Consider the following 109,494-nt stretch of genomic DNA (forward strand, 5'->3'; position numbering starts at 1 on the left):
AGCATCAGCTTCTGCAGGCGCGGCCGCTCGCCGAGGGCGGCGGGCAGCTCCGCGATCGCGTTGTCGGTCAGGGTCAGCCAGCGCAGGTCGCGCGGCAGCGACTCCCCCGGTACCTCGCGGATGCCGCAGCCGCGGAAGCCCAGCTGGCTCAGCGCCGGGCAGGCGCCGAGCACCGGCGGCAGGCGCGCGAACGGGTTGCCGGAGCAGAACAGCACGCGCAGACGGTGCAGGCGGCCGAGATCGTCCGGCAGGTCGGTGAGGCTGCCCCGGCCGAGATCGAGCACCTCGAGGGTGTCGGCGAGGGCGAAGACCTCGCGCGGCACCTCCGTCAGGCCGTCGGGCAGCCGCAGCTCGCGCGCGCCGCCGAGATCGCCGCGCCGCAGGGCAGCGAGGGTTTCGCGCCGGTCCAAGCCTCAGCCCCGCTTGAAGAACGCGTCGGCCGCGCCCTGCGCCGCCTGCTTGGCGGCCCGCGCCGCCTCGAGCCGGGCGATCTCGGCGCGCAGGAGCGCGACGCGCTCGTCGAGATCCCCGAGCGAGAGCGTGTCGAGGGGCTGCCCGATCTCGTGGGCCACGGCCTTGCGCGGCCGGTCGTCGTCGTCCCGCACGTCGTGTCCTCCCTACAGGAACGGTGTTCCGGCCCCGTCCCAGGCGAGGCCGAGATGGGCCGCCACGGTGGCGCCGATATCCGCGAAGGTCTCCCGCCGGCCGATCGGCCGGCCGGCCACGCCGGGGCCGAAGGCCAGCACTGGGACCTGCTCGCGGGTGTGGTCGGTCCCGGTCCAGGTCGGATCGTTGCCGTGGTCGGCCGTGATCACCGCGAGGTCGCCCGGCGCCAGCGCCGCCAGGATCTCGGGGATCCGCGCGTCGAACGCCTCCAGCTCCGCGGCGTAGCCCGGCACGTCGCGGCGGTGGCCGTGCTCCGTGTCGAAATCGACGAGGTTGACGAAGATCAGGCCGCCCTCCGGCAGCGTCGCCAGCGCGTCGAGCCCCGCCGTCACGCAGGCCGCGTTCGGGCCCGGCCTGATCTCGCGCCCGGTGGCGCGGTGGGCGAAGATGTCGCCGATTTTGCCGACGCTCACGACCGCGCGGCCGGCCGCCTCGGCGCGGTCGAGCAGCGTGCGCCCGGGCGGGGCGACGGCGAGATCCTTGCGGTTGCCGGTCCGGCGGAAGCCCGCCTCCGGCGAGCCCACGAACGGCCGGGCGATCACCCGGCAGACGCGGTAGGGGTCGCACAGGCGGCGCGCCACCCGGCACAGGTCGTAGAGCCGCTCCAGCCCGAACGCCTCCTCGTGGGCGGCGATCTGGAACACGCTGTCGGCCGAGGTGTAGCAGATCGGCCGGCCGGTCCGGAGATGCTCGGCGCCCAGCGCGTCGATGATCGCGACCCCGGGCGCGTGGCAGTCGCCCAGGATGCCCGGGAGGCCGCCCTCGGCGACGAGCGCGCGGATCAGCTCCGGCGGGAAGGCCGGCCGGGTCTCGGGGAAATGCCCCCAGGGCTCGGTCAGGGGCAGGCCGGCGATCTCCCAGTGGCCGGAGGGCGTGTCCTTGCCGGCGGCCGTCTCCACCGCGTGGCCGTAGGCGCCGCGCGGCGGGCCGGCCGGGGCGAGGTGCGGCGGGATCCGGCCCGAGGCCCCGGCGGCCGCCAGGCCGAGCCCGAGTTCGGCGAGGTGGGGCAGGCGCAGGGGGCCCGCGCGCAGCCCCGCCCGGTCGCCGCGGCCCTCCGTGCAGCGCTCGGCGATGTGCCCCAGCGTGTCGGACCCGGCATCGCCATACGTGTCCGCGTCCGGGGCCCCGCCGATGCCCACGGAATCGAGGACGATGATGAGCGCGCGCGCCACGGTCAGGCGGGCTCCAGCTCGGCGGGGGCGTCGCTCTCGAGGGCGAAGGCGGCCTTGAACAGGGCGCGGGTGTAGGGGGTCTGTGGGTTCGCGAAGATCGTCTCCGCGGCGCCCTCCTCGACCACGCGGCCGTTCTGCATGACGATCACGTAGTTGGCGAGCGCCCGCACCACCTTCAGGTCGTGGCTGATGAACAGGTAGGCGAGGCCGCGCTCGCGCTGGAGGTCGCGCAGCAGGGTCACGATCTGCGCCTGGACTGAGCGGTCGAGGGCCGAGGTCGGCTCGTCGAGGACGACGAAGCGGGGATTGAGCACCATCGCCCGCGCGATGGCGATGCGCTGGCGCTGGCCGCCGGAGAACTCGTGCGGGTAGCGGTCCATGGCGGCCGGATCGAGCCCGACATCGGTGAGCGCCTTGGCGACCACGGCCCGGCGCTCCGCTCGGGAGCGCGCCGTGCCCTGGACCACCAGTCCCTCGGCGACGATGTCGGCCACCGACATGCGCGGCGACAGGGAGCCGTAGGGATCCTGGAAGACGACCTGCATGTCCTTCCGCAGCGGGCGCATCTGCGCCGCGCCGTAGCCGTCGATCGCCTTGCCGAGGAAGACGATCGGGCCCTCCGAGCCCGTGAGCCGCAGGAGGGCGAGGCCGAGGGTGGTCTTGCCCGACCCGGACTCGCCCACGACGCCGATGGTTTCGCCGGTCCGGACCCGCAGGGAGACGCCGTCCACGGCCCTGACGTGGCCGGTGACGCGCCGGAGCAGGCCCGACTTCAGCGGGAACCAGACCTTCAGGGGGCCGGCCTCCAGGAGCGGGGCGGCGTCGGCCGGGACGGGGTTGGCCCGGCCCTTCGGCTCGGAGGCGATCAGGCGGCGCGTGTAGGCGTGCTGCGGATCCGCGAAGACGGCCTTGGTGGCGCCGGCCTCCACGATCTTGCCCTTCAGCATCACGCAGACGCGGTCGGCGATCCGCTCGACGATGCCGAGATCGTGGGTGATGAACAGCATCGCCATGCCGAGGCGCTTCTGCAGGTCGGCGAGCAGCGCCAGGATCTGCGCCTGCACGGTCACGTCGAGGGCCGTGGTCGGCTCGTCGGCGACCAGGAGGTCCGGCTCGCAGGCGAGCGCCATGGCGATCATCACGCGCTGGCGCTGGCCTCCGGAGAGCTCGTGCGGGTAGGCGCCCATGCGCCGCTCGGCGTCGCGCAGGCCCACGAGTTCCAGAAGCTCCAGGATCCGGCGGCGGGCCGCCTTGCCGGCGAGGCCGCGGTGCAGGCCGAGCACCTCGCCGATCTGCCGCTCGATCGTGTGGAGCGGGTTCAACGAGGTCATCGGCTCCTGGAACACCATGGTGATGTCGGCGCCGCGCACGTCCCGCATCGCCCGCTCGGGCAGCCGCGCGAGGTCGCGGCCCGCGAACAGGATCCGCCCGTCCTGGCGGGCCGCGGGGTCGAGGAGGCGCAGGATCGCCAGCGCGGTCACCGACTTGCCGGACCCCGATTCGCCCACGAGCGCGACGGTCTCGCCGCGGCGGATGGTGAAGGAGACGCCGTCGACCGCCACGGTCTCGCCCTCCCGCGCGCGGAACGCCACGGAGAGGTCCTCGACGGCGAGGAGCGGCTGGGGATCGGCCTCTGACATGAGCCCCTTATAGCGCGCCCGGCCCCGGACCCTAGCCCGCGCGGACGCCGCACGGGGCGGGCCGGCACGACGCGGCCGGACGGGCGGGCGCGCGGTCCCGGGAGGTCGGCCCCGCGTCCTGCGGAGCCCGGACCTAGCGCAGGGGCGCCCCGGGATCGATCGCCGGCAGCTCGTTCGCCGGGAGCCCCGTTCCCGCCTGGGCCTGCGGTCCGGCGGCGCCGCGGGCGCGGTTGGCGAGGGCGACGGTCAGGCGCTCGGCGGTCTCGGGCTGCATCACCGCCAGGACCTCGGACATCTTGCGGGGGTTCATGGCCAGCACGATCGGGACCAGCACGTCGAGCCCGAGCCGGTCGAAGACCCGGGCGGCGTCCTTGGGCTTCATCGCCTCGTACATCGTGACGATGTTCTTCAGGGCCTGCTTCTCGGCGTCCTCCTTCGCCTTCGCGACGGCGTCGACCTTGTCCTCGGCCTTCTTGAGGTCGCCGAGCCCGGTCTCGAGCTTGCGCTCGGCCTCGCCCAGCATCTTCTCGCGCAGCTCGAGCTCGTCGCTCTTCTGACGCAGGGCGTCGCGCCGGGCACCGAGCTTCTCCAGGAGCAGGCGCTCGGTGGGCGAGGCTGAGCTCCCGGCCGCGGGCGGTGCGGACTGGGCCGGGGCCAGGGGAGGGGCCGACGGCTGCTCGGGCGCGGCTGCCGGCGCCTCCTTGGCGCCCACCGAACCGGTCGTCACCGGATCGAAGGGCTCGAAGCCGGTGCGCGCCCGGGCGACCGCGCGCCCGTAATCCGGCAGCGCCGCGCTCTCCGGCAGGCCGGCCTGCAGCAGGCTGAGCAGCTTGAGCACGAGCAGCCCACCGGCCGCGAGCGCCACGGCGTCGATGAGGCGGAGCCGAAACTGCCGGACGGGCTTCCGGCGCGCGCGCCGCTCGGGCGTCGCGGCGCGGCGTATCCGCTCCTCGGGATCCGGCTTCGGCGGCGGGATCTTCGGGGCCTTGACCCCGGTCACGCGGCGCGCGCCCGGACGCGGGCGAGGGCGCGCTCGCTCATGGCCAGCGCCGCCGCGGCCGCCACGCCGAGGCGCTCCCCGTTCGGACTGGCGTGCTCCGGCCGGCGCTCGGCCGGGATCTCCGGCGCGCGCGTCGGCTCGGGGACCGCCTGCGGCGCGGGCCTCGGTTCGGGCGCGGGCTCGGGACGGACCGGCACGGCGCGCATCTGCGCCACGATGGCCCCGATGCGGGTGATCACGCCCTCGCCGGCCTCGACCTGCAGCCGCAGCTCGCCGGCGCGGATCGTGGCGGTCTCCAGGCTCGCGTTCAGGGTGCGGTCGCCCTCGTCGATCGCCGCCCGCAGGCCCGCGATGGCCCGCTCGGCCGTGCCGGTCGCCACCATCAGGTCGCCGATGGTCTGGCGGAGGGCGGCCTCGTCGCCCTTCATCTGGCCGATGCGGCGCGAGAGCCGGAGGGACGTGACGATGGTCGCCGCCAGGAGGACGGCGACCAGGATGTCGGCCGCGAGGGTGACGAAGAGACTCATGACCGGACCCTCATCGGCACTAGTTGTCCGAGCGGTTGTTCATCGAGGCCTCGTAGGCCTGGATCGTCGTGCGCGAGCGGCGCAGCGGCCGGGTGACCTGGACGGCGATGTGGCCGTCGACCCGGCCGATCCGCCCCTGCGTCAGCGCCCAGTCGCCGCAGCGCACGGTGATGAGGTCCGAGGGCTTGGCCTCGAACATCAGCGTCTCGCCGACCTTCAGGCTCATGACCTGCTTCAGCGGCAGCATCATCTCGTGCAGCACCGCGTCCATGGTCACGTCGGCCTGCCAGATCTCGGTGGCGAGATGGCCCTCCCAGACGTGGTCGCGGCCGAGCTTCTCGCCCATGAAGCTCTGGGTCAGCAGCTCCCGGATCGGCTCGATCGTCGCGTAGGGGAACAGGATCTGCAGCATGCCGCCGCGCCCGTCGACATCGAGGCGCAGGCTGATCAGGATCGCGGCGTTGCCGGGCCGCGTGATGGTGGCGAAGCGGGGGTTGGTCTCGATCCGGTCGATGCCGAAGCTCACGGGCGAGAGCGGCTGGAACGACATCTCGAGGTCGCCCAGCACGATCTCGACGAGGCGTCGCACCAGCGTCATCTCGATGGCGGTGAACGGCCGGCCGTCGAGGCGGCTCGACGAGCCGCCGCGCTTGCCGCCGAGCAGCAGGTCGAAGGTCGCGTAGGCGAGGTTCGAGTCGACCGTGACGAGGCCGGAATTCTCCCACTGCTCGGCCCGGAACACGCCCAGCAGCGTCGGCAGCGGGATCGCGTTCAGGTAGTCGCCGAAGCGCACCGAGGTGATGTTGTCGAGGGTCACCTCGACGTTGTCCTGGAACAGGTTGCGCAGGGAGGTCGACAGCAACCGGATCATCCGGTCGAAGACGATCTCCAGCATCGGCAGGCGTTCGTACTGGACGACGCCCGAATCGACGATGGCCTGCACGCCCCCGGCCCCGGAGGCCGAGAGCTCGCGCATGGAGAAGCCGAGGACGCCGTCGATCTCGTCCTGGTTGAGCACCCGGTCGTTGCCGGCGAGCTCGGGGAGGTTGTCGCTCTCCCCGTCCTCGATCATCGTCGCCCATTCGGCGGCGACGTCGCCCGCGTTGCGCGTGGTGCCCTGCTCGGCGAGCGCCGCGCCCCACTCCTCGGCCAGCGACGTGTCGCCGCCCTCGGCCCCCTGCTCCAGGAGGGCTGCCGACCAGTCGTCCTCGGGGAGTTCGTCCTCGGGTTCCATCAGGCGTGCTCGATCGGGGCCCGGCGCGGCGCGGCGCGCGAAGGACGGGGCAGGGTCGCGGGCGCGCTCACTGGACGATCACGTCCTTGAACAGCACCGCGTCGACCTTGGCGGGGTACAGGGCGATGTTGATCCGGCGCAGAAGCTCCTCGCGCAGCCGGAACAGGCCCATCGAGTTGGTGATGTCGCTGGCGCGCAGCTCGCGCATGTAGACCTGCAGCGCGTCCTCCACCCGCGGCATCAGGGGCTTCACCTCCTCCTCGACCTTGGCGTCCTTCAGCTCCAGCGAGATCCGGACCTTCGCGTACTTGGCCTTGTCCTGGGGCAGCTCGGGAGAGAGGTTGAGGAGCATCTCGCGCACGTCGACGAAGACCACGGCCTTCTTGGCGTCCGGGCCGGCGCCCTTGGCGTCGCCGTGCCCGCCGCCATGGCCGCCGCCCTGCGCGGCTTCCTTGCCGTCGCCCTGGCCGCCGCCGCGCATCATCAGGAAGGCGCCCGCGCCGCCGCCCGCGATCAGGACCGCGAGGGCCACCATGATCATGAGCTTCTTCTTGCCCTTCGGGGCGCCCTCGGCTTTGGCCTCGCCGTCCTCGGCGGAGGCCTTTTTCGGCGTCTTGGCCATGGAATAATGCTCTCTCGCGGGAGACCGCGCGCCAGGTACACCTGGATATCGGAGCATCACGGTTAACGCGCCGTTAAGGAGGCAATTTCTGCCGGGTCAGGTTTGCCGCGGCGCAGCCCCCGCGCCGCCGCGACACGCGAGCGTCGCTAACCAAGTCCCTGTCACAACGCTAAAATTTGCCGCAGACGGGTTTGGCACAGCGGATGCTGAATGGATCGTTGCCGCCTCCGCGGCCCGCGAGTCCCAGAGTCCACGATGCAGAATGCCCTCTTCGTCGGCGTGTCGAGCCAGATGGCGCTCCAGCGGGAGCTGGACGTGATCGCCAACAACATGGCGAACGTCTCGACCACGGGCTTCAAGGCGCGGAACACACGCTTCGAGGAATACCTGATGCCGGTGGCGAGCGCCGATTCGTTCGCCCGGCCCGACCGGCGCCTGTCCTACGTCATCGACCAGGGCACCAGCCTCGACCTCGGGCAGGGCCCGATCGAGCAGACCGGCAACCCGCTCAACGTGGCGGTCAAGGGCTCGGCCTTCATCGCCGTGCAGTCGCCCCAGGGCGAGCGCTACACCCGGAACGGCGCCTTCGAGCTCGACGCGCAGGGCACGCTCGTCACCAGCGACGGCTACAAGGTCGTGGGCGAGGGCGGCCCGATCAGCATCAACCCGCAGGAGACCGGCCTCGCCATCGGCCCCGACGGCACCGTGTCGACCAACCTCGGCATCCGCGGGCGGATCAAGCTCGTCACCTTCGCCAACCCGCAGCGGCTGACCAACGAGGGGACCAACCTCTACGCCTCGCCGGAGCCCGCCCGCCCCGCCGGGATCGACGGGCGCCTGGAACCCGAGTCGCTGGAGCGCTCCAACGTCCGCCCGGTGATCGAGATGACCCGGCTCATGGACGTGAACCGGACCTACGCCATGGTGTCGAGCATGATCTCGCGCCTCGACGACCTGCGGGGCACGGCGATCCGCCGCCTCGCCGACGTCGCCTGAGGAGGCCTGACCGATGCGCGCCCTCTACTCCGCCGCCACCGGCATGGCGGCCCAGGAACTCAACGTCCAGGTCATCTCCAACAACATCGCGAACCTGCGCACCACCGGCTACAAGCGCCAGCAGGTGCACTTCCAGGATCTGCTCTACCAGAACATGCGCCGGGCCGGCGCCTCGACCTCGCAGCAGAACACCCAGCTCCCGGCGGGCCTCAGCCTCGGCTCGGGCGTGAAGACCACCTCGACGGCCCGGGTGATGTCGCAGGGGACGCTGTCCTCGACCGAGAAGGATTACGACGTCGCGATCCGCGGCGACGGGTTCTTCCGGGTGACGCTGCCGGACGGCCGCACCGCCTATTCCCGCGACGGCTCCTTCGACCTCTCGGCCCAGGGCCAGCTCGTCACCCGCGACGGCTACCTGCTCGATCCGGCGATCACCGTGCCGCAGAACGCGACGTCCGTGACGATCAGCGCCACGGGCGTCGTGCAGGCGAACATCCCGGGCCAGACGGCGCCGCAGGCGCTGGGCCAGTTCCAGCTCTCGCGCTTCGTCAACAAGGTCGGCCTCGAGTCGATCGGCGACAACCTGTTCGTCGAGACCGCAGCCTCCGGGCAGGCGATCAGCGGCCTGCCGGGCGCCGACGGCTTCGGCAACCTCCAGCAGAGCTACCTGGAGGAGGCGAACGTGAACGCCGTCACGGAGATCTCGTCCCTGATCGCCGCGCAGCGCGCCTACGAGATGAACTCGAAGGTCGTCACCGCCGCCGACCAGATGCTCTCCACCACCACGCAGATGTTCCGCAGCTAACCGCGCGACCCGCACCCCGCTTCAGGTCCCTGAACATGTATGCCGGCATGCATCCCGACCCGCTCGATCCCGACTTCGGGACCCTCGACCTGCCCCGCATCGCCGCGGGGGCCGGGGACGACATCAGCCCGATCGTGCGGCGCGTCCCGCGGCGGGTGATGCCTCTCGGCGCCGCCGTCATCCTGCGCGCGCTGCTGGCCTTCCTCACCTTCGCGGCCCTCGGCGCCCTGGCGATCCCCGCCATGGCGCGGGCGGAGGGCCTGCGGCTGCGCGGCGACGTCACCGCCCGCGGCGACGTCCTGACGCTCGCCGATCTCGTCGAGGGCGCGCCCGAGCGCCTGGCCACGCGCCCGCTGTTCCGCGCGCCCAGCCTCGGCGCCACCGGGACGATCCAGACCCGCCGCATCCTCGACGCGGCCTCCGCCCTGGGCCTCAGCGGCCTGGAGACCGGCGGCCGGCTGCAGATCGCCGTGCAGCGCGCCGCCCGCCGCCTCGGGCCGCCGGAGATCGAGGCGGCGCTCAAGCGCGGCCTCGAGACCGGCTACGGGCTCAACGCCCAGAACATCGCGGTCCGCCTCGACGGCGACGGGCCGACCCTGCTGGCGCCGCTGGACCTCGAAGGGCAGGCCGCGGCCCTGGACCTGACCTACGATCCGCGGTCGCGCCGCGTCGCGGGCCTCGTCACCCTCGGCGAGCGGCAGGTCTCGCTGCGCGTCTCAGGCGTGGTCGTGGAGCTGCGCGAGGTGGCGGTGCTCACCCGGAACCTCAACCGCGGCGAGCCGGTGAGAGAGGGCGACGTCGCCCTGGAGCGGCGCCCGCGCGAATCCGTCGCCCCCGACGCGCAGGGCAGCGCCACGACCATCCTCGGCGAGGTCGCGCAGAACACCCTCACGGCCGGCACCGTGCTGCGGGTCACCGACACGGCCCCGCCCGACCTGGTCGCCCGCGGCGAGAACGTGACCATCGTGTACGAGACGCCGAGCATCAGCCTGTCGATGCGCGGCCTGTCGAACGATTCCGGCCGCATGGGCGCCGTCGTCAACGTCGTCAACGTTGCCTCCAAGAAGGTCCTGCAGGCCACCGTGATCGGCCCCGGCCGGGTCTCGGTGAGCCCCAGCCCCGCGGCCCGGCAGGCCGCCGGCGCCGCCCCCGTCCAGGCGACCGCCTCCCTGCGCTGACCGCCCGCCCTGCACGCGTCGAAGAGTGATAGCCCGATGGCCCGTCGCACCGTCCTGAACCCGCTCGCCGCCGCCCTGATCGCCGGCGCGCTCGGCGCCTGCAACACCGCCGACCGCCTCTCGCAGGTCGGCCTGACTCCGGCGCTGTCGGCGATCGAGGACCCGACCGCGCAGCCGGGCTACAAGCCGGTGCGGATGCCAATGCCGGACGTGCAGCCGGTCTCGTACGCGCCGAACTCGCTGTGGCGCACTGGCTCCCGCGCCTTCTTCAAGGACCAGCGCGCCGCCAAGCTCGGCGACATCCTGACCGTGAAGGTCAAGGTCACCGACCAGGCCAACATCAGCAACGAGACCAAGCGCTCCCGGGCCAACACCGAGAGCTTCGGCCTGCCCAACGCCCTGGGCCTGGAGAACAACGCGGTCGGCAAGTCCTTCGGCGTCGGAAGCACCGCGCTGCTCTCCGCCACCTCGGCCATGGCCAATGACGGGGCCGGCTCCGTCCAGCGCACCGAGTCCGTCCTGACGAACGTCGCCGCGGTGGTGACCCAGGTCCTGCCCAACGGCAACCTCGTGGTCGAGGGCAAGCAGGAGATCCGGGTCAATTTCGAGGTGCGCGAGATGATCGTCGCCGGCGTGGTGCGGCCGGAGGACATCGAGTCCGACAACACCATCGACTCGGCCAAGATCGCCCAGGCGCGCATCGCCTACGGCGGCCGGGGCCAGATCACCGACGTGCAGCAGCCGCGCTACGGCCAGCAGCTCGTCGACATCCTGCTGCCGTTCTGAGGCACCTCAGGACGGCTCCTCCGGCTCCGGCCCGCGCGTCACGTCGAGGCCGGAGCCCGCGCCGGGGGGCGGGCCGACCTTGACCGGCGCGCCGGTGCGGGCGGCCTCGTAGATCGCCTCCATCAGGACCTGGTCCTGCAGACCCTCCTCGCCGGGGGTGCGGGGCCGCAGGTTCTCCTGGATGCACCGCGCGAAGTGGTCCAGCTCCAGGGCGAACTGGTTCTTCGGGCTCAGGACCTTCTCGTCCCGGGCGGCGTTCCTGCCGTCGCGGTGGCCGATGTAGAGACGCTGGCCCTGGTAGGCGAAGGCGTTCTGGAGATCGACGGAGGCGGTCCCGGTGTGCAGGGTCAGGCTCCGCGCCTCGTAGACCCCGTAACTCGTCAGGCACTGGGCGATCACGCCGGACGGGAAGTGGAGGGTGAAGCTCGCCGTCTCCTCGACCTCGCGGTACTTGGGATCGTCCGGCGGCGCGTAGATCTGGGCCTGGATCAGGTTCGGCTCCTCGCCGAGAACCGCGCGGGCGGTGTTCAGGCAGTAGAGCCCGATATCCGGCAGCGAGCCGCCGCCCGCCAGCGCCTTGCGCAGGCGCCACTGCTCCGGAAGACCCGTGGTCTGGCCGTTGAAGGCCTGGATCAGCCGCGGCCGGCCGAACTCGCCCGAGCGGGCGAGCTTGATCACGGCCCGGTTGTGGGGCTCGTACTGGCACCGGTAGGCGATCATCAGCTTGACGCCGGCCTTCGCGCAGGCCGCGATCATCTCCCGGCACTCGTCCGAGGTCACCGCCATCGGCTTCTCGCAGAGCACCTGCTTGCCGGCCGCGGCGGCCGCCACGACGTTGTCCCGGTGCACGCCGTTCGGCGTGACGATGTAGACCGCCTGGACGTCGGGGTTGGCCTTCAGCCGATCCCACGCGTCGTAGCCGTAGACGGCGTCGTCCGGCAGCCCGTACTGCCGCGCCACGAGCTTCGCCTTGTCGGGCGAGCCCGACATCACCGCCGCGAGACGGGCGCGCTTGCTCTCGCCGAACGCCGGCAGGATCTCGTCGAGGCTCAGGCGCCCGAGACCCACCACGCAGTAGCCGACGCGCTGGCCCGGCGGCTGCGGCGCCGGGCTCGGGGCGGGCGGCCGGTCGCCCGGCCCGCGCCAGTTCGGGAACATCACCTTTCCGCCCTGCACGGCGCCGGTATCGGCCGGGACCGAAGGGGCCGGCGGGGCGGCCGGCGCCGCGGCCTGCGCGCCGCCGCCGGCCGCGGCGCCGGCCAGGGCGCCCCCGGCCGCGAGGAGAGTGCGTCGTGAGAGCCGGGTGTCGTCCGCCATGTGCCTCGCCGTGTCGCCGGATCGGGAGGGCCGCGCCTGGGGCGCCGCCCGCGCCGGGAGCCGCCGGATGGCGGGACCGCGCCCTCAGTGAACGCGACCCGGCTCGTGGCTGTTTCCGTCGAGGAGCGCGGCGCGCAGACGCGCCACCTCCGCCTCGCTGGCGGCGAGCCGGCGCGCGACCGCCTCGGGCTCCGTCGCCGCGCGGGTCTCGGCGAAGCCGAGGCCGACCGACTCGCCCGCGCGCCAGGCCACGAAGGCGCGCCTGGCCTCACCGCGACAGGGGATGAACAGCTCGACGCAGTCGGGGAGCACGGCCTCCGCCGGCAGCCGGACCCGCGCCCCGTCGAGGGACACGTCGCGGACCGTGCAGTCGATCTCCGGGAGGAAGGCCGCGACGCGCAGCCGCCCGCCCACGCAGACGCGGCGTCGGGCAGTGCGGCGGCGCTCGACCACGATCGTCTGACCCTGACGGTTTCGGTTGCGGGGACAACCGCCATCCAGCCCAAACGGCCCCCGCCCGTCCACTTTAACCGTCTATTTACCTTAACAGCAGGTTCAGGCGGGCGGCGGCGGGTCGGGCGCCTCGACCTCGCCGCGGCGCTGCAGCTGCAGGGCGACGAACCAGCACAGGGACGCCCAGGCGGCGCCGATGCACCAGCCGGCCAGGACGTCGCTCGGCCAGTGCACGCCGAGATAGATGCGGCTGATGCCGACGAGCAGCGTCACGCTCACCCCGAGCGCCAGGACCAGCGCCTTGGCGCGGCGGTTGCGCTCGATCCGGGCGATCAGGGTCGCCAGGGTCAGGTAGGCGATCGCCGACATGGTGGCGTGGCCGCTCGGGAAGCTCGCCGTGAACACCTCCATGCCGTGGGGCACGAGGTCCGGCCGGGGCCGATGGTAGAAGATCTTCAGCACCGTCGAGACCAGCTCGCCGCTCCCCACCGCGGCGAGGACGTAGAGACCGATGCGTCGGCGCCCGGACACGCCGAGATAGGCCGCCACCGCGCAGGTCAGGAACAGCACGGTGAAGACGCTGCCGAGCCCGGTGATGTCGCGCATCGCCTCCTCGAGCCAGGGCGGCCCGATCGGGTCGGCGAGATCGGCGGGGTTGCGCAGGGCGAGCAGGATCCGCCGGTCGAGGGCCGCGGTGGAGCCCTCGCCGACCTCGTGGGCGAGGTAGAAGAATCCGTAGCCGAGGATGCTCAGGCAGAGCAGGGCGACGAGGGGACCGACCTCGTTCAGGCGCAACCGCAGCCAGACCGCCATCGCGGGCTCGATCAGCCGGTTCTGCCGCAGGTTGCCCGGCGCCCTCATGGCGCGGTCTCCCGGTGCGCGTCGACATCCATCAGGCATTCTCTCCGAAGGGCAGGCGGGCGACGGCGTCCCAGGGGCCGCCGCGGTAGCGCCAGAGCAGGGTGCCGGGGGCGGTGAACCGGAACGGCACGAACCCCGCCGACAGGTCGGCTTGCAGCGCCCGGGCCGTGTCCGGCGACACCTTGTTCTGCACCGTGACGTGCGGGCGCCAGCCCTGCCGGTCCTGGGCGGTGAGGTGGGCCGCGAATTCCTGCGCGAGGCGGCCCCGGAAGCGCGCCAGCGCGTCGGAGTCGAGCGCGTAGGCGACGCCGCGGCCGGTGAAGCGCAGGCCGGTCACCGCGACCTCCGGCGGCGGCACCGTGCGGGCGAGGGCGGTGATCGCCTCGATCACGCCCCGCTCCCGGTCGCCCGGCAGGTGGTGGAACAGGGTCGCGTGCGCCGGGATGCGGTTCAGGGCTTCCGGGAAGTGGCGGCGCCGCTCGCCGTCGAACCGCGCGAAAGTCGGTTCGTCGAAGGCGAGCGTCAGGATCAGGGGGTCCGCGTCGGTCATCGGGGCCAGATGGCGCCCGCGGGCGCTCAGGTCCAGTACAGGATCCGCGCGGCCGGCAGGTCGCGGGCGAGGCAGGCGGTGAGATGGGCGCGCATCGCCTGCATCAGGGGCTTCGGGAAGACGTGCTTCACCGAGCCGAACTTGGTGCGCTTCTCGACGCGCTCCGCCTCGTCCAGCGGCAGGTCCGAGCCGGGATACCAGCCGCGCAGCACCGCCTTCGAGCCCGGCGTGAACCGGTGGGTGATGAGTTCGGCGGTGAGGTCGAGATCGGGCACGCCGGCCAGCGCGTCGGCGGCGGCGCGGACCAGCCCGGCATAGGCGTCCTCCCAGTCCGGGACCGGCAGGATCGGCGCGACGGTCAGGCCGACCGGGTAGCCGGCCCGCGCCGCCGCCGCCAGGGCGGCGAGCCGCGTGTCGAGGGGATCGGTGCCGCCCTCGTAATGCGCGGCCGCCCGCGGATTGACCGAGAAGCGGATGCGCGTGCGCCGGTTGTGCGGCAGGTCGAGGAGCGGCTCGACCGCGGCGAACTTGGTGGTGAAGCGCAGCTGCACCGGCGCGTCCCAGGCGCCGAAATGTCGGATCGCCGCCGAGAGCGAGCCGGTCAGGTGCTCGATGCCGAGGGGATCGGTGTAGCAGGACGCCTCGAAGGTGGTCCCCTCCCGCGCCCGCTCGGCGGAGGCCGACGTCACCGCGCCGCGCCCCGCATAGTCCGCGAGGTTGTCGAGGATCGCCGCCAGATTGGCGTAGGCGCGGGTCACCGGCGGCCCGGACAGAGAGCCCGCGAGGTAGCAGTACTGGCAATGGGCCGGGCAGCCCTCGGCGAGGTCGAAGCGCCAGTCGGCCGAGGGCGGGATCGGCTGCAGTCGCAGCTTGGTCGGCGGGGCGACCGTCAGCGCGAGGGTCGCCTTGGCGGCCGCGTAGGCGCGGCGCGGATCCGGCTCGCGCGGGCTCGGCAGGCGGTTGGACGCCAGCCGCTCCACCGGCAGGCCGAGCGCCTCGGCGCGGGCCAGCATGGCCCGCCCGTGGGCGTGCTCCAGGGCGGCGGGCATGACCAGCACGCGGCGCGGGCGCCACAGCCGCGCCGGGCGGGCGGGCTCCGGGCGGATGGGCTCCGGGCCCCCGGCATGCTCCGGGCGATCGCGGGTCTGGACGGCCGGTGCGGGCGAGGGCGTCATGCCTGACGAACGCGCGGTCCCGGTGCCGGGTCCGGCCTAGTCGCCCGCTCGCGGTGCGGCTAAAGCACCGTCATGTCTGCAGGCAGGGAGAGCGTACATGTCGGCCGCGACGGCTGGTTATTCCTCACGGGGGGGACCAACCGGGTCATGGACCGGTATCGCGGCGGCCTGCGGCACTGGCTGCTGCTGCGCGGCTGGACACGGCTGATCAAGGCCCGCGCGCGGCGGGCCGAGAGCCTCGGCATCCGCTGCCTGCACGTGATCGTGCCGGAGAAGCTGTCGGTCTACGACGACAAGACCGACGGCCTGCGCTACGCCCCCGGCAAGGCCTCGACCCGGCGGCTGGCCCGCAGCCTCGCCCGGCATCCGGCCTATCTCGACCTTCTCGCCCCGCTCCGCGCCGCCCGGAACGGGCCGGTGCCGCTCTACCTGCGCACCGACACGCACTGGACCGCGCAGGGCTGCCTGCTGGCCTACCGCGCGATCATGCGGGCGCTCGGGGCGATCCCGCCGGCCGACATCGGCGCGCGTCCGGGCATCGTCTCGGACCAGCTCATGGATCTCGGCGAGAAGCTGCCGGAGCGGCCGCGCGAGCGCCTGGAACGGTTCATGCTGCAGCGCGACGCGTCGCGGGTCGAGACCGGGCCGCTGCTCGCCGCCTACGAGGCGGAAGGGCGCGACCGGGAGGTGCATGTCGGCGCGCATGTCGTCTACCGGAACGCGTCACCGGCGGCCGATCCGCGCCGGCTCGTCCTGTTCGGCGATTCCTGCGCCCATTTCGACCCGTTCCTGCTGACCGGGCTACTCGCCGAGAGCTTCAGCGAGGTGCACTTCGTCTGGTCGTCGAGCCTCGACTGGGCCTATATCGAGCGGGTCCGCGCCGACATCCTTCTGTTCGAAATCGCCGAGCGCTTCCTCGCCAAACTCCCGAAGGACGATTTCGACGTGGCCGTCGCCGGCCAGCGCGGGACCGGCGGCCGCCTCGCGAAGCTCCGGACCGGCGGCCTCGACGCCGTCGGCCGCGGGGCGAAGCCTCAGTAGATGGCCTGATCCAGGCGGGCGAAGTCGGCGACGCTCGCCGCCTGATACTTCGCGAAGGATTCCGGCGCGTAGGCGATGCCGATCATCAGGACGAGGAGCGTCGCGAGGCACGCGAGCGTCGCGGTGACCACGTCGGCGTGGCGCCGCAGGGCGTGGATCACCAGGCACCCGAACGTGAACAGGGCCGCCTCGGCGACGGGCACCAGCGCGAACGACATCACTTCACCTCCATCGATCCCCCACCGGGTCGGGCAGCTGCGGCACGCGCACGGCGACGGGTGGGTGCCGCGAGACATGGCGGACTTTGCTGCACCGCAACAGACAGGCGGGCGCAGGCCTGCCTTGCGTGGCGTTCGCGGGCGGACGCGTCCCTTCACACCGACCGCGCGAGGCCCATCTCGGTCGGACCTCTCGGACAGGCGGAGACGACGATGGGCCTCCTCGTAGACGGCATCTGGCGCGACCAGTGGTACGACACCGCCGCGACGGGCGGCCGCTTCGAGCGCAAGGCCTCGGCCTTCCGCAACTGGGTCACCGCCGACGGGTCGGCAGGCCCCTCCGGCGCGGGCGGCTTCCGCGGCGAGCCGGGGCGCTACCATCTCTACGTGTCCCTGGCCTGTCCGTGGGCGCACCGCACGCTCATCGGCCGGACGCTCAAGGGGCTGGAGGACGCAATCTCCGTCTCGGTGGTCGACCCGCACATGGGCGCCGAGGGCTGGGTCTTCGGCGACACGCCGGGCGCGACGCCGGACCCGATCCACGGCGCCCGGCGCCTCTACGAGGTCTACCTGGCGGCGGACCCGTCCTACAGCGGCCGGGTCACCGTGCCGACCCTCTGGGACCGGGAGCGCGCCACCATCGTGTCGAACGAATCCGCCGAGATCCTGCGGATGCTGAACGACGCCTTCGGGGGCACCGGCCCCGACCTCTATCCCCCGGACCTGCGCGCCGAGATCGACGCCGTGAACGGCCGCGTCTACGACCGCGTGAACAACGGCGTCTACAAGGCGGGCTTCGCGACCACGCAGGAGGCCTACGCCCAGGCCTTCGAGGCCCTGTTCGCGGAACTCGACGCGCTCGAGGCGCGCCTCGACCGGAGCCGCTACCTCTGCGGGGACCGGCTGACCGAGGCCGACATCCGGCTGTTCACGACGCTGGTGCGGTTCGACGCGGTCTATGTCGGGCACTTCAAGTGCAACAGGCGCCGGATCGCCGACTACGCGAACCTGTCGAACTACCTCCGCGACCTCTACGCGCTGCCGGGCGTCGCGCCGACCGTGAACCTCACCCACATCAAGCGGCACTATTACGAGAGCCATCCGACCATCAATCCGACGGGGATCGTGCCCCTCGGGCCGGACCTCGACCTCGCCGCGCCGAACGACCGGGCCCTGCGGTTCGCGGGCTAGCGGGCCGCCCCGCCCGGCGTCCCTTCCGCGCCCGTGCGGCTGGGTTGAGGGCGTTCGGCGCGTCCGCGACACACCTCCCGTCGCGCCGGTCCGGGGGCCGTGCCCCTCGACGGCGTGCGCGGCGCGCCTAGTTCGGCTCTCAACCGGAGGATGCCCGACACGCCATGACCAACAGCCTGCGCCTCGCGCTGCTCTGCGCCCTCGTCAGTCTGCCCTCCGCGGCCCGCGCCCAGGCGGCGTTGCGGCTGGAAGGGACCTGCGAGAAGCTCGTCATCGGCACGCAGGACCTGAGCGCGGCCTGCAGCAACGTCCTGACGAACGCGGTGAGCCGGAACCGCACGAGCTTCGACTTCACGACCTCCGACGGCCAGACCCTCAGCTTCAGCGGCAACGGCGCCCAGCAGGAGGCCACCGAGGAGACCGATCCGCTGCAGCCGATCAACGTCGTCACCACGGGCAAGGACGGCGCCCCGATCCTCGCGATCGGCGCCTGCCGCTTCTCGACCCCGGAAGCCGGGCGCACCGCGATCACCTGCGAGGCCAGCACCGCCGACGGGCGTCCCTTCGCCGGCACGTTCGTGACCGCCGCCAAGGCGGCGGCGGGCGCGCCGGCCGCCGCGCCGCCGCGCTGAGGATCCGTCCCTCCGGGCTGGTCAGACCGGGGCGGAAGCCCCATTTAAGGCGCTCCACGAAAAAGGTTCCGAAGCCAGACCGATGCTCAACGACACCCTCGCTGCGGGCGGTACCCCGGCCGGCGACACCGGCTCCCTCATCAAGGACACGACCACCGCGAGCTTCCGTCAGGATGTCATCGCCGAGTCGATGAACCGGCCGGTCCTGGTCGATTTCTGGGCACCCTGGTGCGGGCCCTGCAAGCAGCTCACGCCGGTCTTGGAGAAGGTCGTCCGGGAAGCCGCGGGCGCGGTCGTCCTGGCGAAGATGAACATCGACGAGCATCCCTCGATCGCCGGTCAGCTCGGCATCCAGTCGATCCCGGCGGTCATCGTCTTCCAAAAGGGTCAGCCGGTCGACGGCTTCATGGGCGCGGTCCCGGAGAGCCAGATCAAGGAGCTGATCGCGCGCGTGGCCGGTCCGCAGCAGGACCCGCTGGAGGCGGCCCTCGCCGACGCGGCGGCCCTGATCCAGGAAGGCGACCTCGCCGGCGCCGCCGAGATCTACGCGGCCGTGCTGGAGCAGCAGCCCGACAACGTCACCGCTCTGGCCGGCCTCGCCAAGATGCAGCTCGACGCGGGCGAGATCGAGAACGCCAAGCGCGTGCTGGCGATGGTTCCGGAGGCGAAGGCCGGCGACCCGGCGCTCGTCGGCATCCGCGCCGCCCTGGAACTCGCCGAGCAGGCGGCGTCGCTGGGCGACCTCGCGGGCCTGCAGCGCGAGGTCGAGGCCAACCCGGACGCCCATCAGGCGCGGTTCGACCTCGCGCTCGGGCTCGCCGCCCGGGGCGAGCGCGGCCAGGCGGTCGATCACCTGATCGAGCTGCGCAAGCGCGACAAGGACTGGAACGAGGACGGTGCGCGCAAGCAGCTGCTGCAATTCTTCGAGGCCTGGGGCGTGATGGACCCCGACACGATCCGCGGCCGGCGCAAGCTCTCGGCACTTCTGTTCTCGTGAGGCACCGGCTCGCGCGCCGGCCCACCGATCGGCCCCTCTGGGAGGCGCCATGAGCACCCATGCGAGCTACAAGGGCCCCGCGGATTGCCCGGCCGTGATCCCGGTCTTCCCGCTGTCCGGCGCGCTGCTGCTGCCGCGGGGACAGATGCCGCTGAACATCTTCGAGCCGCGCTATCTAGCGATGGTCGACGATGCCATGCGGACGGACCGGATCATCGGGATGATCCAGCCCGACCCGGAAGGGTCGGGCGGATCGAATCCGAAGCTCTACCGCGTCGGCTGCGCGGGCCGCGTGACCCAGTATGCCGAGACCGGCGACGGCCGGTACCTGATCTCGCTCACCGGCGTCACCCGGTTCCGGGTCGAGAGCGAGCTGGCCTCGATCGGCCCCTATCGCCGCTGCCACGTCTCCTACGACGAGTTCGCGGTGGACTTCGAGCCGCGGGCGGGCGAGGAGCAGGTCGACCGCGAGGGCGTCCTCAAGGCGCTGCGCGATTTCGTGGAGTCGAACGACCTCAAGGTGGACTGGGCCGGGATCGACGAGGCGCCCGACGAGGCGCTGGTCAACGCCCTGTGCATGATGAGCCCGTTCGGCGTGCGCGAGAAGCAGGCGATGCTGGAGGCTCCCGACCTGAAGACCCGGGCCGAGATCCTGATCGCGGTCACGCAGATGGAACTGGTTCGCGGCTCGGGTCCCGAGTCGCCGATGCAATAGGTTGCCCCACCGATGTCCAACGATCTCACCGCCCCCGTCGAGGCGACCCGCGTCGACCCGAAGCTCCTGGAGATCCTGGTCTGCCCGCTGACCAAGGGCACCCTGGAATACGATTCGGCCCGGCAGGAGCTGATCAGCCGCTCGGCGAAGCTCGCCTACCCGATCCGCGACGGGATCCCGATCATGCTGCCCGAGGAAGCCCGGCCGCTCACCGACTGAGCACCGCGAGTCGCTCCGGCCGTCCCGCGCGGCCCGTCACAACCCGAGAGGGCGGCGCGGCGCGCTGGTCGGCTGCCCGCGCCCGCCGACGGATCCGATCATGGATCCCGCCCGGCCCGATCGAGGCCGGTTGCTCAATCGCCGGCCCGCCCCGAGGCGCCCGAGGCTCTCCCGCGCGGGCAGGTTCGGCCGCGGTCTCGCGGGCGCTTTCCCGCGGGCCCGGCGATCCTCGACATGCGCGAGCAGGACCTTGGCCGCCTCCGTCTCCTCCGTGATGAGCGGAGACTTGGACGCTCCGGTCGGCAGATCAGTCCACAGCATCGTCCGCAACGAGCTTGACTATTGGCCGGGGGACTGTCGGCCGTAATCTATCTTGAACAAGCGGGAGGCAGCCATACTCTTGCCGCTTCCATCGTTCAGCGTCGAGTCATCCTCGATCGATGATTTTGACCGTGCACGCCGCTTCCGGCGGTGTCCGCTTCGCTGAAAGATTGCATCGCATGACCAAGCTGACCGCGGTCGCGGCCCTCGCCGCCGGCCTTCTCCTCCCGACGTGCCTGCCCGCCAGCGCGGGGCCGAGCGCGCATAACGGGCGGTGGTCGGTGGAGCTGGTGACGGAGAGCGGCCTGTGCAGCGCCCGCTACACCTACGCGCTCGCGATCCGCGAGGGGCAGGTGCAGCTCATTTCCGGCAGCGCCGGGGCGCAGGTCAACGGCCACGTGCGGCCCGACGGCAGCGTCGGCATCACGGTCAGCAACGGGACGGCGAGCGGCACCGGCACCGGCCGACTCCAGGCCGGCAGCGGCGCCGGCACCTGGAAGGTCTCGTCCCTGTGCTCGGGCCACTGGACCGCGCGGCGCAGCGACACCCGCACCGCGCAGGCCGACTGAGGTCGCTCAGGCGGCCGCGGCGAGCCAGCTCCGCGCCTCGTCGATGCGGGCGCGCTCGAACACCTTGATCTGGGTCGGCGACACGAAGTTGAAGGTCTCGGCCAGCGCCTTCAGCCAGGGCGCGTCCGTCACCAGGGCGACGTGGCTGATGCTCTTCATCATCGAGATGCCGAAGCGCGGGTCCTTGAAGAAGGCCGCGGGCTCCATGCCCTCGAAGGCGCGGATATCCTCGAGCAGCTTGATCTTGCCGCCCTTGTCGAGGTCGGCCTTCATCGCGGTCATCGCCGCGTTCATCTCCTCGTCGGTGATCTTCCCGTCGACCACGATCTCGGCGACATTCGAATCCGGCGTCTTGGTGTAGGTCAGCACTGATCGCTCCTCCGGGAACCGCATGCGTCCCGTAGCCGGTCTCCGACCAGGGTCCGCCGCCCGTGACCTGAGCCATACCCGATCGCGGGACGAACCGGTATGGCTCCGGACCCTCGCTCTGACGTGCCTCCCGACGGCGAACCGGCGTTCACGAGACCGGGAGGCCCGCGAAGTCTCCTACAAAAAGCTCTGCGGGTCGACATCGATGGCGACCCGGACGTTGCCCCGCACCTTCGGTCCCCGGGCGATCCAGGCGCGCAGGTAGGCCTGGAGATCGACGTTGCGCTCGGTCTTCACGAGCAGCCGGAACCGGTAGCGGCCGCGCACCAGGGCGAGGGGCGCCTCGGCGGGGCCCAGGACCATCACGCCCTCCGGCGGCTCGGCGGCGCGGGCGAGCGCCTGCCCGTGCGCCTCCGCGACCTCGCGCTCGCTCGCCGAGACGATCAGGGCCGCGAGCCGCCCGAACGGCGGCAGGCCGGCCGCCTCGCGGGCCTGGATCTCCTCCGCGTAGAAGCGCTCCGCGTCGCCCGACAGCAGGGCGGCGATCACCGGGTGGTCTGGCTGGTAGGTCTGGACCAGGGCGCGCCCGGGCTTCTCGCCGCGTCCGGCGCGCCCGGTGACCTGCTGGAGCAACTGGAAGGTGCGCTCCGCCGCCCGCGGGTCGCCCGAGGTCAGGCCGATATCGGCGTCGAGCACGCCGACCAGCGTCAGGAACGGGAAGTTGTGGCCCTTGGCCACGAGCTGTGTGCCGATCACGACGTCGCACGCGCCGGCCGCCACCGCCTCGAGTTCCTGGCGCAGACGCTCGGCGCCGCCGGGAAAGTCGCTCGACAGGACGACGATGCGCCGGTCCGGGAACATCTCGGCCGCCTCCTCGGCGATCCGCTCGACGCCGGGCCCGCAGGCGGTGAGATTGTCGAAGGTCCCGCACTCGGTGCAGGCCTCCGGCCGGCGCTCCGCGTAGCCGCACTGGTGGCAGACCAGCGCCCGGCGGAACCGGTGCTCCACGAGCCAGGTCGAGCAGTTCTTGCACTGGTAGCGGTGGCCGCAGGCGCGGCAGAGGGTCAGCGGCGCGTAGCCCCGGCGGTTGAGGAACAGCAGCGCCTGCTCGCCGCGCTCCAGGGTGCCCTTCACCGCGTTGACCAGCGGCGGGCTGAGGAAGCGGCCGCGCTCGGGCTGGTCGAGGCGCATGTCGATCGCGGCGATGTCGGGCAGGCGCCGGCCGCCGAAGCGCTCGGGGAGCAGGACGTGCCGGTAGCGCCCCCGCGCGGCGTTGACGCGGGTCTCGATCGCGGGCGTCGCCGAGGTCAGGACGACCGGGCAGCCCTCGAGGCGCCCGCGCACCACCGCCATGTCGCGGGCGTGGTAATGGACGCCGTCCTCCTGCTTGTAGGCGGTCTCGTGCTCCTCATCGACCACGATCAGGCCGAGCCGCGCGAAGGGCAGGAACAGGGCCGAGCGCGCGCCGACCACCACGAGCGCCTCGCCCTCGGCTACGGCGGCGCGCAGGCGCTCGCGCCGCTTGCCGCCGATCCCGGAATGCCACGCCGCCGGCCGGACCCCGAACCGGGCGGCGAACCGGTCGAGGAACTGCGCCGTCAGGGCGATCTCGGGCATCAGGATCAGGGCCTGCCGCCCGGCCCGGACGCAGGCGGCCACCGCCTCGAAATAGACCTCGGTCTTGCCGGAGCCGGTGACGCCCTCCAGAAGGACCGGGCGGAGATCGTCGGATTCCCGCGGCTGCGGCCGGTCCCACGGGAAGGGGGCGACGAGGGCCGCCACCGCCTCGGCCTGCGCGGGCGAGAGCGGCGCCCGCGGGAAGTCCGGGTCGGGCCGCGGCGCGACCGCCTCCGGCTCGACCGCGACGGTCTCGAGGACGCCGTCGTCGATCAGCCCGTCGACCACCGAGAGCGAGACGCCGGCCTCCTTGGCGAGCGCGCTCTTGCCGCGCAGGGCGCCGTCGGCCGCCGCGGCGAGCACCTTGGTGCGGGCCGGGGTCGGCCGGGACGGGGGCTTGTCGGTGAGGCGCACGGCGACGCGGGCGGTCTCGCCGGCGGCCGCCTCGTCGGGCAGCCGCAGGACCATGGCGAGCGCCGAGCCCTTCGGCGCCAGCGTGTAGCGGGCGATCCAGTCGACGAGGCTGCGCAGCGGCTCCGACAGGGGCGGGTAGGGGAGGCGGCCGGTCACGGGCCGCAGGTTCGAGCCGCCGGGCGTCTCGGCGACGCCCCAGACCACCCCGACGATCTCGCGCGGGCCGAGGGGCACCTGCACCACGTCGCCCGGGGCGAGGTCGAGCCCGGCCGGCGCCACGTAGCTGTAGGGCGTATCGAGGGCGAGCGGGATCAGGATCTCGGCGACGGCGGGCATGCGGGGCTTTTCGGGCGGGTCCGTTCCGGGTCCGTACCATAGGCGCGGGAAAAGAACCCGCCGCTTCAGCGATCCCGCAGCGCCGGCACGAGCGGCAGGGCCGCTAGGCTCAGCGCCGCCATGGCCCAGAAGGCCGAAGCGCCGAGCGCCCCGTAGAGCGCCCCGGAGGCGAGGGTCGCGGCGACGCCCGACAGGCCGAGGCCCAGCGTGCCGTAGAGCGCCAGCGCGGTCGTCCGGAGATCGGCCGGCGTCGACGCCTCGATGAGGCTGAGGCAGGCGAGGTGCAGGAGGGCGAAGCTCAGCCCGTGCAGGGATTCGGCGGCGGCGAGCCAGGGAAGCGCGGTCGTGGATGCCAGCATCGCCCAGCGCAGGCCCCCCGCGCAGGCCGCAACCGCGACGCCGGTCGCCGGGCCGATCCGCGCCAGCAGGGGCGGTCCGACCAGCAGGAAGACCAGGACCTCGGCGGCCACCGAGACCGACCAGAGCAGGCCGGCGGTGGTCGCCGCGATCCCGGCGGACCGCCACAGGATCATGGCGAAGCCGTCGTGCATCGCGTGCGCGCCGATCACCAGGGCGGCGACCAGCACCGTGCGGCGGAAGCGCGGCAGGGCCACCAGGGTGGCGAAGCCCCGCCACCGCGCCCCGGCCTCGGCCGCGCCGCACGGAGGAGCGGCGGGCAGGGCCAGGGCGGCCGCGCCGGCGGCCAGGAACAGGCCGCCGCTCGCCACGAGGGCGGCGGCGAGGCCGTGGAGGCCGATCAGCCAGCCGGCCGCGGCGGTGCCGACGATGAACGCGGCCGAGCCCGCGCCGCGGACCCAGCCGTACTGGAACGCCGCGCCGCCGCGCGCGGCGGCCAGGGCCAGCGCGTCGGCGAGGGGCGCCGGGGCCGCGGTGCCCGCCGCGTAGAGGAGCGCCGGCCCGATCAGCTGCGCCAGCCCGGCGCCGGGCAGGTGCGCCAGGGCGCTGAGCCCGGCCAGCGCGAGGCTCGCCGCCAGGACGGATCGGCCGGCCCGGTGGCGGTCGGCGAAGGCGCCGGCCAGGGGACCGACCGCGAGGCGCAGGGCACCGGCGGCGGCGAGGAGGAGGCCAATCTCGCCGGGCGTCAGGCCGCGCGCGGCGAGGAAGCCCGGCAGGACCGGCGACAGCACCCCGTAGGCGCCGTAGAGCGCCGCGTAGAGGACGAGGAATCGGGCGAGCCCGCCCCACCGTCCCGCCCCTGTCGCCTGCCGCTCCATCGGCGGAGCGTAGCACCGGCGCGCGTCCCGGTGTCAGGTCCGCGCCGGGCTTTCGTCAGCAGGGTCGGCGGACGGCGTAGCGGTAGCGCCGCCCCTGCGCGTCGAGCAGCTCGCTGTCCGGCCCTTCCTGCCACACGACCTCGTCCTCGGGACGGGCCGCGTCGGTCAGGGTCGCCCCACGGACGATGTCGAGGCTGAGGCCGAACCCGTAATTGGTCGCGGTCGCGTCGGTGATCGCGGCCGAGATGTCGGCCTCGTCGGGCAGGCAGGCGAACAGGACGCCGTCGGCGATGGCGAGGGTGTAGGTTTGCACGGATGGCCTCCAGGAGGCTCGAGGAGCGTGGACCGGCTGCGAGGGGCCGAACCTAGGCATCGCGGCCGGGATGTGAACCCTCTCCACCGAGATGCTGCATTGCACCATTTCGTGAGCACGAGCTCCGCGCGTGCCCGCGCCGCCGCGCCTCAGCGACCCAGATGATCGTCGAAGAAGTGAGCCATTTCTCCGAAGACCTCCCTGGTTTCGGGCGCGTCCGGCGTGAACAGGTACTGCGCGTGGGACATGCCCTCGAACACCTGCAGCGACGCCTCGATCCCGGCGGCGCGCAGCTTCCGGTGGGTGCGCACCGTGTTCGACAGGAACAGGTCGCGGGTGCCGGTGACCAGGATCGCGGGCGGGAGGCCGGCGAAGTCGCCGTAGATCGGCGAGAGCTGCGGGTCCTTCAGGTCGCGGCCGGCGGCGTAGAGCTTGGCGGCCGGCGTCAGGTAGCCGGAATAGCTGACGAGCACGTTGTCGAGCCACTCGTTGGTCCGGTAGCTGTCGCCGGTCTCGGTCATGTCCGACCAGGGCGTTCCGAGACCGATCGCCGCGGGCAGCGCGAGCCCCTCGGCCTTGGCGCGGAGCATCAGGGCCAGAGTCATGCCGCCGCCCGTTGAGGTGCCGAACACCGCCATGTTCCGCGGCTTCTGCATGGACAGCATGGCCCGCCACACGGCGGTCGCGTCGTCCATGGCGGCCGGGTAGGGCGCGTCCGGCGGCATGCGGTAATCCACCGAGATGACCTTGTAGCCGCCGAGGCCGGCCATCAGGATCGCCTCCAGCGTTCCGGCCTCGCCGGGATTGTAGACGTAGCCGCCCCCGTGGATGTGCAGGAGGAGCCGGTCGCGGTTGGCCTCGGGGATCTGCCGGGGCTGGATCACGAAGGCCTTCACGCCGCCGATCACCGCGGCCTCGCTGGTGACGCCCAGCTTCTCGCGGAGCGCCGGCAGGGTGGCGGCTCCGGCGGCAGCGAGCTTGTCGACCAGCGCCTTCCAGGCCGCGGCGTCCGGCGGGTTCGCGTTCCAGGCCGGCACCCGGTAGGGCGCCGCCACCGCGGTGCGGAATTGCGGGCTCGTCGTGTCGGGGACCGGCACGACCTTGGCCGGCACCGTCCGCGGCCCCGGGGCGGCGTTGGCCGCGCCCATCTCGGCCTCCAGCTGGGCGAAGTGCGGCACGGCCCGCTCCGCGGGCGCGGCCTGCCCGAAGGCGGCCTGGGTGCCGCAGGCGATCATCAGCAGCGCGGACAGGCTCAGGCGCATCGCGGTTCCTCCCGCGGCAGCCCGTTCCGCGACCCGACTCGGCGGGTGCCGGCCGCGCTCGGCCGATACCTATCGGAGCGGGCGGCCCGCGACAGCCGCCCGGGTGACGATCGCGGCCGCGCGGTCACGCACCGAGCCGCGGGAGCGCGGCCGGCGTCTCCGGCTCGACCACCAGGGTCGCCGGCACGGCGCCGTCGCCGGCGAGGGCCTCGGCGATCGCCTCCGGCCCGATCGGGTCCTCGGCCGCGCCGGCGGCGCCCGACGGTTCCGGCGTGATCCGGGCGGTCTCCCGGCGCGGCCCGGTCTCGGCCGCCGCCGCGTGCTCGTCGGCGACGCCGGTCACCGCCCCGGGCGCGATCAGCCCGATGGCGGCCGCGTGCTCGGCCATGGCGACGCTGTCGGCGGCGAGCACGAGGCTCGATCCGGCCCGGGCGACGGCGCCGGCGAGCCGGACGATCTCCTCCACCCGTGCGGAGCCTCGGGACACGTTGCGGATGTAGACCGCCAGCACCCGCCCGGGATTCTCCTCGACGATCTGCGCGTAGACCTCCGGGTCATGCTGGCCGCTGTCGCCGATCAGCACGAAGGGCAGGTCGCGGTAGAGGGCGAGCATGTGGCGGATCAGCGCGTGCTTGTGGTCGGTGGCCCGGCGCGGCAACGGGTGGGTCCAGGAGAGGCCCCATTCCCGCAGGAAGAGCACGGGCCCCGCCGGGATGCCGTGGCGCTGGAAGAACTCCGAGAGCATCTCGTAGAGGCCCCAGGGCGCGCGGGACACGTAGAGCATCGGGTTGCCCTCATCGCCGCCGGCGCCCGCGTGGAGGGCGCGGTAGAGGGCGGCGACGCCCGGGAAGGCGACGCGGCTCTCGGCATCCTCCACGAACAGGCGCCAGAGCATCTTGAGCTTGTTGGCGACGCCGGTGCGCATGACCGTGTCGTCGATGTCGCTGACCACGACGCAGCGGCAGCGGTCGGGCGGGATGAACACCGCGCCCTCGGCGGGGATCGGCGGATCGGCCTCGAGGCGGAGTTCGACCGCGTGCCAGTCACCCGTCTCGGCCGGAGGCGAGCGCGGGTGCAGGTGCACGCGGAAATAGCCGTCCCGGTCGGTCTCGACCCGCACGGCATCGTCGCCGAACCGGGCGGTGATGCCCGCGCCGGCGATCGTCCGCCGGGCGATGCGGCGGCGCAGGTCGCGCCACTGCGCTCGAAGGGATTCGGGATCCTCGCCGGGAATCCCCGGCGACTGCCGGAAGACGCGGCCGATGAGGAACACCTCGTCCCGTGACCCGTAGCCACGGTAGGGCTCGACCACGAGCCCGCCCCGGCCCTTGCCGCCACGCCCCTGCGCGCGGCGGACCGGCCGGGTGAGGACCCGCAGCGCCTTCGTGGCACCCCTGCGCGCGCGCGAGGACATGGCGAACGGCCGCCGTCCGGGCGCTCAGGCCTGCGGCAGTTCGGGGCTGAGCCCCATCGCGTCGAGGCCCTCCTCCAGGAGATCGCCGGCGTCGGGGCTGCCGAGCAGCTCCCGCACGGCCCCTTCGCCGGCGGCCTCGCGCTCGCGGGCGAAGCGCACCGCCTCGCTCCACTCCTCCGGCTCCATGTCGCCGCGACCGACGTAGAGGAGGGCGAGCAGCTCGGCACGGGAATCGTCGTCGAGCCCGGCGATCAGGCCGCGGACCTCGGACTCGGTGGCGTCGTCGGTGCCGGAGACCAGGACGTCGGTGGCGCCGTCGTCGATCGGGTTCGAACCCGAATCCGGGTCGGTATTGCCCTCCTTCACCTCGATGGCGCGCAGCCGCGTGACGATGTCGGTGACGGTTTCGACGGCGATGTCCATGCGCTGATCTCCGGGCGCTGAAAGGGTCGGGCCAGCGGGGCCCTCAAGCCGCGACAACGAGCGAGCGGGCGCCGGGTTCGCCCCGTCCCCATCGAAGGGGGCTTGCGTGGTCCGCGCCACTTTCCGGCTCAGCGACCGTGAGTTAGAGGCTGCGAGACTGTTCCGACATCCGGATCGACATCGGCGATAGACGTGATTTCTACAAAGACTGCCACGACATCGCCTGCCGATACCGTCATTCCCCCCGCACGCGACGCCGCGTCCCGGCGCTCGGGCCGGCGCTCGGGCCGGCGCTCGGGCATGCGCCTCGCGGCCCTCGCGGCGCTCGCGGCGCTGGCCGGATCCGCGCTGATCGGGACGCGCCCCGCCGAGGCCCGGCCCGCGGGCTACGAGGGCAGCGCCCCGAGCTGCTTCCTGACCGGGGGCGGCGCGCTGGAGATCTGCCGCGAGGGCTCGGAGGCCGAGGGCGTGCTCATCGCGCCGGCGCCCTGCGCCTTCGTGCGCGGCGTGCAGATCCTGCGGCTCGCCCGCTCCGAGGCGCCCGGCCCGCTCCAGGCCGTGTTCCAGGGCCAGACACCGGTGGCGTCCCGCCGGGACGAGCCGTGCCCGGAGCGGCGCGCCACCGACAGCCGCGACGGCGGCGCCCTGCGCACCGGCCGCACCTTCGAGGCCCTGGTCACGACGCTGCCGCCCTCGGCCGACCGGTTCTGGGTCGACCTGCCGGAGGAGCGCGCGCGGACGCGCGGCTGGTCCGAGCCGACGCCGTCCGCGGAGGGCATCGGCCCGCGCGACCCCATCGCCGTGACGGGCCGGACCTGGGCCGGCGAGGCCTACAGCTACGTCTTCCTGCTCGGGCAGGAGCGCGTGGGCGTCACCGGCGGCGACGCGGCCGAGCCCGAGCGCCGCGGCCGGCGTTGGCGCCGGCGGGCGGAACCGGACGCGCCGGCGACGGGCCCGGCCGACGTCCGGCGCCGCGTCCAGATCGAGGCGCGCACCCTCGACTTCCAGACCTTCGAGATCCGGACCCGCACCGCCGACGGCTACGGGCTGGCCTGGACGCCGTTCGAGGCGGGCGCCGGCCGCGGCCGGCGCGCCGACCCGCCCGTCCCCGCTGCGGTGGTCGACGAGGCGGGCAAGCCGGTCACGTCGGCCTGCACGGCGCCGGCCTTCGAGACCCACGGGCTCGCCGGCTCGATCAGCGTCGTCGACCGCACCTATCACTACGTCTACACCGACGTGCTGCCCGAGGATTGCGGCCTCGCCCCCGAGAAGCGCCGCACCGGGCTGTTCCTGCGCACCGCGCAGGACCTGTCGGGGCCGAAGGTCTGGTCGACGGCGCGCAAGCTCGCCGGGCCGCTGCCGCCCGGAACCCTCGTGCGGGTGGCCCGCGCCAAGGGCATGCCGCGCTGGGCGGTCTCCTACACGTGCCAGCGGCCCGCCAACGCCCCGGGCGGTCCGGTGGCGGATATCTGCCTGCAATACACGGCCGACATGAACCTCGACGGGATCGGCGCCCTCAAGCTCTACGCCGATCCGGTGGAGGCGGGCCGCTCCGCCGCCTATCTCGGGCTGCGCTCGGGGGGCGACGGCAGCGGCCGGTACGACCGGAGCGCGCATTTCTGGATGACCGACGCGGAGGGCAACCTCGACACGCCGGCGATCTACCCGAACAAGGCGGGCTTCCTGACCTGGCTCGACCGGCTCGCCCCGACCGCCTCCGGGCGCGACGCGTCGAGCCTCTACGGGCGGCCCGTCTACTGGGGGACGTGGACGGTGCGCCCGATCGGCGCGCAATAAGTCGCAGGAGGCGCTATATGGGCGGCCGACAAGCCGCGCGAGGCGTGCCTGACGGACCCGATGGAAACCCATATCGACCTGTGGTTCGCCGCGAGCATCGTGGCGATCTCGCTGCTGCTCTCGGCCTTCTTCGCGGGCGCGGAGACGGCCTTCACGGCCGCCTCGCGAGCCCGAATGCACGCCCTGGAGCAGGCGGGCGACCCGCGCGCCGCGATCGTCAACCGCATCCTGGCGATCCGCGAGCGCTTCATCGGCGCGATGCTGATCGGCTACAACATCGTGGCGATCGGCGCCTCGGCCTTCACCACCAGCGTGCTCACGGCGCTGTTCGGCAAGAGCGGCGTCATCTACGCGACGGTCGGCATGTCGGTGCTGGTCATCGTCTTCGCCGAGGTGCTGCCGAAGACGCTGGCGATCTCCAAACCTGACAAGGCCGCCCTGCTCACCGCCCGCCCGGTGGCCTTCGCGGTGGCGCTGATGGGCCCGCTGGCCATCGCCATCGAGCACGTCGTGCGGGTGATGCTAAAACCGTTCGGCGTCACCATCGGCGAGCACCAGTCGATCCTCACCGCCGCCGAGGAGCTGCGCGGGCAGGTGGCGCTGATGCACCGGGAGGGCGGCGTCGCCAAGGCCGAGCGCGACATGCTGGGCGGCCTCCTCGACCTGTCGGACCTGTCGGTCTCCGACGTGATGGTCCACCGCACGAAGATGCGGGCGATCGACGCCGACCAGCCCTCCGAGGACATCGTCCGGGCGGTGCTGGCCTCGCCCTACACCCGCATGCCGCTGTGGCGCGGCACGCCCGAGAACATCGTCGGCGTCCTCCACGCCAAGGACCTGCTGCGGGCGCTCGACGCCGCGGGCGGCGACGCCTCCGGCCTCAAGGTCGAGGCGCTGGCCCTGGAGACGTGGTTCGTGCCGGGCACGACGTCGCTGCGCGCCCAGCTCAAGGCCTTCCTGACCAAGAAGACCCACTTCGCCCTCGTGGTCGACGAGTACGGCGAGGTGATGGGGCTCGTGACCCTGGAGGACATCCTGGAGGAGATCGTCGGCGACATCGCCGACGAGCACGACGTCACCGTCTCGGGCGTGCGCCCGCAGGGGGACGGGTCGGTGAACGTGGACGGCGGCGTGCCGATCCGCGACCTGAACCGGGCCATGGACTGGGACCTGCCCGACGAGGAGGCGACCACCATCGCCGGCCTCGTCATCCACGAGGCGCGGACCATCCCGGACCAGGGCACCGCCTTCAACTTCCACGGCTTCCGCTTCCAGGTGCTGCGGAAGGCCAAGAACCGGATCACCACGCTCCGCATCACGCCGCTGACCGCGGCGGGGCTCCAGGCGGCCGCGCTGCCGGACGCGTCGCGCGACGCGGTGTGACGGCGACCGCCGCGGCCAGGGTCCGCGCCCGCGCCGCGACGCGCGCGGAGTGGTCCTCAGCCCGGCATCGCCTCCAGCCCCTCGGCGCGGATCCAGTCGCGGGTCCGGTCCAGGGCCCGCCCGAGCCGGTCGAACAGGGCGTCGATCTCGTCCGGCGCGATGATCAGCGGCGGGCAGACGGCGACGCGGTCCCCGGCGAGCGCCCGCACGATCAGCCCCTCGCCCTGCGCGAAGGCGACGCAGCGGGCGGCCACGCCCTTCTTCGGGTCGTACTGCCGCTTCGTGGCCTTGTCGGCGACGATCTCCAGGCCGCCGATCAGCCCGAGGCCGCCGGCCTCGCCCACGATGTCGTGCCCGGCGAGCGCCGCCAGGCGGCGCTGGAACTGCGGCGCCTTCTCGGCCGCGCCCTCGATCACCCGGTCGCGGCGGTAGATCTCGATCGCCTTCAGGGCCACCGCGGCGGCCACCGGGTGCCCGGAATAGGTGGTGCCGTGGCCGAAGGTGCCGATCTTCTCGCTCTGGCCGATCAGCGCCTCGTAGAGCGGTTCGTCGATGCTCACGCCGCCGAGCGGCATGTAGGCCGAGGTCAGGGCCTTGGCGAAGGAGATCGAATCGGGCCGGGCCCCCAGCGCCTCGCTGCCGAACCACGTGCCGAGCCGGCCGAAGCCGCAGATCACCTCGTCGGCGATGAAGCGGACGTCGTACTTGGCCAGCACCGCCTGGATCGCCGCGAAGTACCCCCGCGGCGGCACGATCGCGCCACCCGCGCCCATCACCGGCTCGGCGATGAAGGCCGCGACCGTCTCCGGCCCCTCGCGCAGGATCGTCTCCTCCAGCTCGGCGGCAAGGCGCGCCGAGTAGGCCTCCTCGGTCTCGCCCGGCTCGGCGCCCCGGTAGTGGTGCGCGGGCGAGACGTGCAGGAAGCCCGGCAGCGGCAGGTCCCAGTCGGCGTGGTTCGCGGCGAGCCCGGTCATCGAGGCGCTCGCGACCGTGACGCCGTGGTAGCCCTTCTGGCGGGCGATGATCTTCTTCTTCTGCGGCCGCCCCATGGCGTTGTTGTAGTACCAAGTCAGCTTGACCTGCGTGTCGTTGGCCTCCGACCCCGAGGAGGTGAAGAAGATCTTCGAGGTCGGGACCGGCATCAGCTCCTTCAGCGTCTCGGCGAGCTCGATGCCCGGATCGTGGCTGCGGCCGGAGAACAGGTGCGTGAAGGGCATGCGCGCCATCTGCGCCCGGGCCGCCTCCACGAGCTCCGCGTTGGAGTAGCCCAGCGCCGTGCACCACAGGCCGGACATGCCCTCGATGTAGGAGCGTCCCTCGGTGTCGTAGACATGCACGCCCTCGCCCCGTTCCAGCACCAGCGGGCCGGTCTGTCGGTGCGTCGACAGGTTGGTGTAGGGATGGAGGAGGGTTTCGACGTCGCGGGTCGCGAGGTTCGAGAGCATGGTTCGCAAGGTCCTCGTGCGCGGGTGACCGCCGCCACACTACCGACCCGATGCCCCGTCAGGTAGCCCGGAGGATCCGCGTCCGGCCGTTGCCGGACGCATGCCGCCAGCGCTACTCCAGCTCCGCCCCTCGCCGCGCCCGACCGATGCTCAACCCAGAAGCCTACGTCGCCCAACCCGCCCCCGGCCGCGCCTGCGGCGCCTGCACGTTGTGCTGCAAGGTCTACGACGTGCCCGCGGTCGAGAGCGTCGCGGGCCAGTGGTGCCGCCATACGAAGGCCGGCCAGGGCTGCGCCATCCACGCCACCCGCCCGGACCATTGCCGGGCCTTCCACTGCCTCTGGATGACGGAGGGATGGCTCGGCCCGGAATGGAAGCCGGACCGCGCCAAGATGGTGCTGAGCCTCGATCCGCTCACCCGCAACATGAACGTGCAGGTCGATCCCGGACAGGCGAACGCTTGGCGGCGCGAGCCCTATTACGGGCAGCTCAGGCGCTGGGCCGTGGCCTCGGTGCCCCTGCGCCGGCACGTGCTGGTCCACGTCGACAAGAGCACCACCGTCATCCTGCCGGACCGCGACGTCAGCCTCGGGATCGTCGGCGCCGGCGAGCGCATCGTCACCACCGACCGGATGACGCCCCAGGGCCCGAGCTTCGACGTCCGGAAAGTGCCGGCCTGAACCGGGCGACCGGCCGGACCCGGGGCCGGCTCAGCGCTCGGTGCCGGAATGCCGCCGCATGACCGGGGATTCGACCACCAGGAACGTCATCTGGAACAGGATCAGCCCCGTCTGGTCCGTCACCTCGATCCGCCAATCCTCGCCGAGGGCGATGCGCTGGGCGTCCTGCCTCAGGATGTCGCCGGCGCGCCGGACGGCTTCGAGCCGGGCGGATTGCCAGTCCGGCAGCTCCGTTCCCGCGCCGTCCAAGATCGTGGATCCGTCGTGGATGTTGAAGTGATATCGCGGCATCCACACGTCCCGGTCGGGTCCAGGCGGGGGATGCGGGTACCCCTCACTCGCGGCCGTGCCGAGTCCCGTCGCCGCGATTGACGGACCCGTTACCCCACGCGCGCGGGCTCGGCCATATACGGGGTTAGAGTCGCGGCCGGGATCTCGGGACCGCGTCGCGGCGCCGACGCCATGTCGCGACGCGCGAGCCTTGCGGATCCGGCCGGTTTGCCCGAGTGATCGGCCATGACGACCGTTCACGATTTCAGCGTCTCCGCGGCCGACGGAACGCCGTACCCGCTCGCGCAGCACCGCGGTCAGGTGCTGCTCATCGTGAACACGGCCTCCCGCTGCGGCTTCACCCCGCAATACGAGGGGCTCGAGGCGCTCTGGCGCCGGCACCGGGATGCGGGCCTGACGATCCTGGGATTCCCCTGCAACCAGTTCGGCGCGCAGGAGCCGGGCGACGCCGCCGAGATCGCGAGCTTCTGCGCGCTGCGCTACGACGTGAGCTTCCCGGTGCTCGCCAAGATCGCGGTGAACGGGTCGGGCGCCGATCCGCTCTACGCCCATCTCACCCGGGCTCGCGCCGGGCTGTTCGGCACGCGCGCTGTGAAGTGGAACTTCACCAAGTTCCTGGTGGGTCGCGACGGCCGGGTCATCGCCCGGTTCGCACCCGGGACGAAGCCCGCGGCCCTGGAGGCTAAGATCCAGGCTGCCCTGGCCGAGCCCGCCTGAGCCGCGCCCGCGTCAGACCGCGTCGAGATCCGCGGCCTCGGCGGAGACCGCGCGGCGCGCGTCGATCCGTTCGCGCACGCGCAGCACCGTCCGCAGGGGCGCGATCGGGAACGGGCGCACCGACTCGCGCAGGATCCCCGCCAGGAACCGGATCTCGGCAATCTTGCGCAAGGTCAGATCGGGCGCTCCGGCGCCCTGTGCTCGGCGCTCGAGGTCCGAGAGGGCGTCGAACAGCGCGTAGCGCCCGTCGAGATCGCGGGAAAACTGTTTCGACGCAATCAGATTGGCCAGTTCGCCTTCAAAACTGCAACGGACAGGCTGATCGGAACGCATCGTCGACTCGAACACAATGTGCGTCGAACCCTAAAACAGTGTTCGCGCTTTGTCAGCCGCCGACGCGGGGCGGGCGCCGCGAATGCGGGATTGTTGCGCAATTGCATCTGCGCGACCGCGCCGGACCGCGGCCCGGGCTCAGCCGCCGGCCGCGACGAACGCGGCGGCCGCCTCGAACTCCGTCCGGCGCGCCTCGAGGCGGGCCTCCGCCTCGGCGTCGCGCCCCCAGACGGCGGCCTGATAGGTCTCGTCCACGTGGGCCGCGGCCCAGGCCTCGGCCGGTGTCAGCCGGCCCTCGAGAACAGCCAGGGCGATCAGCAGGGAGCCGGTCAGCGTCGTCAGGGTGTGCAGGCCCGCCAGCCGGAACGGGTCGGTCACCGCGTTCACCGCCGCGGAGAGCGCCTGGATCGTGTCGGCCGGCTGCGCGACGTGCATGACGCCCTCGCTCAGGATCACCCGCGCACCGAACGCGTCCCGGGCCCAGGCGAGGATCGGATCCCAGGCCTCCGCCTGGGCCGCCACGAGGCGCTCCGGATCCCCGGCGCGGTAGGCCACGAGATCGGTGCCCGCGTAGGCGCAGAGATCCGCCGCGACCTCGGCGAGGCGGGGCGTGACGCCGTCGATCGCCGTGTTGGCCAGCCGGGTCAGGGGCATCCGCGCGGGGTCGATCGCCGTGTCCTGGGCCTGCCACTCCGCCGCGACGCGCTCGGCCAGGGTCCGGCTGGGGAGACGCAGCGGGTTGCGGGCCGGCGTGTTGGCCGGACGTCCGTCCAGGGTCAGCCGGAACCCGTCGTCATCCTCGGAGAAGCCGGCTTCCTTGTAGAAGCGGTGGGGCAGGGCCGGCTTGGCGTGGCCGCGGGCGGCCCGGACCGGGTCGGGCCTGTCACCGTCGCTCGGTTGCCCGAGCCAGTCTGTCGTCTGATCGCTCATGGAGGCGAGATAGGCGCTTCCGGCCCCGCGCGCGAGCCTCCCGCGATCAGGAGCCGGTCGCGAGCCCCTCGAGGAGCAGCGCCTCCAGCGCGGCGGCACTCGGGACCACCGTCACGGCCCCGGCCCCGTAGAGCGCGTCCGGCGGATGGTAGCCCCAGGCGACCCCGACGGCCGTCGCACCGGCCGCCACGCCCATGGCGATGTCGAAGGTGGTGTCGCCGACCATCACGGTGGCCTCGGGCTCGCAGCCGGCCTCGCGGATCGCCTGCTGCAGCATGGTCGGATCCGGCTTCGACGGCGCGTCGTCGGCGCTCTGGGTCGTGGCGAACCAGTCCGCCCAGCCGTAATGCGCGATCAGCCGGTCGACACCGCGCCGCGACTTCCCGGTGGCGAGGCCGATCAGCACGTCGGAGCGCCCGTGCAGCCGGGTCAGCAGGTCGGCCATGCCGGGGAACAGGGGCTCCTCGTGGGCGGGGTCGAGCCGCAGGCGGTTGTAGGCCTGCTTGTAGCTCTCCGAGAGTTCCGCGACCGGGCCGTCCTCGCCCACGAGGCGCCGGAAGGCCTGCGGCAGCGACAGGCCGACCACCGACAGGGCCTCCCGCCGCCCGGGCGCCGGCAGGCCGTTCTCCGCGAACGCCACCTCCTGGGCCGCCACGATCAGGTGCTGGCTGTCGACGAGGGTGCCGTCGACGTCGAAGACGACGAGCCTCATCGCGACCGACGCGCCGGAAGTCGCGCCGCGAGCCGCCCCGACGGCGCGGGTGAAAGGAGGCGGGTCCCCGTCACGGCTTCCGGCCCGGCTGGGCCGGCGCGGCCGCGGCGGGCTGGCCGCCGGGGATCCGGGTCCGCTCGTAGCCGAGCCGGCACCGGATCAGGAAGCGCCGGCGCTTGCCGCCGCGCAACCCGCGCTGATGCGAGGCGCGGTTGCAGGCCGCGTAGGAGCGCCGCCGGCGCTCCGCGCGGGCACTGTTGGCGGTGCGCGGGGCGGCCTGCGCGGGCGCCGCGCCCGGGGCGGGCGCCGGGGCCGGATGCGGGGTCGCCGTCTCGGGGGGGTGGGTGCCGTTCGCCGTCGGCGCCGCCCTGGTCGTCTCGCCCGGCGCGGCATGCGCGATCGGCCCGGTGAGGCACAGGGCGGCGAGGCAGGCCAGCATCGCGAGCTTCATGTGTCAGGGTCTCGAACCGCCGGGAACAGGCCCCGCGGCGGATCGGCGGGGCGCGGGGCAGCATATGAGGCGGCGCGGCCGGTTGCCAAGGCATGCGCCGCGCGGGACGCTCGGACCGCACCCGACTTTCACCGGAGATGCCGCGGCGCTGACGGGCGCTGGCGTGACGGTTATCGGGGGGACGGGAAGGGTGATCCGGCGATGAACCTCGTGCTGCTGCCCGGCTTCATGACCGATGCCGACCTCTGGTCGGACGTGATCGCGCGCCTCGCCGAGGTGGGTCCGATCACGCACGGCGACCTCGCGCGGGACGCCGCCATCGCCGACATGGCACGCCGCGTCGTCGCGGAGGCGCCGCCGCGCTTCGGGCTCGTCGGCTTCTCCATGGGCGGCTACGTCGCCCGCGCGGTTGCCCAGCTCGTGCCGGACCGGGTGGAGGCGTTGGTCCTCGTCGCCACCTCGTCGCGGGCCGACACGCCGGCCCAGGCGCGCCGGAAGGCCGCCGCGGTCGCCCATATCCGCCAGCAGGGCTACCGGGGCCTCAGCCGGTCGGCGATCCTCCAGTCGGTGCACCCGGACCGCGCCGGCGACGGCGCCCTCCTGAGCCGGATCCGGCAGATGGGCGACCGGCTCGGCGGAGAGGTCTTCCTGCGCCAGGCCGGGCAGGCGCGCGAATCCGATGGCGACCGCCTCGGCGCGATCGGCTGCCCGACCCTGGTCGTGGCGGCGGCCCAGGACGCCCTGCGCAGCCTCGACGAGGCGCGGGAGCTCCGCGACGGCATCCCGGGCGCGACGCTGAGGGTGATCGACGGGTCGGGCCACATGCTGCCGCTCGAGGCCCCGGACCCGCTGGCGGACGCGATCGTGCCCTGGCTGCGGGCTCAGGCCTCCGGAGCCTCGACGATCGGGTCGTAGCGGGCGGCGTCGAAGCCCAGGAGGTTCCAGCTCTGCGCCATGTGGGGCGGGAGCGGCGCGCTCACGTCGACCGGCTTGCCGGTCCGCGGGTGCGGGATGACGATCCGCCGGGCGAGCAGGTGGAGGCGGTTCTGGATGCCGCCCGGCAGCTCCCAGTTCTCGACGGAGAAGTATTTCGGGTCGCCCACGATCGGGTGGCCGATATGGGCCGCGTGGGCGCGCAGCTGGTGCGTGCGGCCGGTGACCGGCTTGAACGACAGCCAGGACAGCTTCTGGGCCGCCTGATCGACCATCGCGTAGTAGGTCAGCGCGTGGCTCGCGCCCTCGTCGCCGTGCTTGGCGACCCGCATCCGCGCGTCGGCGTCGGTGGGCTCCTCCTTGGCGAGGTAGGTCGAGACGCGTCCCTGCCGGACCCGCGGCACCCCCGCGGTGAGCGCCCAGTAGATCTTCCGCGCCGCCCGGGACCGGAAGCTCTTGGCCAGCGTCGCGGCGGCGAGCCGGGTCTTGGCGATGATCAGGCACCCGGCCGTGTCCTTGTCCAGCCGGTGGACGAGGCGCGGCTTCTGGCCGTCCGGACCCGTGAGGGCGGCGAGCAGGCCGTCCACGTGCCGGACCGTCCCCGAACCGCCCTGGACCGCGAGGCCGAAGGGCTTGTTGAGGATCATCATGTCGGCATCCTCGTAGAGGATCAGCGACCGGATGAAGGCGGCGTCGTCCTGCTCGCGGGCGGCGCTGCGCGGCCGCTCGGTGGGCTGGTCGAGGCGCAGCGGCGGCACGCGCACGCTCATGCCCGGCTCCAGCCGGTCGTTCGGCTTGGCGCGCTTGCCGTCGACCCGCAACTCGCCCTTGCGGACGATGGTCTGCACGCGGGTGAAGGGCAGGAGCGGGAAGCGGGCGGTGAGGAAGCGGTCGATCCGCATCCCGGCCTCGTCCGGCTCGACGGTCAGGGTCTGCACGCCGGAAGCGAGGGTCGCGGAGGCGGCGGCGCGCTGCTCGCGCCGGGTCGGACCGGGCGCGGGGGCAGAGGCGAGGGCCGGGGAGGGGGCCGCCGAGCGCTTGGCCGGCGGCCGGCCGCCGGGCTTGCCCGCCGCGGCGTCGCGCGGTGCGGCGGCGTCGCGGCGCGGCTTCGGCGGCCGGGCCGGCGCCGGGGCCGCAGCGGCCTGCGCGCCCCAGGGATCGCGGGTGCCGGCATCCTCGCCGCGGTTGCGGGCCGCGCGCTCGGCGGCGTCGCGGGCGCTGGTGCGCGGGCCCGTGCGGGCGCGGCCGTCGGCCTGGGCCTTGCCGCCCCTGAACTTGCTGGCGCTGGACTTGCCGGCCTGAGGCTTGCGCCCCGTCGGCCCGCCGCTTCTGGGAGGTCGTATCGTCATGCTTCCGCCGGCACCCGTCTCCGCGTCGGACGGAGCGTCCGGGCGCATGGGCCGCGGCGTCGCGGACGTCCGGACCGATGGGATTGCCCGGCTGTAGCATCGCCCGCGCCGAGCGGCAAAGGCGGTGGGCCGACCCGGTCCGTCAGGGCTCCGCGCGCCACGCGTCGCGGAGGCGGTCCTTCAGGCCGGCGGGGAAGAGGTCGGGACCGCCCGGCACGTCGAGCCCGTCCAGATCGCACCACCGCGCCACGCAGGCGGTGCCGGAATCCTCGTGGAAGACGAAGCGCTCCTGCCCGTCGAACCGCCCCGGCGGCAGGGCGACGGGGAACAGGAACAGCACCTCGTGCCCGACCTGCCCCTCGTGCGTGAAGATGTTCTCCACGACGCGGGGGCCGCCGAGCACCGAGACGGTGACGCCGAGCTCCTCCCGGAACTCCCGGATCAGGGCGTCCTCGACCCGCTCGCCGAACGCGACGCTGCCGCCGAGCGGCCGGACGCCTTTCAGCCGCCCGTCATCCGCGCGGACCTCGGCCACGAGCAGGCTGTTGCCGCGCCGGGGAAGACCCAGTGCCTTCACGCGAATCTCCGCAGGGGGCCGCCAGACCGTCATCCCGCAGGGGCTAGCCCGTCGTCGGCGAGGCCGCAACGGACCGGCGCACAGCGCGCCGATCCACGGCAACAACCGGACACACGGTTGACGCCCGCCCCCGCTACGGCCAAGCTGTGTTCGACGGTTCCCCTCGGGGATCAAAAGGGAACGCGGTGAGGGGTTCGCCCCGAAGCCGCGGCTGCCCCCGCAACTGTAAGTGGCGAGCCCTTCACCACCACGTCACTGGGTCACCCCGGGAAGACGGTGCGAGGGCGGCGACCCGCGAGCCAGGAGACCTGCCGTCAGCCGTGGTCACACGCGAAACGCGCCGGGCGGGGTGTCCTGGCGGGTGTCGAGGCGCCGCCAGTCCCGAGGGGAGGCGGCCGCCGAGGCCTCGTTCGCGGTGACGTGCCACAGCAAGCGCGCCCGCGACGCCGTTCCCCATGCCCGTTTCCGCTGTCCCGACTCCCTTGAGCCCTGTCGCAGCTCGCCGTCGCGCGCCCGCACGGGCAGAGGCTACCGGACAGCGGGCGCATTGTAATGTTATTACAATGCCTGTAGGACGCGGGGGCCGGCGCGCGCCGTGCACGGACCACTTTCCCCATGTCTCCATCGACCCATCGCTCCTGCCTCGGCGGGCGGGCCCCCCTCTGCGGCGTTCTCCTCGCGCTCCTCGCCAGTCCGGCCGCCGCACAGGAGGCGGTCACGCTGGATGAGCTGTCGGTCGCGGGCGCGGGCGGCGACCCGGGCCGCCTCCCGCCGAACGGGCTCAACCTGCGCACGCCCGACCGGACCGCGAGCCGCCTCGGCCTGACGCCGCTGGAGACGCCCGCCAGCCTCGACATCGTGTCGGGCGAGACCGCGCGGCTGCGCGGCCAGGACACGATCGCCGAGGCCGTGACCCAGGACGCGACCGGCATCACCACCATCGCGGCGCCCGGCAACGGCAACGGCGCGTTCACGTCCCGCGGCTTCGCCGGACCGAACTCGATCCAGCAGCTCTACGACGGCACGCGCTTCTACGTCGGCGCCAACACCGTGACCTTCCCGTTCGACACGTGGAACGTCGAGCGGATCGAGGTGCTGCGCGGGCCGTCCTCGGTGCTCTACGGCGACGGCGCCATCGGCGGCGTCATCAACGTGGTGCCCAAGAAGCCGGTCTTCGTGCCGATCAACGCCGCCCGCGCGGTGATCGGCACCGACGGGGTCGCGCGGCTCGCCCTCGATTCCGGCGGCCCGCTGGGCCAGGCTGAGTACGGCGACACCTTCGCGTACCGCCTCAACGTCAGCGGCAACCGCGCCGACGGCTGGATGCGGCCGGAGGGCGATTTCCGCAACCTCGCGGTCTCCGCCGCCCTGCTGTTCCGGCCGAGCGCCGACCTCGCCTTCACCCTGAGCCACGATCTCGGCTACCAGGAGCCCGCCCGCTACTGGGGCACCCCGCTGGTCGAGGGACGGATCCCGGATCTCATCCGGTTCAACAACTACAACGTCCGCGACGCGAAGATCACCTGGGCCGACAACTGGACCCAGCTCAAGACCGAGTGGTCCCCCTCGGCCGATATCACGATCCGCAACACCGCCTACCGGCTGACCAGCCGGCGCCACTGGCTCGACGTCGAGCAGTACAGCTACAACCGCGGCACCGGGCTCGTGGACCGGGGCGACTACCTGGAGATCTACCACAGCCAGGAGCAGGTCGGAGACCGCCTCGACGCGACGTTCCGGGGCAGCCTGTTCGGGCTGCCGAACCAGTTCGTGGCCGGCTTCGACGTGAACCACATCGACTTCCGCCACACCAACAACTTCTACTTCGACCAGACCACGAGCGTGCCGCTCACCGGCTACGATCCGGGCCTGTTCCCGCAGAACGGCCGGGCGCGCCCGGCCTACGCGACGCAGACGAGCCAGGCCTCGGTCTTCGCCGAGGACCGGGTGATCCTGTCGGACAAGCTGTCGTTCCTCACCGGCGTGCGCCTCGACGTGCCGACGCTGAACCGCGAGGACCTGCAGACGGGATCGCGGTTCGAGAAGACCTATCGGGCGCTCGGCTACCGGTTCGGCCTCGTCTACAACCCGACGCCGGACAGCGCGCTCTACGCCCAGTACAGCTTCGCCACCGACCCGGTGAACAGCCTGATCACGCTGTCGCAGTCGCTGGCCGGCTTCAAGCTCGCGACCGGCGATCAGGTCGAGATCGGCGCCAAGGGGCTGGCCTTCGACGGCGCCCTCGAATGGACCGTCGCGGGCTACAGGATCGTCAAGGACAACCTGATCTCGGCGATCCCCGGCCAGCCGACGCTGTCCACGCAGGTGGGGAGCCAGTCCTCGCAGGGCTTCGAGCTGGCGCTCGGCTGGCGCTTCGCGCCGGGCTGGCGGCTCGACGGCAACCTCGCGCTCCTCCACGCGCAGTACGACCGGTTCGACCAGACGGTGAACGGCGCCACCGTCTCGTACGTCGGCAACCAGCCGATCGACGTGCCCGAGCGCGTGGCCAACCTCTGGCTGACCTGGGACGTCACCCGCGACTGGACCGCGCGGGTCGGACTGCAGAACGTCGGGCAGGTCTACAGCGACTTCGGCAACACGGCGCGGCGCCCCGCCTACAACCTCGTCAACGCGGTCCTGGACCATCAGGTGACGGCGGATTCACGCCTGTCCGTGCGGGTCTACAACCTGTTCGACAAGGTCTACGCGATCTCGGGCAACGCCGTGAACGGGGTCGGGACCAACTGGCTGCTCGGGCGCCCGCGCTCGGTTGAGGTCGCCTACACGGTGACGTGGTGAGCCTGCCGCGCCGGCTCGGCAAGGCGGGACGGCGCTGGCTGCTCCTGTTCCACCGCTGGGCCGGGATCGCCGCGGGGCTGTTCTTCGCGCTGTGGATCGGCTCCGGGCTGGTGATGCTCTCCGTGCCGTTCCCGGCGCTCACCGAGGCCGAGCGGCTGTCGCGGCTCGCCCCGATCGCCTGGGATCAGGTCGCGGTCGCGCCGGACGCGGCGCTGCGGGCCGGCGGGCTCGCCGGCGTGCCGGCCGCCTTCGGCCTGGAGATGCGGGGCGACGAGCCGGTCTACCGGATCGCCGGCCACGACGGCACCCGGGTGACGGTCTCGGCACGGACCGGCGCGCGGCTCGGTCCGCTGACACCCGCAGACGCGCTGCGTGTTGCGGCCGGTGGTGCTCCGGCTGCGCAGGCCGAGCAGGTCGCGCGCGACCAGTGGACCGTCACGGCCCGCTACGACCCGCTCCGGCCCTTCCTGAAGGTGGCCCTCGGCGACGCCGCGGGGACCGAGCTCTACGTGTCTGCGGTGACCGGCGAGATCGCCCTCGACACGACACGCTTCGAGCGGGGCTGGAACTGGGTGGGTTCGGTGGCGCACTGGATCTACCTCACGCCGCTGCGGGCCCGGCCGGAGCTGTGGCGGACGATCCTGTTGTGGCTCTCCGGTTTCGCCGCCCTCGGCGCGCTGAGTGGAGGCGCGATCGGGATCTGGCGCCTGCGCCTTCGGCGGCGCTACGCGGCCGGGGCGGTCACGCCCTATCGCGGGCTGGCGCGCTGGCACCACCTGCTCGGCCTCGCGGGGGGCCTCGGCTTGAGCACGTTCATCGTCAGCGGCTGGATCTCCATGAACCCGAACCGCTGGTTCAGCGCGACCAGCCCGCCGGTAGCGTTGCGCGCCGCCTATGCTGGAATCCCGCCGGCGCTCGGCCTCGATCCGCACCGGCTCCGCGATGGCGCCGTGCCGGATACGCGCATCCTGCGCTTCGCCGCCATCGGTGGACGCTGGTGGATCGTCGCCGAGACGGCGGACGGCCTCCGGACGGTCGCAGCGGACGGCGCGACCGCCCTCGACGCGCGCAGCATCGCGACGGCCGCGGCCGACGGTTTCGCGGACGGTCCCCTCCGGTCGATCCGCCCGCTATACGCCTACGACGCCTACTGGTATCCCCACGGGGCCGACCCACGGCCGCTTCCGGTGCTGCGCCTGCGCTTCGGCGACGCGGCCGCCACGTGGCTCCATGTCGATCCCCGGGACGGCACGATCCTCCAGCGCCTGGACCGCTCGGGCCGGATCAACCGCTGGCTGTTCGACGCCGCGCACCGGCTCGACCTGCCGGGGCTCACCGGCAACCGCCCCCTGCACGATACGGCCCAGTGGGTCCTGAATCTCCTGGCGGCGGGCATCGCGGTCACCGGGATCGTGGCGGGCTGGCGCAGGCTGCGTCGGACGCTGTCCGCCTGAGGTCGGATTCAGCGTGTGCTGTCGAGCGGTCGAGATCGGCCCGGCGGTGGCTTCCGATCCGATCCGGTCGTGCTGCGCATCAGGACGACAGACCGGAGGCGGACGCAGATACCTCCACGTCCGGCCTGTGCGCCTGTCGGTATTCACGGGGGCTCACGTCGTAGCGATCCTTGAAGCGGCGCGCGAAATGCGCCTGGCTGCTGAAGCCGCAGCCATAAGCCAACAGGCCGATCGACAGGGCGGCGCAGGCCGGGTCGGTCAGGCGCTTGGCTGCCACCTCCAGGCGGCGTCCCCAGATGTAGTCGGAGATGTGCCGGCCGCGCTCATGAAACAGCTCCTGCAGCCGCCGCAACGACACGCCCATCGCGGCGGCGAGCCGGGGCGGGTCCAGGTTCGGGTCGCTCAGGTTCGCCTCGACATAGGCCTTGGCGCGCTGGACCGTGACGTTGCCGTGGATGGAACGCGGCGCCTCCTGCGCCATCCGTTCGGCGAGGCTCGCCACGATCAGGTCGACGCCGATCGATGCCATGCGCTCGGCCGCGTCAGGAGTGAGGCGATCGCTGACCCGGACGAGTTCCTGAAGGTACGAGCCCGTCAGGGTCGTCGAGGCGAGGTCCGCTGCGGCCGTGAGCGCGGTGTAGAGTCGGGACGGGCCCAGAACGGTCTCGAAACGCTGGTGCGGCAGATCGATGACCAAGGAGTCGCCGGTCTCCGCCTCCATCACGGATGAACTCGAGTCGAGCAAGATGAGGTCGCCCGGCTTGGTCTTCGCCTCCCGGTCAAGCTGCTGGATTGTATCCCGTCTGGACAGCTTCAGGAGCACGAAAACCCGATCGGGGTTCCCGCGGCGTCGCGCTTCGGCGTCCGTGATTCTGGTCCGCACGGTTGTGTGCCAGAAATGCGAGATCGGCATCGCGCCGATACACGTCACGTTCAGCCGTCCCTGGAACGGGAGACCGTCCGGCGTCTCGATCTCGGCAGGCACGAGACGCTCGCAGACCAGTTCCCGCCATTGGCGGACCGCGTTTCTGGGATGAATCCCATCTGTCGAGAAAAACGGTTGCATCCGCCGCCTGGGCACCCCTGTCGTCACTCGGTGGCGAAGATCGGGAACCCCGGCGTTTATTGTATATAATCTACCTTCACAACAGGGAGACGGGGGACAAGGGGCGGAGCAGCGGCGCCCGGCCAAACAGCGCCGTCCGGAAGCGGACCGGCGATGATCCATCCCTCTCGAGCATCATCACGATCACGCGGCCTGATGTCCGGCCCTAGAACCGCGCCGTCAGGAACAGCCGCACGTTCCGCCCCGGCAGCAGGATCTCGTCCTTCTTGAACGAGGTCGAGTTGCGGATATCGTCGTTCAGGAGGTTGCGGCCCTGGAGGCCGAGGGTGATCGCGCTCGCCCCGTAGACCGCAGGATCGACGGCCTTGGTGTAGCTCAGTTCGGCGCGCAGGTCGTCGTAGCCGGGGGTCGGCGTCTCGTACACGGCCGTGGCGTCGTGGCTGAAGGCATGGAGCAGGTTCACCCGCGCGAACCACCCGTCGGCCCGCAGGTAGACGCCGCCGCCGAGCCGGTAGGGCGGGATGCGCGGCACGTTCGCGCCGTTGTCGAACTGGGCGCGGACGAAGTCGAACTGCGCCTCGACGCCGGCGAAGCCGTTGCCCACCGGCACGAGGTCGTACTGGCCGATGATCTCGGCGCCGTAGAAGGTCGCGTTCTGCTGCTGGTAGACGATCTGCCGGTTGTCGGTGCCGACGCCGCAGGAAGCGAAGTCGTCGTCGCAGGTCAGACCCGTGTAGTTCCGGTAGATGAAGCCGGTGTAGCGGGTGAAGTAGCCGGTGGCGTCCAGGCGGAACGGTCCCTCGGCCCGCCGGATGCTGGCCTCGACGGTCCGGGCGCGCTCCTTCTTGAGGTTCGGGTTGCCGATCTCGAAGGTCGCGGTGGCGTCGTGCGGGCCCTGCGAGAACAGCTCATAGCCCGTGGGCCCGCGCTCGACGTAGGAGCCGGTGAGGCTCGCCACGAAGCCGTAGGGCAGGTCCTGCAGGGCGCCGATGCTGGCGCTCTTCGGGGCGAAGCGCCGGGTGCGCGCGTACTGGAACGGCTCCTGTCCGTCGACCGGCACGTAGTCGGCGGGGAACTGCGCCGCCGTGCTCGAGAGCCGGTCGACCTCGTAGCGCCCGGCCGCCTGCAGCCGCGTGCCCGGGCGCAGTTCCAGCTCCTCGAAGAGGTAGACCGCGTTCGCGCGCGACTCCGTCTTCGGCAGGAACGATTCGAGTTGCGTGTTGATCACACGCCGGTCCGACTGGAAGCCCAGAGCGCCGGTGAGCCTGCCGAACTCCGTGATGACCGGGACGTGCTGGAGTTCCAGGCGTCCCTCGGCCTCGCGGTTCTTGAAGATCGCCTGGACGCCCTCGATCCCGTCGTCGCCGATCCCGACCTCGTTGTGGCGGTAGACCGAGTAGCCCGCCCAGTAGCGGATCACCTCGAAGGGCCCGTCGAGCGGACGGTACTCGCCCCGCGACAGGACCCGGTCCTGGTTCGGGGTCAGGCGGGTCCGGTCCTGCTCGGCGACGCCGCCGGGGATCGCGTAGACCGCGTCGTAGTGGCTGAAGGAGATGCCCACGAAGCCGCGGTCGCCGATCGCCGAGATGCCGACCGCGCCGCCCTGCGACTCGTTGTAGGAGTTGCGCTGGATCCCGCCGGGGATCGCGTAGCTGTCGTTGGCAGTCTTGAAGCCGTCGGCGTGGACCGCGATGCCGTCGCCGCCGGCATCCACCGTGGCGGCCCCGAGCCGGCCGTTATCCACGCTGGAGAAGCCGCTGGTGACCTGGCCCTGCACCCCGTTCGCCGGGATGAAGGTCGGCACCCGGTTGTTATCGGCCGAGACGACGCCGCCGATGGCCCCCGAGCCGTAGCGCAGGGTCGCGGGACCGCGGATCACCTCGATCCGGTCGGAGACCAGCGGGTTGACCGGCACGGCGTGGTCCTCGCCGAGGTCGGACACGCCGCCGTTGACGATGCCGTTCTCCTGGATCCGCACCCGCGCATTGTCGAGGCCGCGGATGATCGGCCGGGACGCCGCGCCCGGCGCGTAGGTCGTGCCCGAGATGCCCGGCCGGTCGAACAGGGCGTCACCCAGGGTCCGCGGCTGGTCGCGCGCGATCTGGTCCTGGGTCACCACGGTGACCGGCGAGAACGTGTTGGTCGCCACCGGCAGGACGCCGATCGGCACCGCCGCATCCGCCGCGACCGCGCCGCGCGACGGCTGGATCGGGCTCGGGCTGGTGACGCTGATCTCGTCGAGGGCGACGGCCTGCTGCGCCCGCGCGGCGGAGGGCGTGAGGAGGCCGGCGCAGACGGTCGAGGACAGGACCGTGCTGGTGAGGAAGCCGAAGCGGCGCGAGGGAAGCATCGAGACTCACACAGTGTTATATCGTTTCATTGTTGCGGTGCCTCGGTCTGGTGCAAGCGTTAATCCCTCCGGTGTCGGACACGGCCGAGAAACGTTACATCGTTGCAACAGCGATCCGGGCGGCGCGCCCGCCCAAGCTCAAGACGCCGGTTGACTTTGAAACGTTATAACATTTTGATCGCGTCATGACTCAGCGCGACACCCGCCTTCCCGTCACCGTCCTGTCCGGCTTCCTCGGGGCCGGGAAGACGACACTTCTCAATCACGTGCTCACCAATCGCGACGGCCGCCGCGTCGCGGTGATCGTCAACGACATGAGCGAGGTGAACATCGACGCGGATCTGGTCCGCGCCGGAGGCGCCGACCTGTCCCGGACCGACGAGACGCTCGTCGAGATGACCAACGGCTGCATCTGCTGCACCCTGCGCGACAACCTGCTCGCGGAGGTGCGGCGGCTGTCGGAGACGGGGCGGTTCGACTACCTGCTGATCGAGGGGACCGGCATCGCCGAGCCGCTGCCGGTCGCCTCGACCTTCTCGTTCCGCGACGAGGCCGGCCGCTCCCTGTCGGATCTCGCCCGGCTCGACACGATGGTCACGGTGGTCGACGCGGTGAACCTGCTGAAGGATTACGGCTCGGCCGCCTTCCTGCGCGAGCGCGGCGAGACCGCCGGCGCCGAGGACACGCGCACGCTCGTGGACCTGCTCGTGGAGCAGATCGAGTTCGCCGACGTGGTGGTGATCAACAAGGCGCACGACGTCTCCGCCGAGCATCTCGCGCTGGTCCGCTCCGTCGTGCGCGGCCTGAACGCCGACGCCCGCATCCTCGAGACCGATCACGGGCGCGCGCCGCTCGCCGCGATCCTCGATACCGGCCTGTTCGACGAGGAGAAGGCCCAGCAACACCCGCTCTGGTTCAAGGAACTCTACGGCGCCCACGCGCACGTGCCGGAGACCGAGGAGTACGGCATCGCCTCCTTCGTCTACCGGGCCCGGCGACCCTTCGACCCGGAGCGCTTCAACGCCTTCGTCAACGCCACGTGGCCGGGCCTGATCCGCGCGAAGGGCCACTTCTGGCTCGCGACGCGGCCGGACTGGGTCGGCGAGTTCTCCCTGGCGGGCGCCGTGGCCCGGGTCTCGGCGATGGGGTTCTGGTGGTCGGCCGTGCCGCGGCGGCGCTGGCCGGAGGCGCCCGAGTTCCGGGCGCGCCTTCAGGACGTCTGGAGCGAGGTCTGGGGCGACCGGCGCCAGGAGCTGGTCTTCATCGGCACCGGCATGGACGCCGCGGCGCTCACGGCAGCGCTGGACGCCTGCCTGATCGAGACCGGCGCGGACCGGGCGCCGTTCGATCCCGCGCCCTATCGCGGCCTGCCGGACCCGTTCCCGGCCTGGCGCCGCGCGGCCTGAGGGCGACGGTCAGGTGGCCAGCGCCTCTGCCTCGTCCTCGGCCTCGATCTCGGCATCCGCCTCGGTCGTCTGACCGGATGCGCCGGCCGCCTCCGCGAGGCCGCGGGCCGCCTTGCGCAGGAGCTTCCGGAGGCGGCGGCGGTCGGTCTTGTCGAGGTGGTCGAGCAACTCGGCCTCGACCTCCTCCTGGATCCGCTCGATGGCCTCGGCCTTGGCCCTCCCGGTCTCCGTGAGCTGGACCCGCACCACACGGCCGTCGCCCGATTCGGCCCGGCGCTCGACGATGCCGAGGGCCGCGAGCCGCGTGACGGTCTTGGAGGCGGTGGGCGGCCGGACACGCAGCAGGGCGGCGAGATCGCCCATCGTCATCGTGCCGGCCGCTGCGAGCGCCTGCACCACCTGCTCCTGGCCGGCGAACAGGCCGAGCTTCGCCAGACGATCGCCGGTCCGTGCCCGGTGCAGGCGCGCCGCCTGCACCAGCGCCCAGCCGACGCTGCGCACGCCGGGCGGCCTCAGCTTCTTGGACGGGAGTCCGAGCACCGCGGCCTCGTCCTGATGATCGCGCTTCTGCTTGTCGCCCACCGGAGCGCCCGAATTAGAGCCGGCGGCCGCCGGACGATCCTGAATCTGCACCGTCCACCCCCATCAAGCGGCCGCCCAGGTCCCTGTGGCGCCGACCGGTGACGGTGCGATGACGGGGCTGGCGCGGAGGCCCGCTCAGCAGTGCATGAGACGCTGGAGACGGTCCAGGATGTCCTCGCCGGTGCAGGGACGGGCGATGAACTCGGCATGCTCGGGCATGCGGGCCGGGTCCGGGGCCGCGCGCCCGGACACGATCAGGATCGGCAGTTGCGGCCGCGCCTCGGCCACGGAGCTCGCGAGGTCGAAGCCGTCGGTCTTGCCCGAGAGCTGCACGTCCGTGACCAGCCCGCAGATGTCCGGGCGCGCCTGCAGGATGCTGAGCGCCCGCTCGGCCGAGGCACACTGGACGGTGTCGTAGCCGCCTTCCTCCAGCACGTCCCCGAGGTCCATGATCGTCAGCGCCTCGTCCTCGACGAGGAGGATTACCGGCCGATCGCCGCTCGAACCCGTCTGCTCGCTCGCCACTGTGTACTCCCTTCGGCAGCACCCGGCCGCGCGGGCCGCCGCACGCATCTCCAGCCGTAGGCCCAACGGCAGAAACGGTCCCGGGTTGCAGGCCGGCACGGGGGCTCGTCACGGGAAAGTGGAACGCGCGGCCCTCATGTCGATGCCGGCGCCAGCTCGGTCACCACCCCGGCGACGGCCTCGACGAGCCGGTCGAGATCGGCCGCACCGATCGTGAGCGCGGGGGTGAGGTAGACGATGTCGCCGAAGGGCCGCACCCAGACGCCGCGGGCGAGCAGTTCCGCCTTCAGGACGGTCAGATCGGGCGCCCGCGCGAACTGGACCGCGCCGATGGCCCCGAGGACCCGGACATCGGCCACGCCGGGCACACGCCGCAGCGGCTCCAGCCCCGCGGCGAGGCGCTCCGCGATGGCGCGGGCCTGGCTCAGGCGCGGCTCGGTCTCGAACAGGTCGAGGCTGGCATTGGCCGCCGCGCAGGCGAGGGGGTTGGCCATGAAGGTCGGGCCGTGCATCAGCGCCGCCGCCGGATCCTCGGACCAGAACGCCGCGAACACCTCCGTGCGGGCGACCGTGGCGGCGAGCGCCATCGTGCCGCCCGTGAGCGCCTTCGACAGGCACAGGATGTCGGGCACGAGCCCCGCCTGCTCGCAGGCGAACAGGCTGCCGGTGCGCCCGAAGCCGGTGAAGATCTCGTCGGCGATGAGCGGCAGCCCGTGGCGGCGCGCCAGCCCGGCGACCGTCGCCAGCACCTCCGGCGGGTGCGTCCGCATCCCGCCGGCACCCTGGACCAGCGGCTCGACGATCACCGCCGCCAGGGTGTCGCGATGGGCCGCCAGGGCCGCGTCGAGCGCCGCGGTCTCGGCCGCGCTGCGCGGCAGGTCGCAGAAGATCTGGCTCGGCAGGTAGGCACCGAAGCGGCGATGCATGCCCTCCTCGGGGTCGCAGACCGACATCGCCCCCATCGTGTCGCCGTGGTAGCCGCCGCGGAACGCGAGGACCTTCGTCCGCCCGCTCACGCCGCGGTTGATCCACATCTGCGCCGCCATCTTGAGCGCGACCTCCACGGCGACCGAGCCCGAATCGCTGAGGAAGACGTGGTCGAGATCGCCCGGCAGCAGGGCGGCGAGCCGCCGGGCCAGGGCCTCCGCCGGCGCGTGGGTGAGGCCGCCGAACATCACGTGGGGCATGCGCGCGAGCTGGTCGGCCACCGCGCCCGCTATGTGTGGGTGATTGTAGCCGTGCACCGCGGTCCACCAGGAGGCGATGCCGTCCACGAGCTCGCGCCCGTCGGCGAGGCGGATGCGGGTGCCCTGGGTCGCGACCGCCTCCAGGGGCGGCGCCGCGCGGCGCATCTGCGTGTAGGGCCGCCAGAGATGGCCTGCGGGCGTTGCGAGGGTCATGCGCCTGGCATGATGTGGCCTCGGACGGGGGTCAAGGACCGGCACCCGCCGCTTGACATTGTCCGCGCGGCACCGCCCATCCCCGTCCCCATGGACAGCCTCGACGCTTTCGCCACCGGGAAACTCGACGCCCTCGAGGCCGGCAGCCTGCGCCGCAAGCTGGTGCCGACGGAGCGCGGCGCCGGCGCCGCGGCGGCGCGGCGGGGACGGGCGCTCGTCTCCTTCTCGTGCAACGACTATCTCGGCCTCTCGCATCACCCGCGGGTGATCGCGGCGGCCCAGGCCGCGGTCGCGAGCCACGGCGCGGGGGCGGGCGGGTCGCGGCTCGTGACCGGCGACCACCCCTATCTCGGCGCCCTGGAAGCCGGCCTCGCGCGCCACAAGGGCACGGAGGCCGCCCTGGTCTTCGGCAGCGGCTACCTCGCCAATCTCGGCATCACCCCGGCGCTCGCCGGGCGGGGCGACCTCGTCCTGCTCGACGAGCTGTCCCATGCCTGCATGTGGGCGGGCGCGCGGCTCTCGGGCGCGCGGGTCCTGACCTTCCGCCACAACGATCCCGGCGACCTCGCGGCGCGGCTCGCCGAGCACCGGCCGCACCACGGGCGCGCCCTCGTGCTGACCGAGCGCGTGTTCAGCATGGACGGCGACCGGGCGCCCCTCGGCGACATCCTGGGCATCGCCGAATCCTTCGGCGCCTGGACGCTGGTGGACGACGCCCACGGCATCGGCGTGGTCGAGGACGGACCGCGGGCGCCCCTGGAGATGGGCACCCTGTCGAAGGCGCTCGGCTCGTACGGCGGCTATCTCTGCGCCTCGCGCCCGGTCATCGACCTGATGACGAGCCGCGCCCGCAGCTTCGTCTACACCACCGGCTTGCCACCGGCCTCGGCCGCCGCGGCCCTGGAGGCGCTGGCGATCCTGGAGGCGGAGCCCGAGCGCCGGGCCCGTCCCCTCGCCCTCGCCCGGCGCTTCACCGCCCGCCTGGGCCTGCCGGAGGCCGAGAGCGCGGTCGTGCCGGTCCTGGTCGGCGAGGCGCAGGCGGCGCTCGACATCTCGGCGGCGTTGGAGGCGCAGGGCTACCTCGTGGTGGCAATCCGCCCGCCGACCGTGCCGGCCGGCACCGCGCGGCTGCGGGTTGCCTTCTCGGCCGCCCACGACGAGGCCCAGGTCGACGCCCTCGCGGAGGCCGTGGCCGCCCTGATCGGTTGAGCGCGGGCGCTTCTCGGTGATCGCGCCGATTCTCATATCTGCGGGCCGAACACGCGGCTGCGGACACCGTTCGTCTCTGCGAGCGCAGCGAAGCTGGCCAGGGCAGCGCGACTTCTGAGATCGTGGCGCCACACTGGATTGCTTCGCTGCGCTCGCAAAGACGGTGAGGGCGTCGCGACAACCTGCTAAGGCGTTTCGCGCATCGAGAACCCGATCCGGCTGCCCGAGGTCGGGCGACATCATCGAGAGGACGACGCCATGGACGCCACCGCGCTGCGAGCCCTCCAGGCTCCGATCAAGGACAAGTACCGCACCGCGCCGGACGCGGCGGTCATCACCTTGAAGGCCAGGGGCACGCTGGACGACACCAAGATCGCCTGCAAGGTCGAGACGGGCCGCGCCATCGCGGAGGCCGGGCTGCATCCGGCCACGGGCGGCTCGGGCGCGGAGCTGTGCTCGGGCGACATGCTGCTGGAGGCGCTGGTCGCCTGCGCGGGCGTGACGCTCAAGGCGGTGGCGACCGCCCTGGAGATCCCGCTGCGCGCCGGCACGGTCAGCGCCGAGGGCGACCTCGATTTCCGCGGCACCCTCGGGGTCGACAAGGAGGCGCCGGTGGGCTTCCGCAACATCCGCCTGTTCTTCGAGCTCGACACCGACGCGCCGGAGGACAAGCTCGCGCAGCTCCTGAAGCTGACCGAGCGCTACTGCGTCGTGTTCCAGACCCTCAACCACAAGCCGGAACTGTCGGTCGCCGCGACGACGGCCTGACGGGGCGCACCATGGCGGGCGGCATCACCCAGGCCGAGTACTGGAACGGCGAGGTCGGGACGCGCTGGGCGCGCAATCAGGCCGTCCTCGACGCGATGTTCGTCCCGCTGACGGAGGCGCTCTTCGCTCGCGCGGGGCTCGCCCCGGGCGAGACGGTACTCGACATCGGCTGCGGCGCGGGCGCCACGACCCTGGAGGCCGCGCGCCGGGTCGGGCCCGCCGGGAGCGTGACGGGCGCCGACATCTCGGCGCCGCTCCTCGCCGTGGGGCGGGAGCGCGCCGAGGCGGAGGCCCCCGGGAGCGCGTCGCTCCGGTTCGTCGAGGCCGATGTCGAGACGGCCGATCTCGGCCGGTTCGACCACGTCGTGTCGCGGTTCGGCGTGATGTTCTTCGCGGATTCCGCCCGCGCCTTCGCCAACGTGCGCCGGATGCTTCGGCCGGGCGGCCGGATGACCTTCCTGTGCTGGCGACCCCTCGCCGAGAACCTGTGGGTCGGCGTGCCGCGTGACGCGGTGCTGCCGCTCCTGCCGGAGGTGCCGCCGCCGCCGCAGCCCGACACGCCGGGTCCGTTCCGCTTCGCCGACGCCGACCCGCTCGTCGCGCTCCTGCGCAGCACCGGGTTCGACGCCGTCACCTGCGATGCCCTCGACCGGGACATCGTCCTCGGGCAGGGCGAGACCGACGCGGCGGCGGTCGCGGCGGCCACCCACGTCGCCCTGAACCTCGGGCCGAGCTCCCATCTCGTCCGCGAGGCCGCGCCGGATCTCCGGGCGCGCGCCGAGGCAGCCGTGGCGGAGGCCCTCCGGCGGCACGCGGCGGGGGGCGCCGTGCGCCTGCGCGCCGCCTGCTGGCTCGTCCAGGCGGGATAGGTTCCGCGCCGCTGCTCGCTCTCACCGTCTTCGCGAGCGGAGCGAAGCGATCCAGCCCGCGCGACGATCCGGGGCGTCCCGCTGCCCTGGGTCACTGCGCTGCGCGCGTGATGACGAAGGGCGCGACGGCCGCCGAAGGGTCGATCAGAAACGGTATCAGAGACCCAGCGCGCCGCCGTCCGAGCGCGGGTCGTGGGTCGCCTCGATCCGCCCGTTCCGGGGATGGCGGACCAGCATGCCGGCATGGCCGAGCGAGTCGATGTAGGAGCCGCCGAGTTCCTCGATCTCGTGGCCGAGTCGGCCGAGGGCCGCGATGCAGGCCGGATCGAACCGATCCTCCACCTTCACGCTGAGGGAGGGCGCGCCCCAGGTGCGCCCGTAGAGCAGGCGCGGCGCGTCGACCGCGTCCGCCACCGACATCCCGTAATCGGCGTAGCGGGTGAAGATCTGGGCCTGGAACTGCGGCTGCCCGTCGCCGCCCATGCTGCCGTAGCTCATCACCCGCCCGTCGTCGAAGGCGGCGAGCGCCGGGATCAGCGTGTGGAACGGGCGCCGGCCCGGCTCCAGGGGATTCACGGCCTTCGGGTCGAGGGAGAACGACATGCCCCGGTTCTGCCAGCAGATGCCGGTGGCGGGCAGGACCGTGCCGGAGCCGTACTCCCAGTAGACCGACTGGATGTAGGAGACGGCGCGGCCGTCCTTGTCGATGGCGCCCATCCAGACCGTGTCGCCGTGACCGGGATCGGGCAGGGGCACCCCGGCGGCGCGGCCCATGTCGACGAGCGCGGCCTCGCGGGCGAGCCGGTCCGGGGTCAGGAAGGTGGCGGGATCGTGCCGCAGGCGGGCGAAATCGGTGACCACCCGGTCGCGGATCGCGAAGGCCCGCTTCGTCGCCTCGATCAGCCCGTGGTAATGGGCCGTGGTCTCGGGCTCGGCGATGTTGAGACGGTCGAAGATCCCGAGGATCAGGAGCGCCGCGAGCCCCTGGGTCGGCGGCGGGAAGTTGTAGAGCGTCGCGTCGCGGCGGCGGATCGACAGGGGCGCCCGCTCGACCGCCGCGAAGGATTCCAGATCCGCCCGGGTGACCGGCGCGCCGAGGCGCTCCAGGTCGGCGGCGATCTCCCGGCCGATATCGCCACGGTAGAAGTCGCCGAGGCCCGCATGGGCGAGCTGCTCCAGGGTGGCGGCGAGCAGCGGGAGGCTCCGGGTCTCGCCGGCCGGGAACGGCTTGCCATCCTTCAGGAACGTCCGCGCGAAGTTCGGGGCGTTGTGGAGCGTGTCGAGTTCCTGGGGCACGTAGCGCGCCTCCGACGGGGAGACGGGCACGCCGGCCCGCGCCTGCGCGATCGCGTCGGCCAGCAGGGTCTCCAGCGGGAGGCGGCCGCCCAGCGCCCGCGCCAGCTCCAGGGCGAGGCGCCAGCCGCCCACCGCGCCGGCGACCGTCACCATCGCGTCGGGGCCGCGGGCGGGGATCGCGTCGTAGCCCTTCTCGCGGTAGCGCGGGATCGTGGCGAGGCGCCCGGCCGGACCGCAGGCCTCGATGCCGCGCACCCGCCCGCCGCGCTCGCGCACCAGCCAGAAGCCGTCGCCGCCGATGCCGTTCATGTGCGGGTAGACCACCGCGATGGAGGCGGCCATCGCCACCATCGCCTCGATGGCGTTGCCGCCCTGCGCCAGGACGGTCTGCCCCGCCTGGGCGGCGAGGCTGTGGGGCGCGGCGACGGCGGCGGACGTGAAGACGGGGGTCTCGGGCATCGACGGTCCTGTGGTGTACCGGCCGCAGGGTTAGGCGAGCGCGCGGCTCCTGCAAAGGTCGAGCGTGCTCGACCAGCACGCCGTGCTATCCTGCGGCCCGCACTGTCGCCGACAAGCGGCCCATGGTCCGGAAGCTCATAGCCCTGTTTGCCCTGGCCCTGTCGGCCGTGCCCGCCGCGGCCCAGCAGCACGTGCCCTCGGTCTTCGAGGGCGCGGGCGCCGATCCGCGCGTCTCGGTCTCCCAGCCGGAGACCACCAGCCAAGCCTCCGGCGGCTACGTCCGCTCGGTCGAACCCTCGCTCGGCCCGCTCGGCGATCCGCTGGGGATCCGCCCGGTCCTGAAGGAGCGGGGCATCGAGTACAGCCTGACCTACATCCTCGACGTGCTCGGCAACCCGGTCGGCGGCCTGCGGCAGGGCGCGATCGTCGAGGACCGCCTCAACCTGCGCCTCAACCTTGACCTCGACAAGCTCGCGGGCTGGCAGGGCGCGACGGTCCACGCCAACACCTACTTCATCCACGGCACCGGCCTGTCGCGCTACTATGTCGGCAACCTGCTCACGACGAGTGTCATCGAGGCGCTGCCGTCGACGCGGCTCTACGTTCTCTGGCTCGACCAGAGCCTGATGGACGGAAAGCTCGGGATCCGGATCGGCCAGCAGGCCGCCGATACCGAGTTCTTCGTCAGCCAGACCGCGACCCTGTTCGTGAACTCGACCTTCGGCTGGCCGGCCATCACCGGGCTCGACCTGCCGAGCGGCGGCCCGGCCTACCCGCTCGCGGCGCCGGCGATCCGGGCCAAGTACGTGCCGGGCAACGGCTTCTCCCTGCAGGTCGGCCTCTACGACGGCGATCCGGCCGGCGCGAACCGCCCCGGTCGGGATCCGGAGGCGCAGCGCCTCGACCGGACGGGCACGAATTTCCGCCTGCGCGATCCGGCCCTGGTCATCGCCGAGGCCACCTACGCGTACAACATCGCGCCCGGCGCCCGGGGATTGCCCGGGGACATCACCCTCGGCGGCTGGCAGCATTTCGGCCGGTTCGACAGCCTGCGCTTCGACATCACCGGCGTGCCGCTGGCCGACCCGAACGCCACCGGGATCGGACGGCCGGTGCGCGGCAATGCCGGCCTCTACGCGATCTACGACCAGACCCTCTACCGGGAATCCGGCAAGGACGACGAGGGCCTGGGCTTCTTCGTGCGCGCGGCGTGGTCGCCCACGCGTTCAAGCCTGATCGACGCCTACGTGGATACCGGCCTCGCCTACAAGGGCCTGTTCGAGGGGCGCGACGACGACACGATCGGACTCAGCTTCGCCTACGCCCGCATCGGCGACGACGCCCAGCGGGCCGACCGGGACACGATCCTCTACACCGGGATGCCGATGCCGCGCCGCCGCGCCGAGGCGGTGATCGAGGCGACCTATCAGGCGGTGGTCGTGCCGGGCTTCACGGTGCAGCCCGACGCGCAGTACGTCATCCGGCCCGGTGCCGGCGTCGCAGGTCCGGACGGGCGCCGGCTGCGCAACGCGGCGGTGCTCGGCCTGCGCGCGACCGTGCAGTACTGAGCCGGCCTGCGACCGCGGCACCCGGAACGCTCCCGGGCCTCCACCTCTTTCAGCAGCATGTTGATTTTCGAGTGGGTCGTCGGCGTCCTGTTCGGCGCCGTCCTCCTGGCCGGCGTCGCGCGCCGGCTCGGTGCGCCGTATCCCGCCTTCCTGGCGCTGGGCGGCGTCGGCCTCGCCTTCGTGCCCGGCGTCCCGAACCTGCGGCTCGATCCCGAACTGGCGCTCGCCCTGTTCCTGGCCCCGGTCCTGCTCGATGCCGGGTTCGATGCCTCGGTGCGGGACCTGAAGGAGAACTGGCGCGCGGTGCTCGGGCTCGCGGTCGGGGCCGTGGCGGTGACGACCGTCGCGGTCGCGGTCGTGGCGCGGCTCGTCGTGCCGGACATGCCGCTCTCCGCCTGCATCGTGCTCGGCGCCGTGGTCGCGCCGCCCGACGCCGTGGCGGCGCTGGCGGTGCTCAAGCACGCGCCGATGCCGCACCGGCTCGCCACGATCCTGCGCGGCGAGAGCCTGCTCAACGACGCGGCCTCGCTGCTGATCTACAGGCTCGGCGTGACGGCCGCGATGGCCGGCACCTTCCACCCGGCGGAGGTGGCGCCGGCCTTCCTCCTGGGTGTGGTCGCGAGCCTCGTCGTCGGCCCCTGCCTCGGCCTGCTGTTCGTGGCCGTGACCCGGCGCGTGACCGATCCGGCGAGCGCGATCGTGCTCCAGTTCGTCGCCGCCTTCGGGATCTGGCTCGCCGCGGAGCGGCTGGAGCTGTCGGGGGTCCTGACCATCGTGACCTTCGCGGTGACGGTCGCCCGCCGGGCACCCGGCGTCACCGCGCCCCGCGCCCGGGTGATCTCCTACGCGGTCTGGGACACGGCGGTGTTCGTGCTCAACGTCCTGGCCTTCGTGCTGATCGGCATCCAGATCGACCCGATCCGGGATCGGTTGAGCGGCGCGGACGCGTGGCAGGCGCTGATCCTCGCGGGCGCGACCTTCGCCACCGTGGTCCTGACCCGCCTCGCCTGGGTGATGCCGACCACAGGGATCCGCGGGTTCGGCCTCCGGCAGGCCGGCGCCCCGGCGCGGCTGGGCCCGGGGATCGCCCTGTCGTGGGCTGGCATGCGCGGGATCGTCACCGTGGCGGCCGCCCTGGCGCTGCCTGCCGAGTTCCCGCACCGGGATCTCGTGGTGGTGACCGCCTTCGTCACGGTGCTCGGCACCCTGATTATCCAGGGCCTGACCCTGCGGCCGCTGCTCGCCCGTCTGCGGCTGGAGGACGATGATCCGGTGGGCCGGGAGACCGGTCGGGCCCGCGCGGCGGCCTACGAGGCCGCCCTTGAGAGCCTCGCCGACGCCGAGAACGAGCCGGCGACCGACGCCCTGCGCGCCGAGTTCCGCGCGGCCCTCGCGGAGGCCGAGGCGCACGACGAGGGCTTGGCGCCGGAGAGCCTGCCGGCGGATGCCGCGCGGCGGCGCGCCGTCGAGGCCGCCCGCGACGCGGTGCTCGCCCTGCGCCGCCAGGGGCGGATCGGCGACGACGCCTACTACCTGCTGGAGGAGGAATTCGATTGGGCCGAGCTCAGCGCGACCCCGCGCGCGGAGACCTGAGCGCGCCCCGTCAGACGCCCTTGCGCGCCGCGATCCGGGCCTCGATCGCGTCCCAGACCGCGACCGACAGGTCGGGGCCCCCGAGTCGCTGGATCGCCCGGATGCCGGTGGGGGAGGTGACGTTGATCTCGGTGAGGTGCCCGTCGATCACGTCGATGCCCACCAGGATCAGGCCCCGCCGCGCCAGTTCCGGGCCGATCGTGGCGCAGATCTCGCGCTCGCGGTCGGTGAGCTCGGAGGCGGAGGCGGCGCCACCGCGGACCATGTTGGAGCGGATGTCGTTCGCGGCCGGGACGCGGTTGACCGCCCCCATCGGGACGCCGTCGACCAGGATGATGCGCTTGTCGCCCTCGGTGACCCGGTCGAGGTAGCGCTGCACGACCCAGGCCTCCCGGAAGGTCGTGGCGAACAGGTCGAACATCGAGCCGAAATTCGGGTCCTTCTCGGTGACCTTGAACACGGCCGCGCCGCCGTGCCCGTGCAGCGGCTTCATCGCCACGGTCCCGTGCTCCAGCCGGAAGGCCTCGATCTCCGCCTTGTCGCGGCTGATCAGCGTCGGCGGCATCAGCTCGGGGAAGTCGAGGACGAACAGCTTCTCGGGCGCGTTGCGCACCTCGAAGGGATCGTTGACCACAAGGGTCTCCGGATGGATCCGCTCGAGCATGTGGGTGGCCGTGATGTAGGCCATGTCGAAGGGCGGGTCCTGGCGCATCAGCACCACGTCCGCCTCGGCGAGGTCGATCCGCTCCGGCGGCGCCAGGGTGAAGTGCGCGCCCTCGACGTCCTGCACTCTCAGCCGCTCGACGCGGGCCGTCACGCGCCGGCCCTGCATCGAGAGCCGGTCGGGCGTGTAGTAGACGAGCGCGTGCCCCCGCCGCTGGGCCTCCAGCAGCAGGGCGAAGGTGGTGTCACCCGCGATCCGGATATTCTGGATCGGGTCCATCTGGACCGCGACGGTCAGGCTCATACCAAACGCCTCTCGCCAACGGCGGGCAACTCGACCGGGTCCCGTCTCAATCGTCGGACAGGGACTTGCTGCCCGTGCGCTTGTCGTAGTCGCCGATCGCCGCCCGGCATTCCGGGGACAGGCGCTTGCGGTTGCGCATCATGCAGCGATCCGCGTCCTGGCTGTTCGGATCGACGCCCGCGCAGAGGCGGAAATAGTCGTTCGCGCAGCCGAGCTGCAGGCCCTGATCCTCCCGCTGGGCGTAGGCGGGGCCGGCGGTCAGCGCGAACAGCGCCAGCGCCGCAGTAGCCAAGCCGCGGCGGCGGAAGGCGCGCAGGGATCGTTCCGGAACCAGTCGCATTCAGCGGTGTCCTCAATCTCGATCGGGCGGAGAGCCGACACGGCGGTCCCGCCATCGCCCGTGCCCGGCATATCGGTCGGGCCGGGCGGTAGGCAAGCGCCGAGGGTCCCGACGGGTTCCGCGCGGCAACGTCGCGGCCACGCTTCGCCGCGGTGTGGCGCGCGGGTCGCACAGCGCCGCCGCCCGGCGGGCCGTCCGCACATAAGAAGGCCCCGTCCGGATCGGACAGGGCCTCAAGTCGAAGGGAGGAAACGCCCGCCATGGGCGCGAACACCCACGCAATTCACGCGCCAACTCCTGCCAGCACCGAGATTCCCGGCGGGGGCCCGGAAAGACTCCGTTAACCACGTCGTGCTGGATTGTTTCGGTAGCCCTTGCCGACGCCCTCCGAAGGGCCCGGGCCAGATGCTCGGACCGCCGACAGGAGCCGGAGACCATGACCGTCATCAAGCCGCTGGAGACCGGCGAAGCCCGTTCGTCGAAGCCCGTCGCCGATCCGGCGCGCAGAGCTGCGCAGGCCCCGTCCGCCACCCTGATCCCGTTCCCGGGCGCGGAGGTGCGGCGGACCTGCCGGATCCCGCGCTCCGGCGAGCGGCGCGGCGAGATCCTCCTGTTCCTCGGCGTGCGCTACGAGCGCCTCGCGTCCTGAGGACGTCCCCGCGCATGTCCCCCCGGCCGCGCGACACCACCGACGGTTCTCCCATGTCAGCCCCGGATCGCCGGCAGCCCGACCGCGCGCGCACCGCGCTGCGCCTCGCCCCCGCCGGCGCCGCGCTCGCCCTGCTCGCGGCCTGCACCCAGAGCGGCGATTTCGGCCGGCCGCGCACGGGGGTCTGGAACGGGCTCATCGACACGACGGGCAGCTTCAGCACCCGGGATCGCGGGCGCGTCCTGCTCGATTCCGGCCTCACCGACGACGAACTGACCCTGCGCGACCGCGCGTGGCGGTTCGTCGCGCCGGCCAGCAACTTCACGGCCTTCCAGGACACGGTGTTCGGCCTCGCCAGCGCCCACGCGCTCCCGCCGACGTGGCGCTACGAGGAAGTCGGCGCCTATTACGAGGCCCTGACGGAGGAGCCGTCCCGCTCCCCAGTCTCCCGCTACCGGAAGCTCAGCGACGACGTGACCGCCGACGCGCGGCTGATCCCGCTCTTCGTAGCGCTGGCCGCCCGCGTCATCGACGCGGATGCCGCTCGCCTGCGCAGCCTGCCCTTCGCCAAGACCCTCGACGACGCCGCCGTGCGGGATGCCGTCCAGCGGGTCGCCGAGAACCGCTGCCTGATCGCCTGGGTGCGCTTCGAGGCCGGCCTGCGGCTCGCCCGCTACCGGTTCGCGCTGGAGCACCTGTTCGCGGCCGCGCCGGTGCCGGAATCGGTCTCGGCCGAGCGGTCCATCCTGATGCTGGCCGCGCGCCGCAACCTGCTCGACCCGCTCCTGCCGCCGGACGCCGCGGCCCGGTGCGGCCTCGGGCCGCTTCCGCTGCCGCCCCCACCGGTCGCGCAGGCGGAACCGCTGGTGGTCAAATACTGAGCGCTCGAGGCCGCCCGAGGATGAGGGTCGTGCCGCGCGGATGGCCGGAGGCCGGACTCCGCCGGCCCTAGTACTTCAGTCCGGTGTCGCAGAGGACGGTCACGGCGGTCGCGTCGCTGGGGAGGCGCCCGGACGACAGCAGCGCGACCGTCGCCGCGACGTTGGCCGCCGCCGAGTAGCCGACGTGCAGGCCCTCCCGCGTCGCCAGGGCCCGCCGCCACTCCTCGGTCGCCGCGTCGGTCACCGGGATGGACAGGTCCATCAGGCCGGCCGTCCAGTGCGGCGGGACGCTGCCATAGCCGGTGCCCTGGATCAGGTGCCGGTGCTTCGTGACCGGCAATCCGCCGAGGGGCTGACAGCCCGCCGGCTCGACCGCGGCGCAGATCAGGGACGGGTTGCGCGCGCGCAGGGCCGCGGCCACGCCGAGGAAGGTCGCGCCCGTGCCCACGGCCGCCACCCAGGCATCGACCCGGCCGGACGATTGCGCCCAGATCTCCGGTCCGGTCGTGTCGCGATGCGCGCGCACGCCCTCCGGCGCATGGAACTGGTCGATGTAGAAGCCGCCCCGCTCGGTCGCGACGCGCTCCGCCGCATCCGCGGCCGCCCGCACGTCGGCGCCGGTGACCTGCCCCGGGACGCCGTCCACCTGCGGCACCCGCACGACCTCGGCACCGAGCGCCTCGAGCATCCGCACGCGCTGGAGACTGTTCCCGGCCGACATCGTGACCACGAGCGGGTGCCCCAGGGCCGCGCAGGCCACCGCGAGGCCGGCCCCCATGTTGCCGCTGGTCATCTCCACCACGGGCGCCCCCGCGGCGAGGCGGCCGTCCGCGCGCGCGGACAGCAGGATGGCGCGGGCGGCGCGGTCCTTGACGCTGCCGCCGGGCTGCATGAACTCGGCCTTCGCGAGGATGCGGCCCGGACCGGGATGGACGCGGTCGAGGGCGACGCGCGGCGTGTTACCGATCAGATCGAGGGCGGATCGCGTGATCCCGGCGGCCGAGGACGGCATCGTCGCGGCGGCTGCAGTCATCGCGTCGGCGGGGCCGGCGCCGTCATCCGGGAGAACGCGGGGCCGCGGGGGCTCGGCACCGGTCGACCGGCGCCGCGGACCCGTGCGGCGTCCTCGCTCAGCGTCCCGCTCCCTTGCCCGACGCATCCTTGCCCGACGCGTCCTTGCCGGGCGTGTCCTTGCCGGGCGTGTCCTTGCCCGCGGACGCATCGTCCGTCGGCGTGTCGGTGGTGCAGGAGACGGCCTGGACGGCGGCGTTGGCGGCGGGCCTCTGGCTCGGGAGACCGGCGATCACCCGCACCACCACGAAGCCGCGCGCGTCGGGCGCGACGATGCGCACGTCGCGGCTCGGATCGTTCTCATCGTCGTCGGCCAGCGCCTCGTCGTACTGCGCCCGGGTCAGGATCACGAGATCCAGAGCCCCGCGGACCGCGGCCTGATCGGTCACCGCGTAGAACGCCCCGCGGCGGGCATGCGCGGCGAGCGAGAGCGACAGCGGACCAGTGCGGGCCGAGACGCGCATGGGCCCGTCCGCGAGGTTGTAGGCGCAGACGCCCACGGCGACCGCCGGATCCGGGATCGGCAGCCACGCCTCGGGCGGGGAGGGGTCGTCGCCGGTCGCGACCGCGTAGATCGATTGCGGATGGTCCAAGTTCTCGCTGGTGCGGGCGCGCGAGACCGCGTCGGCCTCCGACAGGGCGGGGATCGCCAGGACCGCCGCGATGTGGACGATCCCGGCGAGCACGAGGCCGATCAGCGTGGCGTAGACGAAGCGCAGGCTCACGGGGCGCACCCCACGCGGGTGATGGCCGGCACGGCACTTCGGTCGAGGGACCCGACGCTGGCGGCGACCGGCGTATCGTACAGGCGCAGGGCGAGGCGGACCGGCCCGCTCGCCCGCGGGCTCGGGAGCCAGTTGCCCGGCTGGACATCCGGCGCGAGCGTGATCGTGAAGCGCCCGTCGGCCGTGCGCAGCACTTCCGTGGAGGTGAAGCCCTCGCGCAGCGGCGCGCGGCCGGGTTCGCGCGCGCCGCGCCCGGCGACCGTGACGGTCCAGGCGCGGGCGGGCGGCGTCGCGCCGCCGATCCGGTACGTGCAGGTCGCGTCGAGCGCCTGACCGGAATCATCGACCGCCGCGGTCAGAAGCAGGCCCTCACCGACCGCCAGGGGGATCTCGCCGCGGCGCGCGTTGACGGCGCGGGTGTAGGGATCGGCATTCGCCGCGCCGGCCCGCGGCCACGCGGTCCAGGCTCCGACCTGCACGCCGCCGAACGGGTAGCCGCCGCTCGTGGCCCAGTCGGCGCTGGCGAGTCCCAGGACGGCGCCCAGCGCCAGGGTGTAGGCGGCGAGGCCGGCGATCGAGCTCTTGCGCCAGAGGCGCAGGACGAAGCGCGCAGCGCCGTTGCGTGGGGCGCCGGCGAACACGGAGGTCCGACCGAGCGCCTCGGGGATCGTGAGCTTCATGCGCTCACCGCACCTCGGTGAAGCCGCCGACCGGGCGGGCGCCCTCGGCGACCTCGCGCAGCTGACCCGACGGCGGCGCCGCCGCCCGGTCGCCGGGCTTCCGGCCGGTCCTCGGCGCGCTTCCGGCGCCGGCAGGCGCGTCCGCGGCCGAGCCGGGCGCGCGCTCGACGGTGCGGAACAGGCCGTTCAGGCCGCTGATCACCTCGAAGGAGCGGCGCGAGAGCTTGCCGTAGGCGCTGGCATTGGGATCGGTCGGCGCGGTCGGGCCGCCGGAGGCCTGCTGCTGGGCGGCGCGCGGGCTCTCCTTCAGGCCGGGCAGGCCCTTGATCTCGATGCCCTGGTGGGCCGGCTCCATGACGTCGTGCCAGAGCTGGGCCGGGAGGGAGCCGCCGGTGAGCTTGTTGGTCGAGGTGTGGTCGTCGTTGCCGAACCAGACGGCGCCGACGTAATTGCCGGTGTAGCCGACGAACCACGCGTCCCGGTAGGCGTTCGTCGTGCCGGACTTGCCCGCCACCTTCACGCCCTCGAGCTGGGCCCGCTTGCCGGTGCCCTCCTCGACCACCTTGTTGAGCATGAAGTTCATGTCCGCCACGACCTGGGGCGAGAGAACCCGCTCGGGCGCCTCGTCGGCGTGGCGGTAGATCACCTCGCCGGACGAGTTCTTCACCTCGATGGCCGCGTAGGGCTTGGCGCGGAAGCCGCCGTTGGCGAACACCGCGTAGCCCGCCGCCTGGTCGATGACCGTCACCTCGTCCGAGCCGATCGGCATCGAGACCGTGTCGATCAGGTTCGAGGTGATGCCCATCTTGTGGGCGAGTTCCGTGATCTTCGCGCGGCCCGCCTTGGCGGCCTTGGCCTCATGGCTGATGCCCATCGCCTTGCCGAGGGCGATGGAGATCTTGATCGGGATCGTGTTGATCGACTTCGCCACCGCGAGCCACATCGGAACCCGGCCGGCATAGGAGCGGCCGTAATTCTGCGGGCACCAGTTGCCGATGCAGACGGGGCTGTCGACCACCGTCGTGTCGGGCTTGAACAGCCCGGAGGCGAGCGCGGCCGAGTAGACGTAGGGCTTGAACGAGGAGCCGGGCTGGCGCAGCGCGTCGGTGGCGCGGTTGAACTGGCTCTCGCCGTAATCCGCGCCGCCCACCATGGCGCGCAGCGCCCCGTCGGGATCGAGGATCACCATGGCGGCCTCGTCCACGTCGTAGGCGTCGCCGGATTTGCGCAGGATGTCGGCCACCGCCTCGTCGGCCCGCTTCTGGATCGCGAGGTCCAGCGGCGTCTTCACGGTCAGCACGCGGTCGTTGCGCAGCTTGCCCGCGTCGGCCATCGCCTTGATCTCGCCGAAGGCCCAGTCGAGGTAGTAGTCGGCGGTGATGTCGCGGGTGCGGGTCACCGGCGTCGCCGGGTTTCGGAGCGCCGTCTGGATCTGGCCCTCGGTGACGAAGCCCGCCTCCACCATGTTGTGCAGCACGTCCGCCGCCCGGGCGCGGGCCGCCGGCAGGTTGACGTGCGGGGCGTACTTGGTCGGCGCCTTGAACAGGCCCGCCAGCATGGCGGCCTCCGCGAGGCTGATGTCCTTGAGCGGCTTGCCGAAATAGTAGTCCGCCGCCGCCACCGCGCCGAAGGTGCCGCCGCCCATGTAGGCGCGGTCGAGGTAGAGCTTCAGGATCTCGTTCTTGGTGAGATGGCTCTCGAGCCACAGGGCCAGGAAGGCCTCGTTGACCTTCCGCTCCAGCGAGCGCTCGTTCGTCAGGAACAGGTTCTTGGCGAGCTGCTGGGTGATCGAGGACCCGCCCTGCGTCCCGCTGCCGCCGCGGGAATTGTTCACCAGCGCCCGCAGCGTGCCGATCGGGTCGATGCCCCAGTGCTCGTAGAAGCGCCGGTCCTCGGTGGAGACCAGCGCCTTGATCATGATGTCGGGAAAGTCGTCGAGCTTCAGCGAGTCGTCGTGCTTGATCCCGCGCCGCCCGACCTCGGTGCCGTAGCGGTCGAGGAAGGTGACGGCCAGATCCTGCTGCTTCAGCCAGTTCTCGCTGGTGAGCTGGAAGGCGGGCTGCGCCAGCGCGAGCATCAGGATGGCGCCGCCGGTCCCGATCGTCACTCCCTCGCTCGTCAGGTCGAGGGCGACGCGCTTCCAGCCGCGCACCGCGAAGCGGCTCATGACGCGCTGGAAGCGCTCGTAGGCCTGACCCGTGGACTGGCCGCCGTCGTACAGGCTCGCGTTGACCCAGGCGTCGAAGGCGAGGGCGGCGCGTTCGAGGCGGACCTTGATCTCGGTGAACGTCGGCAGGCGCACGATGTCGAACCCGGCTTGTCGAGCGCCTCTGCGGCGGAACCTGGCGGCGGATGGTCGGGCGCCCGCGCCGCGGACACGAACCCTGCCGGCGCCACCGCACGGCATCCGACGTCCATAGCAGGATCCGGAACCGGCGGCGAGGCTCTGCGCAGTCTCGTGATTCGCCGCGGACGAGCTTGGCCGTAACGCACGACGGGGCGATCCGGTCGCATGGCAATCGCAGGGCGGCCGTCGGCGACACTCGGCTGCCACGCTTGCAGCGGTGCTGCGCCTCGGGCAGAGAGGCGGCTTCCCATCCGAGAGACTTTCCCGATGCCCAAGCCCGAGGCGCCGCGCCGCGGGGCGGTCGAGCCGTTCTGGCGGACCAAGACGCTCGAAGCCATGACCCCGTCCGAGTGGGAGAGCCTGTGCGACGGCTGCGGCCGGTGCTGCCTGATGAAGCTCGAGGACGAGGATACCGGCGAGGTCCATCACACCGATATCGGGTGCACCCTGCTCGACGGCCTCACCTGCCGGTGCCGCGACTACGCGCGGCGGCAGAAGCGGGTGCCCGACTGCGTGCGCCTGACGCCGGAGGCGGTGCGGTCGATCGCCTGGCTGCCGCCGACCTGCGCGTACCGGCTCGTGCGCGACGGGCAGCCGCTCTACCCGTGGCACCCCCTGGTCTCCGGCCGGGCCGCGAGCGTGCACGAGGCGGGCATCTCGGTCCGCGGCCGGCTCGCCGGCAACGAGGAGGAATTCTCGGAGGACGAGTTGCCGGACCGGATCGTGGCTTGGCCGGGCCTCGATCCCGGCGCGGTGTGAAGCGACCGCACCGGACGTCCCCTCGAGCGATCGGCCGAGTTCGCGAGCCTCGGTCGGTACGCCCTAGCCGGCCCCGGCGTGCCGGCCGAGCAGCCGGCCTCCGGCCAATCCGTTCGCCGCGATCACGAGGGCGACCGCCGCCGCGTGGAACAGCAGGTCCGTGGCGGTGGCGTCGTGCGGGTGGACCGGCATCAGCAGCGCCGCCGCCGCCGCCGCCACCGCCAGCCCCCCGAGGGCGGCCGTGAGGTTCGGCCGCAGCGGGCAGGCGCGCCGCAGCATCACGACGATCAGCAGGGACAGCGGCACCGAGACGCAGATCAGGAAGCTGAAGCAGCCCGTGATCGCGTGCTCGCCGGGCAGGTCGGCCCCCGGCGCGATCCAGTCGCGCAGGCAGCCCAGGCCGCTCGCCCCGACCCAGAGGGCGAGGGGCGGCAGCGGCAGCAGCGCCCAGCGGCCGGACCGTCCCGGCACGCTGGTGGCGAAGGCCGCGTAGGCGGCCGTGATCGCCGTCAGTACGGCGCCCACCGCCGCGAGGGCCAGATCCGGCACATGCATGCGCAGCATGAAGCCGCCGGTCCCGACCCAGGCGGCGAGGACCACGCCGATCAGAAGCGTCACGCCGAGCCAGAGGGCCGCGCGGGCCTCCGGGGCCGGCAGCGGCCGCACGGGTTCGAGCCCGACCGCGAGTTCCTCGACCAGCCGCTCGTGGCGGGACAGGTCGCCGCCGGCCCAGTTGCTCCCCTCTCCGGGCATCACTCCCGCTCCTGCGTCAGGCTGGCCCGGAGCGCCTTCAGCGCCCGGTGCAGGTTCACCTTGAGGGCCCCCTTGCTGCGGCCGGTGAGGGCGGCGGTCTCGTCGAGCGACAGCTCGCGCAGGCCCAGGTGCTCGACCGCCTGCCGCTGGCCGTCGGGCAGGGCCGCCACCGCCCTGGCCAGGGCGGCGGCCCGGTCCCGCGCCTCCAGCCCGTGGCCGGGGGCCGGCCCCGGATCGACCTCCGCCTCGTAGGCCAGCGGGTCGTTGACCTCCCGCGGGCGCCGCCCGGCGCGGCGCAGCCGGTCGATCGCCCGCCGCTGGGTGATGGCGCGCAGCCAGGGCAGGAACGGCCGGGCCGGATCGTAGCTCGCCCGAGCCCGGTGGACGGTCATCAGCGCGTCCTGCACGACGTCGTCCACCGCCTCGCCGCGCACGCCCTGCGCCCGCGCGATCGCCGAGACCACGGGCAGACAGGCCTTCAGCAGCGCGCGATAGGCGGCCGCGTCGCCGCCCTGGGCCGCCGCCATCAGGGTCGCCAGTTCCTGTTCGAGCGCCATCCGGGCTCCGCCGTCGTTCCGTCCCCCGGCACGCGGCGTGTCTACCCCACGGTCCGATCCCGACGCCAGCACCCAGCCGCGCGCGGGCATCCCGCCCGGGACGGCGAAGATCATCGCACGGCCTCCCGGACCGTCGCGGCGTGCGACGTTGCGGGAGACGCGGCGAGGCGCGCGGCGCCCAGGATCCGCCCGTCCTCGGACTGGAGCAGCAGGGCCGCCGTCTCGCCCTCGGGACGCGCCGACGCGAAGGTCGCGGCGGAGCCGGACCAGCGCCCGAGGTCGCGCACCGACCGGACGATGTTGGCCTGCTCGATGGTGCGCCCGGCATTCTCGCCGCGCAGCACGCGGGTGGTGTGGCTCGGATCGTACCCGATCAGGAGGACGCGGCCCGCGGCGCCGCCGGCCCCGGCACCGATCTGCGCGACGACCTGCTCGCCGTCGCGGGCCAGCGTCACGGGAATGCCGGGCCCGGCCTGCCGGGCGCGCGCGATCGCGGCGCGCAGGCCGGCCTCGTCGGAGCCGACCAGCCCGACCTGCCCGTCGATCACCGCCTGCGGCGTGTAGGTGGGTCCGCCGAGACGGGCCGCGTAGGCCTCCTGGCGGGCGGCGGCGGCCGGCAGGGCGTAGCGATCGCGCCAGTCGAGATGGTTCCAGTAGGTGACGTGGAACGCGAGCGGCAGGACATCGCCCTGCGCCCCCGCCGGCTCGCGGGCGAGGCGGCCGATCAGCGCCTCCGCGGGCGGGCAGGAGGAGCAGCTCTGCGAGGTGAACAGCTCGACGACGACGGGGCGCTCCGCCGCGTCGGCCGGGTAGAGGCTGCCGCACAGCAGGGCGGCGGCGATCAAGAGGGCAGGGCGCATGGCCGGAACTCCCGCACGCCGGCGGTTCGGACCCGGCGTACCGGCTCCTTCGGCGGCGGCGCGGCGGCGGTTACACCGGCGGCGCGAGCTCGAAGGCGTCGACGTCGCGCAGCAGGGCGACGAAGGCCCGGGCGCCGTGGTCGAGCGCCGCGCGGCCCGCCTCGGCCGTGCCGAGCCGCGCGTCGCCCATGGCGCCCGAAGCCTGGAGATCGCCGGCCTTCCACGCGAAGGCGGCGGGGCGGCCGGCGCGCAGGTGGGTGAAGTCGCGGATCATCGACAGCGTGCGCGGCGGGAAATCCGCGACCCGGTCCGTCCGGACGAGGTCCGGCCGCAGGGCCAGCATCAGCGCCGTCTCGATGCCGCCGGCGTGGATGCCGTGGGCGATCTCGTCCGCCGGGAACAGACCCTCGGGATAGCCGAGCCGCGCCCAGGATGTCGTGACCGCGACCATGCCGAACCGGGCGCGCAGCTCACCCGCCACGAGATCGATGAGCGCGCTGTTGCCGCCGTGGCTCGTGACGATCACCAGCTTGCGGCAGCCGGCGCGGTGGACGGCCGCGCCGATGCCCGTCCAGGCGGACAGCGCCGTTCCGGTCTCCAGGGAGAGCGTGCCGGGAAACGCGTCGTGCTCGTCGGACTTGCCCACCGGCTGGACCGGCAGCAGCAGCACGTCGAGATCCGCCGGCACGCCGTCGCGCACCCGGGCGAGGTAGCCCTCGGCGATCACGGTGTCGGTCGCGAGGGGGAGGTGGGGACCGTGCTGCTCGACGGCGGCCACCGGCAGGACGGCGATCGCGCGACCTATGTCCCGTTGGGTGAAGTCTTCGGTGGTCAGCTCGGACCAGAACTGCGCCGTCATCTCTGCCGCGGCCTCCGCCCGCCCCGCATGCGGCGGGTCCGGAAGGCGATCTAGCCGGCAGGCCGGCGCCGAGTCGACCGTCGCGCCGGCGATCCTTCCTCAGGCAACCGGTCCCGCGCCGGCCCGGATCGCGTCAGGCGAACAGCGCGTCGATGTCGTCCTGGGAAGGCGTGGCGTCCACGGCCTGCGGGCCGTTCAGCATGAGGTCCTCGGCCCGGGTCCGCCGGGCACGCTCGGCGGGATCCATGGAGGCCGCGTCGCGGGCCTTCACGGCGCCGACGAAGCGGGCGAGGCGCTGCTCGAACAGGCGCAGCGATTCGACCACCTTGGCGATCCGCTGGCCGGTGATGTCCTGGAACGCGCAGGCCTCGAAGATCGTGTTGATGCGCTCCTCGACCGCGTCGCGGTAGCCCGGCCCGTCGGGCAGGCCGAGCATCGCCTCGGCGGCCTCCATGATGGTGTTGGTGGCGCCGGCGGTCGCCTCCACGACGCTGCCGAGCTCCTCGTGCGCCATGGGGATCCGGTCGCGACTCATCTCGTTCGCGCGCAGCGCCCCGATCTCCTCGCGGAGATGGGCGATGTAATCCGCGATCTCGATCAGCTCGGAGATCACGGTCTGCGGCTCGCGAAGCCGCAGATCGGTCTGCCGTGCGGCGGCTGACGACATGCTCTCCTCCTCGGATCTGTGGCCGTCCTCGCCGGCCGCGCCACGACTCGGCGTCCGGCGGCGCGGGAGCGATCCGTCCGGACGCGCGGTGGTCGAAGACGGGAGGCCGGTCAGCTGCCGCAGACCGCCTCGATCTTCGACTTCAGCGTGGCCGCGTTGAAGGGCTTGACGATGTAGTTGTTCACGCCGGCCTTCTTGGCCGCGATCACGTTCTCGGTCTTCGATTCGGCCGTCACCATGATGAACGGCGTCGTCCGAAGATTTTCGTCGGCGCGCACGTGACGCAGCAGCTCGTAGCCGGTCATCGGCTCCATGTTCCAGTCGGAGATAACCAGCCCGTACTTGCGACCTTTCAGTCGTGCGAGCGCCTCGGTCCCGTCGGAAGCGTCGTCGACCTCCTCGAAGCCGAGCTGCTTCAGTAGATTGCGAATAATGCGGACCATCGTCTGGTAATCGTCGACAACGAGGATCGGCATGCTCAGGTCGAGAGCCATCGAACAACTGCTCCGTATTGCCCGGCGGGAAGCCGCGGCGGCTCCCGGATAGATTAACGCTTCGCTAACGCTGCAATTTAGCTGCGCTGCACAGCATTTCAAATAGGGCATGCGCATTGCGAAGCCGTTAATCGGCGCGGGCGGCGCATGGCCGCCCGCGCGGCGTCGCCTCGCTTGACCCTCCGGGCGCCTTTCGGCAGGGTCCGGCCGCGTCGGGCCCCTCGCGGACATGTCAGGCGACCCTATCCGACCCTTCCGAGCACTCGACCCGAACCGATGGCCACAGGCGACGACACGGCCGCGCGACCCTTCACGATCTGCCGCGCCGACGCCCCCGTCCCGCCGGCCCTGGCCGGGGCCGTGGCGGCGATCGGCAACTTCGACGGCGTCCATCTCGGGCACCGGATGCTCGTCGACAGCGTGCGCGCCGCCGCCCGCGCGGCCGGCCGGCCGTCCGCGATCCTGACCTTCGAGCCGCACCCGCGGGCCTACTTCACGCCGGACGCGCCGATGTTCCGGCTGACCGGCCTCGCCGCCAAGGAGATCGTGTTCGCGCATCTCGGCCTCGACGGGCTGATCGTGCGCCGCTTCGACGGGGCTCTGGCGGAGACCGGCGCCCGCGCCTTCGTGCTCGACTTCCTGAAGCGGTCGCTGGGCCTGTCCGGCGTGGTCGTCGGACACGATTTCCACTTCGGCCGCGGCCGCGAGGGCACGCCCGCGATCCTGGCCGACCTCTGCCGGGAGGCGGGGATGAGCTGCCGCATCGTGGCGCCGGTCGCCCTCGGCGGCGAGACCGAGCCGGTCTCCTCCAGCGCGATCCGCGCGGCCCTCGCGGCCGGCGACGTCGCCCGCGCCAACGCGCTGCTCGGCTACCGCTGGTTCGTCCTCGGCGCGGTCCGCCACGGCGACAAGCGCGGCCGCCAGCTGGGTTTCCCCACCGCCAACGTGATGCTGCCCGATTGCGGGCTCGCGCACGGCATCTACGCGGTGCGGGTCCGCCTGGCCTCGGGCGCGTTCCGCGACGGCGTGGCGAGCTACGGCCGCCGCCCGACCTTCGACGACGGCGCACCGTTGCTGGAGACCTACCTGTTCGACTTCTCCGGCGATCTCTACGGGCAGGACATCGCCGTGGAGTTCGTCGGGTACATCCGCGGCGAGGAGCGGTTCGCCAGCGCCGAGGCGCTGGTCGAGCGGATGCATGTCGACGCGGCCGCGGCCCGGACCATGCTGGCGCGGGATGAGACCCCGTCGATGCTGACCTGAGCCCCGCGGGCATCGCGGCGCGCGCGGATCGTGTAGAAGGCACCATCGAGCAGGAGGCGGACGTGCTGGGTCGTTACGAGCGCGCGAACAACGGCGAGGCGGTCGTCGAGTACGGCGACGGCACCATGCGGGTGGTCAAGCCCGGCAGCTTCGTGCGCTGCGCGGTGACCGGCGAGCCGATCCCGCTGGACGCCCTGCGCTACTGGAGCGCCGCCCGCCAGGAGGCCTACGTCTCCCCCGAGGCGATCCTCAGGCGGCTCAAGGAAACCGGCCGCCCCTGACGGTCACGGCGCGCCGAGCGCGCCGCGGATCTGCCGGCGCAGGGCGGCCGCGTCGTCGAGCGCGAGGCGGACGCGCAGCACCCGCACGCCTGCCGCGAAAGCCGGCGGCAGGCGTACCGCGTCCTTCTCGGTGGTGACGAGCGCGGCGTCGAGGCGCCGGGCCGCCTCGGAAAGCGCCGCCAGCTCGCGCGCCCGGTAAGGATGATGGTCGGGGTAGGGGCGCGTCCCGACGATCACCGCCCCCGCCTCGGCCAGGGTCGCGAAGAACTTCTCCGGGCGGCCGATCCCCGCGAAGGCGAGGCAACGGCGGCCGGCCAGATCGTCCGTCTCCGGGACGAGGCGCGCCCTGTGGACCGGCAGGCCGCGCCGCGCGGCCGCCCGGGCGACCGCGGCGCCCCCGGCCCCGTCGCCGATCACGATCAGGCCGCCGACATGCGGCCATTGCCGGGCGAGCGGCGCGCGCAGCGGCCCCGCCGGGAACGGCAAGCCGTTGCCGAGACCGGCGGGACCGTCGACCACCGCGAGGCTGAGGTCCTTCGCGAGGCTCGGGTTCTGCAAGCCGTCATCCATCACGACGACGTCGGCGCCGAGGCTCCGGCACAGGGCGGCCCCGGCCGGGCGGTCGCGGGCGACGATCGCGGGCGCGAGGCGGGCGAGGAGCAGCGGCTCGTCGCCGACATCGGCGGCGGCGTGGTGCGCGGGATCGACCCGCACCGGACCCGCGAGCCGGCCGCCGTAGCCGCGCGACAGGAAGGCCGGCGCGGCGCCGAGTTCGGCGACGAGGCCCGCGACCGCCAGGGCGGCCGGCGTCTTGCCGGCACCGCCGAGGGTGAAGTTGCCCAGGCACAGGACCGGACAGCCGGCCCGCGCGCCGGGGCGATCCATCCGCCGCGCCACGAGCGCCCCGTAGGCCGCGCCGACCGGCGCCAGGACGCGCGCGGCCGGATGATCCGGCCCCGCGGCCCAGAAGGCCGGCGGTCGCATCAGGCCCGCGCGAGCGGGCGCGCGGGGCTGCCGCGATCGAGGCGCTGGAGCTTCATCTGCGCCACGAACGGGTCGAGGACCGCGAGCGTGCGCGCCACCGCCCCCTCGAACGGCTCCAGGGCACGCTGCCCGGCGCGGGCCATGTCGGCGAGGCGCTCCCGGTCGCCGAGGAGCTCGGCGGCGACCGCCGCCAGCTCGACGCCGTCGCGCACCGGCATGGCGCCGCCGGCGCGGTCGAGGGCGTGGTAGATCACGCCGAAATTCTCGGTGTGCGGCCCGTGAAGCACCGCCGAGTCGAGCCGCAGTGGCTCGATCGGGTTCTGGCCGCCCCGCGGAACCAGGGAGCCGCCGAGGAACACCAGGGGGCTGAGGCGGTAGAACAAGCCCAGCTCGCCGATCGTGTCGGCGACGTAGACCTCGGTCGAGGGATGGGGCCGCCCGCCGGTGGACCGCAGCGCGCTGCGCAGGCCGACGGCGTTCGCGCAGGCGACGGCCTCGCCCCCCCGGGCCGGGTGACGCGGGGCGATGATGGTCAGGAGCTGGGGGAACTGCGCCTTGAGCATCGCGTGCGCGTAGGCGACCATGGCCTCCTCGCCGGAATGCGTGCTTGCCGCGACCCAGACCGGCCGGCCGGCCACCATGGATCCCAGATAGGCGAGCTGCTGCGCGTCGGCCGGCGGCACCGAGGCGTCGAATTTCAGGTTGCCGGCGATGCTCACCCGCGGCGCGCCGAGCTTGGCGAAGCGCTCGCCGTCCTCCTGGGTCTGCGTGAGGCAGATCGCGATCCGCGCCAGGAGCGCCTTCGCGGTGCGCGGGCAGCGCTCCCAGCCCCGGAACGAGCGCTCCGACATGCGCCCGTTGACCAGGATCAGCGGGATCTCGCGCTCGTCGAGCGCCAGGATCGTGTTCGGCCAGATCTCCGACTCGGCGATCACCGCGAGGTCCGGCTGCCAGTGGGCGAGGAACCGTCCGACCCAGCGCGGCGCGTCCAGGGGCATGTACTGATGCACCGCGCCCGGAGGCAGCCGGACGCCGACCAGCTCGGCGGCCGCGCGCGTGCCGGTGGTGACGAGGACCGAGAAGCCGCGGGCGATCATGCCCTCGACGAGCCCGATCAGCGACAGGGCTTCGCCGACGCTGGCGCCGTGCATCCAGGCGAGCGGCCCGACCGGCCGGGCCCGGCCCGGCAGGCCCCGCCGCTCCGGGAGCCGGCGCGGATCCTCCTTGCCGCGCTGCGCGCGCCACGCGAGCAGGCCCGTCAGCGCCGGCTCGCCGATGCGCAGGCCGGCTCGGTAGGCCTGTAGCGGCAGGGTCACGGAGGGGCGCCTCACGCGAGGTCTCCCACCGGCGCCTGGCCGATCTCGGGGACCTGGTCGCGGTAGAGCGCCGCCCGGTCGGAGCGCCCGACGAGCGCGTAGGCACGGGCGTGGACCCGGTTCATCTCGGCCTCGACGAAGCGGCGGAGCGTCTCGAATGCCTCGCCCTCGCAGTCCCGCGGGACGTAGATCGGGTCGCCCAGCACGATCGCGCCGCGGCCGAAGGGCAGCCCGAGGCAGGCCCGGTCCCACGAATTGAAGCGCAGGTGCCGGCTCGTCACCACGGCCGCCGGGACGATCGGCCGGCCGGAGAAGCGCGCGAGGGTGAGAATTCCGGCATCGCACCGGCGGGAAACCTTCGGCACGTCGGCGCTGAAGGCCACGGATTCGCCGGCCTTCAGCGCCCGCAGCATCGCCCGCAAGCCCTCCGCGCCGCCCTTGGCGCGCTGATCGGTGGCGCGGCCGCGGCCGCGGGCGCCGGAGGCGCGCATCACGCGGACGCCGAAGCGCTCCAGCGCGATGGTGTTGATGTTCCCGTCCGGGTTCCGCGAGATGATCGTCGCCACGCGGTCGCCCGGTCGGCGCAGGAGCGGCATCATGATGTGCTGGCCGTGCCACATGCCGAGGATCAGCGGCGTGCGCGCGTCGATCCACCCGTCCGCCGCGCCCGCGGACGCCTCGCCCGCGTGGATCTCGAAGCGATTGGTGAGGCGCACGAGCCGCAGATAGGCCGCCGCGAGACGGCCGAGGAGGCGCTGCACAGGGGGCTTACGGAGGAGACGCTTACCGAGGCTCATGTCACGCTTGGGGCGGGCCGGCGTGCCGCCGCCCGATCAGGTCCGGATCGAATTCGACCGCGCATGGTCTAGCTCCCGCTCCGGAGACGAGACAATCGGCCTCGTCCACAACCACACGGTTAGGCCGCCGGGATCGGCGGGCGTTCCGACGCCGCGGATGCTCCCGCGGCGCGGCGAAAACACGGCAGCGGGCCTTGTTTAGATCAATTCCAGACTATAGATTGGAATGGATCCAAAGAAGGAGATTCGCATGGCCGCCGCCCTCGACAGCGCCGCCGACCTGCACGCCGAGGCGCGCCGCGCCTTCGTGCTGCGCTACGTGCAGCCCGGCCTCGCCGGCCTGATCGACGGCTCGGTCTCGACCCTCGCGCCGATCTTCGCGGCGGCCTTCGCCACCGGTCACAACGGCGCGACCTTCCTGGTGGGGCTCGCGGCCTCGGTCGGGGCCGGCATCAGCATGGGGTTCACCGAGGCCCTGTCGGACGACGGCGCCGTCACCGGCCGCGGCGATCCGTGGCTGCGCGGCCTAGTCTGCGGGGCGATGACCACGCTGGGCGGCCTCGGCCACACGCTGCCCTACGCGATCCCCGACACGCTGCCGGCCGGCTGGCCGAACCCGTTCGTCCTGGCCACGAGCCTCGCGGTTCTGGTGGTGATCGTGGAACTCGCGGTCATCGCGGCGATCCGCACGCGCTTCATGGCGACGCCGTTCTGGCGCGCGGCCCTGCAGATCATGCTCGGCGGCGCGCTGGTGCTGGTGGTCGGGATGCTGATCGGAAGCGCTTGACGGGACGCGCCGCGCCCGCGATGCGGGGCGCCTTTCCCCGTGTCGAGGGTGACCACCGGCGTTGACCTTCCGCCTCGCCCATCTCAGCGATCCGCATGTCGGGCCCCTCGGGCCGGTGCGCCTCCGCCAGCTCCTCGGCAAGCGCGCCACCGGCTACGCCAACTGGCGGCGGGGGCGCTCGCGCAGCCACGATATGACCGTGCTGGAGGCCCTGGTCACCGATCTGAAGGCGCAGGAGGCCGCGCACGTCGCCTGCACGGGCGACCTGTGCAACATCGGCCTGCCCAGCGAGTGGGAGACCGCCCGCACCTTCCTGGAAGCCCTCGGATCCCCCGAAGCGGTGAGCTTCGTGCCGGGCAACCACGACGCCTATGTCCGCGGCTCCCTGGAAGGCCTGCTCGCCGCCTGCGGCCGATACACGGGGGACGATTCGGGCTCCTGGGGCCACTTCCCGTACCTGCGGCGCCGCGGCCCGCTGGCCCTGGTCGGCCTGTCCAGCGCGATCCCGACGAAGCCCTTCGTGGCGACCGGCCGCCTCGGCGCGGCGCAGCTCGCCGCGGCCGAGACCCTGCTCCGCGCCCTGGCCACCGAGCCCGGTCGGCCGTTCCGTGTGGTGATGATCCACCATCCGCCGCAGCCCGGCGGCGCCTCACCGGGGCGCGAGCTCAAGGACGCGGCGGCGTTCACCGCGATGATCGGGCGAGCCGGCGCGGACCTGATCCTGCACGGTCACAATCACGTCACCAGCACCGCCCGGATCGCGGGGCCGGACGGGCGGACCGTCCCGGTCATCGGAGCTCCCTCCGCCTCGGCGCGCGCGGACGGTCATGGCGCGATCGCGTCGCGCCGGGCCTCCTACCTGCTGTTCGAGATCGGCCGGGCGGACCAGGGGTTCTCGGTCACGGCCCGTCGGCGGGGCCTCGACGCGTCGGGCACCGTGGGCGATCTCGGCACGCTCGACCTCGGCGCGCCGGGCGGAGCCTGAGGGCGTGAGCCGGCACGGCCGTCGTGACGGCGGCGCCGGCCCAATGATCGGCAACGATGCGGTTCAGATGCCGGCGACCGCGAGGTCGGCGCGCTGCTGTCGGCTGAGACTTGCTTCGTAGCGCTCGGCCTGGAGGCGGGTGAGACCGCATATCAACGCGAGTGTCCCGCGATACACGGTATAGGTGCCGTCGTGAGTCGGCCTGACGCGAATCACCTCTGCCATGGGAGCCTGCCTTATGCTGGAGGTTGCCTGCTTTTGTCTGAGGAAATCGTCCCTTCTCGCTGGATTGGCCGGTCGAACGCGCGAACGAGGGCGAGGTTATCAGTCGTTCCAAAGGTGGCAAGGGTCGTATACGTCGAAATGCTTAGGTCCTTCTGCTGCAATGCGGCAAAGCCTTGGCCGGCCTCGCGATCCGCGGGTGCGCAAAAAAGCGGCCGCCGTCTTGCATTTTGAATATGCTGCGCGGGCTGGCCGGGAGCCGCCCGGGCGGTGCGAATCGTAGGATGGATCCCGCCCGTCCGGGCGCGAAAGGACACCCCATGCAGCTCTGGCGTCTGACGGCGACCGACCTCGCGGCCCTGATCCGCTCCGGCCAGGTCTCGGCCCGGGAGGTGGCGCGGGACGCCCTCGACCGGCTCGACGCGGTCAACGGGCGGATCAACGCCGTGGTCGAGCACCGGCCCGAGGACGTGCTGGCGCAGGCGGACGCGGTGGACGCCGCCCGGGCGCGCGGCGAGGCCCCCGGTCCGCTGGCGGGCGTGCCGGTCACCGTCAAGGTCAACGCCGACCAGCGCGGCTTCGCGACGACGAACGGCCTGCGCCTCCAGCGCGATCTCGTGGCCACGGACGACAATCCCGTCGTCGCCAACCTGCGCCGGGCCGGCGCCGTGCTGCTCGGGCGGACCAACACCCCGGCCTTCTCGCTGCGCTGGTTCACCACGAACCAGCTCCACGGCGACACCAAGAATCCCCGCGACCCGGCGCTGACGCCCGGCGGCTCCTCCGGGGGCGCCGGCGCCGCGGTGGCGGCCGGGATCGGGGCGATCGCGCACGGCACCGACATCGCCGGCTCGGTGCGCTACCCGGCCTATGCCTGCGGGGTGCACGGGCTGCGCCCGAGCCTAGGCCGGATCCCGGCCTGGAACGCGTCCTCGCCCGAGCGCGGCATCGGTCCCCAGCTGATGGCGGTCTCCGGCCCGCTCGCCCGCAGCATCGCCGACGTGCGCCTCGGCCTCGAGGTCATGGCGGCGCCCGACCCGCGCGACCCGTGGTGGGTGCCGGCACCGCTCGAGGGACCGCCCGTCGCGCGCGAGGTCGCGCTCTGCGTGCGGCCCGGGGGGCTCGCCACCGCACCGGAGGTCGAGGCCGCCCTGCGCGAGGCCGCGCGGCGCCTGAGCGAGGCCGGGTGGGCGGTCACGGAGATCGCCGACACCCCGCCGATCCGGGAGGCGTGCGAGCTGCAGCTCCAGCTCTGGCTCGGCGACGGCTACGCGGCGGTCCGGGCCGCGGCCGAGCGGGAGGGGGATCCGGCGGCGATCGGCCTCTTGGAGAGCTTCCGGCCGCGGGCCGAGGCGATGGCGCCCGACGCCATCGCGCGGGCGCTGACGCGGCGCGCGACGCTGGCGCGGGACTGGGCGCTGTTCCTGGCCGAGAACCCCGTGCTGCTGGTCCCGGTCTCGGGGGAGTTGCCCTTCCCGGACGGGCTCGACCGCACCGGCGATGCCGGGATCGCCCGGGCCTTCGAGGCGAACCTGCTGCAGGTCGGGCTGGCGCCGATCGGCGTCCCGGCGCTCACGGTGACGACGGGCCTCGTCGGGCGGACACCCGTCGGCGTGCAGCTGGTCGCCGCCCGCTACCGGGAAGACCTCTGCCTCGCGGCCGGCGCGGCGATCGAGGCCGGCGGCGTGCCGGAGATGCCGGTCGACTCGGCCTGAGGCGCAACCGCGTCCGCCGGAACCGAACCGTCGCCGCCGCGCCTTCTGCAACCATTGGTTGCAGAAGGCGCGGCATGTCGATGATCGCCACCGGCGGGTGCCTCGGAAGGACCCTGCTCTGTCTCCTGACCGCGTCGTCGGGACCGCTCCTCGCCCTGGCGGGCTTCTTCGGCGGCGGCACGGCCGGGGGCCTGCTGGGCGCACTGGCGGTCGCGGCCCTCGGCCGGGGTCGCGCCTGATCGCGGTGCGGCCGGCCTCAGGGCCGGCCGGCGGCGCCGAGGTTGGCGAGCAGGGCCGCGAAGAGCCGGGCCCGCTGCGGCAGGGTCTCGATCAGCACGTGCTCCTCCAGGGTGTGGTAGCCCTGGCCCAGCGGTCCGAGCCCGTCGAGGGTCGGGACGCCGTTGGCGCCGGTGAAGTTGCCGTCCGAGCCGCCGCCGGCGCTGCGATGGGGCAGGGGCTGGCCGAGCGCCTCGCTCAGCGCACGCGCCTGCTCGTAGAGCGCCATGCAGCCGGCATCCGGCTCCCAGACCGGCCGGGTCACGCCGCGGGTCACGGTGAAGCGGACGCCGTCCTCCTCGCCCGACAGGGCCAGCATCCGCTCGACGCCGCGGTCGAGGTCGGCCTGGCGCTTGGCCATGCTGAGCGCCTGCCCGCGGCAGACGGTGGGAACGCAGTTCACCCACTGCCCGCCCGAGACGATCCCGGTCGAGACGGTGCAGTCGGCATCCGACAGCGCGTCGATGGCGAGGATCTTCCGCGCCATCGCGCGGATCGCCGAGCGCCCCTCGTGAGGCGAGGCGCCGGCGTGGCTCGGGCGGCCCAGGGCCTCGAGGTCGAAGCGGGCGATGGCGTAGCGGCCGGTGACGACCCCGTTCTCGGGCTGGCCGGGTTCGGGCACCAGCACGACGGCGTGGCGGGCGGCCTCCGCCTCGATCAGGTCGCGGGTGGAGGGGCTGCCGACCTCCTCGTCGCCGGTGAACAGGACGGTCACCGGCAGCGGCGTCTCGATCCCGGCCGCCGCCAGGGCGCGGATCGCCGCGAGCGCGATGACGTTGCCGCCCTTCATGTCGAGGATGCCGGGACCGTAGGCGCGGTCGCCCTCGATCCGCCACGGCAGGCTGCCGAGGGTGCCGACCGGATGCACCGTGTCGAGGTGGCCGAGCACCAGGATGCCGGGCGCGTCGCGCTCCCGGTGCGGGAACCGGGCGCGGACGCAGTCGCTCAGGCCCATGCGGCCCGGGATCGTCTCGACGGTCGCCCCGAGAAGCGCGAGGTCGCGGGCGGCGACGCCCATCATGCGATTGACCGCCGCCGCGTCGTGGGTGGGGCTCTCGCACAGCACCCAGGGCTGCAGGGTCGCGAGGATCTCGCGCGCGTCGAAGGACAGGTCCGGGATCATCGGGCGTTCTCCTCGGCGAACGGATCGGCGACGCGCGGCCAGTAGAGGCCGGACCGCTTGGTGTAGGGGATCGCGCCGTAATCCGGCGGGACGGCGCCGGGCGCCGCGACGTAGCGGACCTCGCTCGCGATCGGCGCGAAGGCGGCGTAGAAGTGCTGCATCGACTTCACCACGACGATCCGCTTGTCGTCGAGGCTCAGGCCGAGGCCCGTGAACGCGTCGGGCGCGAAGGCCTGCTGGCGCTTGTGGGTCAGCACCACGTGGATCCCGTCCGCCTCCACCCAGGCCGCGGGGCCGAGTTGGGCCCGGCCGCCGCTGAGGCCGGTCTGGCTGTGGTCGTCCGACAGGCCGCGGACCGTGACGCGCAGGTCCACCGGGTTCCCGGAGGTCACGCCGCACTTGCCGCCGATCCGGAGGGTGAAGGTCGCCCCGAGGCCGGCCTCGTGGCAGATGCCGACCGCGCCGGGATCCCAGATCAGGCCGAGCGCCACGTCCGCGATGCCCCGCTCGGCGAGGCGGGCGAGGATCGCGGTGTTGTCGGAGGGTGCGCCCGCGCCGGCATTGTCGGCGAAGTCGGCGAGCACCATCGGGCGCGGGTCGCCGGAGGCGAGCGCCCGGTCGATGGCCGCGTCGATCGTGTCGCAGTGGCTCGCCGCCTCCTCGCGCATCGCCCAGACGGCGCCGGCCAGCTCGTCGGCCAGCGCCTGCGCCCTGGCGGCATCGCCGTCGGCCACGACCAGCATCTTGGCGCCGACGTCGGCCACGTCGCCCCAGGGGAAGCCGTGCCCGAAGGAGACCGACAGGATGCCGTCGCGCCCCTCCAGCGCCTCCATGCGGCGAACGAAGCCCGCGACCGGCTCGCGACTGGTGCGCCACATGTTGACGATCCGGCAGTCGGCGTAGGCCATCACCGGCCGGATCTCCTTCGCCACGGTCCGGACGACCAGGGGGTACAGGTCGCGGGCGCGGTCGACGATGTCGGTGTGGGGGTATTCCTTGTAGATCACGATGACGTCTGCGCTGGCCCGCATCGTCTCGGTGAGGTGGCAGTGGAGGTCGAGCTCGACGCCGATCGTGGCCTCCGGCCCCACGATGGCGCGGACCCGCTCCAGGGTGTCGCCCTCGCAGTCGTCGTACCCCTCGGCCACCATGGCCCCGTGCATGAACAGCAGCACCGCGTCGACCGGCATCGCGGCCTCCAGATCCGCCAGCAGGGCGTCGCGCAGCTCCTCGTAGACGGCGCGCAGGGTGATCCCGCCGGGCTGCGCGAAGGTCGAGAGGCTCTCGACGACGGTGTGCCCGTCCGCCTCGGCCAGCGCGCGCCAGGCCTTGAGGCCGATATTGCTGAGGCTCGGCGTGTTCCGGCTGCCGTCCCGGCGGGCGTAGTCGGCGTGGAACGCCGACCGTCCGGTGGGCAGCGGCGCGAAGGTGTTGGTCTCGGTGGCGAGGCCGGCGATGAAGATCTTCAAGGTCCTGTCCCAATCCGTCCCGGCCGCCGGGTCAGGCGGGGCTCGGGGTCAGCGTGATGACCGTCTCGGTCGCCGCGTCCACGGCCGCGCGGCCGTAGAGCATCGGCACGTAGTCCTGGCGCCCCCAGACCGGGGCCAGGTCGGCGTAGTGCGGACTGCCCGGGTCCCCCGACTGGCCCGGCACGTTGATGAAGACCGAGCGGTCCCAGTCCCCCACGTCCACGACCATGCGGAACGAGGCGCCGTGGGTGAGCCGGAACGTGTCGGTCCGGTACTCCGCGTGCATGACCGATGCCGCGGCACCGCCCACGGGCAGCGGGCCGACGTCCCAGCCGGATCCGGGCGCCAGGGCCGTCAGCGGGTGCGCGAACAGCGCGTGGTGCAGGCGGCCCCAGGACCAGCCCGCCGCATCGGCGCCCATCCGCTCCCGGCAGGTGCGAAGGCCGGCGCCGAGGGCGTCGGTGAGCAGGGACGCGCGGGTCGCCGGGTCGAGACCGGTCTCCAGCCGCTCGATCAGGCTCTGCGTGTCGCCGGGCGGGAGGAGGCGGCGTGTCCCGGCATCGGGCACGAGCGCCGCGACCAGGGCCGGGCGGAGGTGCCGCACCCAGACCACCTCGATGAGGGCGGCCGCCGCGGAGCCGTGGTGCAGCGCGCCGTCGAACGCGGCCAGCAGGGCCTGGGCCGCGGCGGCGTCGGGATCGTCCGCCGCCGGCAGGGCGCGCATCAGGTCGGCCAGCCGCCGGGCCGGCTCGGAGACCACGTCGCCCTGGAGCGCCCGCGAATCCGCGAGGCTGTGCCGGTCCTGCCCGCCGAGGACCGCCCGGATGCGGCGGGCGCGCCAGGGCTCGGCCCACTCGAACCCGACCCTCCGGTCCTCCGCGGGATAGTCCGGCGGCAGGTTCATCTCGTTGGCGGTGGCGAGCCAGCCCGCTTCCGGATCGACGCTTCGAGGCAGGGCGGCGGGATCGTGGAAGCCGGCCCAGTCGTAGCGGCCGTCGCCCGGCGCCGGCAGCAACCCGTCGTGGCCGGGCCGCACCGGCGCCTTGCCGGCCATGAACCACGCGATCCGCCCCGACGCGTCGGCGTAGAGCTGGTTCACCGAGGGCGCCGACCAGTGGCGCAGGGCCTCGCCGAAGCCCTCGGGCGTCGTGGCGCCGAGATAGGCGAGGCTGCCGAGATAGGCGGCAGCGCCGGGCTCCGACCAGACGGTCCGCAGCGCGAAGGCGCGGCCCCTCTCCTCGCGGAGGACCGGCCCGTGCCGGGTGAAGCCGAGGATCACGGTCTCGTCCGGGCCGCCGCGCACCGGGATCCGCTCGGCGACGCGCGCGATCCGCTCCCAGCCGTCGCCGGAGCGGTAGCGGTCGGGATCGGCCGAGTCGGTCGCGCAGACGAACAGGTCCTCCTGATCGATCGGCGCGATCGTGAGGCTGAAGGCGGCGTGGCCGTTATGACCGATGGAGATGCCGGGCAGGGCCGGCTCGCCGGCCCCGATGACGTCGAGCCCCGGCGCGGTCAGGTGGACGGCGTAGCGCAGCGAGGGCTGCAGGTAGACCCGGTGCGGGTCGCTCGCGAGGATCGGCCGGCCGGTAGCGGTGCGGGACGGCCCGACCACCCAGTTGTTCGATCCCTCGGCCGGCTCCTTCGCCGCGCCGCGGGGGCCGCGCGTGACGGTTCCGTGCGCGTCCACCTTCGACCAGTCCCAGGCCTCGGCGCGCGTCGCCGCCATCCGGTCCGGGTCGAACCCCACCGTCGCCGTGGCCAGCCTGAAGGCGTCGAGGAGGTCGTCCGGCCAGTCGACGGCGTCGAGCCCGTCCGGGACGAAAGGCTCGTGCGGCGGGCTGATCCGCTTGCGCAGGTCGTCGACGGCGAGCCCGTCCGCCGGGCTCCGGCCCCGGGCGAGCACCCGCGCGCGGGCGACCTCGGAGAGGACGTTGCGGATCAGCGCGTGGCTGCGGATGCGCACCACGTCTTCCGGCTGCCACGGGGCCGGGCGCGTGTCCGTCACGGCGAATTCCGGCGGGCGCAGGTCGGGCCGCGACTCGGTGAGGGCGACGTAGGCGTTGATCCCCGCCACGAAGGCGGTGACGATCGCCCGCGTGTCCTGCGGCCCGTAGGCCGCCCACTCGGCCGCCATGTCGCCGCGGTAGAGGAACAGCCGGGCGGCCCGGTCCTGGGCGAGGTAGCCGGGTCCGAAATCCGCCGCCAGCAGGCCGAGGCCGCGCTTGCGCCAGAGGTCGAGCTGCCAGAGCCGGTCCCGGGCGGCGTTGAACCCCTGCGCGCGGAACGCGTCGAGCGCGGTGCCGGCGCGGATATGCGCCAGCCCCCAGCGGTCGACGCGGATCTCCGCCGGCCCGTCGAGGCCGGGGAGGGCGTAGGCCGTCCCGCTCACAGAGCCACTTCGATGAGGTGCGGCCCCTTGCTGGCCAGCGCGTTCTGGAACGCCTCGATGAAGTCCGGCAGGGTCTCGACCCGCCGCCCCGCGACGCCGAAGCCGCGGGCGAGGCTCACCCAGTCGATGGCCGGATCGTCGAGGCTGAGCATGCCCAGCGCCTTCGGACCGGGATTGAGCGCGCCGACATTGGTGAGCTCCGCCCGCAGGATCGCGTAGGAGCGGTTCGACCAGACGAGCGTCACCACGTCGAGGTGCTCGCGGGCCTGGGTCCAGAGCGCCTGCACCGTGTAGAGCCCGCTGCCGTCGGCCTGCAGGTTGATGACCTTGCGGTCGGGGCAGGCCACCGCGGCGCCGGTCGCCATCGGGATGCCCAGCCCGATCGAGCCGCCGCTGAGCTGGAGCCAGGTGTGGGGCGCGGCATCCCGGGTCAGGGCGAAGAAGTTGCGGCCCGTGGTGATCGACTCGTCGCAGATCACCGCGCCCTCGGGGATCAGCGCGCCGAGCACCTGCCCGATCGTGTCCTGGTCGAGGGGACCGGAGGTCGGGAGCTTCGGCCGCGGCCCGACGGCGACCGGCTCGGCCGGCGGGGCCGCGACGGCCTCGGCGAGCCGCTCGAGGGCGTCGATCTGGTCCTCCTCGGGCGTGGCCAGCGTGATCGTGGTGCTGCCCTCCGGCGCCAGGAGGCTCGGCTTGCCCGGGTAGGCGAAGAAGCCCACCGGCGGCGTCGCGCCGATCAGGATGATGTGGCGGAAGCCCTTCAGGGCGTCGATGCCCTGGTCGATCGGGTAGGGGAGGCGCTCGATCGGCACGGTGCCGGCGCCGCGATCGATCCGGGCGTTGGAGGTCATCGCCATCAGCCGGGCGCCGGTCTTGCGGGCGATCCGATCGGCGATGACCCGGCCCTCGCCCCGCACGGCCCGGTCGCCGAGATGCAGGAGCACCGGCTCGCCGCTCTGGAGAGCCTTCACGGCCGCCGCGATTGCGTCGTCGCCGGCCCGCGCCCGCTCGTGGATCGGCGGCACCGGCGCGGGGCCGGCGCCGGGATCCCAGGCGGTGTTGGCCGGCAGGATCAGGGTCGCGACCTGTCCCGGGGCGGTCCGGGCTGCCGCGATGGCGGCGGCGCCGTCGGAGCCGATCTCGGTCGCGCTCATGCCGGTCCGCACCCAGGAGGACATCGGATGGGCCAGCCCCTCGATGTCCGAGGTGAGCGGCGCGTTGTACTCGCGGTGGTAGGTGGCGTGCTCACCGACGATGTTGACGACGGGGGTGCGCGCCTTCTTGGCGTTGTGGAGGTTGGCCAGCCCGTTGGCGAGCCCGGGCCCGAGATGGAGCAGGGTCGAGGCCGGCTTGTCGGCCATACGGGCGTACCCGTCGGCGGCGCCGGTCGCCCCGCCCTCGAACAGGAACAGGACGCAGCGCATGCCCTCGACCCGGTCGAGGGCGGCGACGAAGTGCATCTCGGAGGTGCCGGGATTGGTGAAGCAGACCTCGACCCCGCCCTCCACGAGGGTCCGGACCAAGCTCTCGGCCCCGTTCATGGCGCGCGGCGTCTCGTCGGTCACGGGCGTCTCCTTCGGGGGCCGGCCGTCCGGGCTGGCGACTCGCATTTTTTATTATCGTGGCGCAGCGGGCGCCACGCGCAAGGGGCGACGTCCGGCATCTTCTGTTCGCCGGACGCAGGGCCTAAGCCTGAGCGTGGCGCGAGAATTGCGCCCGGCGCGCCGCAACTTCGACGATTGGGATCCGGATGACATCTCGCCGCCTGATTGCCGCCGCCCTGGCGGGTACCGTGGCCCTGACGGGATCGGCCAGCGCCGAGAGCGTCCTGCGCATCGCCATGACGGCGAGCGACATTCCCACCACGACGGGCATGCCCAACAACGGCTTCGAGGGGATGCGCTTCCTCGGCTACCCGATCTTCGAGGGGCTGGTGCAGTGGGACCTCAAGAGCACCACCAAGCTCGCCGGCATCGTCCCGGCGCTGGCTGAGCGCTGGGAGCAGGACCCGAACGACAAGACGGTCTGGACCTTCCACCTGCGCCAGGGCGTGAAGTTCCACGACGGGACGCCGTTCAACGCCGACGCGGTGATCTGGAACCTCGACCGCTACTTCAAGAACGACAGCCCGCAATTCGAGCCGCAGGGCGCGGGCATCTCCCGGGCGCGGGCGCCGCTGGTCGGGAGCTACAGGAAGGTCGACGATTCGACCGTGCAGATCACCACCACCCAGGTCGCCTCGTACTTCCCCTACATGGTGGTCTACCTGCTCTTCACCTCGCCCGCCTCCTTCGAGAAGGCCGGGCGCGACTGGAGCAAGGTCGCGGCCCTGCCGGCGGCCGGCACCGGCCCGTTCAGGATCACCCGCGTCGCCCCGCGGGAGGCGGTCGATCTCGCCAAGTTCGACGGCTACTGGGACCCAAACCGGATGGCCAAGGTCGACAAGGTCCGGCTGCTGCCGATCCCGGAGGCCAATGCCCGCGTCGCCGCTTTGCGGGCCGGCCAGGTCGACTGGATCGAGGTGCCGGCGCCCGACGCGATCCCGTCGATGAAGCAGGCGGGCTTCACCATCACCACGGGCTCGTACCCGCATGTCTGGCCCTACTTCTTCAACATGGGCGCCAAGGACAGCCCGCTGAAGGACGTCCGCGTCCGGCAGGGCCTGAACTACTGCATCGACCGGGCCGGGATCGTGGAGCTCCTCAACGGCACCGCCGAGCCCGCGAGCGGGTGGCTGAACGACCGGGATCCGAATTTCGGCAGCCCGAAGAACCGCTACACCTTCGACGCCGCGAAGGGGAAGGCGCTGCTGGCCGAGGCCGGCTACACCGACAAGAAGCCGCTGAGCCTCAAGGTGATGATCTCCTCCTCCGGCTCGGGGCAGATGCTGCCGATGCCGATGAACGAGTACCTGCAGGAGAACCTGAAGCAGGCCTGCAACGTCGACCTGACCTTCAACGTGGTCGAGTGGCAGGTGCTGCTGAATGCCGGCCGCGCGCTCCCCGACGCGCCGACCCTCCAGGGCGCGATGGCGCTCAACGTCTCGTCGCCCTCGTCGGACCCGGCCGTCATGGCGCGCTACTTCGCGGGCGACCGGTTCCCGCCGGCCGGCTTCAACTTCCCCACCTGGAAGGACGACGCGTTCGACGCCGCCCTCAAGGCGCTCGCCGAGACCACCGACGCGAAGGTGATCGACGCCCAGACCAAGGTCGCTCACGAGCGCCTCGTGGACAATCCGCCCTGGCTGTTCGTCGTCCACGACCTCAACCCCCGCGGGATGTCCAAGAAGGTCCAGGGTTTCGTCTCGCCGCAATCCTGGTTCGTCGACCTCACCCTCGTCAGCGTGCAGTGACCCCATGCCCGACATCGATCCCGTACACGCCTCCGCGGCCGAGCTCGGCCGCGCGATCCAGGCGCGGACCCTCTCGCCGGTCGACGCCGTCGACGCTCTCCTCGGCCGGATCGACCGGCTGGAGCCGAAGCTCCAGGCCTTCACGGAGGTCTTCACCGCCGATGCCCGCCTCGCCGCCGAGGGGGCCGACCGGGCGATCCGGTCCGGCCACGCCGTGGGGCCGCTCCACGGCGTCCCGGTCGTGCTCAAGGACCTGATCGACCTGGAGGGCCGGATCACCATGGGCGGCTCGGCCGCCCACCGGGCGCGCCGGGCCGCGCGCACCGCGACGATCGCCCGGCGCCTCATCGGCCAGGGCATGATCGTGCTCGGCAAGACCCACACGGTGGAGTTCGCCTACGGCGGCTGGGGCACGAACCAGCATCTCGGCACGCCGTGGAATCCCTGGGATCCGGAGACGCCGCGCACCCCCGGCGGGTCGAGCAGCGGCACCGGCGTGTCGGTGGCGGCCCGCATGGCGCCCTGGGGCATCGGCACCGATACCGGCGGCTCGGTGCGCCTGCCGGCCTCCTTCTGCGGGCTGACGGGCCTCAAGGTGACGGTCGGGCGCGTCTCGACCTGGGGGATCGTGCCCCTCTCGATGACCCTCGACACGCCCGGACCGCTGGCCCGCACCGTGGAGGACACGGCGCTGCTCTACGAGGCGATCTCCGGCCCCGATCCCCGCGATCCGACGACCCGCGGGGTCGCGCCGGACGCGCCCTGGCCGGCGCTGAACCGCGGGGTCCGCGGCCTGCGCCTCGGCCGGATGCCGGCCTCGGAGCGGGACGGGGTCGCCCCCGACATGCTGGCCGCCTACGACGCGGCCCTCGACCTCCTGGCCCGGCAGGGCGCCGAGATCGTCGACGTCGTCCTGCCGTTCCGGTTCAGCGACTGCGTGGCCATGAGCCAGATCACCAACGCGGAGGCCTACTTCGTCAACGGGGATCTGGCGGAGGATCCGTCCGCCCAGCTCGGCGACGCCGTCCGGGCCCGGATCCTGGCCGGCGCGAACGTCTCGGCCCAGGAGTATCTCGGCACGCTCCACCGCCGGGCCACGATGAAGCAGCAGTACGACGCCGCTCTCGCGGGCATCGACGCCCTCCTGACGCCGACCACGGAGAGCGCGGCCGTCGCGCTCGACGCCGTCGACGAGGCGCACCTCCCGTCGCGCTTCACCCGTTTCGGCAACCTGCTCGATCTCTGCGCCCTGGCGCTGCCGAACGGCTTCACCGCGTCCGGGCTGCCGCTCTCGCTGCAGATCGTCTGCCGCGGCTACGAGGAGACGACGGCGCTGCGGATCGGACAGGCCTACCAGCGCGCGACCGACTGGCACCTGCGCCGGCCGCCGGTGTGAGACCCGCGGAGTCTCGGCGCTTCCGGCGTTCGGCAGCGGACCTGCCGACGCCCCCAGCCTGCGGAAGACCGCGGGCGATCCAGTGACGCGGAGACGGGATCCACGGCCCCGTCACGCCCGCCAGAAGGTCAACAGCCACCAGACGCCCGTCAGAACGAACCAGAGGAATCTCACACCTCTGATGAGTTCATTGATCCCGAGGTACTCCATGAGGAAGCCGCCCAGGCAGGCCACATAGATAAAGGCGATGACCGTGGCCGTGGCCGGCGTGAGGATCCCGAATCCCCAGACCGCGGCGACGACGGCGAGGCCGAACGCGCACAGGCCGAAGGCGAGAAGGACGGGATGCGCCGCGCACCACCGCGCCACCTGGTCGTTGTCTGCGGACACGTGCTGCATGTGCGCCCCCGAATCGATGACTGACATCGATCATACGGGCCGCGGCGTCCGGTCCTCGTGAGGACGCGCACAGGATCGGCGCGAGCCCGGCGGCGGATCCACATCCTGCATGCGGCGGTGCCGGAGCGCGGCAGCGTCAGGCTGCGCCGTTCGGGGACGGATCGATCACGCGGCCGGAACCTGCCCGGCCACGACGACGCCGAGCGTGTCGAGGAGCGACGACCGGGCACGGCTCACCCGGCTCTTAACGGTGCCGACCTGGCAGCCGAGCATGACAGCGGCCTCCTCGTAGGTGTGGCCCTCGGCACCCACCAGCAGCAGCGCCTGGCGCTGCGCGGAGGGCAGGTCGCCGAGACGCTCCCAGACGACCTTGAGCGTGCTGGCATCCTCCTGGTCGGACGGGCTGGTCATCTGGCCGGCATGCGTCCCGTCCACGTCCTCCACCTCCCGCCGCGTCTTGCGCAGGTCGGTGTAGAACTGGTTGCGCAGGATGGTGAACAGCCACGCGGTGAAGTTGGTGCCGGGCCGGAACCGCTGCTGGTTCGCCCAGGCCTTCACGAAGGTCTCCTGCACCAGGTCGTCGGCGCGGCTGACGTCGCCCACGAGCGACAGGGCGAAGGTGCGCAGGGCCGGCAGGGCCTTGATGATGTCGCCGCGGAAGTCGAAGGGGACCGTCTCGCCGTGCGCCGTGATCGCCGCCTCGAAGCGGGACACCAGGGCCGCGAGCTGCGCCGGCAGGGGCTCCAGTTCGACGACCTTGAAATACTCCCGGATCGGCAGGGCGAGGTGCTGGCCGATGGAAGCGGCGTAGCCGGCCCCGTCCCGGGTGCCCGCGCCTCCGTCTGGCCGGTCCGCAGCGTCCTCAGTCATGAACGTTTCCGCCTCCAACGCTGGTATACTGGAATAGCTCTAACGTCGGTAGCGGTGGAATCCTGAACCGATGCCAAACGCTCCCAATTGTGACAGGGAATTTAAGCATGGTGACCGGGGTGACAACGGCGGCCGGATCCGGGCCCCCGGGCTGGCAGCGGCGGGCCGGTCGATGCAGAGTGCGCAGCGTCAGGAGAGCGGGATGACCCACGATCACGCGCAGCACGCGCATGGCCACGACGATCACCACCACGATCATCACCACGGCAGCGACCTGTCGCCGGTCGAGGCCCGGGTGCGCGCCCTGGAATCGCTGCTGACCGAGAAGGGCTACGTCGACCCGGCGGCCCTCGATGCCCTGGTCGAGCTCTACGAGACCAAGGTCGGCCCCCACGCGGGGGCCCGGGTCGTGGCCCGGGCCTGGACCGACCCCGCCTTCCGGGCGCGGCTCCTGGCTGACGCCACGCCGGCCATCGCCGAGTTGGATATCGGCGGCCGCGGCGGCGAGCACATGGTGGTCGTCGAGAACACGCCGGAGATCCACAACCTCGTCGTCTGCACCCTGTGCTCCTGCTACCCGTGGCCGGTGCTCGGCCTGCCCCCGGTCTGGTACAAGGCGCCGCCTTACCGGGCGCGGGCGGTGATCGACCCGCGCGGCGTGCTCGCCGAGTTCGGCGTGACGCTGCCGGAAACCACCCGCATCACCGTCTGGGACTCGACGGCCGAGACCCGCTACATGGTCCTGCCGATGCGCCCGACCGAGACCGAGGGCTTCTCCGAGGAGGCCCTGGCCGCCCTCGTCACCCGCGATTCCATGATCGGTACGGGCCTGCCCAGGGCGATCCCGGTCGCGCCCGCGGAGATGCCGGTATGAACGGAGCCCAGGATCTCGGCGGGGCGCACGGCTTCGGGCCGGTGGTGCCGGAGCCGGACGAGCCGGTCTTCCACGCCGCGTGGGAGCGCCGCGTCTTCGCTCTGGCCATGGCCATGGGCTACACGGGCGCCTGGAACCTCGACGGCAGCCGGGCCAACCGCGAATCCCTGCCGCCGGCGGAATATCTCGCGTCGAGCTACTACGAGATCTGGCTCAGGGCGCTGGAGAAGCAGGTCGTCGGCACCGGGCTGGTGACGCCGGCCGAACTGGCGAGCGGCCGATCCGCGGAGAAGGCCAAGCCCGTCGCGCGGGTCCTGGCCCGCGAGGGCCTGGAGCAGCGCTTCCGGGCCGGCTTCCCGAGTAGCCGCGCCGCCGATGCCCCGGCGCGCTTCGCGGTCGGCGACGCCGTCCTGGCGCGCAACAGCCACCCGACCGGCCACACGCGGCTGCCCCGTTACGTGCGCGGCAAGCGCGGCCGGATCGTGCGCGTCGACGGGGTCTACGTCTTCCCCGACACCAACGCCTACGGGTCGGGTGAGAACCCGACCTGGCTCTACACGGTCGCCTTCACCGCGCAGGAGCTGTGGGGCGAGAGCGGCGACCCGGGCGGAGTCGTCACGGTGGCGGCCTTCGAACCGTACCTGGACCCCGCGTGACCGCGCCGTCGCCCAGCCCCTTCGCGGCGCCCTGGGAGGCGCAGGTCTTCGCCCTGGTGGTCTCCCTGCGCGAATCCGGGCTGTTCACGTGGTCGGAATGGACGGACCGCCTCGGCCGCCAGATCCGCCCCACCGAGGCCCCCGAGCAGGCGGCCGATTACGGCGCGTGGCTCGCGACGCTGGAAGCGCTCCTGGCCGAGCGGGGCGTGGCGGGGCCAGAGAGCGTCGCGGCGCGGACCGAGGCCTTCCTGCGGGCCGCGGAGGCCACGCCCCACGGCCAGCCGATCCGCCTGGAGAACGACCCGCTCTACCGGCCCTGAGCCCGCAGGCTGTCGAGCGGCACCGGCGCGGCGTGCGATCGGCCGCTCATCAACTGGTCGAGCAGGGCCAGAACCTCGGCCCGCCCGCAATTGCGGGCGGGCTCGAACGGCGTCCAGGTCTGGGTGAAGTCGAGGCGCTCGAACACGTCGCGGTAGCGGCGCAGCTCGCTCGGCGTGAGCGGCACCCCGCGCACGAAGGCCTTGTGGGCCGAGATCGTGGTGGCGCGTCGGAAATCCGCCGGGTCGAGCTCGAACTTCAGGGCGTCGCCGCAGAAGCAGATCTTTCGCCCACGGTCGTACAGGATCGCGTGGCCATCGAAATGGCCGGCGGTGCGGTGCAGCTCCAGCCCCGGCAGCGGCTCGAGGAAATCGTCGTAGGGCCAGCTCACTTGCAGCGCCGCGCTCCACGTGAAGTCGGCCGCCGGCAGGCACAGCTCCGGGTCGAACCGGTCCTGGAGCTGCGTCAGCGCCCCGTAGGAATGCGGGTGCGAGGCCGAGAGCACAGCCATCCCGCCGAGCCGCTCGATCTGGTCGAGGGCGGCCTCGCTGAAGACCGGGCAGCCCTCGAAGCCCATGTTTCCGTGCTCGGTCCGGATCAGATAGGCCGACGGCCCGATGCCGGAGACCGGCTCGTTCCAGAAGCGCCAGACGCCCGGCTCGAGTTCCTGCCAGTGGCAGGGAAAGGCCTCCTGCGCCTCGCGGGCGGTGCGGAAGCGCCAGCCGTCCTGCGGCACGACGTGGCGGGCGTCGAGGCACATCGGGCAGGCGGCCGGCACCTCGAAGTGCCGCTGCCAGAACCCGCAATTGTCGCAGGTGTAGGCGGGCAGCTTCAGGGCGCCCGCGAAGGGCAGATAGCCGGGCATCGTCTGGGACCTTCCTCGGGGCAGTGTCTATAAGATGGCCCCGGTTCAGCCGCCCTCTCCGTCATCGCGAGCGCAGCGAAGCGACACAGGGCAGCGCGACACCGGGGAGCGTAGCGCCGGCTGGATTGCTTCGCTCCGCTCGCAAAGACGGCGGCACGCCTATCAACCGGAACGGGTGTAACAGGCGGCGCGGTCGGTTACAGCCGTCAGGTCCGCCCGGGCAGGCGGCGCGCCGACCGGGCGGCGTGGACGGTGCCGGCGAGGCCGACGAGGGCCAAGCCGACGAGGCCGCCGACCACGACGTCGCGGGTGCGGCTCGTGACGAACTCGGCGCGGCTCGCCTTGGTCCGACCGGAGAAGCGCCCGTCGATCCCGGCCGGGCCGGGCACGGGGGCCTCGAGATTGCCCGCCATCTCGGGGATGGTCTCGTCGGAGAGCTGGGCCGACCACATGGAGGCGGCCTTGCGGTCGGCGAGCGCCGGCGCCAGCGCCTGGGCGGCCGCCATCATCACCGAGGACCGGCCGACCCAGACCTCCCGGCGCGGGTGCTCGACCGCGTACAGGATCGCGTCGGCGCAGAGCCGCGGGTCGAAGACCGGGTCCGGCGCGTACTGGCGGTGGCCGGTGCGGTTGCGCGCCCAGTTGAACTGCGGCGTGTTGACCGCCGGCAGGTAGATCACGCTGAGGCTGACATTGACCCGGTCGTGCAGCAGCTCGCAGCGCAGGGCGTCGGTGAAGCCCGAGACCGCGAACTTGGCCGCGCAGTAGGGCGCCTGCAGGGGCGCCGCCCGGATCGCGAGGCCCGACGAGACCTGGATGATCGCGCCGCGGTCGCGCCGCTTCATGTAACGCAGGGCGGCGAGCGTCCCGTAGACCTGGCTGAGATAGGTGGTCTCGGTCACCCGCCGGTACTCGTCCGGGGTGATTCGGTCGGCCGGGTTCACCACCGTCGACATGGCATTGTTCACCCACGCGCGGATCGGGCCGAGCTCGCGCTCGACCCGCTCGGCGGCCGCGTCCACGGCCTCCGGGTCGGCGACGTCGGCGCCGATCGCCAGCACCGGCTGGCCGTAGGCGGCGAGCGCCCGCTCGGCCGCGGAGAGACGGCCGGGATCCCGCGCGATCACTGCGACCGACCAGCCGCGCGCGGCGAATTCATGCGCGGTGGCGAGCCCGATTCCGGCCGTGCCCCCCGTAACGACCGCAACCCGTGCCATACCGACCTCATCCGCGACAGACCGAACCGGCAACACGGTGCAGCGCGCTCGGTTGCGCCGCCCGATTGGGCCGGAACGTCACGGGGATACCGATCGCGACGCCGATTTCGCGGACCGGGACGCAACGTCCGACCGCGGCCGCTGTTGACTGCCTGTACCGCGTCATGCCGAACCATCGAGGGTCGCAGCCATGCGCACTGGACGACGCTTCTCCCTCTTCTCGCTCCCGATCGATCCCTGGCCGCAGGCGTCCCTGGCCGAGCGGACCGCCGTCGGGATGGTCCTGACCGGCCTGCTGCTCGTGCCGGCCTGCGCGGTCGGGGCCGCGCTCCTCGTGTTCACGACGCTCGCGGCCCACGTGTACTGGTCCTACGATCTCGGCGCCTCCCTCCACGCTTTCATCGCCCGGCATGCCGGGGCCGCCGTCGCGCGGCGCGGCCGGCTCGTCCACAAGGCCTGACGCGCGGGAGCGGATCCACGGCCGGGCGGCGTTGAGCCGTGCCGGTCCACACAGCCCGGCCGCGCGGCCCCCGCGATCCCTGTGCGTTCGCCTCGGTCCGATTTGACCTGACGGTCTCTCGTGGGCCAGTCAGGTTCGGAACCGAGAGATCGCCATGTTCCGTACCCTGATGTCTGCGCGGCGCTTCGCGCCGCTGTTCTGGTGCCAGTTCTTCTCGGCGTTCAACGACAATTTCCTGAAGAACGCGCTCGCCTTCCTGATCCTGTTCGGGATCGGCGGCCAGGCGGACGCCCATGCCGGCGTCCTTGTGACGCTCGCGAGCGCCGTGTTCATCGGGCCGTTCTTCATCCTGTCGGGTCTCGGCGGCCAGTGGGCCGACCGCTACGACAAGGCGCTGATGGCGCGGCGGCTCAAGTTCGCCGAGATCTTCGCGGCCGGCACCGCCGTGCTCGGCTTCCTCCTGCACTCGATCCCGGTTCTGTTCGTGGCGCTCGGCCTGTTCGGCACGATCGCGGCGCTGTTCGGCCCGATCAAGTACGGGATCCTGCCAGACCATCTCCGGCGCGAGGAGCTGCCCGCCGGCAACGCCCTCGTGGAGGCGGCGACCTTCCTGGCGATCCTGCTCGGCACGATCGCGGCCGGCGCGGCCTCGGCGATGGGCGGCTCGGGACTCGTGTTCGGCGTCCTGGTGATGGGCTTCGCCGTCCTGTGCTGGCTCTCGGCCCGGATGATCCCGGCGACCGGCGAGGGCGCCCCGGACCTGCGCGTCGACCCGAACGTCGCCCGCTCGACCTACGCGCTGCTGCGCGACCTCTGGGCCGACACGCGGCTGTGGCGCGGCTCGCTCACGGTGAGCTGGTTCTGGCTGGTCGGCGTGGTGGTGCTGTCGCTGCTGCCGGTACTGGTGCGCGGCGCCTTCAACGGCACCGAGACGGTGATCACGCTGCTGCTGGCGCTGTTCTCGATCGGCATCGCGGTCGGCTCCGGCCTCGCCTCGTGGCTCGCCAGCGGCCGGATCGTGCTGCTGCCGACGCCGGTCGGCGCGGTGCTGATGGGCCTGTTCGGCCTCGACCTCGCCTGGACGGTCGGCCACCTGCCGGCGCCGCCCGCGGAGCCGATCGGCCCCCTCGGCTTCCTGCAGACCGGCCACGGCCTGCGCACCGGGATCGACTTCCTCGGTCTCGCGATCTCCGGCGGCCTCTACATCGTCCCGTCCTTCGCGGCCGTGCAGGCCTGGGCCGAGAAGGCGATGCGCGCCCGGATCATCGGCGCGGTCAACGTCATGACGGCAGCCTTCATGGTCGCCGGCACCCTGGCGCTCGCGGCGCTGCAGGGCGCGGGCCTCACGATCGCGAGCCTCCTCGCGGTGGTGGCGGTGCTGAACCTGATCGTCGGCGCGCTCGTGTTCGCGACCCTGCCGACGAGCCCGTTCCGCGATTTCCTGTCGATCCTGTTCCGGGCCTTCTACCGGCTGGAGGTCCGAGGCTTCGACAACCTCGCGGCGGCCGGCCCGAACGCCATCATCGCCCTCAACCACGTCTCGTTCCTCGACGCGCCGCTCGCGCTGTCGCTCCTCGAGCAGGAGCCGGTCTTCGCCATCGATAGCGGGATCGCGCAGCGCTGGTGGGTGCGCCCGTTCCTGCGCATCACCAAGGCGATGCCGCTCGACCCGACCCGGCCGCTCGCCACCCGGACGCTGATCAACGCGGTCAAGAGCGGCGAGACCCTGATCATCTTCCCCGAGGGCCGGCTCACGGTCACCGGCAGCCTGATGAAGGTCTACGACGGCGCCGGGCTGATCGCCGACAAGTCGGGCGCGATGGTCGTCCCGGTGAAGCTCGACGGCCTGGAGCGCACCGTCTTCTCGCGGCTGTCGCGCGGGCAGGTGCGCCGCCGCTGGTGGCCCAAGGTGACCGTGACGGTGATGCCGCCGGTGCGGCTGACCGTGGACCCCGCGCTCAAGGGCAAGGCGCGGCGGCAGGCGGCGGGCGCCGCCCTCTACGGGATCATGTCGGACCTCGTGTTCCGCACCGCCGATATCGACCGCGGCCTGATGGCGGCGCTGATCGAGGCGGGCGAGCGCCACGGCTGGGGCCGCAACGCCCTGGAGGATCCGGTCGGCGGCCGCCTCAGCTACAGCCGGCTCGTGATGGGCGCCAACATCCTCGGCCGCAAGCTGATGCCGCTGGCGCCCGTGGGCGGCCGGATCGGCGTCATGCTGCCGAACGCCAACGGCGCCGCGGTGACGCTGTTCGCCCTCGCCTCCGCGGGCCGGGTGCCGGCGATGATCAATTTCTCCGCTGGCCCCGCCAACGTGCTCTCGGCCTGCCGGGCCGCGGAGGTCAGCAAGATCCTGACCTCCCGGGCCTTCATCGAGAAGGGGCGGCTGGGGTCGCTCGTGGAGGCGATCCGCGGCTCGGTCGAGTTGATCTACCTGGAGGACGTGCGGGCCGGCATCACGACGGGGGACAAGATCCGCGGCCTCCTGGCGCCGCGCCGCCCCCTGGTGGCGCGCGCCGGCGAGGATCCGGGGGCGGTGCTGTTCACCTCGGGCAGCGAGGGCACGCCGAAGGGCGTGGTGCTCGCCAACCGCTGCATGCTCGCCAACGTGGCGCAGGTGGCGGCCCGGATCGATTTCGGCCCGATGGACAAGGTGTTCAACGTCCTGCCGGTGTTCCACGCCTTCGGGCTCACCGCCGGGCTGGTCCTGCCCCTGGTCTCGGGGGTGCCGGTCTACCTCTATCCGTCGCCGCTGCACTACCGGATCGTGCCGGAGCTGATCTACGGCTCGAACAGCACCGTCCTGTTCGGGACCGACACGTTCCTCACGGGCTACGCCCGGTCGGCCCATTCCTACGACCTGCGCTCCCTGCGCTACGTCGTGGCCGGCGCCGAGGCCGTGAAGGAGACCACCCGGAAGACCTGGGCGGAGAAGTTCGGGCTGCGCATCCTGGAGGGCTACGGCGTCACCGAGTGCGGGCCGGTTGTCGCCCTCAACACGCCGATGTTCAACCGGTTCGGCACGGTCGGGCGGATCCTGCCCGGCATCGAGACCCGCCTCGAGCCGGTGCCGGGGATCGACGAGGGCGGCCGCCTGTCCCTGCGCGGGCCGAACATCATGCTGGGCTACCTGCGCGCCGAGAAGCCCGGCGTGCTGGAGCCGCCGCCGGGCGGCTGGCACGACACCGGCGACATCGTGGCGATCGACCCGATGGGCTTCGTCACCATCAAGGGTCGGGCCAAGCGCTTCGCGAAGATCGCCGGCGAGATGGTGTCGCTCGCCGGCATCGAGACGCTGGCCGCCGAACTGTGGCCCGACCGTCCGAGCGCGGTGGCGGCGGTGCCGGACGCCCGCAAGGGCGAGCGGCTGATCCTGTTCACGCAGGAGAAGGGCGCGACCCGGGCCGCCTACCAGAGCTTCGCCAAGGGCCGCGGCGCCTCCGACGTCGCGATCCCCGCCGAGGTGGTGGTGCTGGACGCGATCCCGATGCTCGGCACCGGCAAGGTCGACCAAGTGGCCGTCACGAAGCTCGCGCTGGAGCGGGCGAAGGAGAACGCGGCGGCCTGACGGTCGCGGCCGGGCCTCCCGCGTCACCCAAACGGGGGATGCGGTGCTCCCCGGGATCCGCTCGTATCGTGAATACAGCCGTGATTCGAACCGCTTGACGCGTTCGGGGCGCGGGTCTGAGGGGGACTCGGTACGCAACGGCGAGGGACAGATCATGCGGAAGGGCAGGCGAGTTCCGGCTTGGCTGGCGAGGCGGACCTACTTCAAGCGGATCGAGCGCTGGGCGAAGCCCGGCAAGGCGCGCAAGGCGGCGCAGCCCCCTGAGACACCGGCAGCCGCGATGCCCTCCAACGTCGTGCCGTTCCCGATCCGGATGAATCGGCCGGATCGACCCGCCTTCGAGGACCTGCGGGGCGTCGGCACGGCCTAGAGGCCGGCTCCGCCGGGGGCTTGCCGGGCGCGCGGGAACACGGGATCCTGCGCCGTCGGAGCCGAGACCGGGAGGATGCGTGCCGCACGACGGGTCGGATCCGCGCGCGTCGGCGCCTCCCCGGAAGCGGGCGAGGGGCCTGCGCGCGGCGCTCGGGGCGACGGCGCTCGGTCTCGGCCTCCTGGGGGCCGGCACTGCCGCGCTCTGGCGCTACGCCGACGCGCTACCGCCCCTCGACCTGGCCGCGGCCGAATCACGCTCGACGGTGGTGCTGGATCGGTCCGGCACGCTGCTGCGCCCCTTCGCGACCGCGGACGGGCGCTGGCGCCTGCCGGTCACCGCGGAGGCGGTCGATCCGCGCTACCGGGCGATGCTGCTCGCCTACGAGGATCGCCGCTTCGCCGCGCATCCCGGCATCGACCCGGCCGCGGTGCTGCGCGCCGCCGGCCAGTGGCTGACGCGCGGCCGCATCGTGTCCGGCGCCTCCACCCTGTCGATGCAGGTGGCGCGCCTCGTCGAGCCGCGGCGCGAGCGGTCGCTCGAGGCCAAGCTCCGCCAGATGGTGCGGGCGGTCGCGCTGGAGCGGCGCCTCGGCAAGGCCGGGCTGCTCGACCTCTACCTGGCGCTGGCCCCCTACGGCGGCCCGCTGGAGGGCGTGCGCGCGGCGAGCGTCGCGTATTTCGGGCGCGAGCCGGTCCGGCTGACCGCCGCGCAGGCGGCCCTGCTCGTCGCCCTGCCGCAATCGCCTGAGACCCGCCGTCCGGACAGGTTCCCCGAGCGCGCCCGCGCCGCCCGCGACCGGGTCCTGGCGGTGGCCGTCGCGCGGGGCATCCTCACGACGGCGGAGGCCGAGGCCGCCCGGGCCGAGCCGGTGCCGACGACGCGCAAGCCGTTCCCGATGCTCGCGGCGCACGCCGCCGAGGAGGCGGTGGCGGCCGATCCCGGTGCCGCCACGATCCGCCTCGCGATCGACGGGCGCCTGCAGGAGCGGCTGGAAACCCTGGCGGCCGAGCGCGCCGCCGCCGCCGGCCCGGACCTCTCGGCCGCGATCCTCGTCCTCGACAACCGCGACGGCCGGGTGCTCGCTCAGGTCGGCAGCGCCGGCTACTTGGACCCCGCCCGGCGCGGCGCCATCGACATGACCCTGGCGGTGCGCTCGCCCGGCTCCGCGCTGAAGCCCTTCGTCTACGCCATGGCCTTCGCGGACGGTCTCGCGCATCCCGAGACCCTGCTGGAGGATCGCCCGGCGCGCTTCTCGGCGAGCTACGCGCCGGAGAATTTCGACCTGACCTTCCAGGGCACGGTCACGGCCCGGCGGGCCCTGCAGCTCTCGCTGAACGTGCCGGCGGTCGAGCTGATGGACGCGGTCGGTCCCGCCCGCTTCATCGCCCGGCTGCGCGCCGCCGGGGCCGGGATCCAGCTCCCGCGGGAGGCGGCCCCGGGGCTGCCGGTCGCGCTGGGCGGCCTCGGCATCACGGTCACCGACCTCGCCCGGCTCTACGCGGGGCTCGCCCGCGGCGGCGCGGTTCCGGACCTGCTGCGCCGCGCCGACGGGGTCGCGGCCGAATCCCGGCACCGCGTCGCCGAGCCCGTGGCGTCTTGGTACGTCGCCGACATCCTGCGCGGGACACCGCCACCGGAGAACGCACTGCCGAACCGCATCGCCTACAAGACCGGCACCTCCTACGGGTACCGCGACGCCTGGGCCGCCGGCTTCGACCGCCACGCGACGATCGTCGTCTGGGCCGGGCGCCCGGACGGCGCCGCGGTGCCGGGGCTCGTGGGCCGCACCGTCGCGGCGCCGATCCTGTTCGACGCCTTCGCGCGCCTCGGGATCGAGCCCGAGCCGGTCCCCCAGCCGCGGGACGCGCTGGTGGTCGGGACGGCGGGCCTGCCGCCGCCGCTGCGGCACCTGCGGCGCGAGGCGGCCGAGGCGGCGGGACCGGCGCTGCGGATCGCCTATCCGCCGGACGGGGCGCGGATCGATCTCGGCCTCGCGGTGGACCGGCACGGCGCCGCGGCGGGCGGCCCGGGTCTCGCCCTCAAGGCCCTGGGCGGCGTGCCGCCGCTCACCTGGCTGGTCGACGGTCAGCCGGTCGTGCAGACGCCGCGGCGGAAGGCCGAGTGGGCCCCGGGGGGCGCGGGCTTCGCGCGGATCTCGGTCCTGGACGCGACCGGCGCCAGCGACAGCGTGTCCGTCCGCCTCGAGTGAGCCGACGGCGGGTTTCCTCGGCTCAGCGGCCGATCCCGAGGCCGCGCTGGGCGCCGGCCGGGCCGCGCGCCTCGCAGGATTCCAGCGCCGCGGCGAGGCGCGTCGCGCTGGCCGCGGACCCGTAAGACAGGCTGAGGACGGTGGAGAGGATCCCGACGCTCACGAGCACGCCGAGCGCGGCCGCGCCGAGCAGCACGGCGGCGATCAGCCGGTTGCGCCGCAGATCGGCCGTGAGCGCCTGAATGAGGTCCCGGTTGTGTTCGGCGAGACCGTTCCGCGCCGCCACCAGCTCGTTGTACATGTTCGTGATGGCGTTGGTGGACATGTACACCAGCAGCAGGTGGACGACGAAGTCGTCGTCCGTCGTGGTGTTGAGAGCGGCCGCGATCCGCACGGCGAGCTGACGCTCCCAGGGCTGGAGATCGCGGCCGTGGACCGACCGGTAGAACCGCTCGAGGTTGGTCACGGCCGGAGGGCATCCCGCCACGCCGCGTGAAAGTTGCGCCGCAGGCGGCGGCCCTCGACCCGCAGGCGCATCGGCGCGCTGTTCGCCAAGGCCTGCCAGGTCGTGTTCTGCACCCGCAGGGCCTCGATCAGCCGCTCGCCGATCCGCTCGATCTCGATGACGCGAAAGTTCGACTGCTTCCGCAGGGATCGCACGAGGTCGGACGATTCGAGATAGTCGAAATTGGTCGCCTGGGCGGTGTTCTTCGCCAGGATCGCCCGGTCGCACTCGATCAGCATGGGCCGGAGCTCGCGCAGGACCTCCAGGGCTGTGGGATCCACCGCGCCGGCCGCGACGACCACGGCGAGGCGGACATTCGCCTCCCGGCAGCTCTCCACGATGATCTCGGTGCACCGACGGGTCGTCTCGGTGTCGCCGGCCGGGAAGTCGACCACGACGAGGCGCTCGGCCGCCTCGGTCACGCGCTCGATCAGGTCCTGGCACAGGGTCGGGTCGACGCGGCCCGTGCTGTCCTCGGCGCGCAGCCGCTGCCGGATGGCGGTGATACCGGGACGGCGCGGGACGAAGTTGTCGCTGCCGGGCGTGGTCTCCTGCATGAGCGCCGTGTGGAAGTGCCGGTTGGCCGGGTCGGTGTCGATCGCCAGCACCGGACCGACCTCCGCGCAGAGATCGGCCACCTGGAGGGCGATGGTCGTCTTGCCGACGCCGCCCTTGCCGCCGAGGCAGAGCACGAGAACCTTCGCGGCGGCGCCCAGGAGATCGCGCTGGATGTCCTGGATCTCGTCCGGGCTGTACCAGGCCGGAACCTTGCTCTGCGTCGTGTCGGTCATGCGGTGTCTCCTTGCTGATACGCGCGGGGTGGCCGCCGGACGCGCGCTCCGCGCGCGGCACCGGGCTGCGGGATCTCGGGGGTTCACGGGCTCGGGCCGGGCCGCACGGCCCGCGTGGGCGGGACGCGGCGCGCGCCGGCTCGACGGCGCGCCCGGGATGCCGGTCGCATCACGCGCGGGATCCGGTCGTGCACGGGTCGCCAGAGGCGCGGCCGCCTCGTGCTCGAGGCCCGGATGCGGACGGCCGACGCTCGGGTTCCGCGATGACGTCCGTCGCCACGATCTGCACTCCGTTGCTGGACCCGCTTCGCCGACGGCTCCGGCCGCAAGTCTTCCTCGCCGCGGCCGAGGGCCATGCATGATCATGCTCGGACCTATGGAGGACGCAAGCCTCGAAAAATCGGATCTCTTCTCGACGAATGCTCTAGAATGAGATCGTTAATGAAAATTTATATTTATAAAATATGCAATTATGAGCGAAGTACGACTATTATATCTGGATGAACACACAACATCCCGGACATCGTCCGCAATTCGATCGATTCGGCCGGCCGGAATCCGCGCGGGTCACCTGGGATGCGGGCCTTGCCCGGCCCTGTCGGCGGTGACCCGGTCGTCACCGCGCCGCGGCGAGGGGCGCGAACACGTCGATGATGCCGTTCACCAGGATCTGGGTCCCGACGCATAGGAGCAGGAAGGCGAAGAGGCGGCCCATCACCCGGGCGCGGGCCGGGCCGATGAAGGCGACGACCCGGTCGGCGGAGGCGTAGAGAACCGCGACCGTGGCGGCGACCGCGAGGGCTGCCAGCGTGACGCCGATGTAGAAACCGAAGCGCTCCGCGTAGGCCTCCGGCCGGTTGGCCCCCAGGGTGATGGCGACCGCGATCGTCCCCGGCCCGGTGGTGAACGGGAGCGTCAGGGGGAAGAAGGCGATGTCGGAGAGGGGGCCGGGCGCCGGGTCGCCCGGCGGCTCCGCGGGGGCCGGGCCGCGGCCCGCCGACCCGGAGGCCTCGGCCTGCTTGCGCGCCTCCCGGGCCTCGGGCCGGTTCAGCTGGGTCCAGGCCGACGACATGACCACGAGGCCGCCGGCGATGCGCAGCGCACCCAGGGTGACGCCGAAGAAGTTCAGGATCGGCGTGCCCGCCCAGAGGGCGCCGAGCATCACCAGGGCGGCGTAGACGCCGATCCGGCGCGACAGCAGCACGCGCTCGGCGTGGCTGAAGGCGCCCGCCACCTGCGCGAAGATGAAGGCGCCCCCGACCGGGTTCACGATCGAGAACAGCGCGGACAGGGCGAGCAGGAACTGCTGGGTGGTGAAGTCGAGGCTCATCGGGGTCAACCCGGGGAGGGGGCCGGCACCAGCACCCGGGCCGGCGCGAGGCGGCGGGCGCGCCGCACCTGCTGGACGGCCACCGGCCGGTACAGCTGCTTCGTCGCGTCGACCACGTGCAGGCCCGCGAAGGGCAGGGACAGGCCGGTGCCGATCCACTCCCAGGCGGGCCCGGTGCGCAGCATCAGGCGCGAGCGGGCCGGCGGCATGTACAGGGTCTCGGCCCAGCTCACCGGCGAGAACAGCGTGTCGCGCATGAGCCGCCCGAGCTGCGAGCGGCTGTAGGGCTGGCCGTGGCCGAAGGGCGTCGCCTCCCGGCGGGCCCAGACGCCCCGGCGGTTCGGCACCACGAGGATCATGCGACCGCCCGGTGTCAGGGTGCGCCAGACCTCCTGCAGCAGCTCCGTCGGGCTCTCCACCGATTCGAGGGCGTGGACCAGGATGACCCGGTCGATGGCGGCCTCCGGCAGCGGCATCATGGTGGGATCGGCGAGCGCCGCGCAGGAGCGCCCGGTGCCCGGCCAGTTCACCACGCCCTGCGAGGCCGGCATGAAGGCGAGGGTGCGCTCGGCGATGCAGTGGACCGGCCCGAGATACGGCGTCGCGTAGCCGATCCCGAGGACGCGCAGCCCCGAGACCGAGCCGAGGAAGTCGTGGAGCGCGCGGCCGACCACGCGGTGCGTCGTGCGGCCCAGAGGGCTGGCGTAGAAGGCCCGCAAGCCGTTGACGTCGAGGCGCATGGAGGGACAGGAGATCGCGGACGGAACGGTCGTCGTAACCAATGGTGAGCCGCGCGCCGCGCGGCAAGCGCCGGAGGAACCTCGCCGGACCATCACCTGTTCACGGCAACAGATTTCGCGCCGCTTCGCGCCCGTTCGCGTTCTTGGGAGACCCCGTCCGATGGCCGCCGAGACCGAGATTCGCACCTTCCTCTGCCGCAGCGACAACATCGGCGTGCTGATCCGCGATCCGCAGACCGGCGCCTGCGCGGCGATCGACGTGCCGGAGGCCGGACCGGTCCTCCGGGCCCTCGACGAGACCGGCTGGCGGCTGACCGACATCCTCGTGACCCACCGGCACGCCGACCATGTCGAGGGTATCCCGGAGGTGAAGCGGGCGACCGGTGCCCGTGTGGTCGCCCCCGCCAGGGCCGGCGACGCGGTCCCGCAGGTGGACGTGACCGTGCGGGAGGGCGACACGGTCACGGTCGGCAGCCTCGGGGCGCAGGTCTGGGAGACGCCGGGCCACTGCGCCGACCACGTGACCTACTGGTTCGCGGAAGCCGGCCTCGTCTGCGCCGGCGACACCCTGTTCACCCTCGGCTGCGGGCGCGTGATGGAGAGCCCGCCCGAGACCCTCTACCGCTCCCTGCGGCGCTTCGACGACCTGCCCGACGCGACGCGGGTCTTCAGCGGCCACGACTACGTACTCTCCAACGCGCGCTTCGCCCAGGCGGCCGATCCGGACAACCCGGAGCTGAGGAAGCGCCTCGCCGAGGCCGAGCGCGCCCAGGCGGAGGGGCGGTTCCTCATCCCGTCGACCATGGGTGCGGAGCGAGCGACAAACCCGTTCCTGCGCAGCGGGCAGCCGGCCCTGGCGCGATCCGTCGACCTTCCGCCGGAAAGCGATCCCGAGTCGGTGTTCGTCGCCTTACGGGCGTGGAAGAACCGCTTCTGACGCAGGTGATAACGAGAAAAATTTGTTGCCTTCTCAAGGCAAACTGACACATAGGGGTGTTTAAGCGGTCCTAATCCGCTCAGGTAACCGGGCTCCCGGGGGGAAGCCGTAACGTCAACGCGAAGCGCCGGGACGCTTCAGCCGGTATGATGGGGGTCCGTCTCGCCCTACCACCTGTCCACTTCCCGCCTTCCGCTTCCTTTCCTCAAGCCAGAGTCCGACGGGTCCAAGGAGGAGGCGCTCAGCGCCAAGGCCAAGATCACCGTCGCCGACGCCGAATCCGGCACACTCCGCGAGAGCGGTGAGGCGGCCAGTCCCGCCCGCCCGCGGGCGCCGGTCGCGGCCGACGTGCGGCTCCTCGGGATCGCCACCGAGCACCTCTCGCGGCTCGGGCCCAAGCGCGTGACCGTCGTGGCCGTCGCCGCCGAGGCCGGCATGACGCACGCGAACGTGTACCGCTACTTCCCGTCGAAGGACGCGCTCCTCGACGCGGTGGCGGGCCGCTGGCTGCGCGAGGTCGAAGCCCGGCTCGCCGGCATCGCCGACGCGCCCGATCCCGCCGACGACAAGATCGAGCGCCTCCTGACCGCCCTCGCGACGGTCCAGCGGGACGCCCTGTTCGACGAGCCGAACCTGTTCGCGGTCCATCTCGACGCCACCGTCTCGGCACGGCCGATCGCCCGGCGGCACCGCGTGCGGCTGCGCAGCCTCGTCGAGCGCGTGGTCGAGGAGGGCATCACCTCCGGGATCTTCTCGGCCCGGGACCGGGAACGGGCGATCGCCTACATCTTCGACGCGAGCTACCGCTTCACGCATCCGCTGGCGATCCAGCACGATGCCGAGGTGCCGCGCGACCTGATCGAGGCCCGGTTCGGGGCCGTCATCCACGCGATCCAGCGGGTCCTGCGCTCCGGCATCCTCTGATCCTACGCGTACCCACAGGCTCTCTCGAAGGCCCGGACAGACCGTCCGGGCCTTCGTATTTCGTGCGCCCTCCCGCGCCGCACGCCGCCCGCCGCGACCCGAAATGACAGGATTCCAGATCTGTCATCGCGGCTTCGCGGCCGTCCCGCGCCAGGGTGCACTGCACCTAAAACACTCGCGACGTTGACGTTTCGGAGGCACCGTCGGGACGCTCGAGGGCGATCCGATGGCCCGGACGCGCCGCCCGCGCGGCCCTCATCGGGTTGAAGCCACGGTGCTTTTCGGCCACACAGCCGCGCAGATTTCAGAGTGGCGAATCCGGCCTCGGACCCTGACGGACGAGCGGCTCCGGCCTCGCGCAACGCATCACCGAAGTCGAACGCAGCGGAGACACATCCGACATGGCTCGCAACAAGATCGCGCTCATCGGCGCCGGCCAGATCGGCGGCACCCTGGCCCTTCTGGCCGGCCTCAAGGATCTGGGGGACGTGGTGCTGTTCGACATCGTCGACGGCGTGCCGCAGGGCAAGGCGCTGGACATCGCCGAGGCCGCCCCGGTCGAGGGCTTCGACGCGACCTACGCGGGTGCCAGCGACTACGCCGCCATCAAGGGCGCCGACGTGGTGATCGTGACCGCCGGCGTGCCGCGCAAGCCCGGCATGAGCCGCGACGACCTGATCGGCATCAACCTCAAGGTCATGCAGGCCGTCGGCGAGGGCATCAAGACCCACGCGCCGGACGCCTTCGTGATCTGCATCACCAACCCGCTCGACGCCATGGTGTGGGCGCTGCAGAAGTTCTCGGGCGTCCCGACCAACAAGATCGTCGGCATGGCCGGCGTGCTGGATTCGGCGCGCTTCCGCCACTTCCTCGCCGAGGAGTTCAAGGTGTCGGTGGAGGACGTCACGGCCTTCGTGCTCGGCGGCCACGGCGACGACATGGTGCCGCTGACCCGCTACTCGACGGTGGCGGGCGTGCCGCTGACCGACCTCGTCAAGCTCGGCTGGACCACCCAGGAGAAGCTCGACGCCATGGTCGACCGCACCCGCAAGGGCGGCGGCGAGATCGTCAACCTGCTCAAGACCGGCTCGGCCTTCTACGCGCCCGCCGCCTCCGCCATCGCCATGGCCGAGAGCTACCTGCGCGACAAGAAGCGGGTCCTGCCCTGCGCCGCCTACCTCGACGGCCAGTACGGCGTGACGGGCATGTTCATCGGCGTGCCGATCGTGATCGGTGCCAACGGCGTGGAGCGCGTGCTCGAGGTGACCTTCGACGCGGCCGAGAAGACCATGTTCGACAAGTCGGTCGCCTCGGTGACGGGACTCATCGAGGCCTGCAAGGGCGTCGACAGCAGCCTCGCCTGACCGGTAAGCGGATACCGGGCAGCGCGTAGCGGGTCGGAGATTCGAATCTCGATCACTCGATTTCTCTACGCGCCGCCCGCTGCCACCTATTCGCTCCTCCTTACGAGGCTCCGATGAATATCCACGAATATCAGGCCAAGGCCGTGCTGAAGGAGTTCGGCCTGCCCGTCTCCCGCGGCGTGGCCATCTTCAACCCGTCGGAGGCCGAGGCCGCCGCCAAGGAGCTCGGCGGCCCCGTCTGGGTCGTGAAGAGCCAGATCCACGCGGGCGGCCGCGGCAAGGGCACCTTCAAGGGCGCGCCCGAGGGCGCCAAGGGCGGCGTGCGCGTCACCAAGTCGATCGACGAGGTCAAGCAGTTCGCCGGCGAGATGCTCGGCCAGACGCTGGTGACCATCCAGACCGGCCCGGCCGGCAAGCAGGTCAACCGCCTCTACATCGAGGAAGGCGCCCAGATCGCCGAGGAGTTCTACCTCTCGATGCTGGTCGACCGCGCCACGGGCGGCGTCGCCTTCGTGGTCTCCACCGAGGGTGGCATGGACATCGAGGCGGTCGCCCACGACACGCCCGAGAAGATCCACACGATCGCGGTCGACCCGGCCACCGGCGTGATGCCCCACCACGGCCGCGCCGTCGCCAAGGCGCTGGGCCTGTCGGGCGCCCAGGCCAAGGAAGCGGCCGCGCTGACCGAGAAGCTCTACGCGGCCTTCGTGGCCAAGGACATGAGCCTCCTGGAGATCAACCCGCTGGTGCTGACCGCCGACGGGCACCTCAAGTGCCTCGACGCCAAGATGGCCTTCGATTCGAACGCCCTCTACCGGCACGCGGACATCATGGCGCTTCGCGACGAGACCGAGGAGGACGCCAAGGAGATCGAGGCGTCCAAGTACGACCTCGCCTACATCGCGCTCGACGGCACGATC

At 72.8% G+C, this 109,494-nt stretch carries 108 protein-coding genes, 1 pseudogene and 1 riboswitch (2 of these 110 cut by a window edge); of the genes and pseudogenes, 46 read left to right on the forward strand and 63 right to left on the reverse strand.

Annotated features, from left to right (window positions below; translation table 11 throughout):
* From H288_RS0116165 to fliL, 8 genes are all read right to left on the reverse strand, one after another.
* Positions 1-410, reverse strand: partial view of a leucine-rich repeat-containing protein kinase family protein gene (locus H288_RS0116165; RefSeq protein ID WP_020093621.1) — the start only. The gene continues 889 nt to the left of window position 1, outside the view; 410 of the gene's 1,299 nt are visible here — the first part of the coding sequence; the start codon lies at positions 408-410; its stop codon lies beyond the left edge, outside the window.
* A 3-nt stretch (positions 411-413) separates the two neighbouring features.
* Complete coding sequence (locus tag H288_RS0116170; RefSeq protein ID WP_012317818.1) at positions 414-605, reverse strand: DUF1192 domain-containing protein; 192 nt, start codon at positions 603-605, stop codon at positions 414-416.
* 12 nt (positions 606-617) lie between these two features.
* Positions 618-1,838, reverse strand: a complete 1,221-nt coding sequence (locus H288_RS0116175; RefSeq protein WP_020093622.1) for a phosphopentomutase — start codon at positions 1,836-1,838, stop codon at positions 618-620.
* Positions 1,839-1,840: 2 nt separating this feature from the next.
* Complete coding sequence (locus H288_RS0116180; protein ID WP_020093623.1) at positions 1,841-3,478, reverse strand: ABC transporter ATP-binding protein; 1,638 nt, start codon at positions 3,476-3,478, stop codon at positions 1,841-1,843.
* 133 nt (positions 3,479-3,611) lie between these two features.
* On the reverse strand, positions 3,612-4,421 hold the full coding sequence (locus H288_RS0116185; protein WP_051123755.1) for a hypothetical protein: 810 nt from the start codon (positions 4,419-4,421) through the stop codon (positions 3,612-3,614).
* 53 nt (positions 4,422-4,474) lie between these two features.
* On the reverse strand, positions 4,475-5,005 hold the full coding sequence (locus tag H288_RS0116190) for a DUF6468 domain-containing protein (protein ID WP_020093625.1): 531 nt from the start codon (positions 5,003-5,005) through the stop codon (positions 4,475-4,477).
* A gap of 19 nt (positions 5,006-5,024) precedes the next feature.
* Positions 5,025-6,242 carry a flagellar motor switch protein FliM gene (gene fliM / locus H288_RS0116195; protein ID WP_091681367.1) on the reverse strand — a complete coding sequence of 406 codons (1,218 nt, stop codon included), beginning with the start codon at positions 6,240-6,242 and terminating at the stop codon, positions 5,025-5,027.
* Between the two features lie 64 nt (positions 6,243-6,306).
* Positions 6,307-6,861, reverse strand: coding sequence for a flagellar basal body-associated protein FliL (gene fliL / locus H288_RS0116200; protein ID WP_020093627.1), 555 nt, complete (start codon positions 6,859-6,861; stop codon positions 6,307-6,309).
* Between the two features lie 255 nt (positions 6,862-7,116).
* Here fliL and flgF point away from each other — a divergent pair, with 255 nt between their 5' ends.
* Genes flgF through flgH form a run of 4 tightly spaced genes read left to right on the forward strand, consistent with a single transcriptional unit; the run spans position 7,117 to position 10,626 of the window.
* Positions 7,117-7,857: a flagellar basal-body rod protein FlgF gene (gene flgF, locus H288_RS0116205; RefSeq protein WP_020093628.1), complete on the forward strand. Its 741-nt coding sequence runs from the start codon at positions 7,117-7,119 to the stop codon at positions 7,855-7,857.
* A 13-nt stretch (positions 7,858-7,870) separates the two neighbouring features.
* Positions 7,871-8,662 carry a flagellar basal-body rod protein FlgG gene (flgG, locus tag H288_RS0116210; protein ID WP_020093629.1) on the forward strand — a complete coding sequence of 264 codons (792 nt, stop codon included), beginning with the start codon at positions 7,871-7,873 and terminating at the stop codon, positions 8,660-8,662.
* Between the two features lie 35 nt (positions 8,663-8,697).
* Positions 8,698-9,840 carry a flagellar basal body P-ring formation chaperone FlgA gene (flgA, locus tag H288_RS0116215; protein ID WP_026605003.1) on the forward strand — a complete coding sequence of 381 codons (1,143 nt, stop codon included), beginning with the start codon at positions 8,698-8,700 and terminating at the stop codon, positions 9,838-9,840.
* Positions 9,841-9,876: 36 nt separating this feature from the next.
* On the forward strand, positions 9,877-10,626 hold the full coding sequence (gene flgH / locus H288_RS0116220) for a flagellar basal body L-ring protein FlgH (protein ID WP_020093631.1): 750 nt from the start codon (positions 9,877-9,879) through the stop codon (positions 10,624-10,626).
* 6 nt (positions 10,627-10,632) lie between these two features.
* On the opposite strand, the gene H288_RS0116225 is transcribed toward flgH, so the two are convergent.
* The 5 genes from H288_RS0116225 to H288_RS0116245 all read right to left on the reverse strand — a co-directional run bounded on the left by H288_RS0116225 (position 10,633) and on the right by H288_RS0116245 (position 14,982).
* Positions 10,633-11,943 carry a Gfo/Idh/MocA family oxidoreductase gene (locus H288_RS0116225; protein ID WP_020093632.1) on the reverse strand — a complete coding sequence of 437 codons (1,311 nt, stop codon included), beginning with the start codon at positions 11,941-11,943 and terminating at the stop codon, positions 10,633-10,635.
* An 84-nt stretch (positions 11,944-12,027) separates the two neighbouring features.
* The gene (locus H288_RS0116230) at positions 12,028-12,396 is read right to left on the reverse strand and encodes a PilZ domain-containing protein (protein ID WP_020093633.1); all 369 of its coding nucleotides are present in this window, start codon (positions 12,394-12,396) and stop codon (positions 12,028-12,030) included.
* 102 nt (positions 12,397-12,498) lie between these two features.
* Positions 12,499-13,257 (reverse strand): phosphatase PAP2 family protein, encoded by a 759-nt coding sequence (locus tag H288_RS0116235; RefSeq protein ID WP_020093634.1) that lies wholly within the window; start codon positions 13,255-13,257, stop codon positions 12,499-12,501.
* Between the two features lie 31 nt (positions 13,258-13,288).
* Positions 13,289-13,807: a 2'-5' RNA ligase family protein gene (locus tag H288_RS0116240; RefSeq protein ID WP_020093635.1), complete on the reverse strand. Its 519-nt coding sequence runs from the start codon at positions 13,805-13,807 to the stop codon at positions 13,289-13,291.
* 26 nt (positions 13,808-13,833) lie between these two features.
* Positions 13,834-14,982 carry a spore photoproduct lyase family protein gene (locus tag H288_RS0116245; protein WP_020093636.1) on the reverse strand — a complete coding sequence of 383 codons (1,149 nt, stop codon included), beginning with the start codon at positions 14,980-14,982 and terminating at the stop codon, positions 13,834-13,836.
* Positions 14,983-15,054: 72 nt separating this feature from the next.
* Here H288_RS0116245 and H288_RS0116250 point away from each other — a divergent pair, with 72 nt between their 5' ends.
* Entirely contained in the window at positions 15,055-16,023 is a 969-nt protein-coding gene (locus H288_RS0116250) for a hypothetical protein (protein ID WP_026605004.1), read from the forward strand.
* Here H288_RS0116250 and H288_RS0116255 read toward each other — a convergent pair.
* Positions 16,017-16,241 (reverse strand): hypothetical protein, encoded by a 225-nt coding sequence (locus tag H288_RS0116255; RefSeq protein ID WP_020093638.1) that lies wholly within the window; start codon positions 16,239-16,241, stop codon positions 16,017-16,019. The genes H288_RS0116250 and H288_RS0116255 overlap by 7 nt on opposite strands.
* Positions 16,242-16,454: 213 nt before the next feature.
* On the opposite strand from H288_RS0116255, the gene H288_RS0116260 reads away from it, so the two are divergent.
* The 6 genes from H288_RS0116260 to H288_RS0116285 all read left to right on the forward strand — a co-directional run bounded on the left by H288_RS0116260 (position 16,455) and on the right by H288_RS0116285 (position 20,885).
* Entirely contained in the window at positions 16,455-17,432 is a 978-nt protein-coding gene (locus tag H288_RS0116260) for a glutathione S-transferase family protein (protein WP_020093639.1), read from the forward strand.
* A 164-nt stretch (positions 17,433-17,596) separates the two neighbouring features.
* Positions 17,597-18,064 carry a hypothetical protein gene (locus tag H288_RS0116265; RefSeq protein ID WP_020093640.1) on the forward strand — a complete coding sequence of 156 codons (468 nt, stop codon included), beginning with the start codon at positions 17,597-17,599 and terminating at the stop codon, positions 18,062-18,064.
* A gap of 82 nt (positions 18,065-18,146) precedes the next feature.
* Entirely contained in the window at positions 18,147-19,061 is a 915-nt protein-coding gene (gene trxA, locus H288_RS0116270) for a thioredoxin (protein ID WP_020093641.1), read from the forward strand.
* Between the two features lie 49 nt (positions 19,062-19,110).
* A complete protein-coding gene (locus H288_RS0116275; protein ID WP_020093642.1) occupies positions 19,111-19,776 on the forward strand; it encodes an LON peptidase substrate-binding domain-containing protein in 666 nt (221 codons plus the stop codon).
* Between the two features lie 12 nt (positions 19,777-19,788).
* The gene (locus tag H288_RS0116280) at positions 19,789-19,995 is read left to right on the forward strand and encodes a Trm112 family protein (RefSeq protein ID WP_020093643.1); all 207 of its coding nucleotides are present in this window, start codon (positions 19,789-19,791) and stop codon (positions 19,993-19,995) included.
* Positions 19,996-20,495: 500 nt separating this feature from the next.
* Positions 20,496-20,885 carry a hypothetical protein gene (locus H288_RS0116285; RefSeq protein WP_020093644.1) on the forward strand — a complete coding sequence of 130 codons (390 nt, stop codon included), beginning with the start codon at positions 20,496-20,498 and terminating at the stop codon, positions 20,883-20,885.
* A gap of 6 nt (positions 20,886-20,891) precedes the next feature.
* Here H288_RS0116285 and H288_RS0116290 read toward each other — a convergent pair whose 3' ends face one another.
* The 7 genes from H288_RS0116290 to H288_RS0116320 all read right to left on the reverse strand — a co-directional run bounded on the left by H288_RS0116290 (position 20,892) and on the right by H288_RS0116320 (position 28,268).
* The gene (locus tag H288_RS0116290; RefSeq protein ID WP_020093645.1) at positions 20,892-21,254 is read right to left on the reverse strand and encodes an STAS/SEC14 domain-containing protein; all 363 of its coding nucleotides are present in this window, start codon (positions 21,252-21,254) and stop codon (positions 20,892-20,894) included.
* A gap of 177 nt (positions 21,255-21,431) precedes the next feature.
* Positions 21,432-23,621: a primosomal protein N' gene (locus H288_RS0116295; RefSeq protein ID WP_020093646.1), complete on the reverse strand. Its 2,190-nt coding sequence runs from the start codon at positions 23,619-23,621 to the stop codon at positions 21,432-21,434.
* 65 nt (positions 23,622-23,686) lie between these two features.
* A complete protein-coding gene (locus H288_RS0116300) occupies positions 23,687-24,856 on the reverse strand; it encodes an MFS transporter (RefSeq protein ID WP_020093647.1) in 1,170 nt (389 codons plus the stop codon).
* A 55-nt stretch (positions 24,857-24,911) separates the two neighbouring features.
* Positions 24,912-25,169 carry a hypothetical protein gene (locus H288_RS0116305; protein WP_020093648.1) on the reverse strand — a complete coding sequence of 86 codons (258 nt, stop codon included), beginning with the start codon at positions 25,167-25,169 and terminating at the stop codon, positions 24,912-24,914.
* Between the two features lie 149 nt (positions 25,170-25,318).
* Entirely contained in the window at positions 25,319-26,431 is a 1,113-nt protein-coding gene (locus tag H288_RS0116310; protein WP_020093649.1) for an alpha/beta hydrolase, read from the reverse strand.
* Between the two features lie 124 nt (positions 26,432-26,555).
* Positions 26,556-27,845, reverse strand: coding sequence for a phosphatase domain-containing protein (locus H288_RS0116315; RefSeq protein ID WP_020093650.1), 1,290 nt, complete (start codon positions 27,843-27,845; stop codon positions 26,556-26,558).
* 24 nt (positions 27,846-27,869) lie between these two features.
* A complete protein-coding gene (locus H288_RS0116320) occupies positions 27,870-28,268 on the reverse strand; it encodes a DUF3775 domain-containing protein (RefSeq protein ID WP_020093651.1) in 399 nt (132 codons plus the stop codon).
* A gap of 300 nt (positions 28,269-28,568) precedes the next feature.
* Here H288_RS0116320 and H288_RS0116325 point away from each other — a divergent pair, with 300 nt between their 5' ends.
* Together H288_RS0116325 and H288_RS0116330 are read left to right on the forward strand one after the other, a co-directional pair.
* Complete coding sequence (locus H288_RS0116325) at positions 28,569-30,065, forward strand: hypothetical protein (protein ID WP_020093652.1); 1,497 nt, start codon at positions 28,569-28,571, stop codon at positions 30,063-30,065.
* 60 nt (positions 30,066-30,125) lie between these two features.
* Positions 30,126-31,448, forward strand: coding sequence for an HlyC/CorC family transporter (locus tag H288_RS0116330; RefSeq protein ID WP_020093653.1), 1,323 nt, complete (start codon positions 30,126-30,128; stop codon positions 31,446-31,448).
* A gap of 56 nt (positions 31,449-31,504) precedes the next feature.
* On the opposite strand, the gene H288_RS0116335 is transcribed toward H288_RS0116330, so the two are convergent.
* Positions 31,505-32,893, reverse strand: coding sequence for an aminotransferase (locus H288_RS0116335; protein ID WP_020093654.1), 1,389 nt, complete (start codon positions 32,891-32,893; stop codon positions 31,505-31,507).
* 146 nt (positions 32,894-33,039) lie between these two features.
* Here H288_RS0116335 and H288_RS0116340 point away from each other — a divergent pair, with 146 nt between their 5' ends.
* Positions 33,040-33,573, forward strand: a complete 534-nt coding sequence (locus tag H288_RS0116340) for a hypothetical protein (protein ID WP_020093655.1) — start codon at positions 33,040-33,042, stop codon at positions 33,571-33,573.
* A gap of 30 nt (positions 33,574-33,603) precedes the next feature.
* Here H288_RS0116340 and H288_RS0116345 read toward each other — a convergent pair whose 3' ends face one another.
* Positions 33,604-33,864: a hypothetical protein gene (locus H288_RS0116345; protein ID WP_020093656.1), complete on the reverse strand. Its 261-nt coding sequence runs from the start codon at positions 33,862-33,864 to the stop codon at positions 33,604-33,606.
* Positions 33,865-34,089: 225 nt separating this feature from the next.
* Here H288_RS0116345 and H288_RS0116350 point away from each other — a divergent pair, with 225 nt between their 5' ends.
* Positions 34,090-34,581 (forward strand): glutathione peroxidase, encoded by a 492-nt coding sequence (locus H288_RS0116350; RefSeq protein ID WP_020093657.1) that lies wholly within the window; start codon positions 34,090-34,092, stop codon positions 34,579-34,581.
* A 12-nt stretch (positions 34,582-34,593) separates the two neighbouring features.
* Here H288_RS0116350 and H288_RS34795 read toward each other — a convergent pair whose 3' ends face one another.
* The 4 genes from H288_RS34795 to H288_RS0116370 all read right to left on the reverse strand — a co-directional run bounded on the left by H288_RS34795 (position 34,594) and on the right by H288_RS0116370 (position 37,007).
* The gene (locus tag H288_RS34795) at positions 34,594-34,914 is read right to left on the reverse strand and encodes a hypothetical protein (protein ID WP_132366861.1); all 321 of its coding nucleotides are present in this window, start codon (positions 34,912-34,914) and stop codon (positions 34,594-34,596) included.
* A gap of 138 nt (positions 34,915-35,052) precedes the next feature.
* Positions 35,053-35,844, reverse strand: coding sequence for an ATP12 family protein (locus H288_RS0116360; RefSeq protein WP_020093659.1), 792 nt, complete (start codon positions 35,842-35,844; stop codon positions 35,053-35,055).
* 46 nt (positions 35,845-35,890) lie between these two features.
* Positions 35,891-36,556, reverse strand: a complete 666-nt coding sequence (locus tag H288_RS0116365) for an HAD-IA family hydrolase (RefSeq protein ID WP_020093660.1) — start codon at positions 36,554-36,556, stop codon at positions 35,891-35,893.
* A gap of 70 nt (positions 36,557-36,626) precedes the next feature.
* On the reverse strand, positions 36,627-37,007 hold the full coding sequence (locus H288_RS0116370; RefSeq protein WP_020093661.1) for a hypothetical protein: 381 nt from the start codon (positions 37,005-37,007) through the stop codon (positions 36,627-36,629).
* Positions 37,008-37,208: 201 nt separating this feature from the next.
* On the opposite strand from H288_RS0116370, the gene H288_RS0116375 reads away from it, so the two are divergent.
* On the forward strand, positions 37,209-37,922 hold the full coding sequence (locus H288_RS0116375) for an alpha/beta fold hydrolase (RefSeq protein ID WP_020093662.1): 714 nt from the start codon (positions 37,209-37,211) through the stop codon (positions 37,920-37,922).
* On the opposite strand, the gene H288_RS0116380 is transcribed toward H288_RS0116375, so the two are convergent.
* Together H288_RS0116380 and H288_RS0116385 are read right to left on the reverse strand one after the other, a co-directional pair.
* Positions 37,889-39,289: an RluA family pseudouridine synthase gene (locus H288_RS0116380; RefSeq protein WP_020093663.1), complete on the reverse strand. Its 1,401-nt coding sequence runs from the start codon at positions 39,287-39,289 to the stop codon at positions 37,889-37,891. The genes H288_RS0116375 and H288_RS0116380 overlap by 34 nt on opposite strands.
* Positions 39,290-39,431: 142 nt before the next feature.
* On the reverse strand, positions 39,432-39,899 hold the full coding sequence (locus H288_RS0116385; protein WP_043712699.1) for an NUDIX domain-containing protein: 468 nt from the start codon (positions 39,897-39,899) through the stop codon (positions 39,432-39,434).
* A gap of 104 nt (positions 39,900-40,003) precedes the next feature.
* A riboswitch (cobalamin riboswitch) is annotated at positions 40,004-40,197 on the forward strand.
* A 284-nt stretch (positions 40,198-40,481) separates the two neighbouring features.
* Between H288_RS0116385 and H288_RS0116390 the strand changes: the two genes are divergently transcribed.
* Together H288_RS0116390 and H288_RS0116395 are read left to right on the forward strand one after the other, a co-directional pair.
* Entirely contained in the window at positions 40,482-42,665 is a 2,184-nt protein-coding gene (locus H288_RS0116390; protein WP_020093665.1) for a TonB-dependent siderophore receptor, read from the forward strand.
* On the forward strand, positions 42,662-44,119 hold the full coding sequence (locus H288_RS0116395) for a peptidase (protein ID WP_042674528.1): 1,458 nt from the start codon (positions 42,662-42,664) through the stop codon (positions 44,117-44,119). The genes H288_RS0116390 and H288_RS0116395 overlap by 4 nt, the downstream gene beginning before the upstream one ends.
* 79 nt (positions 44,120-44,198) lie before the next feature.
* Here H288_RS0116395 and H288_RS0116400 read toward each other — a convergent pair whose 3' ends face one another.
* Positions 44,199-45,185 (reverse strand): helix-turn-helix domain-containing protein, encoded by a 987-nt coding sequence (locus tag H288_RS0116400; RefSeq protein WP_043712706.1) that lies wholly within the window; start codon positions 45,183-45,185, stop codon positions 44,199-44,201.
* 205 nt (positions 45,186-45,390) lie between these two features.
* Complete coding sequence (locus tag H288_RS0116410) at positions 45,391-47,535, reverse strand: TonB-dependent receptor (protein ID WP_020093669.1); 2,145 nt, start codon at positions 47,533-47,535, stop codon at positions 45,391-45,393.
* Between the two features lie 185 nt (positions 47,536-47,720).
* Between H288_RS0116410 and H288_RS0116415 the strand changes: the two genes are divergently transcribed.
* Complete coding sequence (locus H288_RS0116415) at positions 47,721-48,941, forward strand: GTP-binding protein (protein WP_020093670.1); 1,221 nt, start codon at positions 47,721-47,723, stop codon at positions 48,939-48,941.
* A gap of 9 nt (positions 48,942-48,950) precedes the next feature.
* On the opposite strand, the gene H288_RS0116420 is transcribed toward H288_RS0116415, so the two are convergent.
* The 3 genes from H288_RS0116420 to H288_RS0116430 all read right to left on the reverse strand — a co-directional run bounded on the left by H288_RS0116420 (position 48,951) and on the right by H288_RS0116430 (position 51,448).
* Positions 48,951-49,523: a MarR family transcriptional regulator gene (locus H288_RS0116420; RefSeq protein ID WP_020093671.1), complete on the reverse strand. Its 573-nt coding sequence runs from the start codon at positions 49,521-49,523 to the stop codon at positions 48,951-48,953.
* Between the two features lie 135 nt (positions 49,524-49,658).
* Positions 49,659-50,048, reverse strand: coding sequence for a response regulator (locus tag H288_RS0116425; protein ID WP_020093672.1), 390 nt, complete (start codon positions 50,046-50,048; stop codon positions 49,659-49,661).
* 134 nt (positions 50,049-50,182) lie between these two features.
* A complete protein-coding gene (locus tag H288_RS0116430) occupies positions 50,183-51,448 on the reverse strand; it encodes an adenosylmethionine--8-amino-7-oxononanoate transaminase (RefSeq protein ID WP_020093673.1) in 1,266 nt (421 codons plus the stop codon).
* A gap of 90 nt (positions 51,449-51,538) precedes the next feature.
* Between H288_RS0116430 and H288_RS0116435 the strand changes: the two genes are divergently transcribed.
* The 3 genes from H288_RS0116435 to H288_RS0116445 all read left to right on the forward strand — a co-directional run bounded on the left by H288_RS0116435 (position 51,539) and on the right by H288_RS0116445 (position 54,294).
* The gene (locus H288_RS0116435) at positions 51,539-52,657 is read left to right on the forward strand and encodes an aminotransferase class I/II-fold pyridoxal phosphate-dependent enzyme (RefSeq protein WP_020093674.1); all 1,119 of its coding nucleotides are present in this window, start codon (positions 51,539-51,541) and stop codon (positions 52,655-52,657) included.
* A gap of 258 nt (positions 52,658-52,915) precedes the next feature.
* Positions 52,916-53,425, forward strand: a complete 510-nt coding sequence (locus tag H288_RS0116440; RefSeq protein WP_020093675.1) for an OsmC family protein — start codon at positions 52,916-52,918, stop codon at positions 53,423-53,425.
* Positions 53,426-53,436: 11 nt separating this feature from the next.
* On the forward strand, positions 53,437-54,294 hold the full coding sequence (locus tag H288_RS0116445; protein WP_020093676.1) for a class I SAM-dependent methyltransferase: 858 nt from the start codon (positions 53,437-53,439) through the stop codon (positions 54,292-54,294).
* 156 nt (positions 54,295-54,450) lie between these two features.
* On the opposite strand, the gene H288_RS0116450 is transcribed toward H288_RS0116445, so the two are convergent.
* The gene (locus tag H288_RS0116450; protein WP_020093677.1) at positions 54,451-56,049 is read right to left on the reverse strand and encodes a gamma-glutamyltransferase family protein; all 1,599 of its coding nucleotides are present in this window, start codon (positions 56,047-56,049) and stop codon (positions 54,451-54,453) included.
* A 122-nt stretch (positions 56,050-56,171) separates the two neighbouring features.
* Here H288_RS0116450 and H288_RS0116455 point away from each other — a divergent pair, with 122 nt between their 5' ends.
* Both H288_RS0116455 and H288_RS0116460 read left to right on the forward strand, forming a co-directional pair.
* Positions 56,172-57,617, forward strand: a complete 1,446-nt coding sequence (locus H288_RS0116455) for a carbohydrate porin (RefSeq protein WP_020093678.1) — start codon at positions 56,172-56,174, stop codon at positions 57,615-57,617.
* Positions 57,618-57,674: 57 nt separating this feature from the next.
* Positions 57,675-59,210, forward strand: coding sequence for a sodium:proton antiporter (locus H288_RS0116460; protein ID WP_020093679.1), 1,536 nt, complete (start codon positions 57,675-57,677; stop codon positions 59,208-59,210).
* A 10-nt stretch (positions 59,211-59,220) separates the two neighbouring features.
* Here the strand turns inward: H288_RS0116460 and gshB are convergent, their stop codons facing one another.
* Together gshB and H288_RS0116470 are read right to left on the reverse strand one after the other, a co-directional pair.
* On the reverse strand, positions 59,221-60,177 hold the full coding sequence (gene gshB / locus H288_RS0116465; RefSeq protein ID WP_020093680.1) for a glutathione synthase: 957 nt from the start codon (positions 60,175-60,177) through the stop codon (positions 59,221-59,223).
* A 46-nt stretch (positions 60,178-60,223) separates the two neighbouring features.
* Positions 60,224-60,517 (reverse strand): hypothetical protein, encoded by a 294-nt coding sequence (locus H288_RS0116470; protein WP_020093681.1) that lies wholly within the window; start codon positions 60,515-60,517, stop codon positions 60,224-60,226.
* Between the two features lie 436 nt (positions 60,518-60,953).
* Between H288_RS0116470 and H288_RS0116475 the strand changes: the two genes are divergently transcribed.
* Positions 60,954-61,166 (forward strand): hypothetical protein, encoded by a 213-nt coding sequence (locus tag H288_RS0116475; RefSeq protein ID WP_020093682.1) that lies wholly within the window; start codon positions 60,954-60,956, stop codon positions 61,164-61,166.
* Between the two features lie 53 nt (positions 61,167-61,219).
* The gene (locus H288_RS0116480; protein ID WP_020093683.1) at positions 61,220-62,047 is read left to right on the forward strand and encodes a hypothetical protein; all 828 of its coding nucleotides are present in this window, start codon (positions 61,220-61,222) and stop codon (positions 62,045-62,047) included.
* 67 nt (positions 62,048-62,114) lie between these two features.
* On the opposite strand, the gene H288_RS0116485 is transcribed toward H288_RS0116480, so the two are convergent.
* The 4 genes from H288_RS0116485 to H288_RS0116500 form a co-directional block, all read right to left on the reverse strand.
* A complete protein-coding gene (locus H288_RS0116485) occupies positions 62,115-63,080 on the reverse strand; it encodes a cysteine synthase family protein (protein WP_020093684.1) in 966 nt (321 codons plus the stop codon).
* A 97-nt stretch (positions 63,081-63,177) separates the two neighbouring features.
* The gene (locus H288_RS0116490) at positions 63,178-63,852 is read right to left on the reverse strand and encodes a hypothetical protein (protein WP_020093685.1); all 675 of its coding nucleotides are present in this window, start codon (positions 63,850-63,852) and stop codon (positions 63,178-63,180) included.
* A complete protein-coding gene (locus H288_RS0116495) occupies positions 63,840-64,523 on the reverse strand; it encodes a DUF1214 domain-containing protein (protein WP_020093686.1) in 684 nt (227 codons plus the stop codon). Before H288_RS0116495 ends, H288_RS0116490 begins: the two co-directional genes overlap by 13 nt.
* 4 nt (positions 64,524-64,527) lie before the next feature.
* The gene (locus tag H288_RS0116500; RefSeq protein WP_020093687.1) at positions 64,528-66,825 is read right to left on the reverse strand and encodes a PBP1A family penicillin-binding protein; all 2,298 of its coding nucleotides are present in this window, start codon (positions 66,823-66,825) and stop codon (positions 64,528-64,530) included.
* A 312-nt stretch (positions 66,826-67,137) separates the two neighbouring features.
* Here H288_RS0116500 and H288_RS0116505 point away from each other — a divergent pair, with 312 nt between their 5' ends.
* Complete coding sequence (locus H288_RS0116505) at positions 67,138-67,629, forward strand: YcgN family cysteine cluster protein (RefSeq protein WP_020093688.1); 492 nt, start codon at positions 67,138-67,140, stop codon at positions 67,627-67,629.
* Between the two features lie 63 nt (positions 67,630-67,692).
* Here the strand turns inward: H288_RS0116505 and H288_RS0116510 are convergent, their stop codons facing one another.
* The 6 genes from H288_RS0116510 to H288_RS0116535 all read right to left on the reverse strand — a co-directional run bounded on the left by H288_RS0116510 (position 67,693) and on the right by H288_RS0116535 (position 71,819).
* A complete protein-coding gene (locus H288_RS0116510; RefSeq protein WP_020093689.1) occupies positions 67,693-68,382 on the reverse strand; it encodes an NrsF family protein in 690 nt (229 codons plus the stop codon).
* On the reverse strand, positions 68,382-68,939 hold the full coding sequence (locus H288_RS0116515; RefSeq protein WP_020093690.1) for a sigma-70 family RNA polymerase sigma factor: 558 nt from the start codon (positions 68,937-68,939) through the stop codon (positions 68,382-68,384). The genes H288_RS0116510 and H288_RS0116515 overlap by 1 nt, the downstream gene beginning before the upstream one ends.
* A gap of 110 nt (positions 68,940-69,049) precedes the next feature.
* Positions 69,050-69,799, reverse strand: coding sequence for a DUF1223 domain-containing protein (locus H288_RS0116520; protein WP_020093691.1), 750 nt, complete (start codon positions 69,797-69,799; stop codon positions 69,050-69,052).
* 70 nt (positions 69,800-69,869) lie between these two features.
* Positions 69,870-70,658: a creatininase family protein gene (locus tag H288_RS0116525; RefSeq protein ID WP_020093692.1), complete on the reverse strand. Its 789-nt coding sequence runs from the start codon at positions 70,656-70,658 to the stop codon at positions 69,870-69,872.
* A 133-nt stretch (positions 70,659-70,791) separates the two neighbouring features.
* The gene (locus H288_RS0116530) at positions 70,792-71,325 is read right to left on the reverse strand and encodes a protein phosphatase CheZ (protein WP_020093693.1); all 534 of its coding nucleotides are present in this window, start codon (positions 71,323-71,325) and stop codon (positions 70,792-70,794) included.
* Positions 71,326-71,435: 110 nt separating this feature from the next.
* Positions 71,436-71,819 (reverse strand): response regulator, encoded by a 384-nt coding sequence (locus H288_RS0116535; RefSeq protein ID WP_012317888.1) that lies wholly within the window; start codon positions 71,817-71,819, stop codon positions 71,436-71,438.
* Positions 71,820-72,095: 276 nt separating this feature from the next.
* Here H288_RS0116535 and H288_RS0116540 point away from each other — a divergent pair, with 276 nt between their 5' ends.
* Together H288_RS0116540 and H288_RS0116545 are read left to right on the forward strand one after the other, a co-directional pair.
* Positions 72,096-73,082, forward strand: coding sequence for a bifunctional riboflavin kinase/FAD synthetase (locus H288_RS0116540; protein ID WP_020093694.1), 987 nt, complete (start codon positions 72,096-72,098; stop codon positions 73,080-73,082).
* Positions 73,083-73,144: 62 nt separating this feature from the next.
* Positions 73,145-73,363 carry a DUF2093 domain-containing protein gene (locus H288_RS0116545; protein ID WP_020093695.1) on the forward strand — a complete coding sequence of 73 codons (219 nt, stop codon included), beginning with the start codon at positions 73,145-73,147 and terminating at the stop codon, positions 73,361-73,363.
* 3 nt (positions 73,364-73,366) lie between these two features.
* Here H288_RS0116545 and lpxK read toward each other — a convergent pair whose 3' ends face one another.
* Genes lpxK through H288_RS0116560 form a run of 3 tightly spaced genes read right to left on the reverse strand, consistent with a single transcriptional unit; the run spans position 73,367 to position 76,460 of the window.
* Positions 73,367-74,347, reverse strand: a complete 981-nt coding sequence (gene lpxK, locus H288_RS0116550) for a tetraacyldisaccharide 4'-kinase (protein WP_020093696.1) — start codon at positions 74,345-74,347, stop codon at positions 73,367-73,369.
* Positions 74,347-75,678 (reverse strand): 3-deoxy-D-manno-octulosonic acid transferase, encoded by a 1,332-nt coding sequence (locus H288_RS0116555; protein WP_026605012.1) that lies wholly within the window; start codon positions 75,676-75,678, stop codon positions 74,347-74,349. Before H288_RS0116555 ends, lpxK begins: the two co-directional genes overlap by 1 nt.
* Positions 75,675-76,460, reverse strand: coding sequence for a lysophospholipid acyltransferase family protein (locus tag H288_RS0116560; protein ID WP_026605013.1), 786 nt, complete (start codon positions 76,458-76,460; stop codon positions 75,675-75,677). Before H288_RS0116560 ends, H288_RS0116555 begins: the two co-directional genes overlap by 4 nt.
* Positions 76,461-76,755: 295 nt before the next feature.
* On the opposite strand from H288_RS0116560, the pseudogene H288_RS0116565 reads away from it, so the two are divergent.
* Together H288_RS0116565 and H288_RS0116570 are read left to right on the forward strand one after the other, a co-directional pair.
* Positions 76,756-77,247: pseudogene (locus tag H288_RS0116565) on the forward strand (VIT1/CCC1 transporter family protein); the annotation flags it as partial.
* 61 nt (positions 77,248-77,308) lie between these two features.
* A complete protein-coding gene (locus H288_RS0116570) occupies positions 77,309-78,232 on the forward strand; it encodes a metallophosphoesterase (protein ID WP_020093700.1) in 924 nt (307 codons plus the stop codon).
* A 63-nt stretch (positions 78,233-78,295) separates the two neighbouring features.
* Here H288_RS0116570 and H288_RS35660 read toward each other — a convergent pair whose 3' ends face one another.
* Positions 78,296-78,457, reverse strand: a complete 162-nt coding sequence (locus H288_RS35660; RefSeq protein ID WP_012317896.1) for a hypothetical protein — start codon at positions 78,455-78,457, stop codon at positions 78,296-78,298.
* A 317-nt stretch (positions 78,458-78,774) separates the two neighbouring features.
* Between H288_RS35660 and H288_RS0116580 the strand changes: the two genes are divergently transcribed.
* A complete protein-coding gene (locus tag H288_RS0116580) occupies positions 78,775-80,169 on the forward strand; it encodes an amidase family protein (RefSeq protein ID WP_020093701.1) in 1,395 nt (464 codons plus the stop codon).
* A 74-nt stretch (positions 80,170-80,243) separates the two neighbouring features.
* Positions 80,244-80,408, forward strand: coding sequence for a hypothetical protein (locus H288_RS35665; RefSeq protein ID WP_020093702.1), 165 nt, complete (start codon positions 80,244-80,246; stop codon positions 80,406-80,408).
* Positions 80,409-80,425: 17 nt separating this feature from the next.
* On the opposite strand, the gene H288_RS0116590 is transcribed toward H288_RS35665, so the two are convergent.
* The 4 genes from H288_RS0116590 to H288_RS0116605 are packed head-to-tail and all read right to left on the reverse strand — an operon-like array spanning position 80,426 to position 86,967.
* Complete coding sequence (locus H288_RS0116590) at positions 80,426-81,568, reverse strand: M20/M25/M40 family metallo-hydrolase (RefSeq protein ID WP_020093703.1); 1,143 nt, start codon at positions 81,566-81,568, stop codon at positions 80,426-80,428.
* Positions 81,565-83,037, reverse strand: coding sequence for a M81 family metallopeptidase (locus H288_RS0116595; protein ID WP_020093704.1), 1,473 nt, complete (start codon positions 83,035-83,037; stop codon positions 81,565-81,567). The genes H288_RS0116590 and H288_RS0116595 overlap by 4 nt, the downstream gene beginning before the upstream one ends.
* A gap of 31 nt (positions 83,038-83,068) precedes the next feature.
* A complete protein-coding gene (locus H288_RS0116600; RefSeq protein ID WP_020093705.1) occupies positions 83,069-85,426 on the reverse strand; it encodes a penicillin acylase family protein in 2,358 nt (785 codons plus the stop codon).
* Positions 85,423-86,967 carry an acetolactate synthase large subunit gene (locus tag H288_RS0116605; RefSeq protein WP_026605014.1) on the reverse strand — a complete coding sequence of 515 codons (1,545 nt, stop codon included), beginning with the start codon at positions 86,965-86,967 and terminating at the stop codon, positions 85,423-85,425. The genes H288_RS0116600 and H288_RS0116605 overlap by 4 nt, the downstream gene beginning before the upstream one ends.
* A gap of 209 nt (positions 86,968-87,176) precedes the next feature.
* Here H288_RS0116605 and H288_RS0116610 point away from each other — a divergent pair, with 209 nt between their 5' ends.
* Entirely contained in the window at positions 87,177-88,778 is a 1,602-nt protein-coding gene (locus tag H288_RS0116610; RefSeq protein WP_020093707.1) for an ABC transporter substrate-binding protein, read from the forward strand.
* A 4-nt stretch (positions 88,779-88,782) separates the two neighbouring features.
* Positions 88,783-90,174, forward strand: coding sequence for an amidase (locus H288_RS0116615; RefSeq protein ID WP_020093708.1), 1,392 nt, complete (start codon positions 88,783-88,785; stop codon positions 90,172-90,174).
* 111 nt (positions 90,175-90,285) lie between these two features.
* Here the strand turns inward: H288_RS0116615 and H288_RS0116620 are convergent, their stop codons facing one another.
* Both H288_RS0116620 and H288_RS0116625 read right to left on the reverse strand, forming a co-directional pair.
* Entirely contained in the window at positions 90,286-90,573 is a 288-nt protein-coding gene (locus tag H288_RS0116620; RefSeq protein ID WP_106735923.1) for a hypothetical protein, read from the reverse strand.
* Positions 90,574-90,738: 165 nt separating this feature from the next.
* Entirely contained in the window at positions 90,739-91,443 is a 705-nt protein-coding gene (locus H288_RS0116625) for a sigma-70 family RNA polymerase sigma factor (RefSeq protein WP_020093710.1), read from the reverse strand.
* A gap of 202 nt (positions 91,444-91,645) precedes the next feature.
* On the opposite strand from H288_RS0116625, the gene nthA reads away from it, so the two are divergent.
* From nthA to H288_RS0116640, 3 genes are read left to right on the forward strand one after another with little or no spacing between them, the layout of a single operon-like run.
* The gene (gene nthA, locus H288_RS0116630) at positions 91,646-92,317 is read left to right on the forward strand and encodes a nitrile hydratase subunit alpha (protein ID WP_020093711.1); all 672 of its coding nucleotides are present in this window, start codon (positions 91,646-91,648) and stop codon (positions 92,315-92,317) included.
* Entirely contained in the window at positions 92,314-92,973 is a 660-nt protein-coding gene (nthB, locus tag H288_RS0116635; protein WP_020093712.1) for a nitrile hydratase subunit beta, read from the forward strand. The genes nthA and nthB overlap by 4 nt, the downstream gene beginning before the upstream one ends.
* A complete protein-coding gene (locus tag H288_RS0116640) occupies positions 92,970-93,293 on the forward strand; it encodes a nitrile hydratase accessory protein (RefSeq protein WP_020093713.1) in 324 nt (107 codons plus the stop codon). Before nthB ends, H288_RS0116640 begins: the two co-directional genes overlap by 4 nt.
* On the opposite strand, the gene H288_RS0116645 is transcribed toward H288_RS0116640, so the two are convergent.
* Together H288_RS0116645 and H288_RS0116650 are read right to left on the reverse strand one after the other, a co-directional pair.
* On the reverse strand, positions 93,281-94,156 hold the full coding sequence (locus H288_RS0116645; RefSeq protein ID WP_020093714.1) for an MBL fold metallo-hydrolase: 876 nt from the start codon (positions 94,154-94,156) through the stop codon (positions 93,281-93,283). The genes H288_RS0116640 and H288_RS0116645 overlap by 13 nt on opposite strands.
* A 206-nt stretch (positions 94,157-94,362) precedes the next feature.
* On the reverse strand, positions 94,363-95,373 hold the full coding sequence (locus tag H288_RS0116650; protein ID WP_020093715.1) for an SDR family oxidoreductase: 1,011 nt from the start codon (positions 95,371-95,373) through the stop codon (positions 94,363-94,365).
* 190 nt (positions 95,374-95,563) lie between these two features.
* Between H288_RS0116650 and H288_RS0116655 the strand changes: the two genes are divergently transcribed.
* The 4 genes from H288_RS0116655 (at position 95,564) to pbpC (ending at position 101,983) form a co-directional block, all read left to right on the forward strand.
* Positions 95,564-95,833: a hypothetical protein gene (locus tag H288_RS0116655; protein WP_020093716.1), complete on the forward strand. Its 270-nt coding sequence runs from the start codon at positions 95,564-95,566 to the stop codon at positions 95,831-95,833.
* Between the two features lie 154 nt (positions 95,834-95,987).
* Positions 95,988-99,401: an acyl-[ACP]--phospholipid O-acyltransferase gene (locus H288_RS0116660; protein ID WP_020093717.1), complete on the forward strand. Its 3,414-nt coding sequence runs from the start codon at positions 95,988-95,990 to the stop codon at positions 99,399-99,401.
* Positions 99,402-99,555: 154 nt separating this feature from the next.
* Entirely contained in the window at positions 99,556-99,771 is a 216-nt protein-coding gene (locus H288_RS0116665; protein ID WP_020093718.1) for a hypothetical protein, read from the forward strand.
* A gap of 139 nt (positions 99,772-99,910) precedes the next feature.
* Entirely contained in the window at positions 99,911-101,983 is a 2,073-nt protein-coding gene (gene pbpC, locus H288_RS0116670; RefSeq protein WP_234083025.1) for a penicillin-binding protein 1C, read from the forward strand.
* A 22-nt stretch (positions 101,984-102,005) separates the two neighbouring features.
* Here the strand turns inward: pbpC and H288_RS0116675 are convergent, their stop codons facing one another.
* The 4 genes from H288_RS0116675 to H288_RS0116690 form a co-directional block, all read right to left on the reverse strand.
* The gene (locus tag H288_RS0116675) at positions 102,006-102,449 is read right to left on the reverse strand and encodes a hypothetical protein (protein ID WP_020093720.1); all 444 of its coding nucleotides are present in this window, start codon (positions 102,447-102,449) and stop codon (positions 102,006-102,008) included.
* Entirely contained in the window at positions 102,446-103,279 is an 834-nt protein-coding gene (locus H288_RS0116680) for an ArsA-related P-loop ATPase (protein ID WP_020093721.1), read from the reverse strand. Before H288_RS0116680 ends, H288_RS0116675 begins: the two co-directional genes overlap by 4 nt.
* Before the next feature lie 616 nt (positions 103,280-103,895).
* Entirely contained in the window at positions 103,896-104,609 is a 714-nt protein-coding gene (locus H288_RS0116685; RefSeq protein WP_020093722.1) for a MarC family protein, read from the reverse strand.
* A 5-nt stretch (positions 104,610-104,614) separates the two neighbouring features.
* Positions 104,615-105,349, reverse strand: a complete 735-nt coding sequence (locus H288_RS0116690) for a methyltransferase domain-containing protein (protein ID WP_020093723.1) — start codon at positions 105,347-105,349, stop codon at positions 104,615-104,617.
* A 160-nt stretch (positions 105,350-105,509) separates the two neighbouring features.
* Here H288_RS0116690 and gloB point away from each other — a divergent pair, with 160 nt between their 5' ends.
* The 4 genes from gloB to sucC form a co-directional block, all read left to right on the forward strand.
* Entirely contained in the window at positions 105,510-106,286 is a 777-nt protein-coding gene (gene gloB / locus H288_RS0116695; protein ID WP_020093724.1) for a hydroxyacylglutathione hydrolase, read from the forward strand.
* 348 nt (positions 106,287-106,634) lie between these two features.
* Positions 106,635-107,210 (forward strand): TetR family transcriptional regulator, encoded by a 576-nt coding sequence (locus tag H288_RS0116700; protein WP_012317921.1) that lies wholly within the window; start codon positions 106,635-106,637, stop codon positions 107,208-107,210.
* Positions 107,211-107,611: 401 nt separating this feature from the next.
* Complete coding sequence (mdh, locus tag H288_RS0116705) at positions 107,612-108,574, forward strand: malate dehydrogenase (RefSeq protein WP_020093725.1); 963 nt, start codon at positions 107,612-107,614, stop codon at positions 108,572-108,574.
* Positions 108,575-108,687: 113 nt separating this feature from the next.
* A protein-coding gene (gene sucC / locus H288_RS0116710; RefSeq protein WP_020093726.1) for an ADP-forming succinate--CoA ligase subunit beta crosses the window boundary here: on the forward strand, positions 108,688-109,494 show its 5' portion. It continues 390 nt past the right edge of the window; the window shows 807 of its 1,197 coding nt (coding positions 1-807); the start codon lies at positions 108,688-108,690; the stop codon falls past the right edge of the window.

The sequence above is a fragment of the Methylobacterium sp. 285MFTsu5.1 genome, assembly GCF_000383455.1.
Lineage (GTDB): Bacteria > Pseudomonadota > Alphaproteobacteria > Rhizobiales > Beijerinckiaceae > Methylobacterium.

What these genes read in the sequence shown, in the direction of transcription:
- H288_RS0116180 (WP_020093623.1), bottom strand. Translation starts at nt 3,478, where the DNA reads ATGTCAGAGGCCGATCCCCAGCCGCTCCTCGCCGTCGAGGACCTCTCC.
- H288_RS0116190 (WP_020093625.1), bottom strand. Translation starts at nt 5,005, where the DNA reads ATGAGTCTCTTCGTCACCCTCGCGGCCGACATCCTGGTCGCCGTCCTC.
- fliL (WP_020093627.1), bottom strand. Translation starts at nt 6,861, where the DNA reads ATGGCCAAGACGCCGAAAAAGGCCTCCGCCGAGGACGGCGAGGCCAAA.
- flgF (WP_020093628.1), top strand. Translation starts at nt 7,117, where the DNA reads ATGCAGAATGCCCTCTTCGTCGGCGTGTCGAGCCAGATGGCGCTCCAG.
- flgG (WP_020093629.1), top strand. Translation starts at nt 7,871, where the DNA reads ATGCGCGCCCTCTACTCCGCCGCCACCGGCATGGCGGCCCAGGAACTC.
- flgA (WP_026605003.1), top strand. Translation starts at nt 8,698, where the DNA reads ATGTATGCCGGCATGCATCCCGACCCGCTCGATCCCGACTTCGGGACC.
- flgH (WP_020093631.1), top strand. Translation starts at nt 9,877, where the DNA reads ATGGCCCGTCGCACCGTCCTGAACCCGCTCGCCGCCGCCCTGATCGCC.
- H288_RS0116225 (WP_020093632.1), bottom strand. Translation starts at nt 11,943, where the DNA reads ATGGCGGACGACACCCGGCTCTCACGACGCACTCTCCTCGCGGCCGGG.
- H288_RS0116235 (WP_020093634.1), bottom strand. Translation starts at nt 13,257, where the DNA reads ATGAGGGCGCCGGGCAACCTGCGGCAGAACCGGCTGATCGAGCCCGCG.
- H288_RS0116240 (WP_020093635.1), bottom strand. Translation starts at nt 13,807, where the DNA reads ATGACCGACGCGGACCCCCTGATCCTGACGCTCGCCTTCGACGAACCG.
- H288_RS0116245 (WP_020093636.1), bottom strand. Translation starts at nt 14,982, where the DNA reads ATGACGCCCTCGCCCGCACCGGCCGTCCAGACCCGCGATCGCCCGGAG.
- H288_RS0116250 (WP_026605004.1), top strand. Translation starts at nt 15,055, where the DNA reads ATGTCTGCAGGCAGGGAGAGCGTACATGTCGGCCGCGACGGCTGGTTA.
- H288_RS0116255 (WP_020093638.1), bottom strand. Translation starts at nt 16,241, where the DNA reads ATGTCGTTCGCGCTGGTGCCCGTCGCCGAGGCGGCCCTGTTCACGTTC.
- H288_RS0116260 (WP_020093639.1), top strand. Translation starts at nt 16,455, where the DNA reads ATGGGCCTCCTCGTAGACGGCATCTGGCGCGACCAGTGGTACGACACC.
- H288_RS0116265 (WP_020093640.1), top strand. Translation starts at nt 17,597, where the DNA reads ATGACCAACAGCCTGCGCCTCGCGCTGCTCTGCGCCCTCGTCAGTCTG.
- trxA (WP_020093641.1), top strand. Translation starts at nt 18,147, where the DNA reads ATGCTCAACGACACCCTCGCTGCGGGCGGTACCCCGGCCGGCGACACC.
- H288_RS0116275 (WP_020093642.1), top strand. Translation starts at nt 19,111, where the DNA reads ATGAGCACCCATGCGAGCTACAAGGGCCCCGCGGATTGCCCGGCCGTG.
- H288_RS0116280 (WP_020093643.1), top strand. Translation starts at nt 19,789, where the DNA reads ATGTCCAACGATCTCACCGCCCCCGTCGAGGCGACCCGCGTCGACCCG.
- H288_RS0116285 (WP_020093644.1), top strand. Translation starts at nt 20,496, where the DNA reads ATGACCAAGCTGACCGCGGTCGCGGCCCTCGCCGCCGGCCTTCTCCTC.
- H288_RS0116295 (WP_020093646.1), bottom strand. Translation starts at nt 23,621, where the DNA reads ATGCCCGCCGTCGCCGAGATCCTGATCCCGCTCGCCCTCGATACGCCC.
- H288_RS0116300 (WP_020093647.1), bottom strand. Translation starts at nt 24,856, where the DNA reads ATGGAGCGGCAGGCGACAGGGGCGGGACGGTGGGGCGGGCTCGCCCGA.
- H288_RS0116310 (WP_020093649.1), bottom strand. Translation starts at nt 26,431, where the DNA reads ATGCGCCTGAGCCTGTCCGCGCTGCTGATGATCGCCTGCGGCACCCAG.
- H288_RS0116315 (WP_020093650.1), bottom strand. Translation starts at nt 27,845, where the DNA reads ATGTCCTCGCGCGCGCGCAGGGGTGCCACGAAGGCGCTGCGGGTCCTC.
- H288_RS0116320 (WP_020093651.1), bottom strand. Translation starts at nt 28,268, where the DNA reads ATGGACATCGCCGTCGAAACCGTCACCGACATCGTCACGCGGCTGCGC.
- H288_RS0116325 (WP_020093652.1), top strand. Translation starts at nt 28,569, where the DNA reads ATGCGCCTCGCGGCCCTCGCGGCGCTCGCGGCGCTGGCCGGATCCGCG.
- H288_RS0116330 (WP_020093653.1), top strand. Translation starts at nt 30,126, where the DNA reads ATGGAAACCCATATCGACCTGTGGTTCGCCGCGAGCATCGTGGCGATC.
- H288_RS0116335 (WP_020093654.1), bottom strand. Translation starts at nt 32,893, where the DNA reads ATGCTCTCGAACCTCGCGACCCGCGACGTCGAAACCCTCCTCCATCCC.
- H288_RS0116340 (WP_020093655.1), top strand. Translation starts at nt 33,040, where the DNA reads ATGCTCAACCCAGAAGCCTACGTCGCCCAACCCGCCCCCGGCCGCGCC.
- H288_RS0116345 (WP_020093656.1), bottom strand. Translation starts at nt 33,864, where the DNA reads ATGCCGCGATATCACTTCAACATCCACGACGGATCCACGATCTTGGAC.
- H288_RS0116350 (WP_020093657.1), top strand. Translation starts at nt 34,090, where the DNA reads ATGACGACCGTTCACGATTTCAGCGTCTCCGCGGCCGACGGAACGCCG.
- H288_RS34795 (WP_132366861.1), bottom strand. Translation starts at nt 34,914, where the DNA reads ATGCGTTCCGATCAGCCTGTCCGTTGCAGTTTTGAAGGCGAACTGGCC.
- H288_RS0116360 (WP_020093659.1), bottom strand. Translation starts at nt 35,844, where the DNA reads ATGAGCGATCAGACGACAGACTGGCTCGGGCAACCGAGCGACGGTGAC.
- H288_RS0116365 (WP_020093660.1), bottom strand. Translation starts at nt 36,556, where the DNA reads ATGAGGCTCGTCGTCTTCGACGTCGACGGCACCCTCGTCGACAGCCAG.
- H288_RS0116370 (WP_020093661.1), bottom strand. Translation starts at nt 37,007, where the DNA reads ATGAAGCTCGCGATGCTGGCCTGCCTCGCCGCCCTGTGCCTCACCGGG.
- H288_RS0116375 (WP_020093662.1), top strand. Translation starts at nt 37,209, where the DNA reads ATGAACCTCGTGCTGCTGCCCGGCTTCATGACCGATGCCGACCTCTGG.
- H288_RS0116380 (WP_020093663.1), bottom strand. Translation starts at nt 39,289, where the DNA reads ATGACGATACGACCTCCCAGAAGCGGCGGGCCGACGGGGCGCAAGCCT.
- H288_RS0116385 (WP_043712699.1), bottom strand. Translation starts at nt 39,899, where the DNA reads ATGACGGTCTGGCGGCCCCCTGCGGAGATTCGCGTGAAGGCACTGGGT.
- H288_RS0116390 (WP_020093665.1), top strand. Translation starts at nt 40,482, where the DNA reads ATGTCTCCATCGACCCATCGCTCCTGCCTCGGCGGGCGGGCCCCCCTC.
- H288_RS0116400 (WP_043712706.1), bottom strand. Translation starts at nt 45,185, where the DNA reads ATGCAACCGTTTTTCTCGACAGATGGGATTCATCCCAGAAACGCGGTC.
- H288_RS0116410 (WP_020093669.1), bottom strand. Translation starts at nt 47,535, where the DNA reads ATGCTTCCCTCGCGCCGCTTCGGCTTCCTCACCAGCACGGTCCTGTCC.
- H288_RS0116415 (WP_020093670.1), top strand. Translation starts at nt 47,721, where the DNA reads ATGACTCAGCGCGACACCCGCCTTCCCGTCACCGTCCTGTCCGGCTTC.
- H288_RS0116430 (WP_020093673.1), bottom strand. Translation starts at nt 51,448, where the DNA reads ATGACCCTCGCAACGCCCGCAGGCCATCTCTGGCGGCCCTACACGCAG.
- H288_RS0116435 (WP_020093674.1), top strand. Translation starts at nt 51,539, where the DNA reads ATGGACAGCCTCGACGCTTTCGCCACCGGGAAACTCGACGCCCTCGAG.
- H288_RS0116440 (WP_020093675.1), top strand. Translation starts at nt 52,916, where the DNA reads ATGGACGCCACCGCGCTGCGAGCCCTCCAGGCTCCGATCAAGGACAAG.
- H288_RS0116445 (WP_020093676.1), top strand. Translation starts at nt 53,437, where the DNA reads ATGGCGGGCGGCATCACCCAGGCCGAGTACTGGAACGGCGAGGTCGGG.
- H288_RS0116450 (WP_020093677.1), bottom strand. Translation starts at nt 56,049, where the DNA reads ATGCCCGAGACCCCCGTCTTCACGTCCGCCGCCGTCGCCGCGCCCCAC.
- H288_RS0116455 (WP_020093678.1), top strand. Translation starts at nt 56,172, where the DNA reads ATGGTCCGGAAGCTCATAGCCCTGTTTGCCCTGGCCCTGTCGGCCGTG.
- H288_RS0116460 (WP_020093679.1), top strand. Translation starts at nt 57,675, where the DNA reads ATGTTGATTTTCGAGTGGGTCGTCGGCGTCCTGTTCGGCGCCGTCCTC.
- gshB (WP_020093680.1), bottom strand. Translation starts at nt 60,177, where the DNA reads ATGAGCCTGACCGTCGCGGTCCAGATGGACCCGATCCAGAATATCCGG.
- H288_RS0116470 (WP_020093681.1), bottom strand. Translation starts at nt 60,517, where the DNA reads ATGCGACTGGTTCCGGAACGATCCCTGCGCGCCTTCCGCCGCCGCGGC.
- H288_RS0116475 (WP_020093682.1), top strand. Translation starts at nt 60,954, where the DNA reads ATGACCGTCATCAAGCCGCTGGAGACCGGCGAAGCCCGTTCGTCGAAG.
- H288_RS0116480 (WP_020093683.1), top strand. Translation starts at nt 61,220, where the DNA reads ATGTCAGCCCCGGATCGCCGGCAGCCCGACCGCGCGCGCACCGCGCTG.
- H288_RS0116485 (WP_020093684.1), bottom strand. Translation starts at nt 63,080, where the DNA reads ATGACTGCAGCCGCCGCGACGATGCCGTCCTCGGCCGCCGGGATCACG.
- H288_RS0116495 (WP_020093686.1), bottom strand. Translation starts at nt 64,523, where the DNA reads ATGAAGCTCACGATCCCCGAGGCGCTCGGTCGGACCTCCGTGTTCGCC.
- H288_RS0116505 (WP_020093688.1), top strand. Translation starts at nt 67,138, where the DNA reads ATGCCCAAGCCCGAGGCGCCGCGCCGCGGGGCGGTCGAGCCGTTCTGG.
- H288_RS0116510 (WP_020093689.1), bottom strand. Translation starts at nt 68,382, where the DNA reads ATGCCCGGAGAGGGGAGCAACTGGGCCGGCGGCGACCTGTCCCGCCAC.
- H288_RS0116515 (WP_020093690.1), bottom strand. Translation starts at nt 68,939, where the DNA reads ATGGCGCTCGAACAGGAACTGGCGACCCTGATGGCGGCGGCCCAGGGC.
- H288_RS0116520 (WP_020093691.1), bottom strand. Translation starts at nt 69,799, where the DNA reads ATGCGCCCTGCCCTCTTGATCGCCGCCGCCCTGCTGTGCGGCAGCCTC.
- H288_RS0116525 (WP_020093692.1), bottom strand. Translation starts at nt 70,658, where the DNA reads ATGACGGCGCAGTTCTGGTCCGAGCTGACCACCGAAGACTTCACCCAA.
- H288_RS0116530 (WP_020093693.1), bottom strand. Translation starts at nt 71,325, where the DNA reads ATGTCGTCAGCCGCCGCACGGCAGACCGATCTGCGGCTTCGCGAGCCG.
- H288_RS0116535 (WP_012317888.1), bottom strand. Translation starts at nt 71,819, where the DNA reads ATGGCTCTCGACCTGAGCATGCCGATCCTCGTTGTCGACGATTACCAG.
- H288_RS0116540 (WP_020093694.1), top strand. Translation starts at nt 72,096, where the DNA reads ATGGCCACAGGCGACGACACGGCCGCGCGACCCTTCACGATCTGCCGC.
- lpxK (WP_020093696.1), bottom strand. Translation starts at nt 74,347, where the DNA reads ATGCGACCGCCGGCCTTCTGGGCCGCGGGGCCGGATCATCCGGCCGCG.
- H288_RS0116560 (WP_026605013.1), bottom strand. Translation starts at nt 76,460, where the DNA reads ATGAGCCTCGGTAAGCGTCTCCTCCGTAAGCCCCCTGTGCAGCGCCTC.
- H288_RS35660 (WP_012317896.1), bottom strand. Translation starts at nt 78,457, where the DNA reads ATGGCAGAGGTGATTCGCGTCAGGCCGACTCACGACGGCACCTATACC.
- H288_RS0116580 (WP_020093701.1), top strand. Translation starts at nt 78,775, where the DNA reads ATGCAGCTCTGGCGTCTGACGGCGACCGACCTCGCGGCCCTGATCCGC.
- H288_RS35665 (WP_020093702.1), top strand. Translation starts at nt 80,244, where the DNA reads ATGTCGATGATCGCCACCGGCGGGTGCCTCGGAAGGACCCTGCTCTGT.
- H288_RS0116590 (WP_020093703.1), bottom strand. Translation starts at nt 81,568, where the DNA reads ATGATCCCGGACCTGTCCTTCGACGCGCGCGAGATCCTCGCGACCCTG.
- H288_RS0116605 (WP_026605014.1), bottom strand. Translation starts at nt 86,967, where the DNA reads ATGAACGGGGCCGAGAGCTTGGTCCGGACCCTCGTGGAGGGCGGGGTC.
- H288_RS0116610 (WP_020093707.1), top strand. Translation starts at nt 87,177, where the DNA reads ATGACATCTCGCCGCCTGATTGCCGCCGCCCTGGCGGGTACCGTGGCC.
- H288_RS0116615 (WP_020093708.1), top strand. Translation starts at nt 88,783, where the DNA reads ATGCCCGACATCGATCCCGTACACGCCTCCGCGGCCGAGCTCGGCCGC.
- H288_RS0116620 (WP_106735923.1), bottom strand. Translation starts at nt 90,573, where the DNA reads ATGCAGCACGTGTCCGCAGACAACGACCAGGTGGCGCGGTGGTGCGCG.
- H288_RS0116625 (WP_020093710.1), bottom strand. Translation starts at nt 91,443, where the DNA reads ATGACTGAGGACGCTGCGGACCGGCCAGACGGAGGCGCGGGCACCCGG.
- nthA (WP_020093711.1), top strand. Translation starts at nt 91,646, where the DNA reads ATGACCCACGATCACGCGCAGCACGCGCATGGCCACGACGATCACCAC.
- nthB (WP_020093712.1), top strand. Translation starts at nt 92,314, where the DNA reads ATGAACGGAGCCCAGGATCTCGGCGGGGCGCACGGCTTCGGGCCGGTG.
- H288_RS0116645 (WP_020093714.1), bottom strand. Translation starts at nt 94,156, where the DNA reads ATGCCCGGCTATCTGCCCTTCGCGGGCGCCCTGAAGCTGCCCGCCTAC.
- H288_RS0116650 (WP_020093715.1), bottom strand. Translation starts at nt 95,373, where the DNA reads ATGGCACGGGTTGCGGTCGTTACGGGGGGCACGGCCGGAATCGGGCTC.
- H288_RS0116655 (WP_020093716.1), top strand. Translation starts at nt 95,564, where the DNA reads ATGCGCACTGGACGACGCTTCTCCCTCTTCTCGCTCCCGATCGATCCC.
- H288_RS0116660 (WP_020093717.1), top strand. Translation starts at nt 95,988, where the DNA reads ATGTTCCGTACCCTGATGTCTGCGCGGCGCTTCGCGCCGCTGTTCTGG.
- H288_RS0116665 (WP_020093718.1), top strand. Translation starts at nt 99,556, where the DNA reads ATGCGGAAGGGCAGGCGAGTTCCGGCTTGGCTGGCGAGGCGGACCTAC.
- H288_RS0116680 (WP_020093721.1), bottom strand. Translation starts at nt 103,279, where the DNA reads ATGACCGACACGACGCAGAGCAAGGTTCCGGCCTGGTACAGCCCGGAC.
- H288_RS0116685 (WP_020093722.1), bottom strand. Translation starts at nt 104,609, where the DNA reads ATGAGCCTCGACTTCACCACCCAGCAGTTCCTGCTCGCCCTGTCCGCG.
- H288_RS0116690 (WP_020093723.1), bottom strand. Translation starts at nt 105,349, where the DNA reads ATGCGCCTCGACGTCAACGGCTTGCGGGCCTTCTACGCCAGCCCTCTG.
- gloB (WP_020093724.1), top strand. Translation starts at nt 105,510, where the DNA reads ATGGCCGCCGAGACCGAGATTCGCACCTTCCTCTGCCGCAGCGACAAC.
- mdh (WP_020093725.1), top strand. Translation starts at nt 107,612, where the DNA reads ATGGCTCGCAACAAGATCGCGCTCATCGGCGCCGGCCAGATCGGCGGC.